115 protein-coding genes and 2 tRNA genes (1 of these 117 running past the window's edge) are annotated in these 115343 nt (G+C 53.1%); 79 read left to right on the plus strand and 38 right to left on the minus strand.

The features are described 5' to 3' along the window. Nucleotides 1–147: 147 nt before the first annotated feature. On the minus strand, nt 148–1998 hold the full coding sequence (locus KJB30_RS04945; protein ID WP_214296838.1) for a tetratricopeptide repeat protein: 1851 nt from the start codon (nt 1996–1998) through the stop codon (nt 148–150). Between the two features lie 231 nt (nt 1999–2229). On the opposite strand from KJB30_RS04945, the gene KJB30_RS04950 reads away from it, so the two are divergent. Genes KJB30_RS04950 through KJB30_RS04980 form a run of 7 tightly spaced genes read left to right on the plus strand, consistent with a single transcriptional unit; the run spans nt 2230 to nt 7036 of the window. Next, a complete protein-coding gene (locus tag KJB30_RS04950; protein ID WP_214296839.1) occupies nt 2230–3189 on the plus strand; it encodes a DUF2226 domain-containing protein in 960 nt (319 codons plus the stop codon). A 36-nt stretch (nt 3190–3225) separates the two neighbouring features. Further along, entirely contained in the window at nt 3226–3864 is a 639-nt protein-coding gene (locus tag KJB30_RS04955) for a DedA family protein (protein ID WP_214296840.1), read from the plus strand. After that, nucleotides 3861–4604, plus strand: coding sequence for an RNA methyltransferase (locus tag KJB30_RS04960; protein WP_214296841.1), 744 nt, complete (start codon nt 3861–3863; stop codon nt 4602–4604). The genes KJB30_RS04955 and KJB30_RS04960 overlap by 4 nt, the downstream gene beginning before the upstream one ends. After that, a complete protein-coding gene (locus tag KJB30_RS04965; RefSeq protein ID WP_214296842.1) occupies nt 4601–4867 on the plus strand; it encodes a SemiSWEET family sugar transporter in 267 nt (88 codons plus the stop codon). Before KJB30_RS04960 ends, KJB30_RS04965 begins: the two co-directional genes overlap by 4 nt. A 29-nt stretch (nt 4868–4896) precedes the next feature. Then, nucleotides 4897–5481 (plus strand): LemA family protein, encoded by a 585-nt coding sequence (locus KJB30_RS04970; protein WP_214296843.1) that lies wholly within the window; start codon nt 4897–4899, stop codon nt 5479–5481. 29 nt (nt 5482–5510) lie between these two features. Further along, nucleotides 5511–6392: a TPM domain-containing protein gene (locus KJB30_RS04975; RefSeq protein ID WP_367618927.1), complete on the plus strand. Its 882-nt coding sequence runs from the start codon at nt 5511–5513 to the stop codon at nt 6390–6392. Nucleotides 6393–6397: 5 nt separating this feature from the next. Then, nucleotides 6398–7036, plus strand: a complete 639-nt coding sequence (locus tag KJB30_RS04980) for a TPM domain-containing protein (RefSeq protein ID WP_214296844.1) — start codon at nt 6398–6400, stop codon at nt 7034–7036. Nucleotides 7037–7322: 286 nt separating this feature from the next. Here the strand turns inward: KJB30_RS04980 and ruvA are convergent, their stop codons facing one another. The 4 genes from ruvA to KJB30_RS05000 form a co-directional block, all read right to left on the minus strand. Continuing rightward, nucleotides 7323–7922 carry a Holliday junction branch migration protein RuvA gene (ruvA, locus tag KJB30_RS04985; RefSeq protein WP_214296845.1) on the minus strand — a complete coding sequence of 200 codons (600 nt, stop codon included), beginning with the start codon at nt 7920–7922 and terminating at the stop codon, nt 7323–7325. Next, on the minus strand, nt 7919–8449 hold the full coding sequence (gene ruvC, locus KJB30_RS04990) for a crossover junction endodeoxyribonuclease RuvC (protein WP_214296846.1): 531 nt from the start codon (nt 8447–8449) through the stop codon (nt 7919–7921). The genes ruvA and ruvC overlap by 4 nt, the downstream gene beginning before the upstream one ends. 24 nt (nt 8450–8473) lie before the next feature. After that, the gene (gene msrA / locus KJB30_RS04995; protein ID WP_214296847.1) at nt 8474–8941 is read right to left on the minus strand and encodes a peptide-methionine (S)-S-oxide reductase MsrA; all 468 of its coding nucleotides are present in this window, start codon (nt 8939–8941) and stop codon (nt 8474–8476) included. A 225-nt stretch (nt 8942–9166) separates the two neighbouring features. Then, the gene (locus KJB30_RS05000; RefSeq protein WP_214296848.1) at nt 9167–9910 is read right to left on the minus strand and encodes a YebC/PmpR family DNA-binding transcriptional regulator; all 744 of its coding nucleotides are present in this window, start codon (nt 9908–9910) and stop codon (nt 9167–9169) included. A 125-nt stretch (nt 9911–10035) separates the two neighbouring features. Here KJB30_RS05000 and KJB30_RS05005 point away from each other — a divergent pair, with 125 nt between their 5' ends. Beyond that, a complete protein-coding gene (locus KJB30_RS05005) occupies nt 10036–10401 on the plus strand; it encodes a hypothetical protein (protein ID WP_214296849.1) in 366 nt (121 codons plus the stop codon). Between the two features lie 51 nt (nt 10402–10452). Next, nucleotides 10453–10527 (plus strand) — tRNA-Cys (locus tag KJB30_RS05010). Between the two features lie 75 nt (nt 10528–10602). On the opposite strand, the gene KJB30_RS05015 is transcribed toward KJB30_RS05010, so the two are convergent. The 3 genes from KJB30_RS05015 to KJB30_RS18390 form a co-directional block, all read right to left on the minus strand. Then, complete coding sequence (locus KJB30_RS05015) at nt 10603–11535, minus strand: NADP-dependent oxidoreductase (RefSeq protein WP_214296850.1); 933 nt, start codon at nt 11533–11535, stop codon at nt 10603–10605. A 221-nt stretch (nt 11536–11756) separates the two neighbouring features. Next, complete coding sequence (locus KJB30_RS05020) at nt 11757–12095, minus strand: M23 family metallopeptidase (protein WP_214296851.1); 339 nt, start codon at nt 12093–12095, stop codon at nt 11757–11759. Continuing rightward, the gene (locus KJB30_RS18390; RefSeq protein WP_214296852.1) at nt 12077–12559 is read right to left on the minus strand and encodes a hypothetical protein; all 483 of its coding nucleotides are present in this window, start codon (nt 12557–12559) and stop codon (nt 12077–12079) included. The genes KJB30_RS05020 and KJB30_RS18390 overlap by 19 nt, the downstream gene beginning before the upstream one ends. A gap of 94 nt (nt 12560–12653) precedes the next feature. Here KJB30_RS18390 and rnr point away from each other — a divergent pair, with 94 nt between their 5' ends. The 3 genes from rnr (at nt 12654) to KJB30_RS05040 (ending at nt 16230) form a co-directional block, all read left to right on the plus strand. After that, on the plus strand, nt 12654–14987 hold the full coding sequence (rnr, locus tag KJB30_RS05030; RefSeq protein ID WP_214296853.1) for a ribonuclease R: 2334 nt from the start codon (nt 12654–12656) through the stop codon (nt 14985–14987). A gap of 171 nt (nt 14988–15158) precedes the next feature. After that, complete coding sequence (locus KJB30_RS05035; RefSeq protein ID WP_214296854.1) at nt 15159–15542, plus strand: antitoxin Xre/MbcA/ParS toxin-binding domain-containing protein; 384 nt, start codon at nt 15159–15161, stop codon at nt 15540–15542. 49 nt (nt 15543–15591) lie between these two features. Then, entirely contained in the window at nt 15592–16230 is a 639-nt protein-coding gene (locus KJB30_RS05040; protein ID WP_246545515.1) for an RES family NAD+ phosphorylase, read from the plus strand. Nucleotides 16231–16432: 202 nt separating this feature from the next. Here KJB30_RS05040 and KJB30_RS05045 read toward each other — a convergent pair whose 3' ends face one another. Beyond that, nucleotides 16433–17383 (minus strand): helix-turn-helix domain-containing protein, encoded by a 951-nt coding sequence (locus KJB30_RS05045; RefSeq protein WP_246545516.1) that lies wholly within the window; start codon nt 17381–17383, stop codon nt 16433–16435. A gap of 283 nt (nt 17384–17666) precedes the next feature. Between KJB30_RS05045 and KJB30_RS05050 the strand changes: the two genes are divergently transcribed. Then, nucleotides 17667–18437: a PEP-CTERM sorting domain-containing protein gene (locus KJB30_RS05050; RefSeq protein ID WP_214296856.1), complete on the plus strand. Its 771-nt coding sequence runs from the start codon at nt 17667–17669 to the stop codon at nt 18435–18437. 229 nt (nt 18438–18666) lie between these two features. Here KJB30_RS05050 and KJB30_RS05055 read toward each other — a convergent pair whose 3' ends face one another. The 9 genes from KJB30_RS05055 to KJB30_RS05095 all read right to left on the minus strand — a co-directional run bounded on the left by KJB30_RS05055 (nt 18667) and on the right by KJB30_RS05095 (nt 26254). Continuing rightward, complete coding sequence (locus KJB30_RS05055; protein WP_246545517.1) at nt 18667–19491, minus strand: protoheme IX farnesyltransferase; 825 nt, start codon at nt 19489–19491, stop codon at nt 18667–18669. Beyond that, complete coding sequence (gene coxB / locus KJB30_RS05060) at nt 19488–20390, minus strand: cytochrome c oxidase subunit II (protein ID WP_214296857.1); 903 nt, start codon at nt 20388–20390, stop codon at nt 19488–19490. The genes KJB30_RS05055 and coxB overlap by 4 nt, the downstream gene beginning before the upstream one ends. Next, complete coding sequence (locus tag KJB30_RS05065) at nt 20387–20686, minus strand: cytochrome C oxidase subunit IV family protein (RefSeq protein WP_214296858.1); 300 nt, start codon at nt 20684–20686, stop codon at nt 20387–20389. The genes coxB and KJB30_RS05065 overlap by 4 nt, the downstream gene beginning before the upstream one ends. Nucleotides 20687–20697: 11 nt before the next feature. Beyond that, nucleotides 20698–21300 carry a cytochrome c oxidase subunit 3 family protein gene (locus KJB30_RS05070; protein ID WP_214296859.1) on the minus strand — a complete coding sequence of 201 codons (603 nt, stop codon included), beginning with the start codon at nt 21298–21300 and terminating at the stop codon, nt 20698–20700. Then, nucleotides 21297–22907 (minus strand): cytochrome c oxidase subunit I, encoded by a 1611-nt coding sequence (gene ctaD / locus KJB30_RS05075; RefSeq protein ID WP_214296860.1) that lies wholly within the window; start codon nt 22905–22907, stop codon nt 21297–21299. The genes KJB30_RS05070 and ctaD overlap by 4 nt, the downstream gene beginning before the upstream one ends. 77 nt (nt 22908–22984) lie before the next feature. Beyond that, on the minus strand, nt 22985–23851 hold the full coding sequence (locus KJB30_RS05080) for an SCO family protein (RefSeq protein ID WP_214296861.1): 867 nt from the start codon (nt 23849–23851) through the stop codon (nt 22985–22987). Nucleotides 23852–23866: 15 nt separating this feature from the next. Then, entirely contained in the window at nt 23867–24691 is an 825-nt protein-coding gene (locus tag KJB30_RS05085; RefSeq protein ID WP_246545518.1) for a multiheme c-type cytochrome, read from the minus strand. Further along, the gene (locus KJB30_RS05090; RefSeq protein WP_214296862.1) at nt 24688–25791 is read right to left on the minus strand and encodes a cytochrome b; all 1104 of its coding nucleotides are present in this window, start codon (nt 25789–25791) and stop codon (nt 24688–24690) included. The genes KJB30_RS05085 and KJB30_RS05090 overlap by 4 nt, the downstream gene beginning before the upstream one ends. Before the next feature lie 43 nt (nt 25792–25834). After that, complete coding sequence (locus KJB30_RS05095; protein ID WP_214296863.1) at nt 25835–26254, minus strand: QcrA and Rieske domain-containing protein; 420 nt, start codon at nt 26252–26254, stop codon at nt 25835–25837. Between the two features lie 179 nt (nt 26255–26433). Between KJB30_RS05095 and tatC the strand changes: the two genes are divergently transcribed. The 11 genes from tatC to KJB30_RS05150 all read left to right on the plus strand — a co-directional run bounded on the left by tatC (nt 26434) and on the right by KJB30_RS05150 (nt 39895). Continuing rightward, a complete protein-coding gene (gene tatC, locus KJB30_RS05100; protein ID WP_214296864.1) occupies nt 26434–27279 on the plus strand; it encodes a twin-arginine translocase subunit TatC in 846 nt (281 codons plus the stop codon). Nucleotides 27280–27296: 17 nt separating this feature from the next. Beyond that, nucleotides 27297–28385 (plus strand): 6-phosphofructokinase, encoded by a 1089-nt coding sequence (locus KJB30_RS05105; protein ID WP_214296865.1) that lies wholly within the window; start codon nt 27297–27299, stop codon nt 28383–28385. A gap of 88 nt (nt 28386–28473) precedes the next feature. Next, entirely contained in the window at nt 28474–28878 is a 405-nt protein-coding gene (locus KJB30_RS05110; RefSeq protein ID WP_214296866.1) for an RrF2 family transcriptional regulator, read from the plus strand. 83 nt (nt 28879–28961) lie between these two features. Beyond that, the gene (locus KJB30_RS05115) at nt 28962–30308 is read left to right on the plus strand and encodes a cytochrome ubiquinol oxidase subunit I (protein WP_214296867.1); all 1347 of its coding nucleotides are present in this window, start codon (nt 28962–28964) and stop codon (nt 30306–30308) included. A 3-nt stretch (nt 30309–30311) separates the two neighbouring features. After that, the gene (cydB, locus tag KJB30_RS05120; RefSeq protein ID WP_214296868.1) at nt 30312–31367 is read left to right on the plus strand and encodes a cytochrome d ubiquinol oxidase subunit II; all 1056 of its coding nucleotides are present in this window, start codon (nt 30312–30314) and stop codon (nt 31365–31367) included. A gap of 394 nt (nt 31368–31761) precedes the next feature. After that, on the plus strand, nt 31762–32253 hold the full coding sequence (locus KJB30_RS05125; protein ID WP_281415505.1) for a transglycosylase SLT domain-containing protein: 492 nt from the start codon (nt 31762–31764) through the stop codon (nt 32251–32253). Between the two features lie 337 nt (nt 32254–32590). Next, nucleotides 32591–34747 carry a methyl-accepting chemotaxis protein gene (locus KJB30_RS05130; protein ID WP_367618928.1) on the plus strand — a complete coding sequence of 719 codons (2157 nt, stop codon included), beginning with the start codon at nt 32591–32593 and terminating at the stop codon, nt 34745–34747. Nucleotides 34748–34800: 53 nt separating this feature from the next. After that, nucleotides 34801–35604 (plus strand): tryptophan synthase subunit alpha, encoded by an 804-nt coding sequence (gene trpA, locus KJB30_RS05135; RefSeq protein WP_214296871.1) that lies wholly within the window; start codon nt 34801–34803, stop codon nt 35602–35604. 83 nt (nt 35605–35687) lie between these two features. Then, nucleotides 35688–36542, plus strand: coding sequence for an acetyl-CoA carboxylase, carboxyltransferase subunit beta (accD, locus tag KJB30_RS05140; RefSeq protein ID WP_214296872.1), 855 nt, complete (start codon nt 35688–35690; stop codon nt 36540–36542). A 1-nt stretch (nt 36543) separates the two neighbouring features. Continuing rightward, the gene (locus KJB30_RS05145; RefSeq protein WP_214296873.1) at nt 36544–37821 is read left to right on the plus strand and encodes a bifunctional folylpolyglutamate synthase/dihydrofolate synthase; all 1278 of its coding nucleotides are present in this window, start codon (nt 36544–36546) and stop codon (nt 37819–37821) included. Between the two features lie 4 nt (nt 37822–37825). Further along, nucleotides 37826–39895: an LPS-assembly protein LptD gene (locus KJB30_RS05150; RefSeq protein WP_214296874.1), complete on the plus strand. Its 2070-nt coding sequence runs from the start codon at nt 37826–37828 to the stop codon at nt 39893–39895. Between the two features lie 17 nt (nt 39896–39912). On the opposite strand, the gene KJB30_RS05155 is transcribed toward KJB30_RS05150, so the two are convergent. From KJB30_RS05155 to KJB30_RS05180, 6 genes are all read right to left on the minus strand, one after another. Beyond that, nucleotides 39913–42006, minus strand: coding sequence for a lytic transglycosylase domain-containing protein (locus KJB30_RS05155; RefSeq protein WP_214296875.1), 2094 nt, complete (start codon nt 42004–42006; stop codon nt 39913–39915). Between the two features lie 121 nt (nt 42007–42127). Continuing rightward, nucleotides 42128–43024, minus strand: coding sequence for an ATP-binding protein (locus tag KJB30_RS05160; protein ID WP_214296876.1), 897 nt, complete (start codon nt 43022–43024; stop codon nt 42128–42130). A 40-nt stretch (nt 43025–43064) separates the two neighbouring features. Next, complete coding sequence (locus KJB30_RS05165; protein WP_214296877.1) at nt 43065–43583, minus strand: hypothetical protein; 519 nt, start codon at nt 43581–43583, stop codon at nt 43065–43067. Nucleotides 43584–43597: 14 nt separating this feature from the next. Beyond that, complete coding sequence (locus tag KJB30_RS05170) at nt 43598–43858, minus strand: DUF507 family protein (protein WP_214296878.1); 261 nt, start codon at nt 43856–43858, stop codon at nt 43598–43600. A 151-nt stretch (nt 43859–44009) separates the two neighbouring features. Next, a complete protein-coding gene (locus KJB30_RS05175) occupies nt 44010–44297 on the minus strand; it encodes a DUF507 family protein (RefSeq protein ID WP_214296879.1) in 288 nt (95 codons plus the stop codon). Nucleotides 44298–44377: 80 nt separating this feature from the next. After that, on the minus strand, nt 44378–44686 hold the full coding sequence (locus KJB30_RS05180; RefSeq protein ID WP_214296880.1) for a c-type cytochrome: 309 nt from the start codon (nt 44684–44686) through the stop codon (nt 44378–44380). 70 nt (nt 44687–44756) lie between these two features. Here KJB30_RS05180 and hemW point away from each other — a divergent pair, with 70 nt between their 5' ends. The 20 genes from hemW (at nt 44757) to KJB30_RS05280 (ending at nt 67813) form a co-directional block, all read left to right on the plus strand. Beyond that, entirely contained in the window at nt 44757–45905 is a 1149-nt protein-coding gene (gene hemW, locus KJB30_RS05185) for a radical SAM family heme chaperone HemW (RefSeq protein ID WP_214296881.1), read from the plus strand. 42 nt (nt 45906–45947) lie between these two features. Beyond that, the gene (gene nuoE / locus KJB30_RS05190; protein ID WP_214296882.1) at nt 45948–46409 is read left to right on the plus strand and encodes an NADH-quinone oxidoreductase subunit NuoE; all 462 of its coding nucleotides are present in this window, start codon (nt 45948–45950) and stop codon (nt 46407–46409) included. Then, nucleotides 46410–47687 (plus strand): NADH-quinone oxidoreductase subunit NuoF, encoded by a 1278-nt coding sequence (gene nuoF / locus KJB30_RS05195; RefSeq protein ID WP_214296883.1) that lies wholly within the window; start codon nt 46410–46412, stop codon nt 47685–47687. It abuts the gene before it with no gap. Beyond that, complete coding sequence (locus tag KJB30_RS05200; RefSeq protein WP_214296884.1) at nt 47687–48481, plus strand: alpha/beta hydrolase family protein; 795 nt, start codon at nt 47687–47689, stop codon at nt 48479–48481. The genes nuoF and KJB30_RS05200 overlap by 1 nt, the downstream gene beginning before the upstream one ends. A 27-nt stretch (nt 48482–48508) precedes the next feature. Continuing rightward, the gene (nuoG, locus tag KJB30_RS05205; protein WP_214296885.1) at nt 48509–50416 is read left to right on the plus strand and encodes an NADH-quinone oxidoreductase subunit NuoG; all 1908 of its coding nucleotides are present in this window, start codon (nt 48509–48511) and stop codon (nt 50414–50416) included. A gap of 3 nt (nt 50417–50419) precedes the next feature. Beyond that, nucleotides 50420–50803, plus strand: a complete 384-nt coding sequence (locus KJB30_RS05210; RefSeq protein ID WP_214296886.1) for a sirohydrochlorin chelatase — start codon at nt 50420–50422, stop codon at nt 50801–50803. Continuing rightward, nucleotides 50803–51438, plus strand: a complete 636-nt coding sequence (locus tag KJB30_RS05215; RefSeq protein ID WP_214296887.1) for a precorrin-8X methylmutase — start codon at nt 50803–50805, stop codon at nt 51436–51438. Before KJB30_RS05210 ends, KJB30_RS05215 begins: the two co-directional genes overlap by 1 nt. A gap of 11 nt (nt 51439–51449) precedes the next feature. Continuing rightward, entirely contained in the window at nt 51450–52358 is a 909-nt protein-coding gene (locus KJB30_RS05220) for an AEC family transporter (protein WP_214296888.1), read from the plus strand. Then, nucleotides 52355–53521 carry a cobalt-precorrin-5B (C(1))-methyltransferase CbiD gene (gene cbiD, locus KJB30_RS05225; protein WP_214296889.1) on the plus strand — a complete coding sequence of 389 codons (1167 nt, stop codon included), beginning with the start codon at nt 52355–52357 and terminating at the stop codon, nt 53519–53521. The genes KJB30_RS05220 and cbiD overlap by 4 nt, the downstream gene beginning before the upstream one ends. Nucleotides 53522–53592: 71 nt before the next feature. After that, entirely contained in the window at nt 53593–53961 is a 369-nt protein-coding gene (locus KJB30_RS05230; RefSeq protein ID WP_214296890.1) for a hypothetical protein, read from the plus strand. 195 nt (nt 53962–54156) lie between these two features. Continuing rightward, nucleotides 54157–54624 carry a 6,7-dimethyl-8-ribityllumazine synthase gene (gene ribH / locus KJB30_RS05235; RefSeq protein ID WP_214296891.1) on the plus strand — a complete coding sequence of 156 codons (468 nt, stop codon included), beginning with the start codon at nt 54157–54159 and terminating at the stop codon, nt 54622–54624. Further along, nucleotides 54624–55052 carry a transcription antitermination factor NusB gene (gene nusB, locus KJB30_RS05240; protein ID WP_214296892.1) on the plus strand — a complete coding sequence of 143 codons (429 nt, stop codon included), beginning with the start codon at nt 54624–54626 and terminating at the stop codon, nt 55050–55052. The genes ribH and nusB overlap by 1 nt, the downstream gene beginning before the upstream one ends. Beyond that, nucleotides 55052–56368, plus strand: a complete 1317-nt coding sequence (locus KJB30_RS05245; protein ID WP_214296893.1) for a homoserine dehydrogenase — start codon at nt 55052–55054, stop codon at nt 56366–56368. Before nusB ends, KJB30_RS05245 begins: the two co-directional genes overlap by 1 nt. Nucleotides 56369–56447: 79 nt before the next feature. Further along, on the plus strand, nt 56448–57803 hold the full coding sequence (locus KJB30_RS05250; protein ID WP_214296894.1) for a TrpB-like pyridoxal phosphate-dependent enzyme: 1356 nt from the start codon (nt 56448–56450) through the stop codon (nt 57801–57803). Nucleotides 57804–57871: 68 nt separating this feature from the next. Next, complete coding sequence (locus KJB30_RS05255) at nt 57872–58483, plus strand: phosphoribosylanthranilate isomerase (protein WP_214296895.1); 612 nt, start codon at nt 57872–57874, stop codon at nt 58481–58483. Then, entirely contained in the window at nt 58483–59673 is a 1191-nt protein-coding gene (gene trpB / locus KJB30_RS05260; protein WP_214296896.1) for a tryptophan synthase subunit beta, read from the plus strand. Before KJB30_RS05255 ends, trpB begins: the two co-directional genes overlap by 1 nt. Nucleotides 59674–60135: 462 nt before the next feature. Next, on the plus strand, nt 60136–61914 hold the full coding sequence (gene kdpA / locus KJB30_RS05265; RefSeq protein ID WP_214296897.1) for a potassium-transporting ATPase subunit KdpA: 1779 nt from the start codon (nt 60136–60138) through the stop codon (nt 61912–61914). 14 nt (nt 61915–61928) lie between these two features. Beyond that, nucleotides 61929–63995, plus strand: a complete 2067-nt coding sequence (kdpB, locus tag KJB30_RS05270; RefSeq protein WP_214296898.1) for a potassium-transporting ATPase subunit KdpB — start codon at nt 61929–61931, stop codon at nt 63993–63995. Between the two features lie 118 nt (nt 63996–64113). After that, on the plus strand, nt 64114–64674 hold the full coding sequence (gene kdpC, locus KJB30_RS05275) for a potassium-transporting ATPase subunit KdpC (RefSeq protein ID WP_214296899.1): 561 nt from the start codon (nt 64114–64116) through the stop codon (nt 64672–64674). Between the two features lie 415 nt (nt 64675–65089). Continuing rightward, complete coding sequence (locus KJB30_RS05280; RefSeq protein WP_214296900.1) at nt 65090–67813, plus strand: DUF4118 domain-containing protein; 2724 nt, start codon at nt 65090–65092, stop codon at nt 67811–67813. Nucleotides 67814–67999: 186 nt separating this feature from the next. Here KJB30_RS05280 and KJB30_RS05285 read toward each other — a convergent pair whose 3' ends face one another. The 6 genes from KJB30_RS05285 to KJB30_RS05310 form a co-directional block, all read right to left on the minus strand. After that, nucleotides 68000–68422: a PIN domain-containing protein gene (locus KJB30_RS05285; protein WP_214296901.1), complete on the minus strand. Its 423-nt coding sequence runs from the start codon at nt 68420–68422 to the stop codon at nt 68000–68002. Beyond that, a complete protein-coding gene (locus KJB30_RS05290) occupies nt 68419–68661 on the minus strand; it encodes a DUF6364 family protein (protein WP_214296902.1) in 243 nt (80 codons plus the stop codon). Before KJB30_RS05290 ends, KJB30_RS05285 begins: the two co-directional genes overlap by 4 nt. A gap of 116 nt (nt 68662–68777) precedes the next feature. Then, entirely contained in the window at nt 68778–69203 is a 426-nt protein-coding gene (locus tag KJB30_RS05295) for a pyridoxamine 5'-phosphate oxidase family protein (protein WP_246545519.1), read from the minus strand. Nucleotides 69204–69283: 80 nt separating this feature from the next. Then, nucleotides 69284–70174 carry an arginase gene (gene rocF, locus KJB30_RS05300; RefSeq protein ID WP_214296903.1) on the minus strand — a complete coding sequence of 297 codons (891 nt, stop codon included), beginning with the start codon at nt 70172–70174 and terminating at the stop codon, nt 69284–69286. A gap of 22 nt (nt 70175–70196) precedes the next feature. Then, a complete protein-coding gene (locus tag KJB30_RS05305) occupies nt 70197–71291 on the minus strand; it encodes a putative NPN-dependent ornithine cyclodeaminase (RefSeq protein ID WP_214296904.1) in 1095 nt (364 codons plus the stop codon). A 221-nt stretch (nt 71292–71512) separates the two neighbouring features. Continuing rightward, nucleotides 71513–72445 carry a pirin family protein gene (locus KJB30_RS05310; protein WP_214296905.1) on the minus strand — a complete coding sequence of 311 codons (933 nt, stop codon included), beginning with the start codon at nt 72443–72445 and terminating at the stop codon, nt 71513–71515. A 441-nt stretch (nt 72446–72886) separates the two neighbouring features. Here KJB30_RS05310 and KJB30_RS18395 point away from each other — a divergent pair, with 441 nt between their 5' ends. Further along, on the plus strand, nt 72887–73183 hold the full coding sequence (locus tag KJB30_RS18395) for a Fic family protein (protein ID WP_214296906.1): 297 nt from the start codon (nt 72887–72889) through the stop codon (nt 73181–73183). 396 nt (nt 73184–73579) lie between these two features. Here the strand turns inward: KJB30_RS18395 and KJB30_RS05320 are convergent, their stop codons facing one another. Beyond that, nucleotides 73580–74707 carry a WD40/YVTN/BNR-like repeat-containing protein gene (locus KJB30_RS05320; RefSeq protein ID WP_214296907.1) on the minus strand — a complete coding sequence of 376 codons (1128 nt, stop codon included), beginning with the start codon at nt 74705–74707 and terminating at the stop codon, nt 73580–73582. A gap of 286 nt (nt 74708–74993) precedes the next feature. Here KJB30_RS05320 and KJB30_RS05325 point away from each other — a divergent pair, with 286 nt between their 5' ends. Next, nucleotides 74994–75167, plus strand: coding sequence for a hypothetical protein (locus tag KJB30_RS05325; RefSeq protein WP_214296908.1), 174 nt, complete (start codon nt 74994–74996; stop codon nt 75165–75167). 1 nt (nt 75168) lies between these two features. On the opposite strand, the gene KJB30_RS05330 is transcribed toward KJB30_RS05325, so the two are convergent. Further along, entirely contained in the window at nt 75169–75948 is a 780-nt protein-coding gene (locus tag KJB30_RS05330) for an SDR family NAD(P)-dependent oxidoreductase (RefSeq protein WP_214296909.1), read from the minus strand. Nucleotides 75949–76205: 257 nt separating this feature from the next. On the opposite strand from KJB30_RS05330, the gene pta reads away from it, so the two are divergent. After that, nucleotides 76206–77210 (plus strand): phosphate acetyltransferase, encoded by a 1005-nt coding sequence (pta, locus tag KJB30_RS05335; protein WP_214296910.1) that lies wholly within the window; start codon nt 76206–76208, stop codon nt 77208–77210. 85 nt (nt 77211–77295) lie between these two features. Next, on the plus strand, nt 77296–77643 hold the full coding sequence (locus KJB30_RS05340; RefSeq protein WP_246545520.1) for a hypothetical protein: 348 nt from the start codon (nt 77296–77298) through the stop codon (nt 77641–77643). Nucleotides 77644–77672: 29 nt separating this feature from the next. Here the strand turns inward: KJB30_RS05340 and queC are convergent, their stop codons facing one another. Then, on the minus strand, nt 77673–78350 hold the full coding sequence (gene queC, locus KJB30_RS05345; protein WP_214296911.1) for a 7-cyano-7-deazaguanine synthase QueC: 678 nt from the start codon (nt 78348–78350) through the stop codon (nt 77673–77675). Nucleotides 78351–78447: 97 nt separating this feature from the next. Between queC and KJB30_RS05350 the strand changes: the two genes are divergently transcribed. The 20 genes from KJB30_RS05350 to KJB30_RS05445 all read left to right on the plus strand — a co-directional run bounded on the left by KJB30_RS05350 (nt 78448) and on the right by KJB30_RS05445 (nt 101435). Beyond that, nucleotides 78448–79218 carry a DNA-binding protein gene (locus KJB30_RS05350; RefSeq protein WP_214296912.1) on the plus strand — a complete coding sequence of 257 codons (771 nt, stop codon included), beginning with the start codon at nt 78448–78450 and terminating at the stop codon, nt 79216–79218. A gap of 90 nt (nt 79219–79308) precedes the next feature. Beyond that, on the plus strand, nt 79309–80394 hold the full coding sequence (locus KJB30_RS05355) for a class I SAM-dependent methyltransferase (protein WP_214296913.1): 1086 nt from the start codon (nt 79309–79311) through the stop codon (nt 80392–80394). A gap of 31 nt (nt 80395–80425) precedes the next feature. Then, nucleotides 80426–83038 (plus strand): DNA mismatch repair protein MutS, encoded by a 2613-nt coding sequence (mutS, locus tag KJB30_RS05360; protein ID WP_214296914.1) that lies wholly within the window; start codon nt 80426–80428, stop codon nt 83036–83038. An 11-nt stretch (nt 83039–83049) separates the two neighbouring features. After that, the gene (locus KJB30_RS05365) at nt 83050–84315 is read left to right on the plus strand and encodes an N-acetylmuramoyl-L-alanine amidase (RefSeq protein WP_214296915.1); all 1266 of its coding nucleotides are present in this window, start codon (nt 83050–83052) and stop codon (nt 84313–84315) included. Nucleotide 84316: 1 nt separating this feature from the next. After that, complete coding sequence (gene rsmI / locus KJB30_RS05370; RefSeq protein WP_214296916.1) at nt 84317–85159, plus strand: 16S rRNA (cytidine(1402)-2'-O)-methyltransferase; 843 nt, start codon at nt 84317–84319, stop codon at nt 85157–85159. A 74-nt stretch (nt 85160–85233) separates the two neighbouring features. Next, a complete protein-coding gene (locus KJB30_RS05375) occupies nt 85234–86592 on the plus strand; it encodes a UDP-glucose dehydrogenase family protein (protein WP_214296917.1) in 1359 nt (452 codons plus the stop codon). A 2-nt stretch (nt 86593–86594) separates the two neighbouring features. Continuing rightward, nucleotides 86595–87530: a UDP-glucuronic acid decarboxylase family protein gene (locus KJB30_RS05380; RefSeq protein ID WP_214296918.1), complete on the plus strand. Its 936-nt coding sequence runs from the start codon at nt 86595–86597 to the stop codon at nt 87528–87530. A 28-nt stretch (nt 87531–87558) separates the two neighbouring features. Beyond that, entirely contained in the window at nt 87559–87828 is a 270-nt protein-coding gene (locus tag KJB30_RS05385; protein ID WP_214296919.1) for an FtsB family cell division protein, read from the plus strand. A 12-nt stretch (nt 87829–87840) separates the two neighbouring features. After that, complete coding sequence (locus KJB30_RS05390) at nt 87841–88011, plus strand: hypothetical protein (RefSeq protein WP_214296920.1); 171 nt, start codon at nt 87841–87843, stop codon at nt 88009–88011. Next, a complete protein-coding gene (gene argS / locus KJB30_RS05395) occupies nt 88011–89699 on the plus strand; it encodes an arginine--tRNA ligase (protein ID WP_367618935.1) in 1689 nt (562 codons plus the stop codon). Before KJB30_RS05390 ends, argS begins: the two co-directional genes overlap by 1 nt. 58 nt (nt 89700–89757) lie before the next feature. Continuing rightward, the gene (locus KJB30_RS05400; protein ID WP_214296922.1) at nt 89758–90528 is read left to right on the plus strand and encodes an SPOR domain-containing protein; all 771 of its coding nucleotides are present in this window, start codon (nt 89758–89760) and stop codon (nt 90526–90528) included. Nucleotides 90529–90608: 80 nt separating this feature from the next. Beyond that, nucleotides 90609–90685: transfer RNA gene (locus KJB30_RS05405), tRNA-Met, on the plus strand. 115 nt (nt 90686–90800) lie between these two features. Further along, nucleotides 90801–91667, plus strand: a complete 867-nt coding sequence (locus KJB30_RS05410) for an EamA family transporter (RefSeq protein ID WP_214296923.1) — start codon at nt 90801–90803, stop codon at nt 91665–91667. Nucleotides 91668–91947: 280 nt separating this feature from the next. Then, the gene (locus KJB30_RS05415) at nt 91948–92946 is read left to right on the plus strand and encodes a 4Fe-4S binding protein (protein ID WP_214296924.1); all 999 of its coding nucleotides are present in this window, start codon (nt 91948–91950) and stop codon (nt 92944–92946) included. 170 nt (nt 92947–93116) lie between these two features. Then, nucleotides 93117–94313, plus strand: coding sequence for a saccharopine dehydrogenase family protein (locus KJB30_RS05420; protein ID WP_214296925.1), 1197 nt, complete (start codon nt 93117–93119; stop codon nt 94311–94313). Nucleotides 94314–94426: 113 nt separating this feature from the next. Further along, a complete protein-coding gene (nspC, locus tag KJB30_RS05425; protein WP_214296926.1) occupies nt 94427–95581 on the plus strand; it encodes a carboxynorspermidine decarboxylase in 1155 nt (384 codons plus the stop codon). A gap of 36 nt (nt 95582–95617) precedes the next feature. Further along, the gene (locus KJB30_RS05430; RefSeq protein ID WP_214296927.1) at nt 95618–95827 is read left to right on the plus strand and encodes a hypothetical protein; all 210 of its coding nucleotides are present in this window, start codon (nt 95618–95620) and stop codon (nt 95825–95827) included. Nucleotides 95828–95871: 44 nt separating this feature from the next. Then, a complete protein-coding gene (gene priA, locus KJB30_RS05435; protein ID WP_214296928.1) occupies nt 95872–98109 on the plus strand; it encodes a replication restart helicase PriA in 2238 nt (745 codons plus the stop codon). A gap of 345 nt (nt 98110–98454) precedes the next feature. Next, on the plus strand, nt 98455–99960 hold the full coding sequence (locus tag KJB30_RS05440) for a response regulator (protein WP_214296929.1): 1506 nt from the start codon (nt 98455–98457) through the stop codon (nt 99958–99960). Continuing rightward, entirely contained in the window at nt 99957–101435 is a 1479-nt protein-coding gene (locus KJB30_RS05445; protein ID WP_214296930.1) for a PAS domain-containing sensor histidine kinase, read from the plus strand. The genes KJB30_RS05440 and KJB30_RS05445 overlap by 4 nt, the downstream gene beginning before the upstream one ends. Before the next feature lie 99 nt (nt 101436–101534). Here the strand turns inward: KJB30_RS05445 and prfA are convergent, their stop codons facing one another. From prfA to rho, 5 genes are all read right to left on the minus strand, one after another. After that, nucleotides 101535–102599, minus strand: a complete 1065-nt coding sequence (prfA, locus tag KJB30_RS05450) for a peptide chain release factor 1 (RefSeq protein ID WP_214296931.1) — start codon at nt 102597–102599, stop codon at nt 101535–101537. A gap of 57 nt (nt 102600–102656) precedes the next feature. Next, nucleotides 102657–103580, minus strand: coding sequence for a DUF1385 domain-containing protein (locus KJB30_RS05455; protein WP_214296932.1), 924 nt, complete (start codon nt 103578–103580; stop codon nt 102657–102659). 41 nt (nt 103581–103621) lie between these two features. Continuing rightward, entirely contained in the window at nt 103622–104314 is a 693-nt protein-coding gene (thyX, locus tag KJB30_RS05460; RefSeq protein WP_214296933.1) for an FAD-dependent thymidylate synthase, read from the minus strand. 91 nt (nt 104315–104405) lie between these two features. After that, nucleotides 104406–104606, minus strand: coding sequence for a 50S ribosomal protein L31 (rpmE, locus tag KJB30_RS05465; RefSeq protein ID WP_214296934.1), 201 nt, complete (start codon nt 104604–104606; stop codon nt 104406–104408). 118 nt (nt 104607–104724) lie between these two features. After that, nucleotides 104725–105972 carry a transcription termination factor Rho gene (gene rho, locus KJB30_RS05470; RefSeq protein ID WP_214296935.1) on the minus strand — a complete coding sequence of 416 codons (1248 nt, stop codon included), beginning with the start codon at nt 105970–105972 and terminating at the stop codon, nt 104725–104727. Nucleotides 105973–106475: 503 nt separating this feature from the next. On the opposite strand from rho, the gene glyQ reads away from it, so the two are divergent. The 11 genes from glyQ to dnaG form a co-directional block, all read left to right on the plus strand. Then, nucleotides 106476–107354 carry a glycine--tRNA ligase subunit alpha gene (gene glyQ, locus KJB30_RS05475; RefSeq protein ID WP_246545532.1) on the plus strand — a complete coding sequence of 293 codons (879 nt, stop codon included), beginning with the start codon at nt 106476–106478 and terminating at the stop codon, nt 107352–107354. After that, complete coding sequence (glyS, locus tag KJB30_RS05480) at nt 107354–109417, plus strand: glycine--tRNA ligase subunit beta (protein ID WP_214296937.1); 2064 nt, start codon at nt 107354–107356, stop codon at nt 109415–109417. The genes glyQ and glyS overlap by 1 nt, the downstream gene beginning before the upstream one ends. 52 nt (nt 109418–109469) lie before the next feature. After that, nucleotides 109470–111026 (plus strand): bacteriohemerythrin, encoded by a 1557-nt coding sequence (locus KJB30_RS05485; RefSeq protein ID WP_214296938.1) that lies wholly within the window; start codon nt 109470–109472, stop codon nt 111024–111026. Then, nucleotides 111026–111649, plus strand: a complete 624-nt coding sequence (gene hisH, locus KJB30_RS05490; protein ID WP_214296939.1) for an imidazole glycerol phosphate synthase subunit HisH — start codon at nt 111026–111028, stop codon at nt 111647–111649. Before KJB30_RS05485 ends, hisH begins: the two co-directional genes overlap by 1 nt. Before the next feature lie 87 nt (nt 111650–111736). After that, complete coding sequence (hisA, locus tag KJB30_RS05495; RefSeq protein ID WP_214296940.1) at nt 111737–112468, plus strand: 1-(5-phosphoribosyl)-5-[(5-phosphoribosylamino)methylideneamino]imidazole-4-carboxamide isomerase; 732 nt, start codon at nt 111737–111739, stop codon at nt 112466–112468. Next, nucleotides 112468–113229, plus strand: coding sequence for an imidazole glycerol phosphate synthase subunit HisF (hisF, locus tag KJB30_RS05500; RefSeq protein WP_214296941.1), 762 nt, complete (start codon nt 112468–112470; stop codon nt 113227–113229). The genes hisA and hisF overlap by 1 nt, the downstream gene beginning before the upstream one ends. A 63-nt stretch (nt 113230–113292) precedes the next feature. Further along, nucleotides 113293–113622 carry a phosphoribosyl-ATP diphosphatase gene (locus KJB30_RS05505; RefSeq protein WP_214296942.1) on the plus strand — a complete coding sequence of 110 codons (330 nt, stop codon included), beginning with the start codon at nt 113293–113295 and terminating at the stop codon, nt 113620–113622. A gap of 136 nt (nt 113623–113758) precedes the next feature. Then, nucleotides 113759–113956, plus strand: coding sequence for a 30S ribosomal protein S21 (gene rpsU, locus KJB30_RS05510; protein ID WP_173196090.1), 198 nt, complete (start codon nt 113759–113761; stop codon nt 113954–113956). Nucleotides 113957–113964: 8 nt separating this feature from the next. After that, complete coding sequence (locus KJB30_RS05515) at nt 113965–114408, plus strand: GatB/YqeY domain-containing protein (RefSeq protein WP_214296943.1); 444 nt, start codon at nt 113965–113967, stop codon at nt 114406–114408. Nucleotides 114409–114505: 97 nt separating this feature from the next. Beyond that, entirely contained in the window at nt 114506–114997 is a 492-nt protein-coding gene (locus KJB30_RS05520) for a CvpA family protein (RefSeq protein ID WP_214296944.1), read from the plus strand. Continuing rightward, nucleotides 114994–115343, plus strand: the beginning of a protein-coding gene (gene dnaG, locus KJB30_RS05525; protein ID WP_214296945.1) for a DNA primase. The gene runs 1405 nt beyond the window's last position; 350 of the gene's 1755 nt are visible here — the first part of the coding sequence; it begins with the start codon at nt 114994–114996; its stop codon lies off the right edge, out of view. The genes KJB30_RS05520 and dnaG overlap by 4 nt, the downstream gene beginning before the upstream one ends.

Consider the following 115343-nt stretch of genomic DNA (forward strand, 5'->3'; position numbering starts at 1 on the left):
GGGTTATAGCCCAAGGCGTAATCAAACTGCCATGTCCTGGAACAGAGAATCTAGTTACTGTCAGTCCAACATACAAGGCGTAGCAGCGCTACGCCGCACAAGGTGGCTTTGAGGATGGCGGCGAGATGGCTGTTTTTCAACAACCTGCTAAGTGAGATCAAACCCCTGCAGTTCCTCATCTGAGAAATCCAAAGAAACTTCCGCACCGGGTTCGCTTATACGTGACCGGGCATCGCGAAATCCAGGCCTGGCTGTCTCAATTTCCGCCAAAAGCAGAGCCGCTTCTTCAGTTTTGGCTGCACGTTCACAGGTAAGCGCAAGTTCATATTTAATTAAGCAGGAATCATCAACGGCCAGACCGGGCTTCAACAATGACCGCAGCAGGCTTTCCGACGTTGCCAAATCACCTTTGTCTCTCAGACATGCTCCCTGAAATACGAGACATTCAATCTTCCGATCAGCAGCGCCCGCTGCCTGGCGGAATTCATTGATCGCCTCGTCATACAGCCCCATTTCTTTGAAAGCGACACCCAGATCGTAATGAGACTGTGCATCCGAGGTATCCAAATCACTGCCAAATCTTACTGACCTGGGGGTTGTGGCAATAGCGTCGAAAACCTCACCTACTGAGTCTAGCCAGGCATCTTCAACGGCTTCACCTGATTCTCCCTCCTTGGCAATAGCGTCAGAGTCGGCCTCTTCATCGATTTCGATTACGATTTCAATTTCATCCTCTGGGTCGTTCAGGATGCCGAGAGATTCCGAAAAGGAAAGATCAGATTCAGGCTGTTGAATGTCAATTTCCGGAAGAAAGTCAAACTGAGTAACCGTCTCTTCTTCAGGAAGGATCTGAATGGGAGGGGGAGAATCTACAGATTCCTGCTGTATATTCTGGACTTCTTCGTGGCGAAGTAATTCCGTAGTCTGTTGGCCTTTGACCGACTGCAGTGATTGTATCTTGTGCGTAAGCTCTACTATACCTTCCCGGTTGCCGACAACTTCACAGGCACGTCTATAGCCTTCTAAGATGCGAAGATTTATTGGATCAAGTTTTTCAAGTGCCCTGTATGCCCCCATCAACTCTGCAGCAGAGTTATCAAGAAGGCTCTGCTCATACTGGTCGAGCAACGACAATGCACCCTGAATATCCTTCCCGGCAACCATACATTCTATCATCCACATCCGTGCAGTCACATCATCCGGAAAAAATCTGAGAAAATGTCTGCAAGAATTTAAAACCAGTTCGGGCAGTTCAACTTTCCTGTAGGCTTCTACAATCAAAATCCACAAGCGCCTGTCCCTGGGATTGCTCTTCAAGAGTGTGCGGATATTATTTACCGCACTGGCGGCATTACCTCCTGACACCTGTTCCGACAATACTTCAAACGTAAAATCTGTCTTCTCCGGAAACAGTTGCTGTATCCGGGTGGCAATCTTCTGAAAAGCCGCAACGTCGCGGCGTTCCTGCAGCAACGCAGCCAGACGGCCAAAGACAGCATAGGATTCACTTATTTTACCAGCATGAAAATATGCTTCTGCCAGCTTAAGCTTTATCCCGACATTCTGCATATCAGCGCGTTGCATCTTGTCCAGGATCTTAAGAGCATTATCTGTATCGGATATTTTTTCGTAATGGTCATGGACAAGTTTGTATTCAGCCAGTGCATTGGCAAGCAGCCCATTCTTTTCGTTGAGTTCCGCCAACCTGAGAGTTATCGCGATATCTGCGGGAAAAAGCATCTGCAGTTTCTTGTAAACTGCGATCGCTTTCAGATAGAAACCATGAGATGAATAGTGTTTGCCAATGGCTTCGTATTCTGCTCTGGCATCATCAACCCGCCCTGCCTTGATGAGAAGCTCTGCCAGTTTCTGGCGTTGATTAAGAGCTGATGGGTCCTGAGACACCACCTGCAGATAAAGTTTGATAGCTTTATCCAACTGACCGCGCAGCGCCAGGCGTTGTGCTTCTTCTATAAGCTTGTCCTTCTTTGAGATCATTAGCTTTGGGATCCTTCCTGCAGACATATGAGAATGAATAGCAGCATTGAAAAACCTATAGCAGCCCGCTGTGCATGTCAAGCACTATAGCAGTTTTATGGTAGTAATTTCAGTTATTTCCATCACAGATTCGAATATTTTTGACTTGTACCCGGAAATCAATTACGGTTCCTAGTTCGTCATAAAATTTTCCAACAACCTTTATTCCAGTTATCTTCGGAGCTGCAGAAAATGGATGTTTTACCCAAACTCCACCCTATCCATGAACATGTCGACACCAATGGCGTCAATATGCCCGACATGCTGGAGAGATTGGCAAAAGGTGGGTTCACCGGTTATTTACACCATACCGCACCCCAGTTTGCAGCCTATTGCATTTTCTCTCTTGGCAAGCTCATCTGTGCCATCAGCAGCGAGAAGAGCAGAGAGCGCACCGGGCTCGAAGCCCTGACTGCCATCTTTGAAAAGCTCATCAATTCAGAGGGAGAGATCAGCATCTACCGCATGACCCCCGATTTAAGCATGTGTGCCCATGCCTTGGTCCAGGGAACCCGATTGTTCGATGGTGATGAAGTTCGCCAGGTGGATATGAAGGGGGTACTGGCGCGCCTGAAAAATCAGGGGCTCAATGGGGTTGTTCTTTTTTCGGCACCTGAGCGTCATGCGATGATCTTTTACAAAAGCGGTCAGTCCATAGGGTTCTATCATGATGGTGCATCAGCTCTCGATGCATCTCCCGAAGAATCTCGCAAGGTTGCAGCACTTCCCCGGGCCAGGCTTTTCGTGTACTCCACCAAACCGATTGAGGATCTTATGCGGCATGACCTGCTGCAACTGGTGAATCTGGACAAGCTATGGTCTGCTGCAAAGGAGCGTTCAGCAGCTCGGCGTATGAAAGCAACAGACACAGGATCCACAAATCGCGACAATATACCACTTGACGCTATACTTACGGAACTGGCGGAAGATTTACAGGAACTGGCAATGGCCTATCTTTCAAAAGAAGGTCGCGCCATGGTTCAACAGCAGCTTGAGATTGCCGGCGGTTGCAGAATCCTTACTGACAGCAAAAAAGCTGCAGAGCTGCTTGTCAACATCAGGCAGGAAGCAGGCCGCATCGACAGTCACGCCCGAATTGATGAAATGGTTGATCTAATGAAGACAGAAATTGCCGCTCGCCTTGCAGTATAATTCGGCACTCACACCAACTCCCTGCTGAATGAGCTCATGATATCATACCATCACATTCTTCATGAATATCTCGAGGCCCACGGTTACTGGGTGCTGTTCATCGGAACATTTTTCGAGGGTGAGGCCATCCTGATTATGGCTGGTTTCCTTGCGTTCCAGGGATATCTGGATGTTCGTGCCGTGATTGCAACAGCTTTTTTAGGTTCCTTTCTGGGAGACCAGTTTTATTTCTACCTCGGCTATTACAAAGGTAAAGCGCTTCTGCGGCGCTTCCATTCCATTGCAAAAAAATTCCGCGAAGCACTACATCTGATCGAAAAGTATGGCATAGCAGTAGCGTTTATTTCACGATATACCTATGGCTTTCGGATCATTCTGCCCATTATCCTCGGCATTACCACGCTTCCGCCACGCACCTTTCTCTGGATAAACATGCTCAGCGCCGTCACCTGGGCCATTGTTTTTTCGCTGGGAGGTTACCTCTTCGGCAAAAGTGCCACTTTGTTTCTGGATGACGTAGGGAAATACGAACATTACCTGATGCTGGCGCTGTTGGGTTTCATAGCGACAGCCTGGCTGTTTCACATGTATCACGTCTGGAACCTGAAAAAACCTGCCCGCCTGCGCCTGGCAAGAATCCGCGCGCTGCGCGACTCCCGGAGAATTAAAGAGTGAACGTAACTGCAGAAAACATTGTCATCGTCATGGTTGAACCACAATCTCCCGGCAACATAGGTATGGCCTGCCGGGCCATGAAAAACATGGGCCTCTCGCGCCTGCGCCTGGTCAAAGGGTGTGACCGTTTTCATCCCGAATCGCTCAAATTTGCAGTTTCCGCCAAAGACCTGCTCGAGGGTGCTGAACTTTTCGATGATCTCGCCTCTGCCCTTGCCGACTGCACCCTGACCGTCGGCACCACTCGGCGGCATGGGAAATACCGTCAGGAGATCATTTCGCCATCCGAGGCAGCAAGCCTGATCAAAGGGCATGCAGGTCCCGACAACCGTGCAGCCATCGTTTTCGGGCGCGAAGACAGCGGATTGACCACCGACGAACTTTCCCTCTGCCGCTGGCACGCCACCATTGCCTCTGCAGCAGAATATGGTTCCCTCAACCTGTCCCAGGCGATACTGATTTTCTGTTATGAGCTGAATATTGCCGCACCTTCTCCCGGAGGGGGCAGACTTGAGCAACTGGCCACCTCGGGAGACATGGAACACCTTTTCGAGCAGATGGATGGTTGTCTTCAGAAGATCGGCTTTCTCAATGAGCAGAATCCTGGGCACATCATGCGGTCACTGCGTAGGATTTTTTTCCGTTCTGAATTGGACAACCGTGAAGTGGCAATATTGCGGGGCATGATGACCCAGATAGATTGGGCCTGCACCGGGTTCGACGGCAGAAAGCGTTCATGAATCCGACCCATGTCGGCCTTGTCGCCGGAACTCTGACCAGTATTGCCGCTGTCCCTCAACTCATCAAAACCCTGCGCACCCGCCATGCCAGGGACATCTCCATCTGGCAGCCGCTCCTGCTGGCGGTCGGAGTTGCACTCTGGATGATCTACGGTATGCTGATTCACGACCTGCCGTTGATCCTGGCAAACATCATTCCCCTGGTCTGCAATGCCATGCTGACCGCGCTGAAACTGCACTATCGCAACAATGGCAACTGTTAAATACACAGCCCTTTTTAGGAGGATGTCCCATGAAACGATTCTTCTCGACTCTCCCGCTGCTTGTCCTGCTGGTACTCATGTCCGGTTGCGGCTACAACACAATGCAGGCCAACGAAGAAGCTGTCAATGCTGCCTGGGGCAATGTGGAGTCGTCCTACCAGCGACGGGCGGACCTGATACCCAACCTGGTCGAAGTGGTCAAGGGATACGCCAGGCATGAGGCCGACACCCTCAAGGCGGTCACAGAAGCACGGGCCAAGGTTGGATCAATGCAGGTGGGCAAGGATGTCATCGACAGCCCGGACAAGATGAACAAATTTCAGCAGGCCCAGGGCGAACTTTCCGGTGCCCTTTCACGGTTGATGGTCGTGGTCGAGAAATACCCGGACCTGAAAGCAAACCAGAACTTCATGGACTTGCAGAAACAGTTGGAAGGCACCGAGAATCGGATCAACGTTGCCCGTGAAAGATACAATAAAACGGTGCAGGATTTTAATGTCAGCATCCGTACCTTCCCCAACTCTCTTACCAACTCCATGTTGCTGCACCTGCAGCGCAAGGAGCCTTTCAAGGCTGAGGCGGGTGCCAGCAAAGCCCCGGCTGTCAAGTTCTAGCTTCTCCGCCTGGTGCACCGGGGGCCTCCGTGAACCTGAAACAAATCCTCATGCTGCTGATCCTGATGCTGATCCCGTTCCAGCTTTTCGCGCTGGATGTCCCGCAACTCTCGGGGCGCATCAACGACCATGCCGGCATGCTATCCCCCGCCAGTGCCGGCCAGCTGGATAGTGAACTGGCCGCCTTTGAGCGTGAACAGTCTACACAGATCGTTGTTCTGACCATTCCTTCACTTGAGGGTGATGATCTGGAACAATTCGCAATCAGAGTGGCTGATCAGTGGAAGATTGGCCAAAAGGGCAAGGATAATGGTGTGATCATGATCTTGTCCCGGGCTGACCGTAAGGTCCGTATCGAAGTAGGCATGGGACTCCAGGGGGTGTTGCCTGATTTGACGGCCGGAAGGATCATCAGGGATGTGATGCGCCCCCACCTCAGAAACGGCGACTTTGATAGAGGCATCTCAGTTGGAGTCGAAGCAATCATGGCCGCTGTAAAGGGCGAATTTACGGCAGAGCCGCAAGCACCATCAGGTCCTCGCCATGGAGGATCCTCCCCCTTTTTCACCATCCTGCTCTTTGCAGCAGTTGCTTCAGTCGTACTCGGGGCAATCTCACGGCTGCTGGCCGGACTTTCCGGTGCAATCGGGCTGCCTCTGGCCGCCAGCATGGCTTTTCCGGGACTTGCCCTGACATATCTGCTCATCCTCGGTGGAGTTGGACTTGTGGCGGGAATACTGCTGAGCATTCTCTTTGGCCACGGTGGTGGTCGCGGCGGAGGTGGGTTCTACTGGGGGGGTGGCGGATTCGGTGGAGGCGGTTTCGGTGGCGGTGGCGGCTTTTCAGGCGGTGGCGGCTTTTCAGGCGGTGGCGGCGGTTTTGACGGCGGCGGCGCATCAGACAGTTGGTGAGCTCAATGACTATCAAGAATTCAGCAATACTCTCAGCAGAGCAGGAAACAGCTGTCCAGGAAGCGGTAAAAAGAGCCGAGGCTCGCACCTCCGGAGAGATCGTTCCGATGCTGGTACCCAGCAGTGGCGCGTATGGTGAGGCGGCCTGCCAGGCAGCAACTCTGGTCGCAGCTCTCGTATCGCTGATACTGGCAATCGTCTTACGCGATACCTCGATCTGGTTTTTTCTGCCTGTTGCCTTTCTGCTCTACTTCCCTGCTTTGGCGCTTGTCCGGCGTATGCCGCGGCTTAAAATCGCCTTCACCCCCGCCGCCCGGATCAGTGACATCGTGCGCGACAAGGCTGTCTGCGCTTTTTATGAAGAAGGGCTGCACCGCACCCGCGAACAAAATGGCATCCTGATCTTCATTTCCATGTTGGAACGAAGGGTCTGGATTCTGGGGGATCACGGCATCAATGCCGTTATCCCTGCCGATCACTGGATCTCTCTTGCCTCACGCCTCTCCGCAGGTATCCGCCAGGGAACCATGACACAGTCATTGACAGCAGTAATTACCGAGGTGGGCGGCATCCTGCAGCAGCATTTCCCGAGCAGAAGCGACGACACCAATGAGTTGCCTGACCTAATCCGCGACAGGGACTGAATCCAAAACACATCGTAATAAATAAAAAGCGGGACAGGCCTGAAGCCTACCCGCTTTCTCTTTGCCCTTCCATTAAGAGGCTTGAAATACTCAGGTTGTTCAAAAATAGTCGGATCGTCGCAACCGGAGAACGCCCCGCGAAGGCATGAACTTAATCCACCGCACACTTTCACGTGTGAAAGTGGACCGCGAAGGCGCCCAAAGGGTGAGGCCGCAGGCCGAAGTCACAAGGTGGCTTTCGAGGATGGCGGCGAGATGGCTGTTTTTCAACAACCTTTTAAAAACGCTACTTCATCAACACCTTCAAGGCCTGCTTAAGCAGATCCTCAAGTGAAACATTTTGTGATGCATCCAGGCTGCCCACCACCTTGCGTACCTGCGGCTCCTTGTATCCCAGGTTCAGCAGGGCAGACACCACGTCCTCAACCAGATCCTCACCAGGAATGTTCCTCGGCTCCGCCACCGGTGTCGCCCCCATGTCAAGCTTGCCTATTTTTTCCTTCAGCTCCAGAATCAGGCGCTCGGCGGTTTTTTTGCCGATCCCGGGAATTGAGGAAAGCTTCTGAATATCACCCTGCATGAGTGCCTGGGCCAGAGGTGCCGGCTGGATATTGGAGAGAATGTCCCGGGCCAGCTTGGGTCCAACTCCCGAAACAGAAATCAACAACTGGAAGAAGGATTTTTCGAGGCGGGTACGAAAACCGTAGAGCAGGATGGCATCTTCACGCACACTGGTATGAATCTGCAGAGTGGCACTGCCTCCCTCTTCGGGAAGTTCATAGTAAGTCGAAAAGGGGATCTGGACACGGTAGCCTACACCGTGCACATCAAGCACAATATGGTCAGGCGATTTATGAGCGATAATGCCGGTCAGCATGGCAATCATGGTCTGTAGTTTCTCCAGGATGTGGATTTGCGGGGTGAAACGGCAGCAGTTCTGCGCACAAGCCCCTGGGAGTTGATGTGGCAGATTGCCACCGCCAGCGCGTCGGAGGCGTCAGCCTGAGCTGTTTCCGGAAGTCCAAGCAGCGCTTTGAGCATCTTCTGCACCTGCCCTTTTTCAGCCCTTCCCTGCCCGACCACCGCCTGTTTTACCTGCAGCGCCGTATATTCAGAAACCCGCAGACCGGCATGAACGGCAGCGACAATGGCTGCACCCCGGGCCTGACCAAGCTTAAGTGCGCTTTGGGCATTTGTGGAGAAGAAGATATTTTCCACCGCGACTTCGTCGGGGCGGTATTCAGCGATTACCGTTGCCAGCCCGTCAAATATCCGCTTCAGGCGTCCCGGAAAATCTGCCGCGCAATCGGTAAAGATTGCGCCATTATCCACATGCACCAGCCGGCTTCCCTGCTGTTCAATTATCCCGTAACCGGTGATACGTGATCCTGGATCTATGCCGAGCACTCGCATGAACATACCTTAGATACAAAAGTCTTAAAAACCGCAACCACCACCATTTTTAGCAATATACTTCTGGTGGTATGCCTCTGCCTCCCAGAAAGCTGCAGCAGGCACGATTTCAGTGGCGATGCTGCGCCGCAACGTGCCCGAGAGTTCCAGCCGCTCTCGCGAGGCCTCGGCTGCCTGCCTCTGACTCTCATCATGGCAGAAGATAGCCGAGCGGTACTGGGTGCCGAAATCGGGCCCCTGACGATTACGCTGGGTCGGGTCATGACATTGCCAGAAACATTCCAGCAATTGCTCGTAACTGATCAGGGCCGGGTCAAAGGTGACTTCCACCGCCTCGGCATGGCCCGTGTCACCGGTGCACACCAGACGATAGGTGGGGTTTTCCGTGTGGCCGCCGGTATAGCCAACCCGCGTGGCACTCACACCAGCCAGAGTCCTGAAAACTTCTTCCACGCCCCAGAAACATCCTGCCGCAAAAGTAGCCTTTTCCATAACTCCTCCCCTGAATCCGTGACGCCGAAGCGCTGGAACGCTCGGAATGCCGGAGTTGATCGTCGCGTGCTCTGCAACATGCCGAATGTGCCGGGTGCCCTTCGCCGAACATTGTCCATTCCCCAAAGGTCAATACATAGGCATTCCAGGCAAGTGTAAGCGTGAAGGCGTCACGGATTTGGGTCGGCCCAAAAATACGAAAAAGGGAGCCGAAGCTCCCTTTTTTTACATCATCTTTTCCATCTCCGCCGCTGATATGTCGAAGTTCGCATACACGTTCTGAACATCATCGTTATCTTCAAGTCTGTCCATCAACTTGAGCATGCTTTCCGCCTGTTTCCCCTCCAGCGCCACCAGTGTCTGGGGAATCATGGTAACCTCGGCGCTGGCAAATTTAAAACCTTTCGCCTCCAGCGCCTCACGCACCTCGATGAAGCTTGAGGGATCGGTTGTTACCTCAAACTGCTCATCTTCCTCGGTTACATCCTCGGCTCCCGCTTCGATGGCTGCTTCAAAAAGCTGCTCGAAATCGATACCTTTGTCCAGAACCAGCAGACCTTTTTTGCTGAACATCCAGGAAACACAGCCGGCCTCTCCCATGTTGCCATTGCACTTGGTGAAACTGCTGCGCACATCGGAGACGGTACGATTACGGTTATCGGTCATGACTTCCACCAGCACAGCCGTGCCTCCCGGACCATAACCTTCATAGACGATCTCTTCGTATGTAACGCCTTCCAGACCACCGGCACCTTTCTTAATGGCACGCTCGATATTGTCCTTGGGCATGTTCTCGGCTTTAGCCTTATCGACAGCTGTCCTCAAGCGTGGATTGGCTGCGGGATCGCCCCCACCCAGCTTAGCTGCCACGGAAATTTCTTTAATTATTTTGGTAAAAATTTTGCCTCGTTTGGCGTCTGCTGCGCCCTTTTTATGCTTGATGGTACTCCATTTATTATGACCTGACATCTTTCCCGCTCCCTTGAGATTAATGTGATACCGATGTATTTTAGTGTTGCCTTAAAAAGCGGCAAATATTAGCATGCAGGCTAACCACTGTCCAGAAGGAATTTACCACAAGCGGAGGCTAGCCCATGCCCACTTCACGAAACATCATTATCGCTCTCTGCCTCCTGCTGGCAGTGATCTGCAGCGGCTGTTCGCTGTTGCCGACTCGTGCCGGCGGCAGCAATCTTCCACCAATTCTGGCACAGGACGAGCTGATTCGTCCCTATGTCCAACTTGGCAGAGTTCAGATCACCAGAGAAGTCTACGGAATTATTGATCCGGAAATCAAGCCCGATCTCATCGAGTGGGGCCACTCCGGCATTCGGGCGGAGGCTGAAAAAATGGGAGCTGATGCTGTCATTTTGCCCGAAGTATCAGGAACCACCACCAACTATCTGATCGTCCCCACTACCGAATATCGCGCCACCGGGATCGCCATTAAATTCAAATAGGGATTGACAGGGCGGAGATAAATTTATATAAACGTTATTCACATTACGAATGGCGGCGTAGCCAAGTGGTAAGGCAGAGGTCTGCAAAACCTTTATTCAGCGGTTCAAATCCGCTCGCCGCCTCCAAAAATTCAGGCACTTAGAGAAATCTAAGTGCCTTTTTCATTATCTGCTGACGCAGAGACCATCGCCTGTTTCGGCTCACCTAACCTTGATCACGATCTTTCCCCGTGCATGACCGGATTCACTCAGCTCGTGAGCTTTGCGCGCCTCAGCAAGCGGGAAAACATTCTCTACGGTTGGTTTTATCAAGCCTCTTTCGATGAGTTCCCCAATGTTTGCCAGCTCCATTCCATCCGGATGCATGAAGAGATAGCCCGCCCTCACACGTGCCCGATCAGCCAGATCGTGATCAGGTTGTTCAAGTATTGAAACGATCACACCCTGTTGCCGCTTCAAAACCTTGAAGCTTTTTTTATAAATCTCGCCGCCTTCGGTATCAAAGACCACATCAAAGTCCTGCAGCTCCGTTGAAAAATCGCTTTTGGTATAATCAATGACATGGTCGGCCCCCAGAGATCTGACAAATTCCACATTGGGGGTGCTGCAGGTTGTCGTCACATAGCAGCAGAAATCCTTTGCCAGCTGGATGCCGAAAGCACCCACCCCTCCGGCCCCTGCATGGATCAGCACCCTGTCCCCTTTCTTGATGCCGGCGTAGTCTACAAGCGCCTGCCATGCAGTAAGCCCGACCAGGGGAATGGAAGCGGCTTCTTCATAGGAAAGGACCGACGGCTTCAGAGCTACATACTTCTCGTCCACCGCTACATACTCTGCGTATGTTCCGTTTCTGGCAATGTCCGTTCTGCTGAAAACAGCATCCCCTTTTTTAAAGCGCTCCACCTCCGGCCCGGCATCCACCACGACTCCAGCCGCATCCCACCCCGGAATCACGGGAAGGTCGTAATGGATCATTTCCCTCAAGTGCCCTGCCCTTATCTTCCAGTCCACCGGATTTACCGACGCGGCATGCACCTCGATCAACACATCATTCGCCCGCAAAAACGGCCGGGGCACCTCGCGCAACTCGAGAACATCAGGTCCCCCATACTGTTCAAAGACGATCGCTTTCATGGTTTTCTCCTTATCCGCCTAACTTTGGCCCAGCACTGACTCAAAAGCAGAATTGAGCATATCATCCTTCTATTGTATCAGAGGAGAGGCGCAGGAGAATGCCGGCACATCCGAATATTGATCTGACATCCGGGCACCTGCTGCGGGAGAAGCAGAATCAGAAGAGGCAACGGAGGGTATAGAGGGGGACTGATGTTTGTAAGGAAATGATTGAGAAGCTGTCAATGCGCCGGCCTGGTACGCATCCGCGCTAATTCCTGATACACATTCAGCGGCAAAGGCCTGCCATCCTTCACCTTCAGGACAGTCAAGTGAAGATGCGTCGGAGATCGCCGTTTTGCGGCATTGTACCCGCTGCGTCCAACCTCGGCGATCACATCACCAGGCTGGACAATATCACCCAGCGCAACATGCAGCGTGTTGTTGTGAGCGTAATAGACCAGCAGCTCGTTGACCGGGTCGTACACCCACAGGTATTTCCCGCCACGCAGGGAGCTCCCCTGTTCCCATTCCTGCTCCAATGCCACAACGATACCAGCGGTCAGAGAAAGCACCTGCACCGGCTGTCCGGTACGATCGTCCAGACTGTCCTGATCGCGGTCATGGATGAAGATGTCAAAGGAAGGATGACCACCGTGGCGATTGCCGCTGAAAAAATCATAGCCTCCAGCAATATAGCCTTTGTTTGCCCCCCTGTAATGGCCCGACTGGTATAGCCGGCCAGAGGAAAAACCCATGAACCTGCAGAAACTCCCTTTCCACCTTTTCGAAAATATTCTTCCCGTATCTCGGCCAGAAGCGCCTTCAGCTCAGCCTGAGCAGTTGCTCTGCCGATCTTTCCATCCCGAATACTGGTATTAAGGTTGTTGAAGGGAACACAAGCTGAAGTCTGGGGAGTGGTTGCCGTGGATTGACTGGCACCGGTCAGCTCCTCCAGATCAGGGCTGCTGGCCAGAGAAGGATATACACTGATCAGAGAGAGTGTCAGTACCGCGGAGACAAGGGTAACGATAAAAGGGTTCACGGGAGCATCCAGAAAAACAAAAATGGTCGCATCTTTAGGATGAAAAGCATATCATTCGGCAACTGCCGGAAACAATACAAATGAAGGATCTGCCATGAAGCCTTTATCCAAAAAACATATCCTCGCACTGCTCAAAGCCCAGGAGGGGCCACTGCACTTCGCCGGGCTGTTGCGCGAATTCGGTGGCCGACATGTGAAACACGAGCTGAAACGCACCCTAGATGACATGGCCGGAGATGGAGAGATAGTCCGGCTGCGCGGAAACAGTTATGCTCTGGCAACAGCTGCGGTCAGCGTTCGCGGCAAACTCTCCGCCCATCGCGACGGCTACGGCTTTGTTACTCCCGAGGGTGGCGGAGAAGATATCTTCATCCCCCAGCGCCAGATGAAGAGCGCCATGCATGGGGACACGGTCGAAGTGCGTGCCGAACGCAGCCGGATGGGGGGCGGAAAACAGGAAGGGCGCATCCTATCCGTTGCAGAACGTGCCACCACCCGCATAGTTGGGCGCTATGAAGAAACGCGCCGTGGAGCGATCGTCATACCCGAAGAACAGCGCCTCAACATGGTGATCTCCATTCCCCCCAAAGGGCGCGGACTGGCTGAAGACGGGCACCAGGTCGTAGCTGAGATAACGTCCTACCCCATCGGCGGCAGACCGACAGAGGGACGCATCGTGGAAGTCCTGGGCTGGCCCGATGATCCGGAAGTGGAAGTGCAATCGGCAATCAGACGCTTTGACCTGCCCCACGTCTTTGGCAAGGATACTCTTGCTGAAGCCGAATCCATTGCCGAAACCGTCGCCGAGACCGAACTGAAAGATCGCGTCGACCTGCGCAAAATGCAGACCGTTACTATCGACGGTGAGACGGCCCGGGACTTCGATGACGCAGTCTCCCTGCGCCGGGAAGGGAACAACTTCCGCCTGTGGGTTTCCATCGCCGATGTGTCCCATTATGTCAAGCCGGGAAGCCCCCTGGACCGGGACGCCTATCTGCGCGGCACCTCGGTCTACTTCCCCGACCGTTGTATTCCCATGCTGCCGGAACGCCTCTCCAATGGCATCTGCTCCCTCAATCCCCAGGTGGATCGCCTGACCATGACGGCTGAAATGCTTTTTGACCGAAGCGGAGCCGTGCTGGAATCCAGCTTCTATCCTAGCATCATCAAAAGCACCGCCCGCCTGACCTACACTCTGGTCAAACAGATCATAGTGGATGACAACCGGGAGGTGGCGAACAAACACCGCCCGCTGGTGCCGATGCTGCTGGAGATGAAAGAACTTGCACTCATCCTGCAGGCCATGCGCAAAAAACGGGGAAGCATCGATTTTGACCTGCCCGAACCGGAGATCATCATCGGGTTGACAGGACAGACCGAAAACATCATCCGCGCCGAGCGCAACCTGGCCCACCAGCTGATCGAAGAGTTCATGCTGGCGGCCAACGAAGCAGTGGCGACCTTCGTTACCGGTAAGAACATCCCCTTCCTGTACCGTATCCACGAAAATCCGGACCCGGCCAAACTGGTCAACTTCCAGGAGTTTGTCTACGGCTTTGGGTACGAGTTTCCGCTGGTCGATGAACGAGTCAACCCGGCCGACCTGCAGCGCCTGCTGGTCCAGGCAGAAGGACGACCCGAAGAGCGCATGATTAACTACGCCCTGCTGCGCTGCATGAAACAGGCGCGTTACGCGGCCGAGAACCTGCACCACTTCGGCCTGGCATCAGACTGCTACTGTCACTTCACCTCTCCGATCCGCCGCTACCCCGACTTGGTGGTGCACCGCATCCTGCGCGCCACCCTGGCACTGGACGCACAGAAAGAGAGCAAAGCGGCAGAGCGTGAACTGGCCCGCGCCACCGAAAACCTGGGAGTTATCGGCGAACACACCAGCAAGCGTGAACGAACCGCCATGGAAGCAGAGCGGGACATTGTGGAGCTGAAGAAGATCCAGTTCATGCAGCAGCACCTGGGAGAGGAATTTGACGGTTTCATTACCGGCGTGACTGCCTTCGGATTTTTCACGGAGCTGGAAGAACTGTTCGTTGAAGGATTGGTGCATGTTTCCATGCTGGAGGACGATGTCTACACCTACATGGAGAAGCAGCACTCCCTGGTGGGGCGTACACGACGCCAGGTGTATCGCATCGGTGATGCGGTGCGGGTCAAAGTTGCCGCGGTTGTTCCGGCCACCCGCAGGATCGAGTTCGCCCTGGTCGGCCACACCGCTTCAGTTACGCCGACCAGACCGGCAGGGGACAATGGCATGCCCGATGAGTATCCGCGCATACCGATACGGGGCAAACGCCTTGCGGGTGTGCAGCGAAAACAGACGGCTCCTTCCACCACGGGAAAACCGAAACGAACCGGCTCAGGAAAGGGCGGATCCGGCACACCAAAGAGCGGCGGTAGACGGCGACGTTGAGGTTTCGAAAATTTGATGAAAAACATAGGGCAGCTTCTTCGGAGGCCGCCCTTTTTATTGTAAGGGCCAGTCAAAACAGCAGGGGCAAAGTGATTAAATAATTTACCTGTAGAAAATTATATATGATATTATTTCCACAGAAAGCGACAATCAAAAAAAGGAGATGTTTGAATGCCACGCACAGCATCAGCACAACAGGCACAGCACAAACAGCTGGTACTAACCAGGGCGGTTGTTAATACTGCGAATTATCTCGATTTACCAAAGAATAAACTTGCTCGTGTTCTTGGAGTCAGCTCAGCCACGGTTACACGCCTCTATGTCAACTCATACCAGCTTTCACCCGACAAAAAGGAATGGGACTTTGCCGTTCTTCTGATCAGATTATTCCGTTCCCTGGATTCCATAGTTGGAGGGGCTGGCGACGATGCAAAAAAATGGCTTAACAGTGAAAACAAGGCGTTATCAGGCAAGAAACCGGCCGAATTAATTGAATCAACGGAGGGGCTTGTACGTGTCGTTAACTACCTTGACGCCTGCCGAGCTGTCATTTAAAGCTCGAGACATCTCATGTAAAGTCTGGCGTATGGTTGAGGCTCAACACATGGTTTCAACATCCAAGATCGTAGATACCATGGCAGAACAGGCCCTGCTGGAGGATATTCTTGAGGAGAGCAAACCACCAATCCCCAAAGAGGCTACCAACCTTCACTTTCTGCTTTTCAGTCCCTTTCGTTATGAACCCCGTCAACCAAACGGCTCACGTTTTCGTGCCGTCCATGAGCCAGGAGTGTTCTACGCTGCTGAGACAGTACGGACAGCAGCTGCCGAAGTCAGTTATTGGAGATGGCGCTTCCTTCATGACACTGCCGGGCTGGAACGTCTTCAGCCATGCTCATTCACTGCGTTCAAAGTGCCAATCAAAACAAGCTGCATAGATCTGCGTGAACAGCCCTTTGCCGGTGAATCTTCTAAATGGCTACATCCAACTGATTATTCAGCTACTCAGGCATTAGCGCGAATTGCACGGCAAGCGGACATCGGTGCCATTCAGTATCAATCCGTGCGCGACCCGGAAAAACATTATTGCGTTGCAGTATTAACCCCGCTGGCGTTTGCAGCAAAAAAACCTGATGCTGCAACCCGGACCTGGATGCTTGCCATATCAACAGAAGAAGCGATATGGATGCGCCAGGATGGTGAATCATTCTCATTCAGAACCGACCGCTGGGAGATTACATGAACAGGGGCATCACCGGGGCGGGGGGCAATAAGGGGACAGGCTGTTTATTGCCAAGTTTCCTTTGCATATTCAGCCTGTCCCCTTATTACTGTGTTTTTTTAGTGCCACCAGATTGAACTTCTTTACTAAACATTCCGAATTTGTTTTTACAGTACGGACATTTCATAGGCCAAGCTCCTTTGGACTTCTCCAGGGACGTTGTTTATTTGTCAATTAACGCAAGCAACGCCTTGTCGTTTTTTACCATGTGTTCCCCTCTGCCGGCAGCAACACTGACTCCCGCACGACTGAGAGTCACCTGTCGTCCAACCTCGACGCCGCTGTGCCCCGTCTGCCGCACAGCAAGATAGCAGATAATGCTTCGGGCATCCGCTATCCTGCGCGCCCGGCTTTTGAGCCTCAGTTCTTCGGGATTAATCTCGTAGTAGCGGCATACTCTTGTAATAATATCTTCTATTTCCATAGCGCACGGGAACTTCGATTCAAGCTCCCGACGCATCCGAAGATCCTCGACGAATTGTCCGCTTCCGAGAACCCTTTCGTCGTACTGCTCTTCACCCAGATCCTCAAGGAGCGCTCTTGACAGTCTCCGCCCGCCGCCCAACTCTTGACGCTTGCCCAATACGACACCATCAGCAACAAAAAGCTGATACCGTTTCCTTGCTTCGCGTTTTTTCTGGGAGAAGAGCAAAAGTACCTCATCCGTGACCTGTCCATCCAATGCGGCTTTTCCTAATACTACTGAGTGATCGGACCAGGCATAGCGCTCAAGCTCCTCGAGATTTTTCACCAATCCTGCGCGCAAAGGATTCAGATGGATGTAACGGACCAGTTCCAGCAAGTATTCGTTCTCTTCACACACGATGGACTTGTATCGGTTCTGAAATAAATGACCGGAGCGATTGTGTTTGAGGTTGAAGTAGATGGCATAGCCAGTGAGAAGCCGGCGCATGAGAGGCGCAAGAAGTGTTTTGCGCGGCCGGAGAAGGAGATGGCAGTGGTTGGTCAACAATGACCATGCAAGACATTCGGTGCCGGTCTGGACAAGGAGCTTACTGAGGTTGAGGAGAAATCTCCTGCGGTCATCATCATCTCGGAAGATGTCACAGCGATCTACACCACGAACGATGACGTGCTGTAAAAGATCGGGCATATCTAGGCGAGCAGTTCTTGGCATGGCAGAAAGTAACAGCGGCAGCGCAGTTTAGTCAACAAATAAACAACGTCCCCGAGGCCTCTCCTGGTGCAGTCCCATAGACTTATGTAAACTGGAAACTATGTAAAAAAGGCCGTCTGTCGGAATAAATTTTTTACAGTTCTTTTAGATAGTTCTGGTAGCGATCGGACGCAATGATCGCTAAATCGAGGTATTACGAACTGGAATGTCTTTTGCTATATCAAGGAATGGAAGGAATAGTCTTCGAGGAGGTACGGCCATGAGATCTGCATGTGAAATCCTGTTTTCCCGAACCCTTGCTGTCCTGATGCTAACAGTTCTTTTGGTGGTGGGATCCACAACGGGGGTACGGGCCTCACTCATCACCAACACCAACGGCGATTTCTTGACCGGCGACCTTACGGGGTGGAATGCCACAGGGAATGTCGATGTTGTTTCGTATAGCACCCTACCACAGTCCTATGTGTCAAACTGGGATCTGTCGAGCTGGAATAGCGTGATGAAAGGTAATTTTGCTCTAGTGCAGTTCGATCCAACGAATACCGGTAGCAATCACCTTACCACCGTTATTACAACAGGCGCTTCGGTCCCTACGGTGACTTCATTTAACTACGCTGTGGCTTGGGAAGTGGTGAATCCTCTTAATCAGCCCGTTTACGAAGGCTATTTTAGAATTGAAATCGATGGGAAAAACGATACTGGTAAAAGTCGCATGATTAGCTACAGAGATTATGGGTGGGTTACACCTCAAAATGGTCCTGCAAAGGGGGTGTTAACGGGAAGTGCTGAACTTTTGTATGGTAATTTCGAAAAAGAATACTTTACAGAGTACAGTATGACATTCAATTTTTTTAATCCTAACTTAGTCATGTCAGCGATTGTAGGCTTGGATGATGTTGCTCTTCTAACTGAACCTGCACCCGTTGGTCCTGCCCCTGTACCGGAGCCAGCTTCGGCCATGATGCTTGCGGTCGCGGGATTGGCCGGCATGGCGGGTTGGCTGAAGAAAAGAAAAAAATCTTGTAAATAATAAGGTGACACGGCCTCAGGGGATGAAAAGGACTAGTTCCAGCTAGGGGAGCTCCCCTAGTCAACAAAGAACTGCTCATCCCCTCAAATGGAACATATCTACTGATCATCAAGAAACATCGCCAGCTCAACAAGGCACAACACGTCACGTTAATGGCAATTCAAAAGCGCTTCACAAATACGCCAATTTCCCAATCCTCCCAAACACCGCAGACAGCCTCCGAAGGATTTCAGAAACCAGCCTCCCACAAGATGGTCATGGTCAACAGCAGAGGGAAAAGATTGAGAACTCCCCGCAGCGCCCGCTCGCGACGCAGCAGCACCAGGGGGATCAAAACCAGGGGCAGGATGGGATAACAGAGAGCCGCCGGGCCGTTGAGCAGACCGAAGGCTGGCAGCAGCAGGGCAGCCGCGAGCAGGGCCAACAACCAGAGGCCGAACAGAGGGGAAAGTTGCTCACCGTTTCCGGGCAGGCTCGGCAGAAAGGCGGCATCAGCCGGATAATCCTGACGATGACGGCGCTGGACCAGCCAGAAGTGAGGCATCTGCCAGAGGAACAATACACCTGAGAGAACCATGATGCGGGGATCTCCCGGAGACCCTCCTGCAACGCACCAGCCGATAAGCGGCGGCACCGCCCCGCAGAGGGCTCCGATGGGCAGGGCCAGGCCGGTGCGGCGCTTCAGGGGGGTATAGACCCCCAGATACCAGACCAGGGCTGCGCTCCCCAACACCGCCGGCAGTACACCACCCGCCTTCAAGAGCAGCATGATTCCGGCGCTGACAAGGACTGCGGCTATGCCCGTTGCAGCAGCAACCGACAGTTCCCCCTGGGGCAGCGGGCGAAGCCGGGTACGCTCCATCAACCGGTCCAGATCACGCTCCATGACCTGGTTCAGGGCCGAACCGCCGGCCGCCAAAAGCCCCACTCCACAGCAAGCCAACCAGGCCGCCACCATCTCCCTATTCCCGGGAAACAGCAGATATCCTGCCATGGTCGCCACGCCGTTCATCACTGCCAGACGCACTCGCAGCAAACGGACGAGCATCATCATTTCACGCTCCTGATGAACTCGATCAGGGCCGACACTTCCTCCTCAGACAGATGGTCAAAGGAAGGCATGATCGGCTGAAAACCTTTCACCACGAAGGCGCCAGGCTCGCGGATCGATTCCTTCAAGTATGCTTCTTCAGCCACCACCCTCCTCTTCCCGTCATCCCTTGGCGCACCGTAGAGCCCCTTGAAACTGGGGCCTGCACCGGAACTGCCATCAAGAGAGTGGCATCCAAGACAGCCCTGTTCCTCGGCAAGTTTTTTGCCGTCAATCCCGGTGGTTTTCCCTTTACCACTGTTCTGCAGCCAGGCGGCAAATTCTGCCTTGGGCAGCGCCTCCACCGTACTTATCATCGCGGAATGATTGGTTCCGCAATAGGAGGAGCAGAAAAGATCATAGGAACCGGGCTTGCCGGCCACGAACCAGACCTGGTTTTTCTGGCCCGGCACGATGTCCCGCTTGACCCGGAAAGCCGGGAGATAGAAACCGTGGATCACATCCCGGGAAACCAGCTCGACCTTGACCGGCTGGCCGACCGGCACATACAGCTTGTTGCTGGTGCGACCGTCCGCATAGCTGAAACTCCATGACCACATTTGAGCCGTGGCGGTGACCTCCAGCGCCCCGGCGGGAACCTGGCGCAACGACAGATAACCGGCCCAGCCGTAATAAAACATGGCCAGCACCAGCAGGGTCGGCAGGGTGATCCAGACTATCTCCAGCCAGAGATTTCCGGCAACTTGGGAAGTGGGTCGGGGTGAGCGGGAACGATGATAACGGATGACAAAGAAGAGCATGACTGCGGTAATAGCCAGCAGCAGCACCAGACAGGCACCGAAGATAAACATGAAAACCGGATCAATGGCCTCGGTTGTTGATGTCAGGGCGGCAGGATTCACGGCAGCCCCCGGTAAAGCACATCGACAAAGGTCAGCCCCATATAGAGAGCCAGGGTTATCAGGGCCAGAAACAGCAGGCCCCGCAACAGTCGCCCCTCGTACCGCATGTGCATGAAAAAGGCGATCACCAGCCCAGCCTTGGTACAAGCGATGGTCAGCGCTCCCACGACCTTGTATCCCCCCAGATCCATACGGGTGATCAGCACGGTCAGGCCGGTCAGGATCAGCAGACAGAGCCAGACCGCAGTCAGTTTCCCATAGCTTGCAATGTGTCCTGCAGTTGTGTCAGAAGGCATGACGGCGGCTCCTACAGCATCAGATAATAGAGCGGAAAGATGAAGATCCAGATCAGATCCACCAGGTGCCAGTACAGGGCGCTGTTTTCCAGAAGGACGTAGTCGTGACTGTGGATTGCTCCGCTGCGCACCTTGAGCGCCACCCAGCCCAGCAGTCCGGCACCGATCAAGACATGCAGCCCGTGAATGCCGGTGCTCAGGTAATAGAGACTGAAAAAGATCGATTCGCCGGGAGCGCCCTGAATCAAACGTGGGGAATTGGGAAAGATGCCGTGCTGAATCTTGGCGCTCCACTCCAGATACTTGATCAGCATGAATCCTGCGGCACACAGAACTGTTCCCCCCAGAAGCCCCATGGTCAGGCGCTGCTGCCCCCGCTGAACGGCTGTGACAGCCATGGCTGCCAGCAGACTGCTGGTGAGCAGGATGACCGTATTGATCGTACCCAGAACCAGGTTGAGCTGGTGTCCCCCTGCGGAGAATTCTTTGGGATAGCGGGCAAGGTAGACTGCATAGAGAATGAACAGGCCGCCAAACAGGAGCAGTTCGGTAAACAGAAACAGCCACATGCCAAGCTTGTCACCGTTGTAGTCAGTATGTTTCGGGTGACTCATGGCCGGCCTGTTCCTGTGAAGTCATAGGGCCCGTGGGTTACCACCGGTTCCTCTATGAAATTCTCCGTTGGCGGAGGGGTGGGGATACTCCACTCCAGAGTGGCGCCCCCCCAGGGATTGCCGGTGAAGGGTGTCCCCCGAAAGAGACCGCGAAACAGGTTCATCAGCATGATCAATAGTCCGATCGCCAGGATCCAGCTGCCAATGGTTGAAACCAGATTCAGGGTGGTGAACTCCGGCAGGTAATCGTAATAACGTCGGGGCATGCCCTTCATGCCGAGAACTTTCATGGAGAAATAGAGGACATTGAAGCCGACGAACATCAGGGCCCAGGCAACGATGGCGCCCCTTTGGGAGTAGGTGCGCCCGTAGAACTTGGGCAGCCAGTAGTGCATGGCAGCAAAGAAGGCGAAGCCGGTGCCGCCGAACATGACATAGTGGAAGTGTCCGACTACGAAGTGGGTATCATGCACATGCACATCGGTGGCGGCGGCCCCCAGAATCAGGCCGGTCAGACCTCCGATGGAAAAGAGCAGGATGAAAGAAAGAGCGAACAGCATCGGCGCTTCAAGAGAGATCGAACCTTTGTAAAGAGTCGAAACCCAGTTAAAGACCTTGATGGCCGAAGGAATGGCAACAATGAAGGTCAGAAACGAGAAGACCAGCACGGCGTTGTCGCTCATGCCGCTGGTGAACATATGGTGCCCCCAGACCAGGGAACCGGCGGCGGCAATGGCCAGACTAGAGAAAGCGATCATCTTGTAGCCGAAAATCGGCTTGCGCGAAAAAACAGGGATGATATCGGAGATGATCCCCATGGCGGGCAGGATCATGATGTACACCGCCGGATGGGAGTAGATCCAGAAGAGGTGCTGAAACATGATCGGGTCCCCTCCCCGGGAGGGGTCGAACAGGCCGGTGCCCAGCACCCGCTCGGAGAAGATCAGCACCAGCGTGATTGCCAGGATCGGCGTAGCCAGGATCTGCACCCAGGCGGTGGCATACAGTGACCAGGTGAAGAGCGGCAGGCGGGTCCAGGTCATGCCTTCCGCCCTCAAGCGGTGGATAGTGGTAACGAAATTGACCCCAGTCAGAATGGCGGAGAAACCGAGGATGAAAACCCCGACCACAGCCAGGGAGACATTGGTGCCGGTGCGGGTGCTGAAGGGGACGTAGAAGGTCCAGCCGGTGTCGGGTGCGCCTCCGCCGGTGAAGAGAGAAACCAGAATAATCACGGCGCCGGCCAGATAGAGCCACCAGGAGAAGAGGTTCAGACGCGGAAAGGCTACATCCCGGGCACCGATCTGGATCGGCATGACCAGATTGCCGAATGCGCCCGGAAAGCCGGGGAGAATGAAGAGAAAGATCATTACCACGCCGTGCACGGTAAAGAGGGCATTGTACGTCTGGGGGCCCATGATGGTGCGCCCGGGGGCCATCAGTTCAATCCGCAGCAGCAGCCCCAGTGCGACCCCCACCAGAAAAAAGGTCAACACCGAGTAGAAATACAGCAGGCCGATGCGCTTATGGTCGGTTGAAAAGATCCAGGAACTGATACCGGTTCTGCCGGTATCATTCCAGAAATTATCGGGTGGTGCAGTGGTCATTGAAACTCCTTTGAATCTAGTGGGGACAGTGCGGCTACGCTGCGGTTAAGAGGAGAAGGGGAAAAACTTTAACCCCATCACCCCGTTTTCTCGTCACCCCGTTTTCTCGTATCCCCTTTACCTTTCCGCCTCTTGCCCCCAAGGATCAGGAAGAGCAGAAAACTGCCCGCACAGAGTATCACCACCGTGGCACTGACCCGCAGCAGATTAAAGACATAGGTCTTGCCATGGGGGTCGAAGCTGAAACAATACTCCACCATTTTGGCGACGGTGACTCCCACCTTTCCTTCCCGCGCTTCCAGCAGCGCCAGGCTCAGGTCCTTGGCGAGAAAATTTGTTCCGTACAGGTAGCGCACAATGGTGCCGTCCCCGGACACGATCAGGCTGGCTGCCGGATGAATGAAGTCGCGCCCCCTGCGCTGGAAGCGATAGCCAACGGCGCTGGTCAGACGATGGATCGACTCACTGTCGCCGGGCAGAAACCGCCAGCCCGTTTCCGGGAAGGGGGTGCTGATTGAGGCAAGGTGCATCCGCTTTGCACGAGCCGCCTGGAACGGGGCTTCCGTGTCATCAAAGCTGATCGACAGCACCCGGTAATCCTGCCCCGGCCGGGCAGTAAGCTGCGGCAAGACCCGGGCCAGACCTCCTTGAAGGAAGTTGCAGATGTTGCTGCAGCTGTAATAGACCGGCAGGATGATTGTCGGACCTTTAATCAGCTCTGCCAGGGTTACGGCCTGGCCGTCTTCATCGCGGAAAACGAGATTCAGGGGGATCTTGGAGCCAAGCCGTTCATCCAGCCCTACTCCGCTCTGATCCTGCTGTTGCAGGGGATGCCGGTGTTCATCGTGCTGATCCTGGGCGGGGACAACAGTCGACTGCACCGCCAGCAGAACCAGCAACATGACCAGGATACGGAAACCGGAATTGTAGAGCTGCATGATCATGCATTCCCCATACTGTCAGCGGTAGGTTTTGCGCAAGAGGTGAAACAGCAGCGCTGCCAGCAGGGATGCGCCAACCGCTGCGGCACCAGCTTTGCGGCGCTGAGCCCCTACCTGGTCCAGTCTGGCCAGAGCCTGGTCGATTTTCTGTATCTCGGCCCGAATCGCGGCTGTCTCCCCCTTGATCCTGGTCAAATCAACGTTGTGGAACAGTGTGTGGAAGCGGTTGCGTGTTGCGAAAAGCCCTTTCTCCAGCCGGTCCGTATCCGCACCGATCTGCTTGTAGGCGGCTATGCGCATGTCGGTGGCCAGCAGCATGGCTTCAGTGGCCTGCATGGCGGCCTTGATGGCCCCGGCACGCTCGTAACTGTGGCAGCTGCTGCAGCTCTTTTCGTTGATCAGATCGAGCGAGGCCTTGACGACCCGATGGTTGCCGTGACAGGTGACACAAGTCGGCCCTCTTTTCCCCAGTGCACGGCCATGGGCGCTGGCGAGATAATCCTTGAGGACCCCCACATGGCAGCGGCCGCAGAAGGCTGGTATCTCTGTCTGCCGGGGAACACCGAGAAAACCACGGGCCGGGTTCATCGCATCGGCCATGTCCTTTGGATCGCCGCCATGGCAGTTGTTGCAGGCAATGCCGTTTTCGGCATGGATACTGGCCCGCCATAGGGCAACCGGGCGGCTGTACTGCTCCGGCAGGTTGGCGTGGCACTGCAGGCAGACAATTTCATTTTCGGCCGAAAGCGCCGGAACCGGTCGCGCCAGCACAGTCAAAGCTGCAAGAATGCAGAGGGTCCAGACAAACATGCCGTTCTTTTTGGAAAGACTGAAGTAGTTCATGAGTAGTGCCCCCAGATGCTCAGTCCGATCCAGAGCAGTAGACCAAGAACAGTACAGGTCATGAACACGGGACGCTTCAGGGGGTGTCGTTCCGCACCCCGGTCTATGAAGGGCAGCAGCGCCAGAAACGTCATGGCCAGCCCCTGCACGGCCAGGCCGATGATTTCACTGGGGAATATCTTCAATGTCTGGTAGTTGGCCAGAAAATACCATTCCGGCTTGATGTGGGCCGGGGTCAGGTAGGGGTTGGCCGGGACAAAGGCTGCTGACGGGAAAAAAACATAGGGATTAAAGAAGACGACCGCAAGGAAAAAAGCCAGATACAGTGAGATGGAGCGCAGGTCTTCGAGGAGGTAGTTGGGGAAAAAGGGGATTCCTCCCGGATGCTTCTCGTAGTGATAGCTTTCGCCTGTCCAGTGGTTGCTCGTATCCGACCGGCCAAAGGGGGGACTGGAGATGCCGGTGCGCTTCAGCAGGAAGAGGTGGACTCCGATCAGGGCGGCAATACCAGCCGGAATGAGTGCCACGTGCAAGGCGAAAAAACGTCCCAGCGTATGGGGTCCGACCTGCTTGCCCCCTCTCAGAAACTCCACCAGAAACTGACCAATGACAGGGATGGCGCCAACACTGTTGGTGGCTACGGTGGTGGCCCAGTAGGAAAGCTGGCTCCAGGGCAGCAGGTAGCCGGTCAGGGAGATTGCCTGAACCAGACTCAGCAGAATGAAGCCGGTCAGCCAGTTCAATTCCCGGGGGCGCTTATAGCTTCCCATAAACAGCACCGACAACATGTGCAGCAGCAGCACCAGCACCATCATGTTCGATCCGACGGCATGGCACATGCGGATCAGCCAGCCGAAGGGAACCTGGTTCATGATGGTTGCAACGCTGGTAAAAGCCTTGTCCGCATCGGGCACGTAGTAAATCAGCAGCAGGATTCCGCTGACCACCTGTAGCGCAAAGATGAACAGCAATACGCTGCCCAGGGAGTACCATGCATTGATGTTGCGAGGGAGCAGGTAACCGGTCAGCTCTCGAGCCACCACTTCGCGCGCATTTATACGCACATCGAGCCATTCATACAGTTTATCAAGCAGGATCATACTTTTTCCTTGCCTCTTTTATAGTTCAGCGACAGACAACCATTCACCCGACGGTAATCACGCCCTTGGCTACCGAAACCGGCAGTTTGGCAAGTGCCCGGGGGGGAGGCCCGGCCAGCACCACACCATCAGTACTGAACTGACCGCCATGACAGGGGCAAACGAAACTCATGCGAGCCTTGTCCCACTGCACGATGCAGCCCAGGTGGCTGCAGACGGCAGAAAGCGCAACCAGTTCGCCCCCCTTCTTGCGCACAAGCACTGCGGCAGAACCGGCAAAATCGAAAAACTTCACAGCTCCCTCCGGCAGGTCCTGCTCAGCCATGGAGAAGGTGCGTCCGGCTTCATCTCCGCTCCTGGGAGTGAGGTAGCGGTAGACCGGCCACAGCACACCTCCCGCTGCAGCAGCACCAAGACCACCCAGGCAGACACCTAGAAACCTTCTTCTGGCTTCATCTTCCATACAGCCCCCTGTTTATTGACTCTCTCATGAAAACCTGCAATTTTTCTATCTACACCCAACTAAACGGGGATGTCGAGCACAAATGAGAGTAAGCCCGGCTACCCCCTTTTTTTCAACAGGATAAATGGGTGTACCGGAAAGCGGTTGCGCATCCAGTTTTCACATGATAGGTAATAGGCATGACCGAAGAAAAAGTACTCCCTTTCATTGAACACCTGGTTGAACTTCGCAAACGCCTGATGGTTATCGTGATTGCTGTTGTGATCGGCATGGGGGTTGCCTGGAACTTTTCCGGCGACATTCTCAACTTCGTGGAAAAGCCCCTGACCGGCACAACCTACCTTACCGACATCAAAAAGAAGATTTATACCAAGGTAAAGGAAGTCTCTCCCGCCCTCTATACCCGCTACAAGCTGGGCGATGAAATCAACGCCCCCCACAAGGCGCGGGTCCTCAACTACAGCGCGCCGCTGGAACCATTCTTCATCCAGTGCAAGATATCCATGCTTGCAGGCTTTGTCCTGGTTCTGCCGATTGTTTTCTATCAGATATGGCTGTTCATAGCTCCGGGACTGACCCGAAAAGAACGCCATATGGTTGTGCCCTTCGTTACGGCTGCCACTGTCACTTTTTGCGTTGGGGCCATGTTTTTCCTGATCGTAATCTGGCCGGTCATCATCAATTTCTCCCTCTCCTACGAAGCGGAGGGCTTGCAGAGCTGGTTCAACATCAGTGCCTACATCAATTTCTGCCTGCGTCTGATCCTGATGTTCGGGCTAATCTTTGAGCTCCCTGTCCTGACCCTGGTACTGGCGCGCTTCGGCATCGTCAGTTATCAGTTCCTGGCTCCAAAACGCAAGTACGCGCTGTTGGCAAGTTCTATCATCTCGGCCTTTCATGCCGATCTGATCACTATGTTCGTGATCATGATCCCCCTCTACCTGATGTACGAAATCAGCGTCTGGGTTGCCTTGATCTTTGGCAAGAAAAAGGTTCCCGTTGAGCCGGAACTCACAGAAAGCTGACTTCAAGGAGGTATCTCATGTCCAAGAAAATCGGAATTCTTACCGGCGGTGGCGACTGCCCCGGATTGAATGCGGTTATACGGGGCGTGGTCAAGAGTGCTGTCATACGGCACGGCTGGGAAGTAATCGGCATTGAAGACGGTTTTGATGGACTGCTCGACATCAACAAGTGTCGTCCCCTCACCCTTGAGAGTGTCAGGGGCATTCTGCCCCGCGGCGGCACCATCCTCGGCTCTACCAATCGAGGTAATCCTTTTTTATTCCCCATGGAAGAAAATGGCCGGACCGTGCATGTTGATTTTTCTGATCGTGCCATTGAAAACATCCGTTCCCTGGGATTGGATGCATTGATTACAGTCGGTGGCGAGGGATCCCTGAAAATTGCGCTGGAGTTATGGAAAAGAGGGGTGCCGGTGGTCGGTGTGCCAAAGACCATTGACAACGACCTGCGCGAAACAGATTTCACCTTCGGCTTCAACACCGCTCTCGAAACCGCCACAGACGCTCTGGACAAGCTGCACACGACTGCTGAAAGTCACCACCGGGTAATGATTATGGAGGTAATGGGGCGCTATGCTGGCTGGATTGCCCTTGAGTCAGGCATTGCCGGCGGAGCCGATGTTATTCTGATACCTGAAATTCCCTATGATATAGAAAAGATCTGCCAGGCAATCAGACGACGCTGCGAGCGCGGCAGCCGCTTCAGCATTATTGTCGCTGGTGAAGGCGCTTTTCCAATCGGCGGTGACAGGTTGGTTGCCAAAGGGCCGGATGAGCGTAATGCCATTGAGCGCTTGGGCGGCATCGGTCAGTTTGTGGCCCATCAGGTCGAAAAATGCCTGGAGATGGATGCACGGGTCATGGTGCTTGGGCACCTGCAACGCGGGGGTTCGCCCAGCACGTTTGACAGGGCCTTGGGCACGCGCTTTGGCACAAAGGCGGTTGCAATGGTAGCTGCCGGCCAGTTCGGCCAGATGACCTGCCTCAAAGGGAGAACCATCGGCACAGCCTCCATTGAATCCGCTACCAACGCATTAAATACTGTGGATCCCGATGGAGAAATCGTCAAGGCTGCCGAAGATATCGGAATTACGTTGGGACGTTAAATTTCTATCGAAAATTCGCTGTTTTTTCTGTTGACAGCCGAGGCAATTACGGTTAAAAGAAGACTTAATTGGTCTTTTAGGGGTTTTCATGATGGAACTGACCCGCAAGGGTGAATATGCAATACGAGGTATCGTATACTTGGCTTCACGCCCCGCGGACCAGGTGTGTCTTCTCAGCGAAATTGCAAAAGCCGTTGATGTTCCTCAAACCTTTCTTGCCAAAATATTCCAGCAATTCAGCAAAATAGGCCTGGTCAGATCTTACCGCGGTACCGGTGGTGGTTTTATTCTGGGACGCACATCGGACAAAATCACGTTGCTGGAAGTAGTAGAGGCAGTTGAAGGCCCCATCATACCCAATCGTTGTGTCACCGGTGCCGGAGAGTGTGACCGCAGCAACGCATGTACTGTTCACCCTGTCTGGCTAAAAGTTCAGGATCAGGTACGTGATCTCTTGAACGGCATTACCCTCAAAGAATTGTCAGGCCAATAGCAAAAAAAATTTGTCTCCATTTAAGACCAATTTAGTCTCTTTAAAACATTGTTAGCAAAAAATTTTAACCAAAAGGAGGACATATGGATGCACTGATGCTCAGTCGTATTCAATTCGCCGTGACCTGCATGTTTCACTTCATTTTCGTGCCTCTCACCCTGGGAATTTCAGTCATGATCGCCTGGATGGAAACCAGATATGTCATGACCGGAGACGAGATGTGGCTGCGAATGACCAAATTTTGGGGAAAGTTGTTTCTGATCAATTTCGCACTGGGGGTCGTTACCGGAATTACGATGGAGTTCCAGTTCGGCATGAACTGGGCCGAGTACTCGCGTTATGTTGGTGATATTTTCGGGGCGCCACTTGCAATTGAAGCCACGGTAGCTTTTTTTCTGGAATCAGTATTCATCGGCCTGTGGATCTTCGGCTGGAACAAGGTTTCCAAAAGAGTCCATGCTATCAGCATCTGGCTGGTGGCAATAGCCACCAATCTTTCGGGCCTTGTAATCCTGCTTGCCAATGGCTGGATGCAGCACCCGGTCGGCTTCGTGCTGCGCAACAATCGTGCTGAAATGGTTGACTTCCTGGCTGTGCTTACCAATCCCTATGGTTTGATAAAATTCGGCCACCAGTTGCTTTCGGGATACACAGTTGCAGCCTTCTTTGTGATGGGGATTTCCGCCTGGCACCTTCTGCGCAAGAATGAAATCGATCTTTTCAAGCGCTCTTTCCGTCAGGCTGCAATCTTCGGGCTCGTAGCAGCCATCCTGGTAGCTTTACTCGGTGATATGCATTCAGTTGAAGTAGCACGAACCCAGCCGGCCAAATTTGCTGCCATGGAATCCATATGGGAAACAAAAAAAGGTGTGGGAATGAATTTGCTCCTGCTGCCTGATGTGACGGCAGAGTGCAACCTGGTGGAAAAATTCTGCGTGCCCAACATGATCAGTATGCTGGCCTTTCACGACCCCAATGCAGAGATCAAAGGACTCAAAGACATTCCAAAAGACGAACGCCCCCCTGTCCTGCCCGTTTTTGCCAGCTTTCGCACCATGGTTGGACTCGGTACTTTCTTCATCCTGGCAAGCCTGCTGGCAGTTTTCTTATCATTTAAAGGAAACATAGAATCGCAGCGTCTGTTTTTGAAGCTGCTCGTGTTTTCCATACCGCTTCCCTACATTGCCAACCAGCTTGGATGGGTCGTAGCGGAAGTAGGTCGCCAGCCCTGGATTGTTTACGGAGTGCTGAAAACAAGCGATGCCGTCTCCAGGAATGTCTCCGGCATTCAAGTGGCGGTATCCCTGGCGGGCTTCACGCTGCTGTACACCACGCTCGGTATCATCGACATCTATCTACTGTTCAAATATGCACGTAAAGGGCCGGAAACGGATATCTCCGAACTTATCCACCTGCAGGGGAGGGCATAACACATGGAACTGTCCATATTTCAGATTACCTGGTTCATCCTGTGGGGTTTTCTTTGGGGAGTCTACTTCATGCTGGACGGTTTTGTCCTGGGACTGGGCTTTATGTCAAGGTTCCTGGCAAAGAATGACACAGAGAAACGTGTCTTGATCAATACGGTCGGACCGGTGTGGGATGGCAACGAGGTCTGGTTGGTTACAGCTGGCGGGGCTACTTTCGCGGCGTTCCCCACCACATATGCACTCATGTTCAGCAATCTGTACACAGCCTTGCTGCTGCTGCTCTTTGCTCTAATTGTACGCGGAGTGTCGTTCGAGTTCCGCGGCAAGATAGATGGCGCACCATGGAGAGCGGGCTGGGACACTGCCATCACCATTTCCAGCTTTTTGCCGGCACTTCTGTTCGGAGTTGCCTTCGGCAACATCTTCGAAGGCATTCCGATGAGGAACGACTTTACTACCGCAACCTTCGCCTATGAAGGGGGGCTGCTCTCCCTGCTCAATCCTTACGGCCTGCTGACAGGTGTGCTGTTCGTGATGCTGTTTGCCGTTCATGGTTCGCTCTATGCCGCAATCAAAACCACCGGGGAACTATCGGACAGGGCCGCTGCTATGGCGTCCAGACTGTGGTTGCCTCTACTGGTGGTCGCCGTGGCCTTCCTGGCCTATACCTATCCCGCCACCAAACTGTATGACAATTATCTTAACTCTGCAGCACTACTGGCAATCCCTCTTATCGCCGTGGGATCGCTGCTCATGTTGAAAGTAAGCGCTTCCACCGGCAGATTACACAGGGCCTTCACCTTCTCCTGCCTTACGATTGCCTTTGTCTGCTTTACCGGCGTAGCCGGGCTTTTCCCCAATTTAATCCCTTCCAGCATAGATGCCGGTTCTAATCTCACTATCTACAATTCGTCTTCAAGCCTGTACACCCTCAGGATAATGACAGTGGTAGCCCTGATCTTTGTCCCGATTGTCATAGCGTACAAGATCTGGGTGTATAGAATCTTCCGGTCCAGGATTACAAATGAAGACGTGCTGGGTGATTCTGAAGCATATTAAATTAGTTAACTCTATGTTATTATAATATTTTCACTTGAATTACTTGACAAATACAACAAGTAAAGTATAAGAGTACGTACATAAACAAGCCCTTCCAAAGTCTCGGACAACCGGGACTTTGGCATTTCAGGGGCATAAACGAATGAAAGGAGTTTCAGCCGGATTCCTCTGAATCCCCGCTTAGGCGCTCGCGCCGGTCCGGCAAAGCCGATACAACCGACCCTCTATTATTATGAAAAAAAATCTAATTTGTTTGTCATGCCTGCTCCTTCTGACCGCTTGTGAGAATACACCCTCAACCGTAAAGATGACTGAGCAGCCCATAGCAGCAACCGTGACAGTGGATTCACCACTTGACCGAGAAATCAGGGGAATACTTGAAAAAGGTGTTTCCATGACTGAACGCAAACGTCAGGTGGCGGCCATTGAAGCATCCTTCCAACGCTTCACCACCATGGAGCGAGCCCGTCAACTGGCGGCTCTCTGTTTCACCAAAACCCTCGGCACCCCGTTCCTCCCTTTTGATCTGGCTGAAATTGCACTGGCAGAAACAGGTGGTCACCGACTTTCGGCAGCCGCCATTTCATCCAAAGGCGCTCTCGGAGTCTGGCAACTCATGCCGAGCCGCGCCAAAAGCCATGGCTACAGCCCCCAAGACATGAAAAATGATGAAAAATGCGCTGAAGCCGCGGTACGCGAGCTGTATAGCAAACTTGAGATGGCTCAGGGGAATCTTGAGCGCGCTAAAAAGCTCTATTGTGGTCAGGGCCCTCAGGCAGATTTTTATCTAAAGAAAGTGAAACGAATTCGTCAGGAAATGCTGGTTGTGCTGGAGAAACAGACCGAACGTCTGGCCATGGGAGAAACCGGTATTCTTACCCGCTGATGCATGCGGGTAAGGATATTGACGCACTACAACCATATCACCCAAAGGTCAACATCACTCATTTCTATCCCTGTCAACTGAAGTTCCCACGCTATCAACACTCCACGGGGACACTGCTGTACATGCTGAACACAAACCAGCAACTTTGTTACTTCCCAACCATATGCATCCTCCCCTCTGCATCAACCGTCTCCATTCATTTCCGAACCGTTTACTACAACTTCTGGCGGGTCTTTTTACTTGATAACAAAGCTGCCGCTCTGTTATAGTTTGCGCCATTTACGTCTATTGACAATAACTTATGCGAAGAGCCTCATTCTCTCAAGGGAGATGTTTTGTGAAAAATGTTTCGTCTCCATACACCAGTAGCCTTACCCTGCGCACCAAAATGGTGCTACTCTCTTTAGCGGCCATCTGCGGCATCCTGGTTGTAACCATCATGAGTATGTTCCTCCTGAACGAAGCCCGCATCGGCGGACCTGCGTACAAATCTATTCAAAGAAATAAAGACGCACTGGAAAGTACTGCGCTGCTTAAAGCAGACCTTTACCAAATCCATGGCGAGATGAAGACATTTCTGAACAAAACCGATTCCGCAGAGATTCATCGCAATGAAGTTGCCATCACTAACTTAATGAATGACATTGAGCTTAATTTCGGAATTGTGCTTGAGTCTGTTGAATCGGAAGAAAAACGTGCAGCCATTAACAAGGCTGAAACAATCTGGAAAGAGTACCAGAAGACATTGCAGAAGGAAATTTTGCCAGCCGCTTTAAAGGGAGACATTGCCAGAACCACCTCCCTGATAAACGGCGTTCAGACGCAGCGCTTCGAAACCTTCATCAAGTCAGTAGCCTTGATGGTCGATCTTATCCGCAAAGATGTAACCAAAACCGAGGAACAGGTTGCTGCAGGCATCAGAAGCAAAAGCATGTTTGCAGGGCTGGTGACCTCCATGATTATCGGCATGATCGCCCTTTTGTCTTACCTGATTACTATCTACACTACCCGCCCCATGCGGGCCTGCCTGGAATTTGCCCAAGGGGTGGCGGGCGGTAAACTGGATGCCAGGCTCAAGGTTACTGGAGGTGGCGAAGCAGCTGAATTGGCTGCTGCCATGAACACCATGGCGGAAAATCTCCACAGCATGGTGTCGCGGATCAGTTCAGCAAGCGGTGTACTCACCACCATTGACCATAGCATTGAAAAGGCCTCACGCCAGATGGTCAAATCTGCTCACATGCAGGAAAATGCTATCAAGGAAACCTCGCAAGCTGTAGAAGATATTGAAGAATCTATCAATGAGGTATCAGAAGGGGTAGACAAACTTTCCACTTCAGCGGCTGAAACCTCCTCTTCCAGCCTTGAAATGGCAGCCAGTATCGAAGAAGTTGCCATCAGCGCAGACAAGCTCAGTGAATCTGTCGATGAAGTCAGCTCATCGATCCTGCAGATGACCTCCTCAATAAAGGAAATTGGTTCCAGTATCGTCAACCTGCTGGACGCCTCCAATACTACGGCCTCTTCCATCGCCGAAATGGACGCCACCATCCGGCAGGTAGAAAAAAATGCCATGGACACCTCCGCCATTTCCGAAGGAGTCAAACACGACGCCGAGACAGGAAAACAGGCCGTTGAAGAAGCCATTGCCGGCATGCAGGCAATACGTGATGCTTCACGCATTACCGCTGAAGTTATCGAAAACCTCTCACTACGCGCCACGGATATCGGAGCCATTCTTTCGGTTATCGACGAAGTGGCCGAGCAAACCAATCTCCTGGCACTCAATGCGACCATCATTGCTGCCCAGGCGGGTGAACATGGTAAGGGATTCGCAGTGGTCGCCGACGAGATCAGGGAACTGACCGAGCGCACCAGCAGCTCCACACGGGAAATAGCCACAGTAATTCACGGGGTCCAGGAAGAGACCGGCCGTGCGGTGGATGCCATTAATCTGGCTGAAGAAAGTATCACCGAGGGAGAGAAACTGTCCCAACGTTCGGGTGCTGCTCTGGAGAAAATTGTTGCTGGCGTGAAGAAAGCCAGCGTTCAGATCCATGAAATTGCCCGCGCCAGTGTAGAACAGGCTCATGGTAGCCGCAGCATCAAGGAAGCCATGGAAAGTGTTGCTGAGATGGTCGAACAGATTGCCAATTCTGCTTCCGAACATACCAGCACCAGTGAACTGATAGCCAAAGCAGTCGAGCGAATGAAAGACCTTACTCTTCACGTGCGCCTTTCCACCCGGGAACAGAGCCGTACCAGTGGCTTGATTGCCCATGCAACCGAAGATGTGACCGCTATGATTGAACAATTCCGCGATGCCTGTCGATCCCAGGTACAAAGCTCCGCCATGATCTCCAAGGCTGTTTCTAATATACAGGCATCATCCACTGCCAACACAGAAACAACCAGAGTTATGGAAAGCTCTGTTGCAGGTCTTTCCAAACAAATCGACCTGCTTGAAAAAGAAATGGCAGGATTCAAAATCTAATCGGTCATACCTCTGCAGATCTGCTTTCATCCCCACTACCTGGACATAACATCATGAACAGACTCATACAGCGTTTCGAAACATTGAAACAGCAGAATAGTAAGGCACTTGTAACCTTTATTACTGCCGGTGATCCTGATCTGGCCACCACTGAAACAATGATTCATGTATTGGAAGAAGCCGGGGCGGATGTCATCGAACTAGGCATGCCTTTCTCCGATCCCATGGCCGATGGACCAACCATACAGCTCTCCTCCGAGCGGGCACTGGCCGCCGGCACCACGCTGAGCAGAACCCTTGACACAGTACGCTCGGTACGCCGCAGTTCCTCCATCCCGATCATTTTGATGGGCTATCTGAATCCGATTCATGCCTATGGCTATGAGCGGTTCTGCCGGGATGCCGTTGATGCCGGGGTTGATGGCGTCCTGTTGGTGGATATGCCACCTGAAGAATCAACGCAATTTCTTGAATTTGCCACCACCCATGAACTGCAGGTAATCTTCCTGCTGACACCAACGTCTAACGCTGCACGTATCGCTACTGTTGCCAGGTTAGGCAGAGGTTTCGTATATTATGTAACTGTTACCGGGGTAACAGGGGCTCGCCAGGAAGTATCCAGCAGCATTGAAGCCGAGTTATTACGAGTACGTGACAGCATCAGCATTCCTGTTGTGGCCGGGTTCGGCATATCAACACCGGAACAGGCCGCCAGTGTGGCTGCCCTGGCTGACGGCGTCGTAGTCGGCAGTGCAATTGTCAAACTTTTCCAACAGTACACCGGAAAAGAACTGGAACGGGAAGCAGGCAACTTTGTCAAGTCCCTCAAGCAAGCCCTGTCGAGCCAACTCACTTGACACTGCCTGGTATATCTGTTACCAAACCCTTTCATTTTCGATAAAATTCTTTCTGTTTAACTTAAAAGATTTCGAGGTTCTCCATGAGCTGGTTCAACAAGGAAAAAGCAGGCATAGAAAAATCAGTGGCAAAAAAGAGTAGAGTCCCTGAGGGAATGTGGACCAAATGTCCAGGATGTTCTGAAACCCTTCTTGCTACAGAAATAGATGCAAACTTGAATGTCTGCCCCAAGTGTGGCCACCACTACCGGATCGCCGCCCGGCGCCGACTGGAAGCTCTCCTGGATGGAGCCACCTGGCAAGAATTTGATGCAGGCATTACTTCGGTTGACTTTTTGGAATTCAAGGATGCCAAAAGTTACCAGGAGCGTATTAATGCTGCTGTTGCCAAAGGTGGCTCAAAAGATGCCGTCATCTGCGTCCAGGGTGCAATCGAAGGCGTGAACGTTCAGGTTTCCATCTTCGACTTTTCTTTCATGGGCGGCAGCATGGGGAGCGTTGTGGGTGAAAAAATCACCCGTTCCATTGAACGCGCCCTCCACCTGCGCCAGCCGGCAATAATAATTTCTGCCTCTGGTGGAGCACGCATGCAGGAGAGCATTCTCTCTCTGATGCAGATGGCAAAGACATCAGCTGCACTAGCCAAATTAAAAGAAGCTGGCCTGCCCTTCATCTCCATTCTGACCGATCCTACCACCGGCGGGGTTACGGCAAGTTTTGCCATGCTGGGCGACCTTAACATTGCCGAGCCAAAGGCTTTAATTGGTTTTGCCGGTCCGCGAGTCATTGAGCAGACTATCCGTCAGAAGCTTCCCGAGGGATTCCAGCGCGCTGAATATCTGCTGGATCATGGCATGGTTGATATCATCATCCCACGTACCGAAATGCGTGCCAAGCTAGCCTCCATTCTTAAAATGCTTCACTCCCCTGCTATCTGAAATGCCCTTGTCCGACATGCTGGAGAAACTCTATGCTCGCCGGCGATTCGGCATCCGTCCCGGCGTCGACAGGATACGTCTCCTGCTCGACCGCCTGGGCAATCCCGAGCGCACATTCAAGAGCATCCATGTTGTCGGCACCAATGGAAAAGGATCAACTTCCGCCTTTCTTTCTTCAATTCTGACTGCAGCAGGTCATCGTACCGCGCTGTTCACCTCTCCCCACCTGATCAACTTCAACGAGCGTTTTCGCATCAATGACCATGAAGTCGATGAAGAACGGCTCACGCATATGCTGGAAAAAGTCCTGTCCAATACCCCAGCTGAGGCCACTTTTTTCGAGATAGTTACCGCTCTGGGAGCATTTGCCTTTGCCGAGCAGGGTGTTGAAGTGGCTGTCATGGAAGCCGGCATGGGCGGACGCTCCGACGCCACCGCTGCGCTCCCCGGCATTATGACAATAGTCACCCCAATCTCGCTGGATCATTGCGATTATCTGGGAACAACTGAAGAAAAAATTGCAGAGGAAAAAGCGGGCATTATCGAACAAGGGTCGCTGGCAATCCTGGGCCACCAGACTCCTGCAGTGTTAAATTTCCTGTATTCCCACTGCCGTCATATGGCTTCACGCTGCATGTTTGCTGGAAAGGACTTTTCCGCCGCCTGGGAGAGTGACGGCACACTGACATACCGAGGCCTCAACGTTCATCTCCCGAGTCTTACCCCAGGGATTTCAGGCCGATATCAGGCAGACAATGCCGCTTTGGCCCTGGCGGCCGCCGAACTCCTTGAAACAGCAGGCGTTGTTACTGGAAATCATGCACTTCGACAGGGTCTTGCTGCCGCGCACTGGCCGGGACGCATGGAACTGGTTCCCGGCAACCCTCCCCTGCTGCTGGATGGTGCCCATAATCCGGCAGGCGCCGCAGCCCTGGCCACTTCGCTGGCTGACTACCGCTACAACCGGCTACTGCTGGTTATCGGCATCATGGCGGACAAGGACCGCCACTCAATACTAGCGCCGCTGATTTCCCTGGCATTCACATGTTACTGCGTAACCCCTACTATTGAACGCGCCCTGGATGGAACCGTTCTTGCCGCAGAACTCATGCTAGATGGAGTTACAGCCATAGGTTTCAGTTCAGTGGCCGAAGGCATCACAGCTGCCCGCAAAGAGGCAGGTCCTGGCGACCTGATCGTAGTGTGCGGCTCATTATTTACCGTGGGCGAAGCCAAATCATGGTTACAGGGCATACAATTTGTGGGAGTACGGGGTTAGGAACATGCCATTCATAATTTTGCTGCGGCTTCTGGTATTTCTTGCCTGCCTTATCCTGCTGCCGATAAATTCTTCCAATGCGGAAAACTCCCCTGCCACGGGGAAAGATATTTCAGTCAAAGCTGACAGCATAAACCACGACCAAACAGAGGATATCGTTACAGCCGATGGCAATGTCGAGGTAACGTGGGAAGGGAATCGGCTTACGGCTGAAAAGGCTTCTTATATTCGCGCCAAGGGCGTGCTCATAGCAACGGGCAACGTGATTATGACCAAGGGGGAGAATGTGCTGCGGGGGAGCAGCGCACTTTTTAATTTCCAAACCGGCCAGGGCGACGTAAACAACGCCACTGGAAGTATAGGGTTGTCGAATGCCATGATCAGTGGCAGCAAAATCACCAGAAACGCCGATGGCACATTTAAATTAAACGGTTCCGAACTAACCACCTGCAATGCCCCCACCCCGAGCTGGAAATTTGGCGCCGAAAGCCTTGATGTCAATCCCGAGGGATATGCAATCGGCAGAAATCTGATCTTCTACGTTAAGGACGTGCCGGTGCTCTACCTTCCCTGGATGGCCTTCCCTATAGTAAGGGAGCGCAAATCCGGCCTGCTTATTCCTGATATCGGTTATTCAAAAACCCGCGGCGCAAAAATCAACATTCCGTTTTATCTGGTCATAGCCCCCAACCAGGATGCCCTGTTTAACCTGGATATTCAGTCAAAACGGGGTGTCGGCACCGGCCTTGACTACCGCTATGCACGCAAACGCGGCAGTGAAGGGATCTTCGGGGGGTACCTGATTTATGATTCCCCTCAGGGTCGCTGGCGTGGTCAGGTTGTGCAGAATCATAAGGAAGTACACTCGCCTGATCTGAACCTGCGCATGAACGTCAACCTGACCAGCGACCGTAATTTTCTGCAAGACTTTGGCGAGTTAAATGGTGAATACAATCGTCAATCCAGCGACACCACCGTCAACGCGCTTAAAACATGGCAACACTATGCTCTGACCGCCAACCTGCGCTACACAGAAAACTATTACGCTACCACAAACACAGAAACCCTGCAGACCTTGCCGGAAATCGGGCTGGCTGCAGTCAGACAGCAACTGCTATCGTCCCCCTTTTATTTTGATATGGATGCAACAGCCAGTAATTTCTACCGCGAGACAGGCACCACCGGGCAACGGCTCTATGTTTTTCCCCGTGTCACCGCAGTTACCGGTACCGGAAAATATCTGCACGCTTCGGCATATGCAGGCATGCGCATGCAGGCATACAACACGTCGAACATCCCGGCGGGAAGCAATCTAAATAGCAATGAAAGCCTTTTTCAACCGGAATTGGGTGCAACCCTCTCCTCTTCTCTGAGCAAGGTCTATGGTATTCAAGGCGGCAACCTTAAAAAACTGCGCCACGAAATCATCCCGGAAATTTCATACAGCTATGCACCGGAACGGGATCAGTCACGACTTCCGTTTTACGATTTCTATGACCGCCCGCTCCACCAGAATACAATTTACTATGGTGTCACTAGTCTGCTTGGAGGAAAGTTTGAGGCAGGAAGTTCAATGGAGTACCGGGATATATCCCGGCTAAGATTACTGCAGGGCTACAGCATGGAAGGGTCACGTCGTGACTTGCTGACCATGGTCGACGACCAGCGCCCCTTGACAGATGTGATCCTGGAATCGGAAACGTGGCTTCACCCCCAAGCACGACTTACCTTCGACGCGCGTTACAATGTCTACGACAACCGCGTCTCCAGCGCTACTCCAGGTGTTGAACTGGATGATAAAATGGGAAACAGTGTCGCAGCAAGCTATCGATTGTCGCGTAATTTCGTAGAGTATTTCGAGGGCCGACTCTCGACCAAACTACTCAATCCTTGGACCCTCGGCTACACAGCCCGTTATTCTTTCGACCGCAGTGGTTTTCTAGAGACCGTGTACTCGGCCGAGTATCGTCACCAATGCTGGAGCGTTAATTTCGCCTACCACGAACGCCCCGGCAACCATTCCTTTAACGTCAATTTCAATCTTGCGGGATTGACCGACAACAGCTTCAAATAAACTATTTTTTCTCTCCGCTACTTCAATCCGTACAACTGCCGATATGTAGCAGCCGAAGCATAGACCTTCTTGACGTAATCACGCGTCTCCTGATAGGGGATGCTTTCGATAAACTCATCCTTTTGCAATCCCTTCAGATTCTTTTTCCAGCGAGCCACTGCCGATGATCCGGCATTGTAAGCTGCAACCGAATAAACCACATCCCCATCATACCCCTTCAACAGATCCCGAAAATGCTTTGTCCCCAGTTTTATATTGTATTCCGGTGTTGTCAGCCTGGCCGGATCGAAAGTGCCCTTTTCCTGGGCCACTCCCTTGGCTGTGGCAGGCATGAGCTGCATAAGACCAACGGCCCCCACAGGGGATTTTACGGTGGGAGAAAAGCAGCTCTCAGCCCTGATAAGCGCATAGATCAATGATTCGGAGAGTGTGTTTGCAGCGGTGTGCTGGGAAACGAAATCATTAAAAGCCAGAGGATAACCCGCGCTCCAGAGCGGTAGACTATCCTTTTCCCATTTTGGCTGAACATTTTGTTGGAAAAGAGAAATTACTGCGCCAAAATCGCCAATCTCCCGGTAGAACTGGGCAAGAGCCGGCACAAGGGCTTTTTTGTATCCTATTTTTTTTCGAGCTGCCGTCATCTCGCGGCGGGCTTCATCCACCATCCCCAGAGAAGCCAACAGACGTGGTTTATCAAAAGCAGCAGGCAGCACCGGTACAACAGGTCTTTTCCCCTGTGCAATCTGTTCGCGACAATCCTTGATCCCCTTCTGTTCTCGATACCACGTTGCATAGAAGCCGGCAGGAAACTCATCCTGTAATGCGCGGTAATATTCGACAGCATCCGCATTGCCACCCTTTTCAAGTGTCCGAGCCAACCAGTAGAGTGCCTTTTCGCGCACCCCTTCATTCTTCAGCAATCTTTTAAAAGATTCGGCTGCAAGTGTATTCTCACCTGCAAGATAGTGGCACCAGGCAGCATCCCATGCGGAGCGGGTCATGAACCTGGATTCCGGAAAACCTGAGATAACCTGTTCAAAAAGACGTGCGGCTTCGCCGTACTTACCCTGCCCCCGAAGCAGACCGGCCGCCTCAACCAGGGCATCTGCCGCGAATTCCTGTTTCTTTCCTTCCGCAACCAACTCCATGTACAGTGCAAAAGCGGATTCTTGCTGATCCTGCCGCTCAATGGCTTTGGCATTCCAGAAACGGGCCTCGGAACGTATGGCGGGAACCACACTGGTGGCAGCTTTTGTCAGCGTCTCCTGGGCATTTTTGTAACGCCGCAGACGATATTGGGTAATTCCGATTCGCAGATTGATACGAGAAATCATGCCATCCGGCAGACCCTCCAACGGAATTGACTGAAGCGCCTGCAAGGATGAGGAAAAATCATTCTGACTGAACAGCGAAGAAGCACGGCGTACCAATTCCTCTGCTGTATAAGGTGCCGTTTTTATCCCTGCCTGTTCAAGTTCCTTGAGCCGCTCCTGCGAATTTTGAGACTGCTGAGTCCGGGGGTTATCCAGCCAAATACCGCGGTAGATCTGTGCTGCTCCCAATTTATTACCTAACTCCTCACGACAACGCGCTGATAGGAACAAGACTTCCACCGAATCACTGCCGGAAGGATATTTTTCAATAAAATTATCGCATGCGGTAAGTGCCAGCTTGTAATCACCAGATGCGATAATGCTGTCCACGTACAGCTTTTCCGCCTTGCGAATCAAGGTTGATGCTGGATACGCTTTAGAAATTGCACCTGCCTTGGTAGCGGCCAGACCAAATTTTCTCAGCTTCAGCAGTGCCTCGGCCTGATATAGGGCAGCATAATCGCCAACCAGCGGAAGTCTGGTTTCAGCCTCCGACAGGAGGGCAACAGCTTCTTCATAATTCCCCAACCGCAGGGCGTTAACCCCCAGCAAAAAGCTGCGTTGCGGAGACTCAGAGCTCTTTTTGGCAATTGTGAAGCTTTCTTTGTAATCCTTTTCACGAAACTGTGTCACAGCCTGTGAAAAAAGATCGTCGGCATATGATGAAAGACCGAGCAGTGATACGAGCGACATTCCACTCAGGGCGAAAACAAGCGATCTACGGGTAAAGTGAGACATGATGACCTTTCTTCAGTAAAAAAGTCAGAAGCTTTTGCCTCTGACCGAAAATGGATAGTTCACATAACATGCCTGAGCAGCATGCTATAGCTAATATGATTTCCAGACTTGTTCATATTGCTTAACTCTTGCCGCTTTTCCTGAAAGCCAGAAGTTGGCTGCCCACCCAGTAGTTTGCAAACTGGTAGGCGATGCGACCACTACTGTCGCCTTTCTGCTGGGACCAAAGGATGGCTGCCTGCTCTCCTTCCTCATTCCATTCAATTGTTGTTCCAGCCTTTGCTCCCAACTTTCCAACCCATTGGCGTACCACCTCCAGGTATTGAGCCTGGCTGAATGGGTGAAATCCGACCCACAGACCAAATCGGCCGGACAGAGATATCTTTTCTTCAACAGCTTCGCCGTGATGGATTTCGTTCTTTACCAGCATCGCTCCCCGGTTATCAGTTTCATACTCGGGCAGCAGATGACGGCGATTCGAGGTAACGTAAATCAAGGCATTTTCCGGCGGAGCATACACTGAACCATCAAGAGCGCTCTTCAGCATTTTATAGCTTGATTCGCCTACTTCAAAAGAGACATCGTCAGAGAAGATGATGAAGCGGTAGGGTTGGGTCTTGATGGCATCAACGATATCCGGAAGGTTTACCAGATCCTCCTTGTCAACCTGGACTACACGCAACCCCTGGGCAGAGTAGTTGTTGAGGATGGCGCGCACCAGAGATGACTTCCCGGTCCCCCGAGTACCCCACAAGAGCACGTTGTTTGCCGGCAGGCCGTTCAGAAACTGTTGGGTATTCTCTTCAACGACCCACTTCTGCTCGTCTATTCCCAGAAGATCGTCCAGGCCGATCCGCTCAACATCATCCAGCGCCTCTAGATATCCTGCAAACGAATGTTTCCGCCAGTTGGCCGCAACAGTTGAATTCCAGTCGAGAACCGGTACCGGTCGAGGCAGGATCTGTTCCATGGAGGTCAACACGCGTTTAAGCTGGGCTGTCAGATCGGGATCAAACATCAATTTCTCTTTGAGATTGTCAAAGCAGTGGTTGAAGGGCTTACGGTGACAGCTTCGTAATGATGGCATCCGCCAGTGAGCGGGCCAGTTTCTTGCTCATGCGTTCTTTTCCGGCTGACACAGCCACGCGGTCATGCTCAAAAAAATCATTTTCCTGAATGGATACCTGCACCGAAGGCTCGTTCTTGCCCGGCTCATACAGGTACAGGCGGGATTTCATCTTCATCTCCGTGGAACAGCACCCGCTACTCTCAACATAACCCCAGAGATCACCGGAGATGTAGGTCTGTTTCACAAGCCAGGCAGGCTCGACCTCCTTGAGTTCTTCCTTGAGGATCACAAATTTGGAGATGCGGGTCTTCCTGCGCTGGTCATTAAGACGGTCAACAAACTCGTTAAACACCGGCTCACCGATTTCAGGGGGTACAAGGGTAGTGTCAAAGGGAACAACGTAGACAGCTTCGTAGTCTTTTTGGGTGTTGAAGCTTCCGGAGATTTTGGTATTTGCGCCACTGCAGCCGGCCAGTACAGCCAGAGCCAGCAACATGACAGCAACCATGCGGACTCCCCCCGTCACAGTTTCCGCCGGACAAGTTCTTCCTGATAGAACTTCTGGTAGAGGACCTCATAGTCCCGGCTACCCTGAGCCCTGTTTCGGAGTTTGGCGCGCACGGCATCATCAACCTCATCCGCGACCTGAAAGAATGCGGTCAATGATTGCTTAACGCGGGCCAGCGCCCTACCTTCATCGGTAACATCCGCCAGATCATCACTCCACAGGCGTTTCATGATTTCATGCGACAGGTTGGATATACGATCTTCGGAAAACTGCATCTCTTCCTCCTAACAGGCTGGTGCAACTCAGGTTGTTCAAAAATGGTCAGATCGTCGCAACCGGAGAATGCCCCGCGGAGGCGTAGCAGCGCTACGCCGCACAAGGTGGCTTTCGAGGACGGCGGCGAGATGGCTGTTTTTCAACAACCTGCTAGAGAACGATCTTGCGATCCTTGGCCAGCTTTTCCTTAATCATGCGCAGCATCTTGCGCCGATCAATGTCAGCGCCGCCACGTCCCATGGCGGCAATCGTCTCATCCAGCATCCGCTCGGCATCCTTCTCCAGGGTCTGATCACGGCTGATATCATGCTGGATCGCTTTCACGATGCCCTCCACCGCCAGCGACTTCTCACGGCGCGGCACGATCAAGCCATCCCCGATAAGATCGGCATATATCTTCTCAGCCAGGCGGCGTATCTGCTCTTCTTTCAATCGCATGGAAACCTTTGTGTTGGAAACATTCAGGCGGCGGACCGCGTATTAAAGAAAAAGGGCCTGGGGAGGCCCTTTGAAAAAATCTAGCGGAGTGTTTTGAGGTATCCGATCAGGAGATCCAAATCAGCTTTTGGAAGATTTTTGAATGCCGGCATGGAAGTAGCCGGGTTGGCTTTTTTAGGATTTTCAAGCTTTGCCCTGAGATCCTTTTCGCCCAGTCGTGCAGAAATCTTGGTCAGTTCCGGGCCTATTTTGCCCCCTTTACCTTTGACCGCATGACACATGGCACATTTTTGGTTAAAAACCTGCTCCCCTTTGTTTTCAGCCTGGGCAGCCACTGTTAGTAACGCCACTGCAGCAAATGCAGCGATAAGGGTAATAGCTCGTTTCATTTCCATGACTCCTCAAGGTGGTTTATAAGTGGATTTATTCTACTTATTTCGTTTAAAATTGCAATCCATTATGTTCACCCGCCTATACCTCCACATACCCTTCTGCCAACGCAAATGTGACTACTGTTCCTTTGTTTCCATGCAGGCGAATCAGCATTCCATCGAGGACTACGTGGTCACTCTTCTGGAAGAAATGCGTCTTGTTCGGGCGACATATGGCGCGGGGGATGGAATTGATTCGATCTATTTTGGGGGGGGCACGCCTTCGCAGCTCTCTCCGCACCAGATTGCCCGCCTTTTGGAACAATCCTCTCTCCTGTTCAAATGGAAGGCTCGACCAGAGATAACCCTTGAAGCTAATCCGGGCACCGTGGATGCCCAACGCCTGGCGGATTTTCATGCAGCAGGCATAAACCGCCTTTCTCTTGGCGTTCAATCCTTTGATAATCAACTGCTTTCCCGCCTGGGACGTATCCACACTGAACAGCAGGTAGTGAATACAGTCTCAGCTGCTCGCATGGCAGGTTTCGACAATCTTGGTATAGATCTCATTCACTCCCTTCCCGGCCAGACTCTTGACATGTGGCGCAGTGACCTTGCCCGCGCTCTTCAATGCGAAACAGATCACATCTCTATCTATGGTCTGACCATAGAGGAGGGTACCCCCTTTGCCCTGAGATACACGGAGGAAAGTCCACTGCTGGCTGACGAAGATCTGTCGGCCGCCATGTTCGAAACCGCCGATACCCTGCTTACCGCAGCCGGGTATGAACATTATGAAATTGCCAATTACGCCCGACATGGCTTTCGCAGCAGACACAACAGCGGCTACTGGAAGCGGGACGGCTACCTGGGACTCGGAATTGCCGCCCACTCATTGCTGCGGGATGAAACCTGCGATGTCAGATTCAGCACGACCTCGGACCTGGATGAATATACTACCGCCATCAACGGCGGAATCCTGCCACACCACGACACCATCAGCCTTTCACGTGAAGAGGCCATGGCGGAGTTCATGTACCTCGGGCTGCGCCTCAAAGAAGGAATCGAGTTTCGGGAGTTTGAAAGCAACTTCGGCTGCTCACCTCTGAAGATCTATGCCGCAACCTTCGATCTGCTTTCCAGGGCAGGACTCCTGACCGTCGATAAAACGAGCATCAAGCTCACCCTGCGCGGCATGCTGCTCTCCAACCAGGTCTTCTCCCGGTTTCTGCCATGATTGGTCTTGCCTCACCGTTCAAAGCATCTATAATGGGAGCTTATGATTCCTGAACCGCTCAAAACCGAATTACAGTCCAGCATCGCCCACGCCGTCACCCGACGCGAAGCCGCCGTGGGGGTTATGAAGCGGCTCCAGAGTCACTACGGCTGGATGACAGATGAAGCGGTGACCGAAGCTGCCGAGCTGCTGGGGCTCTCTCCGCTTCAGGTGGAGGAACTGGCCACTTTTTATGAAATGATCTACCGCCGCCCAGTGGGGCCAAAGGTGATCCACGTGTGCGACTCCATCTCATGCTGGTCGATGGGGGGCGAGACCCTGCTGCAACAGCTGGAACATCATCTTGAAATATCAGCCGGCGGGACCACCGGCGATGGTGCGGTGACCCTGCTTCCCTGCTCCTGCCTGGGCAACTGCGGCAACGCCCCGGCTATCATGATCGGAGAACAACTTCATGGGCCGATTACAGTTCAACAGGCCCTTGACCTGGTGGGACGTCGCTAGATGGAACAGGTGCTCTTCAGACATAACCACCCGGACCGCATGGTCAGCCTTGAAGAATACCGCCTGGAAGGTGGCTTTGAAGCATGGGCTAAAGCGGTACGCGCCATGTCTCCCGACGAGGTACAGCAGGCGGTCATCGATTCGGGTCTGCGCGGCCGCGGTGGGGCCGGTTTCCCCACAGGAAAGAAATGGTCCTTCGTCCCCCGCGACCTGCCGGGGCCGCGCTATCTGATCTGCAACTGCGACGAGATGGAGCCCGGCACCTACAAGGATCGTGTGCTGCTGGAGAAAAACCCTTATCTGCTGGTGGAGGGAATGGCCCTGGCCGCCTATGCCTTGCAGGTAAATCATGCTTTTATATTCATCCGCCGCGGCTATGAACAGGCAGCCCACAACCTGCGCCAAGCCATTGATGAAGCCCGTAGAGCAGGTTTACTGGGATCAAACATACTGGCCGGTGGTTTCAGCCTGGAGCTGGATCTGCACCAGTCAGCAGGACGTTACATATGCGGTGAGGAAACAGCACTGATGAACGCCCTGGAAGGACTACGGGCAAACCCGCGTGCCAAGCCGCCGTTTCCGGCCATAAAAGGATTGTGGGGGCAGCCGACGGTAGTCAACAATGTGGAAACCCTGGCCAACATTCCGGCCATTATCGAACGCGGCCCGGCCTGGTGGAAGGGACTGGCCGCCATCCCCGAAGCTGCCGGCACCAAACTGTTCTGCATCAGCGGCCATGTACAGAAAACCGAATGCATCGAACTGCCTTTGGGCATCACCCTTGGGGAAATCATCGACGGCCCCTGTGGCGGCATGCGCCCCGGCAGCAGCTTCAAGGCCTGCATTCCCGGCGGCGCCTCCACTCCCTATTTCACCAGTGATCACTGGCAGGTAGCGATGGATTTCGATGCGGTGGCCAAGGCAGGTTCACGTCTCGGCACCGGCGGCATTGTCGTCTTTGACCAGAATACCTGCATGGTCGGTGCGACCCTCAATCTGATCCGTTTCTTCGCCCGGGAATCATGCGGCTGGTGTACCCCGTGCCGGGAAGGACTCCCTTTTGTGCAGCACATTCTGGAGCGGATCGAAGATGGACTGGGCAGGCCGGAAGATATCGATATTCTGCGGGAACATGTTCAGCGTCTCAACTATGCCTTCTGCGCCCTGGCTCCCGGGGCCATGGGGCCGGTAGAGGGATTGCTGCGACTGTTCGGGGATGAGCTCGATGAGCATATCGCCAAAGGCAAATGCCCTTTCAAGGGAAGCAGGTCACACTGATGAACCGCTTCCTGCTGCTGATTATTGCCCTGTTGAGCCTGTCATCCCACGCCAATGCCCTTACCGAAGTGCGCAGTATTCCTACTCGCCCTGGTGTCACTCTGGAATTCCTCTTCATGTCGCCCGGGGAAAATGCCGGCAAGACAGCTTTGATCCTCTTTCCCGGAGGAAATGGCACCCGTGCCTACAGGCTGCTGGATGATGGTGCGGTACAGGGATGGAATTTTCTGGTACGCAGCGCCCAGGAGTTATCGAGCCAGGGATTTGCTTTAGCCATTGTATCGCCCCCTTCAGACCGCCCCAACGGCATGAGCAGCGGCTTCAGGGAATCCATGGAACATGCAGATGACGTTGGAAAACTGGCTGCGTACCTGGCAGCACAGGGATACCATAAAATTTTCCTGGTGGGCAACAGCCGGGGCACAATCTCAGCCACCGCACTGGCAGGACGCCTGCACGACATTCATCTCACGGGGGTGATTCTAACATCATCACTGGATTATGATGAATTCATGCGTTGGCTGCCGTTGGAAAAGGTCAGGCTGCCGGTGCTCATGATACATAACCGGGAGGATCAATGCAGGGTCAGCGCTTTCAGCGAAGCGATGAAGACCCGGGATGCACTGCGACTCCATACGAAGGTTGATTTCGTTGAGGTTTCCGGCGGCGCAACCCCCATGACACTCCCCTGCGACAACCTGAGTACCCACGGTTTCTTCGGTATCGAAGACAAGGTCATGCGGGTAATTATCGACTGGATCAACGGCCGGAAGATACCTGACAAAATTGAATAAACAGACCTGGAAACAGGATAAGACCCTATGCCAAAACTGATCATCGATACCATAGCAGTGGAAGTGCCGGAAGGAACCAACGTGCTGGAGGCGGCTCGCAGCGTCGGGATCGTTATTCCGCATTTCTGCTGGCATCCCGCCTTGGGCAAAGCAGGTGCGTGCCGGGTTTGCGCCGTCAAAATCCTCGAAGGTACCCCCAAGGGGGTGCAGATGTCCTGCATGCTGCCGGCCCAGGATGGCATGGTCGTCTCCACCGGTGACGAGGAGGCGGTGGCCCTGCGCAGAAGTGTGATCGAGTGGCTGATGATCAATCATCCCCACGACTGCCCGGTCTGCGATGAGGGTGGCGAATGCCAGCTGCAGGACTTTACCATTGCCGGCGGACACTCCATCCGCCGCTATGACGGTCGCAAGCGCACGTACATAAACCAGTACCTCGGGCCGTACATCGAGCACGAGATGAACCGCTGCATCCAGTGCTACCGCTGCGCACGTTTCTACCAGGAATATGCCGGGGGCACCGATTTCGGCACCATGGGCAGAGCGGCCATGATCTATTTTGGACGCCAGCAGGATGGCCAGCTGGAATCCCCCTTTTCAGGCAACCTCGTGGACATCTGCCCCACGGGAGTTTTCACCGACAAGACCGCCCGCTTCCGCGCACGCTACTGGGACTACGACATGGCTCCCTCGGTCTGCCCCCACTGTTCACTTGGGTGCAATACCATTCCGGCCGCTCGCTACCGCGAGCTGCTCAAGGTCATGGCCCGCCGCAATGATGCGATAAACGGCTGGTTCATATGTGACCGGGGACGTTTTTCAAATGCTGCGGTGAATACCCCGGAAAGGCCCCGCCAGCCGCTGGTGGACGGTCAGGAGGTCGATTGGAATAAAGCCCTGGATACGCTGGCTGAGCGGCTGCAGAAATTTCTGGAGATTCATGGCCCTGAATCCCTGGCCATTGTCGGTTCACCCCGCATGAGCATGGAAGGGAACATAATGGCCGCCCGCCTGCGGGATTTTCTCAAAGCCGGCACACTCAGCTATTTCGAGGATACTGAGCTGAACAGGCGAACATTGGAAGCAACCGGTCGTCTGACCCGCGACACCTCGGCATCACTGGCCGATGTGCGCGGTGCTGATCTGGTAGCAATCATCGGTTGCGATCCTTCCGAACAGTCCCCCATGATGGCCCTTGCGATACGCCAGGCATGGAGAAAAGGGGCACGGGTATTCCGTGTCGAAAGCGGCCGGAGCGAGGCCGGAGACACCGGAATTTCTCCCTTGTATGAGTCCAGCCATGCGGATTCAGTTGCCAGTCTGCCGCTGGCAGAGGCAGCCCGACCGGTGCTGATCTGCGGCACCAATGAAGCTGGGCTGGAAGCGCTCCAGATCACGCCGCCTGCAAAATTTGCCTTTCTCCTGAATGGCCCCAATGCCTTCGGTTGTGCCGAATTGGCCGCTGAGCAGGGTGCCGCATCCCTTGCAGAGGCCCTGGCCGCTGGTACAATTAAGGGAGTCGTTGCCTTCGAGACTGATCTGGCTGACGATCTTCCGGATAACATACAGGTGCTGGCAACCGCTGATTGGCGAGCGACTGCACTGGTTGAACGCGCGGAGATCGTCCTGCCCACCACCGCCTGGGTGGAGATGGATGGCACCTTCATCAATAATGAAGGTCGTGCCCAGCGGTTCAAGCAGGTCATGCATCCGGGGTTACCGATCAAAGGACTTACTCCGGAACTGCATCCGCCGCATGGGTTCAGAAAAACGGCTCCAGGCAGTGAACCGACTCCGGCCTGGCAGTGGATCGAACTGCTCATGTCGCGCATGGGTGCACAATCTTTAGATGCTCCGCTCTCAGGGCATTGGGAGCGGCTGAAACAATTAGACCCTGAACAAGGTGGACTATCAGTACTACACGAAAGGAATTGATGAGTGAAAACTGCAATTTTAATGATGGCCCACGGCAGCCGTGTGGCCAATGCCAATGACGCCGCCCGCGAGGTGGCAAGGATGGTTCAGGAAATCACCGGTATCGAGATCATTGAAGTATCGTTCCGCGAGCTGCATGAGCCCAATATCCAGCAGGGCATCGATGCCTGCGTCGCCCGCGGGGTTCAGCGCATCCTGCTGATGCCCTACTTCCTCTTTATGGGGGCTCATGTTCAGCACGACCTGCCGGAGGAAATTACGGAAGCCCGCAAGCGGCATCCCGGCTTGATCATGGAAATGGGAGAACATCTGGGGGCACACCGCAAACTGGCCGAAATAGAGGCTGAGAGAATAAACGAGGCGCTGAACCGTCTAGGGTGGAGCTGATGGAATCATTGACCATGAAACCCGAAGAAATCGAGAGCGAATCTTTTCGCATCATTGACAGAGAGGTCGGCGATCACGACTGGCCCGATGCGGAGTGGCAGGTGGTCCGTCGTGTGATCCACACCAGTGCCGACTTTGACTATGCCCGCAACATGCTGTTTTCTGAAAAAGCGGTGCCTCAGGCAGTTGCCGCCATCAGAGACGGCGCCGGAATCTACACTGACACCAATATGGCACTGGCAGGCATCGGCAAGCCCCGCCTGCTCCCTTTCGGCTGTCAGATCCTCTGTCACATAGGGGATTCTGATGTGCGCGCCCTGGCCCAACGCGAGGGAGTGACCCGCTCGGTAACCGCCATGCGCAAGGCCATACGCAACCCGAACAATCGAATCTTCGTAATCGGCAATGCCCCCACAGCACTCTTCGAACTGCTGCGTCTGACACAGCTCAAGCAGGCCTCTCCGGCCCTGATCATCGGTATGCCCGTCGGCTTTGTAGGGGCCGAGGAGAGCAAGCGGGATCTGGCTGCATCACAGCTCGGCATTCCCTATATCACCAATGTTGGCCGCAAGGGGGGCTCCAACGTCGCAGCCGCCATTGTGAATGCTTTGGCGATCCTGGCCAAACAAGACTGACACCCGATTCCATGGCCAATATAATTCTTCTGGCAGTCTGCCTGCTGGCAGGGATCGGGCTCAGGTGCACCGGGCGCTTTCCGACCAACACACCTGCCGCACTTAACGGGTTTATCATCCACATTTCCCTTCCGGCTCTGGCAATCCTGCACATTCACAACCTCAAAGCGGACGGTTCACTGGTCCTGACAGCAGCTATGGCCTGGCTGCTGTTCGGGATGTCGTGGCCTTTTTTCCATATGGGGGGAAAGCTTCTCAAGCTGCCTTCCCAGACCGTCGGCGCCCTGATTCTGGTTGGAGGGCTGGGGAATACCACCTTTGTGGGTCTTCCGATGATTGAAGCCTACTTCGGCAAAGAGTTCCTGGGAATTGGTATCATCGCTGATCAGCTTGGCACCTTCATGGTACTCTCCACGCTCGGCATCCTGGTCGCTACAATCTATTCGTCCGGCAATGCCTCGCCGCGTATGATGCTGCGCAAGATCATCCTCTTCCCCCCTTTTCAGGCCCTGCTGCTGGCGCTTCTGCTCAGGCCGCTTCCTTTTCCTGACTGGTGGGTTACGATACTTGAAAAACTCGGGGCTACCCTTACCCCACTCGCTCTGGTTTCGGTCGGTTTCCAGCTTCAGTTCGGCGGTCTGCGCACTGTTTTGAAACCGCTGTTTGTCGGCCTGGGCTATAAACTGTTGCTGGGGCCGGCACTGATCTACCTGTTGTATGTCGTTCTGCTGGGTGCCAGCGGCACCGTCACACAGGTAACCATTTTTGAGGCAGCCATGGCCCCGATGATTACAGCCGGCATTATTGCCATCGACCATAAACTCGACCCGCCTCTGGTAGGCATGACGGTCGGCATCGGCATACCGCTCTCATTTCTCACACTCCATTTCTGGCATATGTTTCTAACGGGGGCACATTGAAACCCACACATTCCAGACCCCTCAGAAGCGGTTACACTACCGGGGCATGCGCGGCGGCAGCAGCCAAAGGCGCAACTTTTATGCTTCTGCGGCAGGAACCTGTTGCCGAGGTATCCCTTGAACTGCCCGGTGGAGATGTCGTTATCTTCCAGCTCCATGGCCAAACATTCTGCTCCGACACCGCCTCATGCTATGTAATCAAGGATGCCGGAGACGATCCGGACATCACCAACGGAGCGGAGCTGCATGCAACCGTGTCACTGCCCCCCCACAGACCTGCCTCTTCCCTTGAACAGGAGGGAGCCATCGAAATTTCCGGCGGCACCGGCATCGGCAAAGTCACCAAACCGGGACTTGCAGTCCCCCCCGGAGAATGGGCCATTAACCCCGTACCGCGCAGAATGATAGAGCAGGCGGTACGGGAGGCTTTGCTTCCAGCCCCCCACACCCGCTCCCCGCTCCCCGTAAATGTAGTCATCAGCATTCCTGACGGAGAAGAACGGGCAAAGAAAACTCTCAATTCACGCCTGGGGATCATCGGGGGACTCTCCATTCTCGGCACCACCGGAATCGTTCGGCCCATCTCGGCAAAAGCCTGGACCGACACGATCGACGCCGCCCTTGACGTTGCCCGCGCCTGCGGCTGTCAGACCGTAGTACTTTCCACCGGACGCACCAGTGAACTGGCGGCACAGAGGATCGGGGACAACAGAATGATTTTACCGGTCCCGGGTCCCACGCCCCACGTCCCAGCCCTTACCGAAGAGGCCTATATCATGATGGGCGATCATGTTGCCTATGCCTTGCAAGCCTGTCGGAAGCGTGGATTCAACCATCCCATCATTGCCTGCCAGTTTGCAAAGCTGCTCAAAATCGCCTGCGGCCATCCCAATACCCATGCCGCAGCATCGGAGCTTGATTTGCAAACCCTTCGAAAGTGGGCGACCGCGGCATCCCTCTCACCGCACCTCATCGACATAATCAGCACAGCCAATACGGCACGGGAGGTCGCCATTTCCAGCAACTACGATCCTGCGCTCACGGCGCTGATCATCCGGGTGGCGGAACAGGAGGCTTCCCGGCATGCCTCTGGCATTGCTGCCTGTTTTTGGGTCTGCGCCTATGATGGATCTATCGCCGCTTCATCGGAACAATCCCCCTGAAAATAATTTGTATTTCATGATCATTATGTTAATTTCACCACGATTTCACATCCAGACAAGGAGGCGTATTCATGAGAAAAACTGTGGGCTGTGTAATGATGGCAGGCATGTTGCTGATGGCGGTAGTGGCCTTTGCGGACAAGGGATTGCCGGTCTATAACAAAGGGGATGCAGTATATTCATGCGCCTGCGGCGAGGGATGCGAGTGCAAGACCATGTCCCGCAAAGAAGGTAAATGCGCATGTGGCAACAAGCTCGGTAAAGGTACCGTAAGCAGCGTTGAAGGGGACAAGGCTGTCGTGACCGTAGCAGGAAAAGATTTGAGCTTTTCCACCAAGGCAAAGTACATCTGCGGCTGCGGTGATGCTTGCACCTGCGGTACCATCAGCCAGAAACCGGGCACATGTGGTTGCGGCAAGCCGCTGAAAAAAGTAGAGTAACTGCATAACGTATCTCTTCATGATCTGATCGAAAGGCGGCTAAGGTCGCCTTTCGCATTTGCGCCTGCCCCCTAGTGGAAACTCCGGGCAGAGCAGTCGCTCCCGATACAGCCCGCATATCCTCACTTTTTTCTACCCTGGCAGGAAAAATATGATAATATCCCGGTTTCTTTATGCAGCTTGAGGGAGGAATCCATGGCACAGATTTTTGAAGGAAAACTGGATGCAACCGGCCAAAAAATCGGCATTATCGTCAGCCGTTTCAACAGCTTTATCTGCGAACGCCTGCTGGAGGGGGCTGTGGATGCCATTGTCCGCCACGGCGGTGATGACGCGAACATCCACATTGCCCGTGTGCCGGGGGCTTTTGAAATACCACTGGCCGCACGGAAGATGGCCGACAGTGGAAAGTATGACGGAATAGTCTGTCTGGGTGCCGTAATTCGCGGCTCCACCCCCCATTTTGACTATGTCGCATCGGAAGTTTCCAAGGGTGTAGCTTCCGTTGCCCTCGACAGCGGCGTACCGATTTCCTTCGGCGTGCTGACCACCGACACCATCGAACAAGCCGTTGAACGCGCAGGCACCAAAGCCGGCAACAAAGGTTTTGAGGCAGCCGTTACAGCCATCGAAACAATAAATCTATTCAAGGCACTTAAATAATGGGATTACGAAGAGAAGCCCGGGAACTGGCTCTACAGATTCTTTACGCAATTGACACCAATCCGTCTGCAACTCTGCGGGAAACGCTACAGAACTTCCGTGAAGGGCAGGAAGTCGCCACGCGGGTGCGTGATTTTGCCGAAGGTCTTGTTCTGGGTGTGCAGGAAAAACGCAAGGATATCGATGCCGCCATCAAGGCGCGCTCCAAGAACTGGACCCTGGCAAGGATGCCGCGGGTTGACCTGAATGTCATGCGTGTGGCCGTTTACGAGCTGATGTACCGCACTGATATCCCCAAGAAAGTCACCATCAACGAAGCGATTGAAATCGTCCGCCGTTACGGGGATAAGGATTCCCCCGCCTTTGTGAACGGCATACTGGATGAAATTGAAGCTTGTGCCAAAACTGAAGAATCTAGCGAGGAATAATGAACGACATCAAGGTTGGCCTGATCGGATTCGGTAACATCGGCGCCGGAGTAGTCAAGCTGCTTCAGGAAAATGCAGATCTTATCCGCGGCAAAGTGGGAACCGGCATTGTACTCAAACGCATTGCAGATCTGGATATCACCACGGATCGCGGGGTTACCGTGCCCCCTGAATGCCTGACCACAGATGTCAACGCTATCTTCAACGATCCGGAAATCTCGGTTGTGATCGAGCTGGTAGGGGGCTATGAGCCTGCCAAAACCTTTGTGCTCAAGGCAATCGAAAATGGCAAGCACATCGTCACCGCCAACAAGGCGCTGCTGGCGCTGCATGGTGAAGAAATCTACGCCGCGGCAGCACGCAAAAACGTAGAGGTTCAGTTCGAAGCCTCTGTTGGCGGTGGCATTCCGGTACTCTCTGCAATCAAGGGCAACATGGCCGCCAACCGCTTCGGCAGCGTGATCGGCATCATGAACGGCACCTGCAACTATATCCTGACCCGCATGACACAGGAAGGGGCCGACTTCTCCGATGTACTCGCAGCAGCCCAGGAACTGGGATATGCCGAACCGGATCCCACCTTTGATATCGAAGGTGTCGACACCGCCCACAAGCTGGCCATTCTCGCTTCACTCTGCTTTGGAACCCGCATAGACTTCAAAGACATTCACACCGAAGGTATTTCACGCATTAGCGGCCTGGACGTAAAATTTGCCGCGGACTTCGGCTATCGTATCAAGCTGCTGGCGATCGGCAAACACTCCAACGGACAGGTTGAAGCCAGAGTCCATCCCACCATGATTCCGCTGCACAACCCCCTGGCTGACGTCAACGGCGTCTTCAATGCCATTCGCCTGACAGGCGATTTCGTCGGCCCGGTCATGTTCTACGGCCGTGGCGCAGGGCAGAATCCGACCGCCAGCGCCATTGCGGGCGACCTGATCGGCCTTTCCCGTAGCATGATGGCCGGAGCAGGACGCAGAATGTCACCTCTTGGCTATCTAGATGGAGAGATCAAAACGCTTTCAGTCAAGCCGATGGATGACATCACCAGCAAATACATGCTGCGCTTCAGTGTCAAGGACCGGCCGGGGGTACTGGCCTCCATCGCCGGCGCACTTGGCACCAACGGCATCAGCATCGAATCGATGGTGCAGACCGCCCACCAGGAAGACGACGCCGCCCCTGTTCCCATCGTCATCAAGACCCACGAAGCCCGGGAAGGCTCAGTACAGGCAGCCCTGAAAGAAATCGACAGCTTTGAATTCATTTGCGAGAAGACCGTCTTCATCAGGATCGAGGACAATCTGGAATAGACAGGCCTCAGGTTAAAATTGAGGTTGAGCATTTCCTAGACCTTAACCTCAACCTTATTCTGCCTCTAAGGGAGTTGCCATGAACACGAAGATCCTGCTCAATGAAGATCAGATCCCCCGCCAGTGGTACAACATCATTCCTGACATGCCGGGCCCACTGGCACCGGTCATCAACCCGCAAACTCTCAAGCCGGTTACGCCGGAGGATATGCTGGCCATTTTCCCCATGGCGCTGATCGAGCAGGAGATGTCCACCCAACGGTGGATAGATATTCCGGATAAGGTTCGTGAGATCTACCAGCTATGGCGTCCGTCCCCGCTCTTCCGTGCCCGCCGTCTGGAACAGGCCTTGGGCACCCCGGCCAAGATCTACTACAAATACGAAGGTGTCTCGCCGGCCGGTTCGCACAAACCCAACTCGGCAATTCCACAGGCCTGGTATAACAAGCAGGCCGGCATCCGCCGCCTGGCCACCGAAACCGGCGCCGGCCAGTGGGGCAGCTCCCTGGCCCTGGCTTGTTCCATGTTCGGCCTGGAATGCACCATCTATATGGTCAAGGTTTCCTGCACCCAGAAACCATACCGCAAGAGCATGATGCAGTTGTGGGGCGCAAACGTAATCCCCTCACCTTCCGAATTCACCAATTCCGGTCGCAGCATTCTGGCCCATGATCCCGATTGCCCCGGCAGCCTGGGCATCGCCATCTCCGAAGCGGTCGAGGATGCCGCCACCCATAGCGATACCAACTATGCCCTGGGCAGCGTACTCAACCACGTCTGTCTGCACCAGACCGTTATCGGCCAGGAGGCTCAGGAGCAGATGAAGATTGCGGGAGATTATCCCGACGTAGTCATCGCCTGTTGCGGCGGCGGCTCTAATTTTGCCGGACTGACCTTCCCTTTCATCGCCGACCGCGCCAACGGCAAAAACGTTCGCTGCCTGGCAGTGGAGCCCGCTTCCTGTCCGACTCTCACCAAGGGTGTCTATGCCTTTGACTATGGTGACACAGCCAAGGTGGCTCCCATCACCATGATGTATACCCTGGGTCACGACTTCATGCCCCCCGGGATCCATGCCGGGGGACTGCGCTACCATGGCGAATCACCGCTGGTTTCCCAGCTGTATGCTGCCGGGCAGATAGAAGCAAAATCCTACAAGCAGAACTCCTGCTTTGAAGGTGCTCTGCTATTCGCCCGCAGTGAGGGAATTGTGCCTGCACCGGAATCTTCCCACGCCGTGCGGGCTGCGATTGATGAAGCGGTGCTGGCCAAGGAAGAGGGCAAGGAAAGAACCATCCTGTTCGGTCTCTCCGGTCACGGGCAGCTGGACATGGCTGCCTACGACTCCTATCTTTCCGGCAACCTTGAAGACTACGAATACCCCGATGCCATGGTCAAGGATGCCCTGGAGCGGCTACCCAAGGTAAGCATCTGAAATCAGGTTAAGGTTGAGATTGAGGTTGAGGAAAACCCTCGACCTTAACCTCAATCTGTCTATCCCCTATGAAAATTAAAATCTGCGGCATAACCAACCTTGAAGACGCCTTGACAGCTGTGCAGGCCGGTGCAGATGCACTCGGCTTTGTCTTCTGCAGTGCATCCCCGCGAAACGTCACTCCCGATCAGGCTGCCGGAATCATCCGCCAGTTGCCCCCCTTTGTGCAGACCGTCGGGTTGTTCGTGAATGCCGAGCTGGCAATCGTCAACAACACTGCTGACCATTGTGGGCTGGATATCATTCAACTGCACGGGGAAGAGTCGCCCGACTTCTGCGCCGCAGTCAAACGGCGGGTGATCAAGGCTTTCCGGGTCAAGGACGCCAGCAGTCTGGAGAGCATGGAGAGCTATCCAACAGCCGCCTACCTGTTGGATGCCTGGTCCCCGGTTGCACACGGCGGCACTGGCCACAGCTTCAACTGGGAGATCGCCGCCGCGGCCGCCGCCCGTCTGCCGATCATCCTGGCCGGAGGGCTGACCCCGGATAATGTGGCTGCTGCAGTACGGCAGGTTCGCCCTTACGCGGTGGATGTATCCAGTGGAGTGGAAACGGCACCTGGCATAAAAGATCCTGCAAAAGTTCGCGAGTTTATAAAGAAAGCACGGGAGGCTGCATAGTGAAACTGCCTGACAAAAAAGGTCATTTCGGAGATTTTGGTGGACGATATGTCCCTGAAACCCTCATGCCGGCCCTTTTGGAACTGGAACAAGCTTACGCCCACTATCGCAATGATCGCGAGTTCAAGGAAGAATTCAACTATTACCTGCGCCAGTACGTCGGCCGCCCCAATCCGCTCTATTTCGCAGAGAAACTGACTGCACGGCTGGGGGGAGCACGGATCTACCTAAAGCGTGAGGACCTGAACCACACCGGCGCCCACAAGGTCAACAACACCATCGGTCAGGGACTGCTGGCCAAACGCATGGGCAAGAAACGGGTTATCGCCGAAACCGGGGCAGGCATGCACGGCGTGGCCACCGCCACAATCGCCGCTCTGTTCGGCATGAGCTGCGAAGTATTCATGGGGGAGGAAGACACCCGCCGCCAGTCCCAGAACGTCTTCCGCATGCGCCTTTTGGGAGCAACGGTAACACCGGTCACCGCCGGCACCGCCACACTCAAGGATGCAATGAACGAGGCCATGCGCAACTGGGTCACCACCATCGCCGACACATTCTACGTAATCGGCACTGTCGCCGGTCCCCACCCTTACCCCATGATGGTGCGCGATTTTCAATCCGTGATCGGCAAGGAGGTCAAACGACAGCATAAAGCGGTTGAAGGAAAGCTGCCGGACTGCCTGATTGCCTGTGTGGGCGGGGGCAGCAATGCCCTTGGACTCTTCTATCCTTTCCTCAAAGATAAAGATGTTCGCATGGTTGGCGTCGAAGCAGCCGGACACGGCATCGAAACCGGTAAACATGCCGCACCGCTCTGCGCCGGCTCACCCGGCATTCTGCACGGCAACCGCACCTATCTGCTGCAGGACCAGCATGGCCAGATCACCCACGCCCACTCCATCTCGGCCGGGCTCGATTACCCGGGTGTCGGCCCCGAACATTCCTGGCTGAAAGACACGGAAAGGGCCGAGTATGTCTCCATCACCGATGATGAGGCTCTGGAAGGATTCAAGGCACTGGCCCTGGAAGAAGGCATCATTCCCGCCCTGGAATCGTCGCACGCCATTGCCCATGTCCTCAAACTGGCACCGACCATGGCCAAGGATCAGAGCATCGTGGTCTGCCTCTCCGGACGGGGTGACAAGGACATGCACACTGTGGCGGAGGCCATGGGGGTAAATTTCTAAGCCCGAACCAAAACCCTGGTTGAACTTCAAAAACGAAAAGGCCCGGCATGATCGCAATCATACCGGGCCTTTTTTTTGTGTGGTTTCTTGGAAACGACCATTTTCAAGGGTTTCCTCATCTGTTGCATAGCAGTTTGGGTGCAACGTCTCTCCTTCTTAATGGTGTGGCCCACTTGATGTCCTTTAACTCAGGTGCAGCTTCCTTGTTATGGCCTTTCGGGTTTTTGTCAGTACTTCTGCCCAATCATGAGTCTACCAGCTGTCGCAACTGATTTGATGTCAACCACCGATATCCGGTCAATTGCCTCTTCTCCTCTGAACTGATCTTTTTTCTATCTTTATACAAAACTTATGTTTTCCATCCACATTTTGACGTTCAATTTACATTTCCTTTGTTACCCTTAATGCAAGAAGCATCGGCCAAGAGGACGCTCATCACTAAATCTACACGGAGAACAAGCCATGATTATGTATGACTGGCTGCAAACTATCATCCTTTTCGCCATCCTGATCATACTGACTAAACCGATGGGTATTTTCATGATGAATGTGTACCGGGGAGAGTGCACCTTCCTTTCGCCGATCTTGTGCCCCCTTGAGAGTTTGATCTACCGGATCTGTGGAGTCGACCGTCAAGAAGCGATGGGTTGGAAACGATATGCCTGGTCAATGGTGCTTTTCAACCTGGTGCTCTTTGCTGCTCTCTTTGTCATGCTGATGGTGCAACACCTTCTGCCATTCAACCCCCAGAAGGTCCCGTCCTTTACCTGGCAATTGGCCCTCAACACCGCGATCAGCTTTATGACAAACACCAACTGGCAGACGTATTCAGGAGAACAAGCCGCTAGTTACTTCACCCAGACGGCGGGACTGGCGGTGCATAATTTTCTCTCGGCTGCCACGGGTATGGCAGTCGTGGTTGCCCTGATCCGCGGATTTGTCAGCCGTAAGACTGCCAGCATCGGCAATTTCTGGGTCGATATGACCCGCAGCACCCTCTACATCCTGCTGCCGTTCTCTATCATCGGTGCAATCCTTCTCGTGCCTCAAGGGGTGATCCAAAACTACAGCGACTACAAAACAGTCCCGCTACTGCAATCAACCAGCTATGACAGGCCCAAAGTTGATCATAAGGGCATCCCACTCAAAGATACAGCTGGTAAACCGGTCACCGAACATGTGCCGATCCAAGAAGTTACCATACCCATGGGACCGGTTGCCTCGCAGGAGGCTATCAAGGAGCTTGGCACCAATGGCGGCGGTTTTTTCAACGCCAACTCTTCCCATCCTTTCGAAAACCCTACACCGCTTTCAAACTTTCTGGAAATTCTGTTGATCCTGCTGATTCCGGCCAGCTTGACCCACACTTTTGGTCTGATGGTGGGCAACACCCGCCAGGGGTGGGGAGTGCTGACAGCCATGCTCTTGTTGTTAGTGCTATCCCTCGGTTCCCTGCAATGGGCGGAAAAAAGCGGCAATCCGCTTGTGTCCAGGCTGGCTGTGAGCGGGAGTAATATGGAAGGGAAAGAGGTCCGCTTCGGTCTGGCAGGCAGCAGTCTCTTTACAGTTGCCACCACCGGCACATCATGCGGTGCAGTCAATACCATGCACGACTCCCTGACCCCTCTTGGCGGCTTGGTACCACTCAGTCTGATCCTGACCGGCGAGGTGGTCTTTGGCGGAGTCGGCTCCGGGCTTTATACCATGCTTGCTTTTGCGATAATTGCTGTCTTCATTTCCGGCCTGATGATCGGCCGCATTCCAGAGTACCTGGGTAAAAAAATCGAGGTCACAGAAATGTGGATGTCAATCCTGGTCATACTCACGGCCGGGATCACTGTCTTGATTTTTTCCGGAATTGCCTTGGTCACGCCATCTGCTGTGGCTTCCATGTCCAATCCTGGCACCCACGGCCTGACCCAAGTTCTGTATGCCTTTGCCTCCATGGCCAATAACAACGGCAGCGCATTTGCCGGCCTGAACGCCAACATCAATTTTTATAATCTGCTGGGCTCTCTAGCCATGCTCCTCGGACGCTATGTACCGGCAATAGCCGTGCTTGCCATGGCTGGCTCGCTTGCAGAGAAAAAGTATATTCCTCCCAGTCTTGGCACCCTGCCGACTGATAGGGCTCCCTTTGTAATCTGGCTGGTGCTGGTCATTTTGATTATCGGCGCGTTAACCTTCTTCCCTGCTCTGGCCCTGGGACCGGGAGTGGAACATTTAATGATGATTGGCTAGGCGAGGATAAACACATGTCGAAACAGAGCCAACAACCACAATCCATCTTCAATGCAGCGCTTTTGAAAGGAGCCCTGCGCGACTCTCTCAAGAAGCTGGATCCCCGTACCCTCTGGCGCAACCCGGTCATGTTTTGTGTCGAGATCGCCAGCGGTATCACCCTGGTCACCTTCGTCATGTCACTGACCGGCGCCAACAGGGAACCGGCCTGGTTTACCGGCACTGTCTCGGTCTGGTTGTGGCTAACGGTCACCTTCTCAACCTTTGCCGAGGCGTTGGCCGAGGGACGGGGAAAAGCCCGTGCTGCTTCACTCAGAAAGTCGCGTACCTACGTGACCGCCAAGCGACTGGACAAGGCAGAATTTGGTCAGAATTACACGACGGTCGGCGCCAGCCAACTTCGCAAGGGTGACCTGATTCTGGTGGAAGCCAACGATATGATCGCCGGCGACGGTGACGTGGTAGCCGGCGCAGCCTTGATCAACGAATCAGCCGTGACAGGAGAATCAGCGCCGGTAATCCGTGAATCAGGCGGTGACAGGAGCGCTGTCACCGGCGGCACCACGGTCATTGCCAATAGTATCATCGTCCGTATCACCGCCAATCCGGGCGAAACCTTCCTGGATCGGATGATCTCACTTATAGAAGGCGCCAAACGTCGCAAAACCCCTAACGAGGTTGCCCTTGAAGTGCTACTGATCGCCCTGACCCTGGTCTTTCTGCTGGTCTGCGCCAACATCAGCCCCCTCTCGATTTACAGTGTCAAACAGGCTGGGCACGGTACGCCGGTCTCACTGACGATCCTGGTGGCATTGTTTGTCTGCCTGGCGCCCACCACGATTGCCGCGCTGTTGCCGGCCATTGGCATCGCCGGCATGGACCGGCTGTTCCAGAAGAACGTAATCGCACTTTCCGGCCGGGCCATCGAGGCGGCCGGTGATGTCAACGTGCTGCTTTTGGACAAAACAGGCACCATCACTCATGGCAATCGACAGGCAGTTACCTTTGTAGCGGTTGGTGGCCACAGCGAGCGGGATGTGGCCGAGGCCGCCCTGATGGCATCTATTGCAGACGAGACCCCGGAAGGTCGTAGCGTAGTGGTCTTGGCGAAAGAGCAACACGGCCTTGTCAGAGAAACACCACAGGATGCCGAAGTGATGGAGTTCAGTGCCGACACACGCCTCTCCGGCATCAACCTGGCCGGCAATCAGTACCGTAAGGGTGCCTCGGACTCGATCATTGCGTTTGTCAGAAAACGGGGCTGTACAACAGTTCCCGGTGACCTGACCGAAGTGGTGGACAGGATTGCGCGGGGGGGCGCCACACCGCTGGTGGTCTGCAAGGGAAGCGAGATCCTGGGTGTGATCAATCTCAAGGATATCGTCAAAGCCGGTATACAGGAGCGTTTCCTGCAGCTGCGCAGCATGGGAATCAAAACGGTGATGATCACCGGCGACAACCCCCTGACCGCTGCCGCCATCGCAGCCGAGGCCCAGGTGGATGATTTTCTGGCCCAAGCCAAACCGGAGGAGAAACTGCGCCTGATACGCGAATATCAGGAGCAGGGATACATGGTGGCCATGACCGGCGACGGCACCAACGACGCCCCGGCCCTGGCCCAGGCCGACGTGGCCGTGGCCATGAACACCGGTACCCAGCCGGCACGGGAGGCGGCCAACATCATTGATCTGGACAGTAATCCGACCAAGCTGCTGGACATTGTCGAGGTGGGCAAGCAGATCCTGATGACCCGCGGGAACCTGACCACCTTCAGCATCTCCAACGACATAGCCAAGTACTTCGCCATTATCCCGGCGGCGCTTCTGTCGATCTACCCGCAATTGGGGGTGCTCAACGTGATGAGGTTGGCCAGCCCGTTCAGCGCGATCCTTTCAGCGGTCATCTTCAATGCCATCATCATCCCGATGCTGGTACCACTGGCCTTGAAGGGAACCAGGTTTCGCCCCATGCCGGCCGAGAAACTGCTGATCCACAATCTTCTGATCTACGGGGTGGGTGGCATCATTGCGCCGTTTGTCGGGATCAAGATCATTGATATGGTGATTGGAATGGTGGTGTAGCAAATCCCCCGCCCCAACCCTCCCCCTCCTGGGGAGGGAGCAGATCTCCTCCCCAGGAGGGGGAGGTCGGGAGGGGGGTGCCCGTGGAGATGTAAAATTACACTAGGAGAACTAGCCCATGAAAGACATAAAACCGGCCATCCTGCTCTTCATAATATTCACCATCATCTGCGGCGGCATCTATCCTGCGCTAGTCACCGGCGTAGCCTACTTCCTTTTCCCCAAGCAGGCCGCAGGAAGCTTCATCACCGACAAGAGCGGCAAGGTGCTAGGCTCCACTCTGATCGGCCAACCCTTCTCAGACCCTAAATACTTCTGGCCGCGCCCATCCGCCACTTCCGACTTCACCAACAACGCCATGGCATCGGGTGGCTCCAATGCCGGACCGACCAATCCGTCATACATCCGGACGGTGAGTGACCGGATCAAGACGCTCCGGGATACAGGGGTGACCGGCAAAATTCCCGCCGACCTGGTGCAGGCCTCGGCCAGCGGACTTGACCCGCATATAACGCCGGAATCTGCGCTATTGCAGGTGCCGCGGGTTGCCAAAGCACGCGGCGTATCGGAGGAGATGTTGATAAAGATCGTTGCCCAGACTACCGAAGGGCGTCAGTTAAGATTTCTGGGGGCACCGCGGGTAAATGTGCTTGTGCTGAATCATGCCCTGGGATCTTGAATCGGCAATAGTTGCTTTTAAAATCTGTGTCGGAATGTGATTTGACAAAGGCATCTCAAGAGAGGAAAAAAATTATGCGACTATCTTTATTAATTAGTATGTTCCTGTTCACCACTCCTGTTGTCTGGGCAGTTTCCTACCCTCCACAGGTTCCTCCTCCACCGGTTGAAGATTTTACCTCTGTGGAGGCTTTCAGGTTTCGTGATGCCCAAGGGACAAACATGCCACCATTTATTCCGAAGTCATGGAAACTCATCAGTGTTTCCAATGGGGAAAAATCCAATTCCAACAATTTGTGGTTCAGGACAGCAATGGTTCTGTTTATCTGCTGCAGACCTTCACGTCCCAGAACAAACTTGTTATCCACGAATATTTTTATAAAATTCCGGCAAAATGACCGGCCTCCAGGATGAAGATGACCAGTAACGGTGACGACATACGCCCCTCTCCTGAGGCGATGCTCAAGTTGGCCCAAACCGAAGAGGTCACGGCTGAACTGGGCAAACTTAAGATCTTCCTCGGTTATGCTGCAGGGGTTGGTAAAACCTACGCCATGCTGGAAGCAGCTCGCAAGCGTAAGGCTGACGGCAGAGATGTTGTAGCAGGGTATGTGGAATCCCATGGACGTCCCGAAACCGACGCCTTGCTGGAAGGACTGGAGAGTACCCCACGCCGGCAGGTTATCTATTCCGGAGTTACATTGCCGGAAATGGACATTGACGCAATCCTTGAACGTCGCCCTCAGATAGTTCTGGTAGATGAGCTGGCCCATACAAATGCTCCCGGTTCACGCCACGAAAAGCGGTGGCAGGATGTCGAGGAATTGTTGGAAGCTGGCATTGACGTCTACACCTCAATCAATATTCAGCATTTCGAAAGTTTGAAGGATGTGGTCACGCAAATTACCGGAATCGTCGTTCGTGAGACCGTTCCTGATCGCCTGCTCGATTTGGCATTTGAAATCAAGCTGATCGATATCCCACCTGAAGACCTTATCCAGCGCCTGCACGAAGGAAAGGTCTACATCCCGGACCAGGCCGCAAAAGCCATAGAGAAATTTTTCAGGCCCGGCAACCTGATGGCCCTGCGGGAATTATCGCTACGACGCACAGCTTCCCGGGTTGATGAGCAGATGCGGGCCTACATGGAAAACCAGTCTATTTTAGGCCCCTGGCCCACAGCGGAACGGTTGCTGGTCTGCATCAGCGGCAGCCCCTACAGCGAAAAACTGCTTCGCGCCACCTGTCGACTGGCCGAAGACCTCAAAGCCCAGTGGTTCACGATCTATATTGAGACACCCGGCAGCGGGAAACATGCCAGGGAAAACAGAAAACGCATCTGGCATGACCTACGGCTGGCCGAAAGCCTGGGAGCCCAGGTTACGACTGTAACAGCAAGCGATGTCACCGATGCGGTAATGGAATATGCAAAGCGACACAATATAACCAAGATTGTAATGGGCAAACCCAGTAAACCCCGCTGGCGGGAAATTATCCAGCCTCCTGTCGTTGATCAGCTAATTCGCCGAAGCGGGGCCATTGATGTTGTCATTGTCAGCTTCAAACCCGAGGAGCTTGACAGGGTCCCAAAGGAACCCAGGCGATCACGTCCGTTTGAAGCGCGCGGTTATGCAGCCAGCCTGGCTCTCGTAACTGCCGCAACACTGCTCTGTGAGCTTCTGCGCCCCTTTCTGGCACCGACCAACATGGTCATGTTCTATCTGTTGGTGGTCGTTATCGCCTCTGTGCGCCTTGGCCGCAAACCCGCCATTGCCACCGCATTTCTCGGTGTTCTGGCCTTCGACTTCTTCTTTGTCCCCCCGCGCATGACATTTGTGGTTGCAGATACCCAGTATTTATTAACTTTTCTGGGGCTGTTCGTAGTGGGACTCGTGATCAGCACTCTGGTGGCCCGCGCCCGCGAACGGGCTGAGGTTATGCGCGCCCGGGAGATCCAGACTGCCAGCCTGTACTATCTCAGCCGCGATCTGGCGGCCTCGGCAGATATCGATGCAGTATTAAAGGCAGTAATCACAAATGTGGAAGAGGCTCTCAATGCCAGGGTGGTAATCCTGCTACCGGAAGGAGAGCGGCTTGATGTCGGCGCGGCCAGTGGGGGACTGACGCTGAATATCAAGGAGCAGGCGGTGGCTGATTGGGCTTTCCGCAACAGGCATTCTGCCGGGTGTGCCACTGACACGTTGGTTTCTGCCGAGCTGATTTACCTTCCACTTCAGACTCAGGACAGCGCCATGGGTGTTCTGGGCGTCCAGTTAGAGAGTCCTGAGGCATATCACTCACAGGATAACCGCCGCCTGCTGGATGCCTTTGCCACTCAGGCCGCCATGGCCATGGAACGAATCCGTTACTCCCGACAAGCGGAGCAGACGCAAATTCTCCAGGCACGGGAAAATCTTGAACGTGCACTGTTGAACTCAATTTCCCACGACTTAAGGACTCCATTGGTTTCCGTGACCGGTGCACTTCACAGCCTGAAAGAAAATGGTGACCATCTGGATGACGATACCCGCCAGGATTTGCTGGATTCAGCTTGTAGTGAAGCGCAACGTCTTAATCGTTTCGTCGGGAACTTGTTGGACATGACTCGAATTGAAGCAGGAGCAATTCGGTTGAACATCGAGTTGTGCGATATCCAGGATCTGGTGGGCTGCGCTTTGGCTGCAATAGAACAACGGATCGGCAACCGTCCGGTTGAGACCCACCTGTCTGATGACCTGCCGCTGGTACCCATGGATCTGGTGTTGATGACCCAGGTGCTGGTAAACCTCCTGGACAATGCGCATAAATATTCACTTGCCGAAAGTATCATCGAAATTGACGTTGCCGTCGATAACGGCTGGCTTTCACTGGAAGTTTCCGATAGAGGTCCGGGCGTACCGGAACATGATTTGAAGAGAATCTTTGACAAGTTCTATCGCATACCGGTTCCCGAGGGTGCCGGGGGAACCGGGCTGGGTCTGTCAATCTGCAAGGGAATTGTCGAGGCCCACGGAGGAAGGGTGCATGCTGAAAATCGTAGTGGCGGTGGCCTTAGGGTAATTATCTGTCTGCCACTGGCTAAATCGGAGAACACGGATTCAACTTCACCCGCAGGAGGCGCTGGCACCGACCATGGCTAAAGACCAGAGCATTGTGGTCTGCCTCTCCGGACGGGGTGACAAGGACATGCACACCGTGGCGGAAGCCATGGGAGTAAGTTTTTAAGTTCGATCTGATCTATAAATCCTCTGGCTTAACTTCAAAAACAGAAATGCCCGCACGATCGCATCATGCCGGGCATTCTAGTATCAATTTAGCCTTCTCTTTCAATAACTTTGAGAAGCAAGTATTTTAGCCATTTCATCCGAAGAGTACACCGATATCCGTGAGTTTTTGAAATCCTTCTGGTTGCGCGTTACGATGGCTTCAGCTCCTACATGCCGGGCTGCTTCGTGAATCACGGCGTCTTCGAAATCATTAAAATCAGCAACAAGAGCAGCTTCGAGAACAAGCCTGTTAACAGGCGCCACCTCAAACAGACTCAGTAGCTTCTTTATTTCTTCCTGTGCCCTTGGCCCACCTAACGCTTTAGATACAAGATAATATACGGTCGTTATTGTAGTGCTACACAGATACCCAATAATGGTCCCATCTTCCACCCTGGAAAATAGTTCAGCCGCGGAATCTGCGAACGGCATCCGGTCCATGAGCACATCAAGAACTATGTTGGTATCCAGGAGTAATTTCAAAGGTGCTTTTCCTCCAGATATTTTTTGTAATCCTTTTCGTCAAGCTTTGAATCCCGCAAAAGTCCTCGAAGAGATTGGGTAATTGGCGTTGAAGGTGGGGTTGGATTGATCTTCTGAGATGTAAGCAATTTGAAGTATTCCGCAACTATTTGGGAAACTGATTTTCCTGCTTGTGCTGCGTAAGACTTTGCTTGCTCAATTAGCTGATCCTCAAGACGAAGAGTAAGTTTCGTTTGCATGGCACCTCCCAAAAAAACCAAGTGACGTATATAATAAATATCAATATACGTCACTTGGTTTTTAGTGTCAATCTGGCTTTGCAACCCGCCAAAGAAGTGTTATCGCATGAAAAAAACTATTTCAGTTTCAATGGCAGATCATTGTGCAACCCGCTGCAAAAAGCCAGTACCTCCTCCACCCGCACCACAAGGCGGGTGAGAACCTGCGGTTGACCTTGCGCCTCCTCGCCTGGCGTGTAACCATCCAGGATCGCAGCGTCCACCGTGTTGACTATCTTGCCTATAAATTGATAGCCGGTTCCAATGTCCTGCTTCAGGACCGCCACTGCCACCCATGGATTTCTAGCCGCGTTTTGCAGGGTCGTCTGACAAAACCAGTTTTCAAACACCAGCTCGCCATTAATGTGCTTCAGATCCGTGCCGAGAGCCAGATGGGGAATGCCGGTATCATCAGTGGTGGCCACAACTGCCAGTGGGACAACTCTTATGAATTGCTGAATCTCTTCGCTGAGCATGATGTGCCCCCTCAGGAAATTGATCATCCTTACCTCCACAATACCACCGTCCGCCTGCTGTGCAATTTATGCTGGTTTATTGCAGTAATTCCGGATGAACAAACCTGTCACAAGATGCTCTTGCCGAAAACAGAAGCAACCAGCTCGCATACCACCACCGCGCTGTGGTTGCGACTATCCAGGATCGGATTGATTTCAACAATGTCCAGGGAACAAAGCCTTCGGTTATCAGCAATTATCTCCATAAGAAGCTGTGCTTCCCGATAAGAAACTCCGCCGGGTGAGGGGGTACCTACGCCGGGAACTTCTATAGGATCAAGGACATCGGCATCGAGACTCACATGGATCCGTTCATGGTGCCCCAGAAAGTCGAGACTCTGCCTCGCAATGTTCCCCATGCCCCGTTCATCGATGTCGCGCATGGTAAAGACGGTGATTCCCTTTTCCTTCAACCGGAGTCGCTCCTTCGGATCGATCTCCCGAACACCGATCAGCACCAGATCCTCTACTTTCAGCTTGGCACCCTTCCTGCCCACATTAACAAGCCGGCTGTAACCATCACCCAGCAGATGAGCCAGCGGCATTCCATGGATGTTGCCGGAGGGTGAGCTCTTGGGGGTGTTGAAGTCGGCATGGGCATCGATGTAAATCACCCCTGCCGGCTCATGATGGGTAATGCCGCCGATAGTGCCCATGGCCAGCGAATGATCTCCGCCGATGAAAACGGGAATAAAGCCCTGCTCCACCGCTTCACGCGCCGCGTGATAGGCAGCCTTGCATACCCGCGTTATGGCAGCGAGATAGTGAAGGTCTCGCTCCTTCTCAAGAATCTCCCGAACCGGTACAAAAAGATTGCCGCAATCCTCGACCTCATACCCCAGCTTCCTCAACCGCATCGCCAGCCCTGCGTAGCGCACGGCGCTGGGACCCATGTCTACTCCACGGTGTGCCTGCCCAAGATCAAGCGGCACCCCTATCAGCCGGATCGTTTTTTTCACGCTACCCTCGCCTTCTCCACGATCACTCCTTCAGCAGGTTATTGAAGAGATTCACCATGAAGTCCTGCGCATTGGTGAGAATCGCCTGGGCCTGGGCGGAGCCGCGGTTGGCCAGCTTGTCGGCGCTGAATTCGCTCATGTCCACGAGATATAAAAATACCGGTCGCACTTCCCCCCCAAGCAGTACCCGATAACCGGGAAGCATGTTACCAAACGCAATCGAATGGAGCTGGGTCGCCACGGCGATGACAGTGGTGGCGCGTCGGGCCTGGTTCCGCATGGCATCCTGAGCCTGACACACATCGGTAATTACTTCGGGGAGCGGTCCGTCATCCCGTATCGAACCGGCCAGGACGTAGGGAATGCCATACTTTTCACAGGCACAGATGATGCCGTCAGACAACCCCAGCGCTGCAATGGCCGCTTTTATGGAGCCGTGCAGCCGCACGCGGTTGATGATCTCCAGGTGATTGTAATGGCCATGTGGTGCGAGCTTCTGGGTATAGATGTCCTGCCCGAGACCGGTTCCGAACAATGCCGCCTCGAGGTCGTGGGTCGCCAGCGCATTCCCTGCCAGCAAAGCGTGGCAGTACCCATTCTCGATCAGCCCCTGCATGGCGCTGCGGCTGTCCCTGTCAAAGACGACCGCCGGCCCAAGCACCCACACGATGTGGCCGTGATCCCGGTCGTGGCGCAGGACCTGGTAAAGATCGTCATAGGAGCGGGAGAAGGGGGTTTCACGGGTGCCCCGGGTGCGGAAGGAAAATTTTTCATCATCAACAACCTCAGGGACAGCGAACCCATAGGGGTGGACGTAAATGCCCTCCTCGCCGTTCTCGGTTCGCCCCACGACAACCGGATCCCCTTTCTTGAGCCTTCTGGCTTCCACGACCTCCACCGCGCCGTCGCGCAGCACGACCACCCCATCCATGCGGCTCTCGGCAATGAGGAGCCAGTTCCCATTCCCCAGATGAAGATACTCCGGATGATTTGAGGTCCCATGGAAATCCAGCGGAGCCACTCCATCGAGCGGCGCTGGTTTCGTTGTGACCTTGGGAGCATGTACCAGCTCCGGAATGGAAAAGTCCGGTGGACAGTAGCGCGGCCAGAGTGACATCTTGTTCCTCCTGTCGTGGAATCAGCCGGAAAGCCAGTTCTAGTACCGTGTAACTCTTATTTTTCGCACCACGGCTTCCCCCCTCCCAACCTCCCCCTTTAGGCCCTGTGGGTCCGCTGGAGGGAGGAGCGTGTTCCCTCCCCTGGAGGGGGAGGGTTAGGGAGGGGGTTTTAGATGTTACAGCGCACTAGATGCTCTGGCTGTTAAGTTTCACGAAGTACCTATCCCTCCGTAACATCCACCTGTCGGTCCTTAATGAATGTCCCCTGCTCCAGCTCTGCGAATGCCTGCTGAAGCTCTTCCTGGCTGTTCATCACGATCGGCCCGTACCAGGCGACCGGCTCACCGATCGGTTTGCCCGAGATGAGCAGGAAGCGAACCGGAATTCCCCTGGTGGTGATAACCACCTCATCTCCATCACCGAAGAGCACCAAGTCTTCGGCACAGCAGACACATTTCCTGCGCTCAAAATCAAAGTAGTTCTGCCCCACCACTTCATGGCCATAGGCATCCCGCTGCGGATCAAAATATCCCTCCCCCTCCACCACATAGGCAAATGCGGTATAGCCTTGCCTGATGGGATGGGTGAAGGTTGTCTCCGCCGGCACTTTGACATCCAGATACTGCGGATCAACGATCACATCAGAAACCGGACCTTTCACCCCGTCGACCTCACCGCAGATCACCTTGATCGCGACCCCGTCCAATCGGGTAAATTCAGGGATCACTGCCGCGCCAAAGCCCTGGTAGCGCGGGTTCATCATTTTGTGGGAAGCCGGAAGGTTCGCCCAGAGTTGGAAGCCCCACAAGACACCATCCTTATCACCACGAGGCATTTCCTGATGAATGATGCCGCTGCCGGTGGTCATCCATTGAATATCCCCCGCTTCGATGACACCACTGTTTTTCATGCTGTCCCCATGTTCCACACGCCCTTTGAACATGTAGGTGATGGTTTCTATACCGCGGTGAGGATGCCAGGGAAAGCCCTTCAGGTAGTGCTGCGGATCATCGGAATGAAAATCATCCAGCATCAGAAACGGATCAAATTCCGGCACCTGATAATAGCCAAAGGCCCGCTTCAGATGAACTCCCGCCCCTTCAACCGTCGGCCTGCTTTTGGAAACTTTTTTGATTGTTCGTACTGAAGTCATAGTCTTCTCCTGTGCTATTTCTCGGTTGCTTGCCTATTCTTTTTCTCCCGAAGGATGCCAGTAGCGGAAGAGCAGATTTAAATTGTTCTGGAGGACGAAACCTCTGGCCCCAAGCTAATCCTAAAGAGATGAACCACAAGGCTGGCGAAACTTTTTCTCGCAACTATTTTGTCAATTGTACCATCTCAGCGGAAGTAGCGAGAAAACAACTCAATGAAATGACAGCAGGTTCTGAACATCCGGTGCTAACAATGGCGCCATCGGAGATGGATTGCCCACACCATCGCCGAACGTCTAGCTGCAATTTTCACCACCAGCAGATCAGCAGTCGGCTTCTGAGTAAGTTCCCTGCGACTCCGCTCAGGGAACGGACGTCGCTAAGCGGAGTTGAAGCGAATCAGCGGAGTTATTCCCTACGAAGCGCTACCGCAGGCAGGGTCAATGCTGACCATTAACAGTGGTAGCCAGAACCCCGGGAACTTTAAATTACACAATTGCTTCGTTACGATTCATCCGTTTTTCGATGGCAATGGGAGGGTAGGCCGTATCCTCCTGCCATTGATGCTGGATGCGGAAGGTTATCCGCCGGTTTATTTGTCAGGCTATTTGAAGGATAATCAGAGAGAATATTACGACACGCTGGCAGGGTGCAACTCCAGGGGAAATGAGCAGAGTGGATCAAGTTTTTCGCAATTGATGTCGATGCTGCTGTCCAGGAGTCTATCAGCACGGTGCTAAGGCTAGGAGCAATCCTCCGGAAGTGGAAAGAAATTGTGACGGGACTTGGGCTGCGTCGCCAGTCTGTTTTGTACAAGTTTCCCAAACTATGCTTGGAACCCCAGTTTTGACAGCGCACAAAGCCAGGATGCTCTTGGTATTTCCTTCCCGTCGGCCAGTGCGGCGTTGACTCTTTTAGAAGAAAAGGGAATTTTGGTACAGCGGGAAAAACACCAGAGGTACAGAACTTTTTATGCTAAGGACGTGATTGAATTGCTGAACAGGCAACCGGCAGGAGCAGCTGGATCAGGCATGACCCGATTGGTTGAAGGTTAAGTGCCCTAACTTCATTAGCACCGATTTGTACGGTGGGAATGGTGGAAGAATCAGTATGAAATAAATTAGTGGCAAAATCCTTCATCGCTTAAATACTCCGCGAGATGTGCCAGCATAGAGAGTGTGATTGTCAGCGCGGTCTATTACTATTGAATAGATCATAAGTCCTTCAATACCTTCATTCATAAGAGTCCAACTCCCACCTCCATCCACAGATTTAAAAAAATTATTACCAATGGAAGTACCTTGGAGTCCTCCTCCTGCATATATTGTCTGAGGATCGTTAGAATCAATGGCAAGCGTTTCTATTGATTCACTAATACCTTTATTCAAAGGATTCCAACTCATGCCACTGTCTACTGTTTTCCATATTCGAGTGGAACCACCATCGTATGCTAAAATATACACTATAGAATTGTTATAAGGATGGAGATAAACGGAGCGAATCCGTTGTCCAAATTCCATAGATTCCCACGTTAAGCCATCATCAAAAGACTTCAGAATACCTACGTTAGTTCCGGCGACAATCATTTTTCCATCATTTGAAATTGCAAGAGTATAGCTTTCAGCGTCAACTACTTTATTCCAACTATTACCGCCATCATTTGTTTTATAAATTCCACCTGAAAAAGTTCCGTTATTTTCAGCGCTAAGGTAAGCAGCTTCCTTGTTTCTTGGATCTATAACAATTGAAGTTATTCCAGACCCAAATGGTTCTAAGACTTCAAAAAAATTACCTCCGTCAGTTGATTTTAAAAATTTTCCGGACAATGTTCCATTTATTGGGTATCCGGTATAAAGGACAGTACCATCCTGATAAATGGCAAAGAACACAGTAAAACCATTATATATTTTATTCCAATTCAACTCTTTTATATTTTTTTTGTAAACACCATCATAAGTAGTAGCGAAAATAGAATTATTCGATGGTAACTGTGTTAAGTTAAATGAGGCCTGTTCCTCAAGGCCGATTTGTTTCCATTTGCTTAGCTTACTTTCAGAATCACCTGAGCAACCACAGAGACAAAGAATCATAAATATAGGAATAAATAAAGTTTTCAAGATAAGCCTTTTGGGTAGATGATAAATAAAGAGAAGTGGAAATGAAAACTTGTTTATAGTTGCATGTTTGCTTGCACGTGCGCGTGAACTTTTGGAATCACCCTGATCATGAAGAACCCGCAGGCTTTGCCAGACAACCAGCACCACCCATGGATCTTAAAATGACTACACGAATAACACAATTTCTAATATTTCCTCAGTAAATCTCATTGTTCCTCCTCTACCCTAATGTTGCTGCTCTCCATGACCAGCTTGCTCTTGATAACCTTCACCAAGTTCTTCCTGCCAGAGTACCAGCTTAACTGCCGAAATAAGTAAGTAAGAAGCATTGCGATGATTAGCGTGTGGGAATGTCGTGAGAAAAAAAATCCCATATGCGGCACAGCTTGAAGTGATGTTTTACTGCCGGTACACTTGCTGGAGAACGAACGACATGGGAGGAGGCCGTGATATTCCCAGAAGGAAACTGGGCAGGACCGGTGAAGAGGTGACCATTATCGGCCTGGGGGGTGAAGGGATATTACGTATCCTGGAACGTGGGACGTGGGACCTGGAACCAGGAATGGCACAAACCAATCCCCAATCCCCAGCCCCCGGTCCCGGGTGATTTAACCCTTGAATCCAAAGGAGGCGAAGTGGGAAGCATTGCCGATCTCTCCGTTAACCGAAGGAGGCGGTGCAGCCAGGAACACGGCCAGGGCCGCCGCTCTCGTGGCGGGATCAAGTGCGCCCTGCTGTTTGAAATCCACGAAGCGTTGCCACGTATGGGTGCCCAGAGCCTGGGGTCCGGCAGCGCGGATCTGCTCCTGCATAGAGGTGTCTATCACCCCCGGATCGAGTCCGTTTACGCGGATGCCATCCTGCTCCAGTTCCAGTGCCAGCATGCGGGTCAGCTGGTTCAGGCCGGCCTTGCCGATGCAGTACATGCCGAAGGGGGAGAGCACCGAGCTTCCCAGACTGGAGGTGACGTTGATGATCGCCCCGCCGACTCTCTTCAGATAGGGAATCGCCTCCCGGGCCAAAAGAAAGGCTCCCTTCAGATTGATCCCCAGGGCGACATCCCATTCCGTAGCGCTCACATCCCCTAACCGCCGGAATGGCCCAACCACGGCCGCATTATTCATCAGTATATGGATCCCGCCGAAACGCTCCACCGTGGCCGCCACCACGCGCCGCGCCGTTTCCTCCAGCGCCACATCCCCCACCAGGGGCAGACATCTCGCCCGGCCAATCAGGTCAGCCACCTCTACCAGTTCGCCTTCCGTGCGGCTGACGACCGCGACGGATGCCCCCTGTACAGCAAAGGCCAGCGCGGCGGCCCGTCCCAGCCCACGCCCTCCCCCGGTTATAACTGCCACCTTGCCGGCCAGCCTTGTGCCGTCAGTCATAGATACCTCCATCGTGATAATGCAGCTCTATCGGAGTGTATTTACATTCGAAGGCGACCGACTGCTCCAGGTTGCCCTCACACAAAAGTATAGCTGACGGCTGAAATTAATTCATATTTTAACAATTTCAGTATCATTAAAAGCTTGATTATACTGGCATTTTTTGTTGACCGATCCCCCAACTTCGCCTATAAGGATAAACTCTGTTTTACACAGCAAAACCCATTGTTACTTTTCATCACAAGGAGGAAAACAGAATGCATCTTGTGGATCAGATCAAGGAGAAGGCCCGGAAAAACCTGCAGACAGTGGTGCTGCCGGAGAGTTACGACGAGCGCATGCTGTTTGCAGCCGAAAAGATCGTCAAGGAAGGACTGGCGAAGATCATCATTCTGGGTGACCCTGCAAAAATCCAGGCCGAGGCGACCGCCAAAGGGGTCGATTTGACCGGTGTGGAACTGCTTAATCCGGCGACATCGCCCAAACTGGAGCAATATGTTGCCGATTTTGTTGAACTGCGCAAAAGTAAGGGTATAACAGCCGATGAGGCCCGGAAACTGCTAACTGGCGAGGATAACCTTTACTACGCCGGCATGATGGTCCGCAACGGCGATGCAGGGGGAGAAGTAGCCGGGGCAACCGGGACAACCGGAAATGTGCTTAAGGCTGCCTTTCAGACCGTGGGTCCTGCTAAAGGCATCAAGACCGTTTCCTCATTTTTCCTCATGGTCACCAAGACCCCCAGCTTTGGCGAAAATGGCATTGTGTTGTTCGCAGACTGCGCCGTGAATCCCAATCCCGATGCCCAGGCTCTGGCTGAGATCGCCGTGGCAACGGCCGGCAACTGCAAGGCATTCCTTGATGTGGAAGCCCGGGTGGGCATGCTCTCTTTCTCAACAAAGGGAAGCGCCACCCATCCCGACTGCGACAAGGTGCTCAAAGCGATGGAAATCGCCAAGCAGATCCAGCCCGACCTGCTGATCGACGGAGAACTGCAGGCTGATGCTGCCCTGCTCCCCAAGGTTGGCGAGAAAAAAGCACCAGGCAGCCCAGTGGCAGGCAAGGCCAATGTTCTGATCTTCCCTGATCTCGATGCCGGTAACATCGGCTATAAACTGGTAGAGCGTGTTGCAGGTGCCGAGGCTGTCGGTCCCATCATCCAGGGTCTGGCAAAGCCGGTCAACGACCTTTCCCGCGGCTGCTCCATCGATGATATCGTCAATGTCACCGCTATCACTGCCGTACAGGCTGCCCAAGGGTAGTAGGAATCAGTTTGATTGCTGTATAATTAAAGGCGCATCCGAATCGGGTGCGCCTTCTTCATTTGCAAGCCTTGAGGAGACAGGAATGGTTACCACCCTCGTACAAATAATGATGATTCTGGCCCTGGCTCTTCCCTGTGCGGCTGCTGATTCCGCCAAAGAAGGTATCCGGGAGGTCGGGCAGGGGCTGAAGAAGATCGGCACCGAAACCGGTAAGGCCGCCAAAAAAGGAGGCAAGGAGATCGGTCAGGCTTTCAAGGAAGGGGGCAAAGAGATCGGCACGGGGGCCAAAAAGATCGGCAAGGATACGGGGCAGACTATCAAACAGGAAACCAGGGAAGCCGGCCAGGCAGCTAAAAAAACAGGAAAAACCATGGGCGACTGGTTCAGGAACCTGGGGAATTCTTTCAAGCGGTTCTTCACCGGCAGCTAGCTCATCTTAAGAGGCTGTTGAACAAGCTGTTAATCGGCATACGGCAGCGGATCGCTCAATCCCGCCTCGCTGAATCCCTTCAAGCGCAACCGGCAGGAATCACATCGACCGCAGGACAAGCCTTCCGGTGTAGGATCATAGCAGGAGTGAGTCAGACCATAATCCACCCCCAGGGCAACGCCGGCCTTTATGATCTCGGCCTTGGTCATGGCAATCAACGGGGTGTGGATGTGGAAGCCGCCGCCACCTTCCACTCCGGCTTTGGTGGCCAGATTAGCCATGGTCTCAAATGCGGCGATGTATTCGGGGCGGCAGTCGGGGTAGCCGGAGTAATCCAAAGCATTAACCCCGATGTAGATATCCGAGGCACCCAACGTTTCAGCCCATCCCAGGGCAAATGAGAGAAAAATGGTGTTGCGGGCCGGCACGTAGGTCACCGGAATCTCGTTCCCCACCCCCTCCTTGGGCACATCGATATCAGCAGTGAGAGCGCTGCCTCCCATCATCCTGAGATCAAACTCCACCACCAGATGTTCCACCGCACCCAGACGCTTGGCATTGGCCTTGGCCACTTGCAGTTCGTGGCCATGACGCTGGCCATAAGCAAAGCTGATGGCATAGGGCGCAAAACCGTCGCGGATGGCCATTGCAAGGCAGGTACTGGAATCGAGTCCGCTACTGTAAAGGATGACTGCTTTGGGTTGCATGAATACCTCTTCTGAAGGTTTTTTTAGGATGACCGGGAACTTTTTTTCGTGATAGTATCAGAAAATCGAAGCTGGTAAATTCAAAAAAGGGGATTTCATGAAAAAGCACACCCTCCTGACAATTACATTTGCAACAGTAGTTACCACCGCTGCAGTAGCAACTGCGATGCCCAGCATGGCTGGCAAAGCAGCGGCACCAGCGGCATCCGCAGCCCAAGGTACTGAACCTCTTTCCGGAAAAGTGCTGCAAACCATGAACAGCGGCGGATACAGCTATGTATTCCTGGAGAAGAAAGACGGTAAAAAAGTCTGGGTTGCCGTAGGTGAAACACCCATTAAAGTTGGCGACAAAATCGCCTTCAAGCCTGGAATGGAAATGGCTAATTTCCAGAGCAAGAGCTTGAAACGCACCTTTGACTCCATCATCTTCTCCGACGGTGTTGCCAGCACTACTGCTGCTGCCTCAGGGACCGCTGCCAAGGCTGCAGATTCCAAACAGGCTGCCTCTCCCGGCAGCAAAGGTGCTGCCACTGCAAAAGAAAAAATCTCCGTTCCCAAGGCAACCGGAGCCAATGCCTACACAGTGGAAGGAATTTTCGGCAACAGCGCAAAGCTTGACAAGAAACAGGTTGTTGTAAAAGGAAAAGTGGTCAAGGTTTCCAGCGGCATCATGGGCAAAAACTGGATACATATTCAGGACGGTACCGGCAGCCAGGCAAAAGCCAACCACAACCTGGTCTGCACTTCAGATGAGACAGCCAACATTGGCGATGTAATCACCGTTACCGGTACACTTGCAAAAGACAAGGACTTCGGCGCCGGATACAAATACAACGCCATCGTGGAAAATGCCAAATTCAAGAAATAACCATCCTCATCGCTGACACACAACAAAAGCCCCTCCCCCTGGAGGGGCTTTTGTTATTCTCACAGACATGTTCAAGCAGAGACCTCTGAAATGACAGACACCCTCCTCCGCCGCCATTACGAAATATACCCCTATCCCCATTATCCGCTGATTGCTACAGTGCGACACTGTGACACCTATGCTCTCAACCTTGACGCACTCTGGGCCCGCTTCAATGGTGTACTGCCGCCTGCAGCAAGCAAAAAAATCCTGATTGCCGGATGCGGAAGTTTTAGCCCCTATCCTTTTGCCGTAGCCAACCCCGCTGTTCCGATCACTGCCCTGGATCTTTCACGGCCCAGTCTCCGGCGGGCCCGCCTGCACTGCCTACTGCACGGAAGACTGAATGTCACCTGCCAGGCGGGGGACCTGCTTGACCCTCAGGTAGCTGGGGAAGAATTCTCACTAATTGATGCCTATGGTGTCCTGCATCATCTGGAAGATCCGGCAGCGGGCCTGCAAGCCCTTGCTCAACGGCTTGCGAAAGGAGGCATCCTGCGGGTAATGGTCTACAGTCGTTATGCCCGCAGGGAAGAGGAATCCATCAGGAGGGCCTTCAGGCTCCTCAAAATATCTGATCCGGTCACCGTGCGAGGATTGCTTAAACGTGCGGCACCAGATTCCCGCTTGCACCGCTTTGCAGAGACATCACCCGAAGCAGGTTTTGAAGCAGGGCTTGCGGACAGCCTCTTGCATCCCAGGGTGACGACCTACCGCATCAATGAGTTCATGCAGATGGTAGCTCAGTCAGGCCTGCAACCACTGCTTTTTGCACATCATGGTGCTCTTGAGAATGTCAGCCTGGAAGTACAGCGTATTCGCCTGTTGGAAACAGAGCGCACTTCCCCCGGCAACTTCATCCTCTATCTGGGCAAACAGACCACCGGCCCCTGTGCAAGCAGTGAGTCCCACGTCATGCTCAATCCTTGCCTGACCGAGAGTATCAGGCCCTGGAAATTGACTCCGCTCTCCATTGCCCCTCGTCTGGGTCACCACATGCCCACACTGGGATTCAGCCAGAAAAAATTCCTACGACGGTTCATCCGCCCTGTTCCCTGGAACTCCCTTTCGGCTGATGATCAACGAGCAGTAGAAGTTTACATACAAGGGTCGTTTCTGCTACAGTACCGCGTTTAATGAACCACACTACCCACAGAGGCATGTACAAATGGCAGAGCAAACCCCCATGATGCGCCAGTACCTGGAGATCAAGTCCGGATACCCGGATGCGATCCTCTTTTTCCGCATGGGGGACTTTTACGAGATGTTCCTGGATGATGCCCTGATTGCCGCGCGCATCCTCGACATTACCCTGACCTCCCGAAACAAGGGCAGCGGCGATGAAATCCCTTTCTGTGGCGTTCCGTACCATTCTGTCACACCATATATTGCAAAACTGATCGAGACCGGACACAAGGTGGCCATTTGCGAGCAGGTGGAGGATCCCAAGCAGACCAAGGGGATCGTCAGGCGCGAAGTGGTCAGGGTTATTACGCCAGGCCTGCTGATTGAAGCCGAGAGTCTCGCTCCGGATGAAAACAACTACCTCCTGGCTCTCTGTCAGGGTGAAGGAGATCAGTGGGGCATTGCCTGGCTGGACCTTTCCACCGGTGAATTCCGCGTCACCGAATTGAACGGAGGACCGGCAGCAGCCGCAGAGGCTGTCTGTGTACATCCCCGGGAAATTCTGCTTGGCGAGGGAGTGGAGCTGGAAACCCTGCCGGCAGACCTGCGGGATTTTGTGACCGATAAAATCGTTTCCCGCGCTCCGGCCTGGGTCTACGAAAGAGACTATACTCGCTCGCTGGTCTGCGACCAGTTCGGTGCGGCTTCTCCGGAATCACTGGGGCTGGAACAGATGCCGTGGGGGCTGATTGCTGCCGGTGCGGCGTTGCATTATCTAAGGGAAAATCGTAAATCCGCCATTCCCCACATACGTGAGATCAAGGTCTACCAGCGCTCAGAACATCTGGCCCTGGACCCTGCCACCCGCCGCAATCTTGAAATTACAGCGACCATGTCCGAAGGCAAGAAAAATGGTTCTCTGCTGGGCTGCCTGGACAGAACCTCCACCTCCATGGGGGCCAGACGCCTTAAGCAGTGGCTCAGCTATCCTCTGGTGGGGTTGGAGCCGATCCGGCAGCGTCTCTACGCAGTGGAAGAACTACTGGAACAGGCTGGAGTCAGGGAAGAACTGGTTGCACAGCTGAAGGGCATTGCAGACCTGGAGCGGCTTAATGGACGCATCGGCATGGCCAGTGCCGGCGGTCGGGACCTGCGCGCCATGCACGACTCCCTGCAACGGATTCCGGCTCTGGTGGACCTGCTGGCGCCACTGCAGAGCGACCTGCTACGCTCCCTCTGCACGGCAATAGACCCGCTGGATGAACTCCGCAATTTAATAGAGCGCGGCATTGTCGAAAGTCCCCCTTTCTCCCTGCGCGAAGGGGGCATCATCGCCACCGGGTACAATGAGGAACTGGACGAGTTGCGCGCCATCAGCCGGGAGGGAAAGGGATTCATTGCACGGCTGGAGGCCCAGGAACGGGCCCGCACCGGCATATCTTCACTCAAGATTCGCTATAACAAGGTCTTTGGATACTCGATCGAGATTACCAAAAGCAACCTCGCCAATGTACCGGAAGATTATATCCGTCGCCAGACACTGGCCAATGCTGAGCGCTACATCACCCAGGAGCTGAAAAACTACGAAGAAAAAATCCTGGGAGCCGAGGATCGTATCTGCGAGCTCGAGTTCACTCTCTTTCAGGAAATCCGCGAGCAGGTGGCAGCCCAATCAGGACGCATTGCCCGCACAGCCGATGGTCTGGCGTCACTCGATGTACTGGTTTCACTGGCACTGGTGGCTGACGAGCGCGGCTATACCAAGCCGCAGGTGGATGAGTCAGACAGCATCGAAATCACTGACGGACGACATCCGGTCATCGAAAGCATGAAACTGGGTGAGCGTTTCGTGCCCAATGACACCCGACTGGATGGCGCTGAAAATCAGATCCTGATGATCACCGGTCCCAACATGGCAGGCAAGTCAACTTACATGCGCCAGGTTGCACTGATCACGCTGATGGCTCAAGCCGGCAGCTTCGTGCCTGCGGCTGCGGCCCGCATCGGTATTGCCGACCGCATCTTCACCCGTGTCGGTGCCGGAGACAACCTGGCACGCGGCCAGTCAACCTTCATGCTGGAGATGATGGAGGCAGCCGGTATCCTGCGCAACGCCACCCCTCGCAGCCTGATCGTGATGGACGAGATCGGCCGGGGCACCTCCACCTTTGACGGAGTTTCCATTGCCTGGGCAGTGGCCGAATTTATCCACGACACCCCCACCTGCCGCTCCAGGACCCTGTTCGCCACCCATTACCATGAGCTTGCCGAACTGGCGACAACACGGGAACGGATTAAGAATTACACCGTTGCAGTACGGGAATGGAACGACCAGGTCATCTTCCTGCGCACCATCGTCCCTGGCAGCGCCTCACACTCCTACGGCATACAGGTGGCTCGTCTTGCAGGCATGCCCCGTGACGTGATCGAGCGCGCAAAAGAAATTCTGCATAATCTGGAACGAGGCGAGTACGAAGAAGGTGCTCCCCGCCTGGCCAAGAGCCGCAAAACCAAATCCACCGAAGCTTCTCCGCAGTTTACTTTGTTTGAAAGCAACGAAGATCTTTTGCGTCAGCGGTTGAAGAAACTGAATCTTTCTGTCACCACTCCCCTGGAAGCACTCAACCTGCTCGACGAACTGAAAAAAATGATTTAAGGGCTCACCCTATGCACAAATTAGTTCGGACAATTGCCTGCCTGCTGTGCCTCTCCCTGGTATTTCCCTTGATTGCATTTGCTGCAAAGAAAAAGGATACAAAGCAACCTATATTCAGTGGACATTCATCCACTTCGACACGCCCCACTGCTCTGCTGAGCGAGATGAAACACTGGTCAAACCCTGATTACACCAGAATTTCTCTTGATCTGAATCAGGATGTAACCTGGGAAGCCCACGAACTGGGCAAAGGGGGAGCAGGAAGACCGGGAAGGATCTATATCGACATCAACCGGACCAGGCTGGCACGGGGTGTAAAGGATATCACCATCGAAGACGGCCTGCTGAAGGGCGCACGCATCGGCCAGTATAAACCGGACGTGGTAAGAGTGGTTCTAGATACTGAGAACATCAAGGACTACAAGGTATTTTCTCTTTCCGACCCGTCTCGCCTGGTGATTGATGTACGAGGTGTACGTCCCACTGAAATCTCACGCCTCGAAAAGTCTATTACCGCGGCATTACCGATGCCTGCAGAAGCGAAACGTGAAGAAGCGGTGATTGTTGAGAAAAAGCCCAAACCGTTAAAAAAGCCGTTGATTTCCAAAATCCGTCGCATTGTTGTCGATCCGGGTCATGGTGGTCACGACCCAGGTGCTGTCGGCCCCAATGGTGTCCAGGAAAAAGACGTGGTTCTTGCCATTGGACTAAAATTACGCGAATTACTCAAGGAGGAGTTGGGCCTGGATGTGGTTATGACACGCTCCACGGATGTCTTCATTCCACTTGAGGAACGTACTGCCATAGCCAACAAGGTTAATGCCGACCTGTTCGTCTCAGTCCATGCAAACGCCGCCGTTAACCGGAGTGCCGCCGGTATTGAAACCTATTATCTAAGCCTTGCCAAAACTGAGAAAACGGCCCAACTGGCTGCCAAGGAAAACGGTACTACGCTGGAGAAGGTCAGCGTCCTGCAGGCAATTCTGTTCGATCTGATGGCCAACTACAAGCTGAACGATTCGGCCCATCTGGCAGAAGAAGTTCAGAAGTCACTGCACAAAAAAATCCGCGGAAAATACGCGGATGCCAGGAACCTGGGGGTTAAGCAGGGTCCGTTTTATGTTCTGGTAGGCGCGACGATGCCGAGTATCCTCGTTGAAACCGCCTTTGTGAGCAATGTCCAGGAAGAATCACGCCTGAAAGATCCAGCCTATCAGGATATGACGGCCGAAGGCATTCTTGAAGGTGTTCGAACGTATATATCGAGTGTGAAGTAAGATGTCCGGCACTCTATTTATAGTAGCTACCCCGATTGGAAATCTGGAAGACATGACCTATCGGGCTGTGCGCACCCTGGCCCAGGTTGATCTGATTGCTGCCGAAGATACGCGCCACTCCCTCAAGTTGCTTAACCACTTCAATATTTCCAAGCCGCTTACTTCATACTTTGATCACAACCAGCAGTTCAAGGGAGAGCGCATACTGAACGCACTGCGCCAGGGAAAATCTGTTGCGCTGATCTCAGACGCCGGCACACCCTGCGTTTCCGATCCCGGATATCACCTGGTCCGTGATGCAGTGGCCGAAGGCATTTCAGTTGTTCCCATACCCGGTTGCAGTGCGGCAATTACCGCAATCTCCGTCTCCGGTCTGCCCAGCGACACTTTCACTTTTGCCGGTTTCCCCCCCTCACGCCAGGGGAAACGCCGGGGATTTCTGGTAAAGGTGACCGACTTGCCCGGCACCCTTGTACTCTACGAGGCACCCCATCGCCTTGAAGAAACACTGCAGGACATACTTCACGTTCTCGGAGAGCGTCAGGTCGTCGTCGCTCGGGAACTGACAAAAATCTACGAGGAGTGCATCCGAGGCACAGTATCCGAAGTCATGGCCTCTGTAGCCAAGGGCAAAGTACGCGGCGAGGTTGTTATCCTGATCGCACCCGGCGAACCTGTTCAGGAGGAAACTGAACCACTTGATAAGACGCTCCATCGCCTTCTGTACGAGGAACAACTTTCCGTAAAAGATGCTGCCCGCAAGGCAGCCGAAATTACAGGTGTCACGCGCAACGAAGCCTATTCTGAGGCCCTGCGCTTGAAAAACGAGGGCGGCCAGATATAATAGTGCTGGAATTTTTATTGGGTACTATGTTATAGCTCCACGTTAAAACAACCCGCTTGGGAGGGTAAAAAGTAATGAAAATATGTATTTTCGGCGCAGGGTATGTCGGCCTAGTTGCTGCTGCCTGCTTTGCCGAAAGCGGCAATACCGTCACTGCCGTTGATGTGGATGAAACCAAAATTGAAGCGCTCAAACAAGGCAATATTCCCATCTATGAACCGGGCCTCAAAGAAATGATTCTCCGGAATCTTGCGGAAGGCCGGCTTTCTTTTACCACCAATGCCACCGAAGCTATACAGTCTTCCCTGGTCAGTTTCATTGCTGTCGGAACTCCGCCAGGCGAGGATGGTTCAGCAGACCTTAAATACGTACTGGAGGTGGCCAGCGAAATCGGCCGCGCCATGACCGGTTTCAAAATTGTTGTAGACAAATCCACTGTACCGGTCGGCACTGCCGACAAGGTTCGAGCCGCAATCTCGGAACAGCTGAATATAAGGGGTGTCGACCTGGAATTCGATGTTGTTTCCAACCCGGAGCTCCTCAAGGAAGGCGCTGCCATCGAAGACTTCATGAAACCGGACCGGGTGGTCATCGGTACCGACAATGTCCGCACCGCTGAAATCATGAAGGAGCTTTACGATCCCTTCATGCGCAAGCAGAACCGGATGATCGTCATGGACATCCGCAGCGCAGAAATGACGAAATATGCTGCAAATGCAATGCTGGCGACCCGCATATCATTCATGAACCAGATCGCCAACCTGTGTGACCACATGGGCGCGGATGTATCTGCAGTGCGCGAGGGAATCGGTTCTGATTCACGCATTGGTTACGACTTCCTCTTTCCCGGCCCCGGCTACGGCGGATCCTGCTTTCCCAAAGATGTCAAAGCCTTGGTCAGAACAGCCGAAGAGTGTAATTACGATTTTCTGTTACTGAAGGCTGTGGAAGAGGTCAACGAACGCCAGAAAGAAGTTCTGGCAGACCGACTGATCCGTGAACTTGGTGCACCCAATCAGGCGCAACCGCTGGCTGGAAGAATCATCGCCTGTTGGGGGTTGTCCTTCAAACCTCGCACCGATGATATGCGCGAGGCTCCGGCAATCACCATAATCGAACGACTGTTGGCTGCCGGCGCCACTGTCAGGGCACACGACCCCGAAGCAATCAAAGAAGCCAAAAAGGTTTTCGGTGACCGCATCGAGTTCAGCCACAACCAGTACGAAATACTTGATAATGCTGATGCCCTGACCATTATTACCGACTGGAACGAGTATCGCAATCCTGACTTCGATCGCATAAAAGCATCCCTTAAAAACGCCACCATCGTCGATGGCCGCAACCTTTACAAACCCAAACGTATGGCTGCTGCCGGATTTCGCTACCTCCCCCTGGGACGTAATGGCCATGGTATCAGCCAGGAAGGGCACTGATTATGCGCGTTCTTGTTACTGGCGGAGCCGGATTCATCGGATCGCATCTCTGCGAACGATTACTTGATGGAGGGCATGATGTAATCTGCCTGGACAACTTCTTCACCGGAAGCAAAGACAACATAATTCACCTGATGGACAACCACCGCTTCGAGCTGGTGCGCCATGACATCGTCGAACCGATCCTACTGGAAGTCGATCGCATCTACAATCTTGCCTGTCCCGCCTCCCCGGTGCATTACCAGTACAACCCTGTTAAAACGGTAAAGACCAGCGTTATGGGCACCATCAATATGCTGGGGCTTGCCAAACGGGTGAAGGCTCGCATTTTACAAGCTTCGACTTCCGAAGTGTACGGCGATCCCCAGGTGCATCCCCAGTCCGAAAGTTACTGGGGGAACGTCAATCCGATCGGCATCCGCAGTTGCTATGATGAGGGCAAGCGTGTGGCGGAAACCCTGATGATGGACTATCATCGCCAAAACGGGGTGGACATCCGCATCATCCGTATCTTCAACACCTATGGGCCACGCATGGCAGAGAATGATGGTCGTGTTGTCTCCAACTTCATCCTTCAAGCCTTGCGGAATGAAGACATTACCGTATATGGCAATGGTTCCCAGACACGCTCTTTTTGTTATGTATCAGATCTGGTGGAAGGGATGATCCGCATGATGGAATGCGAGGATTTCATAGGGCCGGTCAACCTGGGGAATCCCGTTGAAAACACAATCCTTGAGTTTGCAGAGAAAATCATTACAATAACCAAATCGCGCTCCAAAATCGTTTTCAATCCCCTGCCGCAGGACGACCCCAAACAGCGTCGTCCGATAATTGACCTAGCGGGAGAGAAACTGGGCTGGAATCCACAGGTTGCCCTTAACGACGGCCTTCTGGCAACCGCCGATTATTTCAAAAAACGCATTAATCAGGTCTGACACCGTGAAATTGCGCCTCCAGAGAAGAATGTACCTCATTCCTGCGGGATGCATCGCCTTCATCCTCTTCTTTACCGTCTTCGGTGACAAGGGGTTGCTGCGCATCTATGAACTCCGGCAGGACAAAGAGAAAATAGATGCGCGCCTCACTACCACACGTGAAGAAAACGAAAAACTGAAGCACGACATTCACGCCCTCAAAACGGACCGACGCTATATAGAAAGCATTGCACGCAAAGATCTCGGGCTCGTGCGCAGCAACGAAGTCATCTATCAGTTTGCCCAGGAGAAAAAGTAGAAAGGCTCTACCATGCCACGACAACGCTGTGCCGTCTGCGCCTGGCGCGAGAACTGCTCCAAAAAATTCTGCGTAAGTGACGGTGGGGCGCGTTGCCCCGACTTCTCACGCGACATCAGCATTAAAGACGCTGATGAGGATGCAGACACACCGAACACTCTCAAGGAATCCCCTAAAACATGATGCGTCAAAGAATTGCTTTACTTGTTGAAACCGCCCTGCGTACAGCGCATACCTCTGCCGAATTTGTTACCGATCCACTTCCTTCCATCATAATCGGAACACCAGCCAATCAGGAACACGGGGATTTTTCCTGCAACATTGCCATGCAGATGGCAAAGGGCGAGCGCAAGGCTCCGCGCCAGGTTGCAGAGACAATTATCCGCTACTTGGGAAATGGTAATGGGCTGCTACTGAAAACCGAGATCGCCGGGCCTGGTTTCATTAATTTTTTCATCTCTCCTTCCGCCTGGCAAGGCGCTCTCCTTGAAATAGAATCCGCCGGAACAGATTTCGGACGTACCACCACCGGTGCAGGAAAGAAAATACAGGTTGAATTTGTCAGTGCGAATCCCACCGGTCCCCTGCATATCGGCCATGGACGTGGAGCGGCTATCGGCGACACCATATGCCGACTGCTTGGCGCTACCGGGTGGGATGTCACCCGCGAGTTTTACTATAACGATGCAGGACAGCAGATCACCAATCTGGCACTTTCCGTTCAGGCACGTTGCCTGGGGATTGAACCAGACGATTCAAGCTGGCCGACTGATGGCTATCAGGGGGAGTACATCAAAGATGTTGCGCGCTCCTATCTGGCAAAGGAAACTGTGCATGCCGATGACCGGCATGTTGAAGCCCTGGGAGATCCACACAATCTGGATGCTGTTCGCGAGTTTGCAGTTGCTTGCCTGCGCCGGGAACAAGACCTGGACCTCAAAGCTTTTGATGTGCATTTTGATGTCTTCACTCTCGAATCCGAACTATATCGGAGAGGAGACGTTGATGCAGTGGTCAAATCTCTTGCCGAAAACGGTTACACCTACGAGCAGGATGGCGCTCTCTGGCTGCGAACCACCGAGTTCGGTGATGACAAAGATCGTGTGATGCGCAAAACCGATGGCGGCTATACCTACTTTGTTCCCGATATCGCCTACCACCTCAACAAATGGAAGCGCGGATTCACCAGGGTCATTAACGAGCAAGGCTCAGACCATCACAGCACTATCACCCGTGTCCGTGCGGGGCTCCAAGCGCTTAAATGCGATATTCCGCAAGGGTGGCCTGAGTATGTTCTGCACCAGATGGTTACGGTCCTCCGTGCAGGCGAAGAAGTTAAAATCTCCAAGCGGGCCGGCAGCTACGTGACATTGCGGGACCTGATCGATGAAGTCGGCAGGGATGCGACCCGTTTTTTCTTCATCATGCGTAAACCTGACTCACAGCTTGTCTTTGACATCGATCTGGCCAAAGAACAGTCCCCGGACAACCCGGTCTATTACGTACAATACGCCCACGCACGCATTTGCAGCATCTTCGAAAACGCTGCCGAAAAAGGACACGTCGCACCGCTGCAGCCGCGCCCTGAGCAGGTAGCCGCACTTACTACCCCCGAAGAGTTGCAATTGATCAAGCTTCTGGCAGCACTGCCGGACACAGTTGCAGACGCTGCCCAGCAATTCGAGCCCCATCGGCTTACGTATTATCTGACCGAACTGGCTGGCTGCTTCCACAGCTTTTACAACAAAAATCGCGTCATCGGCGAAGATGCAGCGCTTACCAGCGCACGCCTCTATCTTCTTGCACGTACTGCCCAGATTTTGAAGAATGCCCTTACAATTTTGGGGATATCAGCACCCGAAAGAATGTGATTCAACTAAAGGCCACACAATGAGCCGCGCTTGATTTGAAAGTTTAACGGAGTTCCCAATGCGGATTGATTATAGTGAGCCAAAACAGTCCTACGTAGCCGGACAGAATAAACCCCGACCCCGAAAAGAGTCAGTTGCCCTGATGACAACCGTGGTCATCGTCACCGGCATTATCATGTTTATTGCCGGATTCGGCACCGGCTGGTTCTTTTCTCACAGGGCGGCAATAAAGTCATTCCAGGCCGCCACCTCACAGACAAGTTTGGAAAACAGCCCCAAACAAGTAGCGGAAAAACCTACACTCGTTCCGCAACCGCAAACCCCGGTGCCCCCTCAAAAAACCGCTGCAGACACATCTACTTCGGCCCCACAGACAGCACCACAGCCGCCGCCTGAGCCAGCCCTTAGTTTTTACAAGACTCTACCCAGCGGGCAGAAAAACACCGCCCTTGGTAGTGGCATCAATAGCGAAACAAAAACAAAACAGCCGCTTCAGGCAGCCATTCCGTCCAATGTTGCCCGACAGTCGGCAGTTGAATCGTCACAATCGACTGCAGACAGGCCTGCTCCGCCCTCCCCTGACAAACCTGCTGCAAAGCTGACCGACACAAAATACACAGTGCAGCTCGCTTCATTCAGTTTGAGATCAGAAGCGGAAGTACTGAAAAACAAGTTAGCCGGCAAGGGATATAACGCGTTCATCAATGAGTCAAATCAGGGAGACAAAGGAATCTGGTATCGAGTCAGAGTCGGCAAAAAACTGGAGTCAGAAGCAGCCAAGGAACTTGCAGGCAAACTGGGAAAGGGTGCTATCGTCATCCCAGACTGAACTATAGAAAAAAATATAACCTTATGAATTTTTAGTTTGACACCACCAGATCCATTTGCTATAAACATGTTTCACATTGACGCGGGGTGGAGCAGTCTGGTAGCTCGTCGGGCTCATAACCCGAAGGTCACAGGTTCAAATCCTGTCCCCGCAACCAATAAATTCAAGGACTCAGGCCTAATAGCTTGAGTCCTTTTTTTGTTTTCTGACGAAGCCTTTTACACTATGTTTCTGACCACAGCTCTCTTTCTCCAATCAAAAAGGAAGTCCATATGAGTTTAGAGGCATTATGTCTGGTGGTGACTGGCGCACTTATGCATGCGGCTTGGAATTTATTTGCAAAAAAGGCTTCGGGAGGGGTGCCATTTGTATGGCTTTTCGGACTGGTGAGTCTGGTGTGTGCTATTCCGGTCGGGCTATTCACCTGGTTTCATACGCCACAGGCTCTCGATATCAAGATATGTGCAGTGATTATGGCTAGTGCAGTCGTGCATGTGCTGTATTCGGTCGTTCTCCAAAAGGGTTACCAGAAAAGCGACTTCTCCATCGTATATCCCTTGGCACGCGGCACAGGCCCATTATTTTCGATCATTGCCGCTGTGCTGTTTTTAGGAGAAATGCCGACAACACTGGGATGGTTCGGCATAGCATCAATTGTTTTCGGGATACTACTTATTACCGGCATCCCTCAACTTTTTCGCAATACGCATGATCATCTATCAGAAGGCATGCTGTGGGGAACCATGACCGGTGTTTCCATTGCTGCCTATACGATTATCGACGGATACTCGATAAAGGTACTGGGGGTTTCTCCCATACTGTATTACGTCAGTGGACTGGCACTGCGTACCATATTACTTGCCCCAGGTGCACTACGTTCCCGGCACCTGCTTAAAGACCAATGGTCACAAAATCGGCGTTACATCATTGCCGTTGGAATTCTCTCTCCCTGCGCTTACATGCTGATTTTATACGCAATTCAGCAAGCCCCATTAAGTTATGTTGCTCCGGTGCGTGAACTTTCGATGTTGTTTGGAGTTTTCATTGGCGCGAGGCTGCTGCGTGAGCAATATGTGTTTTCCAGGATATTCGGCACTGCTTTGATGGTGTTGGGTGTCATCATGTTGATAAGAGCCTGAACCGTGTGAAGAGCAGTTTTTCCCCACCGTAATTACCACTCCCTACTTGATCAGTTTCTTTCGCATAACTTGACTCACATCAAAACCGCTGTTCGCTTAAAATGCTATTCAATAAGGATACCGGCAATAAAGGCATACTGTAATGCCAGAGATATGTGAGATCCAGGTCACAGTAGTGTTGGCGGGGGATTGCTAGAATAGCTATTCATCTCTCCACTCCCTGGTGGCACCGGGTATATCGCAATCCTACAAAAAGCAAAAACTAAAAGAGGTAAATCATATGCATAATCTGTTGAAGAACATTCCGGCACTGCGCCGGACTGTTCAGTGTTGCTTTCTGATATGGGTCATCGGTATTGGCATCCGCTTCGGTATGTTTGTCCATGCCGTTGAAAACGGTACTGTACCGCTGGTCTCGCGGCCGCCTGGAGTCGAGGGATTCCTGCCGATTGGAGCACTCACCAGCCTCAAATACTGGCTTTCCACCGGCATCATTCATCCAGTTCACCCTGCGGCACTGATCATCTTCCTGGCCATTCTACTGATGAGCCTGCTGGCCAAAAAGTCTTTCTGCTCCTGGCTTTGCCCGGTAGGCACTCTCTCGGAAATCACCCACAACGGAGGACGTCGGCTCTTCGGCCGCAATTTCCGCATCTGGCGCTGGCTCGATTATGCCCTGCGCGGACTCAAATACCTGCTGCTGGCTCTGTTTATCAAACTGATCCTCCTGGACATGCCCACTGAAGCATTGGCCGGATTTATGAATGCACCTTACTGGGCGGTCAGCGACATCAAGATGCTGCATTTCTTTACCAGTATGTCCATGACAGCCATGCTGATCCTGGCCCTCCTGACAGGACTGTCACTGGTGTATAAAAATTTCTGGTGCCGTTATCTTTGCCCCTATGGCGCTCTTCTGGGCCTGGCAAGCCTGTTCAGCCCATTCAAGATCCGGCGCAATGAAACCGGCTGCACTGACTGCCGGAGTTGCAGCTCAGCATGCCCTTCCGCATTGCCGGTTCACTCCCGCCATACGGTACATTCAGTCGAATGCACCGGCTGCCTCACCTGTGTCGCCCGTTGTCCCAAGGAGGGTGTCCTTCAGATGCAACTGCCCCTCTGGAAACAGTCGTTGCCGGTCTGGCTGTTTCCAGTTGTGGCGCTGTTGATCTTCGCCGCAGTGATTGGAGTCGGCATGGCTGGCCATCACTGGCACAGCTCCCTCACACTGGCTGACTACCAGCATCTAATCCCCATGCTTCCGAACCTGAGTCATTGATTCCGAGGTTTCTTGCCGAAGTACACTGGCCAAACCAGTTCAGCTCATTTTTGTTTGAATTGCTGATTTAATCTTATAAAATTCTGTTACGGGTATTGTGCTGAAAAGCAAATACCCGTATTATGTCCGGCCGCAGACAATTTACCCAGGTAAGCAGGAAGGAATCCAATATGAGCAAAGTTCTGATTATCGGAGCCGGTGGTGTTGGGCAGGTCGTTACCCACAAGTGTGCCCAGAGACGTGACATTTTCAGCGAGATCACCTTGGCCTCCCGCACCAAATCCAAATGCGATGCCATTGCTGCACAGATTTCCACCCCAATCAATACTGCCCAGGTAAATGCCGATAATGTGCCTGAACTGGTAAACCTGATCAAACAGATTGGACCAAAACTGGTGATCAATGTTGCCCTCCCCTACCAGGACCTGACCATCATGGATGCCTGTCTTGAAACCGGTGTCGATTATCTTGATACCGCCAACTACGAACCTCTGGACACAGCCAAATTCGAATATTCATGGCAGTGGGCTTATCAGGAGCGCTTCAAGGAAAAAGGGTTGATGGCCTTGCTCGGTTCCGGTTTCGATCCGGGCGTGACCAATGTATATACCGCCCTGGCTGCAAAAAAATATCTGGATGTGGTGGAAGAACTCGATATCATCGATGCCAATGCCGGCAGCCATGGCCAGCCCTTTGCGACCAACTTCAACCCCGAGATCAACATCCGCGAGGTAACCGCCACCTGCCGTCACTGGGAAAACGGTCAGTGGGTGGAATCCGCGCCGCTCTCCACCAAGCACTCCTTCGATTTTCCGGAAGGAATCGGCCCGATGAACATTTACCGTCTCTATCACGAAGAGATGGAGTCGCTGGTCAAACATATCCCGACAATCAAGAAGGCCCAGTTCTGGATGACCTTTTCCGACAACTACCTCAAACACCTCGAGGTACTGCAGAATGTCGGCATGACCCGCATTGACGAAGTTGAATTCATTGGCCAGAAGATAGTGCCCATTCAGTTCCTGAAGGCCTTGCTGCCCGATCCAGGCTCTCTTGGTCCGCTAACAAAGGGAAAAACCTGCATTGGCGTTATCGCCCGCGGAACAAAGGATGGCCAGAAAAAGCAGGTCTACATCTACAACATCTGTGACCATGAGGCCTGCTACAGGGAAGTTAAATCCCAGGCAATCAGTTACACCACCGGTGTACCTGCCGTGGTGGGAGCCATCATGATGCTCTCCGGCAAGTGGCATGAAGCCGGAGTTTTCAACATGGAACAGTTTGATCCGGAACTGTTTCTGGAGGTCCTGGGACCAATGGGCCTTCCGACAGTAGTCGTTGACGGCGGCGAATGGCCCAAGCTGTAGTTCGCCGCGCGAATAGGCTGAGATTTTCGTTCGCTCCGCTCACCGGTTGAGGTTGAGCGATCGAACATTCCCGACCTAACCTTAACCTTAACCTTAACCTTAACCTGACCTCTATGACCGGTATTGATATTCCCAAAATCCTTAAGCTTGCCCCCTCCCCTGCTTATGTGGTGGACTTGGGACGGCTGCGCCATAACCTTGCCATTTTGGATGAGGTGCAAAAGCGCAGCGGGGCCAAGATCCTGATGGCACTGAAGGCTTTCTCCATGTGGTCGGTCTTCCCGATCATCCGGGAAACGCTTCACGGAGTCTGCGCCAGTTCCCCCTGGGAAGCGCGTCTGGGACGGGAAGAGTTTGGCCGCGAAGTGCACAGCTTCGCCGCTGCCTTCAAGGAAAGCGATATAGTTGAACTGCTCGGCTTGTCCAATCACCTGGTGTTCAACTCCTTCAACCAGCTGGAACGCTTTCGCCCCCTGTGGGAGAAAGAGGCGGGCCGGGTTTCAATCGGGCTGCGCATCAATCCCGAGCATACCGAAGGACACACTCCCATCTATGACCCCTGCGCCCCCTGCTCAAGACTCGGCATCCCCCGGGCCGAGTTCGAAGGAAGGTCCCTGAGCGGAGTCGAGGGACTGCACTTCCATACCCTCTGTGAACACCTCTTCGAACCCTTGGCACGCACAGCTCAGGTCTTTGAGGAAAAATTCGGTGAATTTCTACCCGGCATGAAATGGATCAACTTTGGAGGAGGCCACCACATCACCCGCGAGGGATACGATCTTGACGGGTTGGTGGATCTGATACGGTATTTCCGACAGAAGTATGACGTGGAAGTCTATCTGGAACCGGGTGAGGCCATTGCCATTGGCACCGGCGTTCTGGTGGGGGAAGTGATGGACGTGGTGCATAATCAGATGGACATTGCTATTCTCGATGTCTCGGCCACCTGCCACATGCCTGACATCCTGGAAATGCCATACCGCCCAGGAATCACCGGCGGCTTTGATGCCGGTGAGAAATCCCATACCTACCGTCTTGGCGGCCCTTCGTGTCTGGCTGGTGACATCATCGGCGACTGGTCTTTCGAGAACCCTTTAAAACCAGGTGATCGTCTTGCATTCGAAGACATGGCCCACTACACGATGGTTAAAACCACCACTTTCAACGGCATTCAGCACCCGGCCATCTGTACCTTTGAACCGGAAACCGGTCTGCTGGAGGTCAAACGCAGCTTCGGATACACGGACTTCAGAGACAAGCTTTCCTGACAAATGTGCTGCAAACTAATTCAAACAAGGTGATATATGGGAATTAAAACACGCATCTGGATGACCGGCAGTCTGGACTGGTTCGGTTATATCGGCGAAGAGGAAATGTTCCTCGGCCACCGCTCTTTCCCCAACCCTCCGGAAGAGGGTGATGAATGGACCACTGAAGTTGGTGATATGTTCAAGATCATTGACGGCGAAATTACGCTGGTCGGCAAGACCACCCCACCACAGAAATACTGGTAGCTGCGCAGGGGCTCTGGCCCCTGCCGCTCTGCTATCGCCATTCCATGACCCTCCTGCCATCCCAAATTATCGAAGTTGCCGTTCCGCTCCCCATTGAGAGGACCTTTCACTATCTGGTTCCTTCCCGGCTTTCCGAGGCGACCGCACCCGGCAAGCGCGTGCTGGTTCCTTTTGGCAATCGCCGTCTTACCGCCTATGTTCTTGCTATAGTAGAGACTGCAGACACTACAAAATTGAAGGAGATTCTCGACGTTCTGGATGATGAAGAACTCTGGACTAAGAAGGAGCTCGAGTTTTTCCGCTGGATAGCCAGCTACTACATGCATCCCCTTGGTGAAGTGCTCAGGACGGCGCTGCCGGCAGGAATTAATCTGCAGACCCGCAAAAGCCAGGGCAATGAAGACGAGCTGAGCGGTGGCCGTTCCGTTCGCCACGAAACCTGGTTCCGTGCCGGAAACGGCACGGAACCACAGCGTACGCTAGGCACCAAGGCCGCTGCCCTGCTTGAGTTTCTCCGTCAGGATGGGGTGAATTCTGCAGCGGAGTTGCGCCGCCGCTTTGGACAGTGTACTCCACAGCTTAAACGCCTTGAGGAGTTGGGACTGGTGGAACGGGAACAGCGGGAAGTATACCGCGACCCCTTTCGCAATGAGGCATCCGTACGGGATATACCGCGCGTGCTCAACCAGCATCAACAAACTGCCTTTGTGCAGATCAGTTCCAGCCTGGACCGGCACGAATTTTCTCCCTTCCTGCTGCACGGAGTTACCGGCAGCGGCAAGACCGAAGTCTATCTGCAGGCCATTGCTCATGCCTTGGAGCAGGGGCGCAACGCCTTAGTGCTGGTGCCGGAGATATCATTGACTCCCCAGCTTGTGTACCGGTTCAGGGCTCGTTTCGGTGGAGGGATCGCCATCCTGCACAGCGGGCTGTCCGATGGAGAGCGCTACGACGAATGGCGCCGTATCCGGCGCGGCCTGGTGCGCATTGTGATCGGCGCACGCTCGGCCATCTTCGCTCCCCTGGAGCAGATCGGTATCATCGTGGTTGATGAAGAGCACGAAGCATCCTTCAAACAGGCGGACAACCTGCGCTACAACGCTCGAGATCTGGCCCTGGTGCGGGGGCAGCTTGAAGGAACCACGGTGGTGCTTGGATCAGCCACTCCACTGGTGACTACTCTTTACGCTGTTGAACAGGGCCGCCTGGGACTGCTGGAGTTGCCGACTCGTGCCGGGGGCAGCCGGTTACCAGTAGTCGAAACCATTGCAATGCAGGGAATTAAAAGCACCATCTCTCCCCAGCTGCATCAGTCACTAGTCGAAACTGTTGCGGAAGGGGGACAGGCTATCATTTTCCTCAACCGACGCGGGTTTGCCACCTTCCTCGTCTGCGGCGAGTGTAGCCAGCCCCTGACCTGCCCCAACTGTTCGGTCACCCTCACCTATCATCGCCAGCGCCGCCAGAGCGTCTGCCACTACTGCGACTATGCCGTACCTGCGCCAGGCACCTGCCCTTCCTGCGGCGCGCTGGAACTGAAAGAGCTGGGAGCCGGAACGGAGCGGGTCGAGCATGATCTGGTAGAGCTGCTGCCCCAGGCACGCATCCTGCGCATGGATAGCGACACCACCTCCGGAAAGGGCAGCCATAATCGTCTGCTGTCCCGCATGGCCGATGGCTCTGCGGACATACTGATTGGCACTCAGATGATCACCAAGGGACACGATTTTCCCGGCGTGACCCTGGTCGGTGTAATCAGCGCCGAAGCGAGTCTGAATATGCCTGACTTCAGAAGCTCGGAAAGGACATTCCAGGTGCTGTCCCAGGTTTTTGGAAGGGCCGGAAGAGGCGATGCCCCGGGTCGGGTGCTGCTGCAGGCGCTCAATCCCACTCACTATGCCATCCAGTGCGCCATCAATCACGATGGTGCCGGTTTTTATCAACAGGAGCTGGAGTTTCGCCGCGAAACCGGCTACCCCCCCTTCGCTTTTCTTGCTGCCATCGGCATCTCAGGTACCTCGGAACAGAATGTTGGACAACGTTCTGAAGTGACAACCGCCCTACTGCTGCAGCTCAAGAATAAGCTGAAACTGAGGATCGAAATACTCGGTCCTGCGCCAGCACCGCTCTACCGTTTGCGCGGCCGTTTCCGTCGCCAGATCCTGCTCAAGGCTCATTCCCGCAACGATTTACGTCGGTTGATTACTGACTGGCTTTCCCACCGCACTCCACCAGCAGCCATCCGCGAGATGATCGACATTGACCCGGTCGACATGATGTGATTCCCTTTATTTGGTTGGGTAACCCGGAAGCAAGTTCTTTTACCGGAAATCACAGTTCCTTGCTGAATGAGGTAGATGTGGCATTTTTTCCCAGCGCATTTTTTGCGAATTCTCTTTTTCATGGTATACTTGCCTAGTTTTTTAACAACCCAGGAGTCTGTCGGGCTTAGGAAATCGTAGCGAAAATTAGGCTGGGCGAGGACAGATTTAGACGATTTTGCAGGTCAATAGTTGTTCTATTGACCAAGAAAGCGGCTGAATATGGTCCGTCCAGACGAATTTGCAGTAGATTTATCCTACGTCCGACAGACTCCCTAGCAGGTTGTGCTCTCCGACAGGAACAACATGAACAGCAGCCCCGCCAAAACTCACATCAAAGTGCTCTATGTTGAGGACGAAACAACCACGCGCGAACAATTAGGCCGAATGATCAGCCTTAAAGGCTTTCAATTGATCACGGCTGAAAACGGCAAAGTTGGTTTGGAACTGTACCGCAATAACTCCATCGACATCGTTTTAACCGATATAATGATGCCGATTATGACGGGACTTGAGCTTGCCCGTGAAATCCGCAAGGAAGATCCAAACGCTCAAATCATCGTTCTGACTGCATATAATGATAACGATTTTCTGCTGGATGCCATTGATATAGGCATAACCCAGTTTGTACTCAAGCCGGTCCAGCTGGACAAGCTCTTTGCAGCAATGGAAAAAAGCAAAGAAAACATCCTTCTGCACCGTCTGCTCAAAGAACAGCATGATCACATCCGCATGCTTTCCGACGCGCTGGAGCAGAGCCCGAGCATTACCATGATCACTGACACCCAAGGGAACATTGAATATGTCAACAAAAAGTTCTGCGAGGTAACAGGCTATACCACTCACGAAATACTCGGCGTCAATGCCCGCATCCTGTCAGGGCAGACGCCTGTCAGCACCTATACTGAGCTTTGGGATACAATTCGGAACGGAAAAGAATGGCACGGCACACTTTATAATCGCCGTAAAGATGGCACCCTGTATTGGGAATACTGCGGCATAACCCCCTTCAATCTGCCTGACGGAACAGGGTCAAAGTATATAAAAACAGCTGAAGATGTTACCGAGCGACGCAGACTTGAAGCAGAGATCCTGCAGGCCAGACATCTTCAATCCCTGGGCGTTCTGGCAGGTGGCCTGGCCCATGATTTCAATAATCTTCTTCAGATTATTCTGGGGAGCATATCCCTTGCAAAAATGAAGTCCGAGCCGGAAAGCACTGTACATGGAATACTCGACATGGCAGAAAAAAGCTCCGAAGAGGCACGCGCCCTCGGCCGGAGACTGCTTGAACTGACCAGGGAAGGAGATTCCACCCGGCATGCCCTCTCGCTGGCGCCACTCATCACAGCAGGCCTGGATGAAGCTCTTGACGGAACCACTATTATTCAGGAATTGAACCTACCCCAAGACCTGCCTAAGTTGGCCCTGAACGGACACCAGATCCAGCATGTTTTTTATCACCTGGCCCTTAACGCCCGTGAGTCAATGCCTGAAGGGGGTACACTTCGCGTCAGCGCCGAACCATTTATCGTCCCTCAAGCCACAGATCTCCCACTTCAGCCCGGCCGTTATGTGCACATTGTCTTCAGCGATACCGGGCGGGGTATTCCCAATGATCAGCTTGACAAGATCTTTGACCCCTATTTCAGTACCAAAGCCATGGGCTGCCGGAAGGGACAAGGGCTTGGGCTCTCCATCTGCCACGCTGTCGTTCTCCACCATGGCGGGTCAATCACAGTCAAAACAAACCCCGGAGAGGGGACAACTTTTCACCTATGGCTTCCGATAGCCGGAACAGAGACAACATGACCGAACCAGTACTACAAGGTGAACATCTCCGAGTTCCACGCAGCAAAACACAAGAGGTTGGGAAATGGCTACCATCAGTAGTTTTTTTAACCGGATTCTGTATCTCGCTGATTCTGTGGATGCAGGAAAGAGGAGCGGCAATCCGGGAACTTCATGATGGTTTAGGCTTGGATTCTCGTCTGAACATGATCGGTGCCATTGCTCTGGGAGGTATGATCCTGAGCCTGATGCTGGCACTGTTCACCTGGCAGATGACAACCAGCAGGGCTCGTGCATTGGAGATGGCGCGGGCAATGAATCATGAACTGATCGAGAGCGAGACCCGTTATCGCCAAATGTTTGAAGGCAATTCATCCATAACTTATCTGCTTGATCCGGCTGATGGCAAAATTATTGATGCCAATGAAGCAGCTGCTGCTTTCTGGGGTTACAGCCTCGAAGAACTACGCTCCCTGTGCATCACGGATATAAATACTGCTTCTCTGGAGATGCTTCAGAATACCTGGAAAAACATATCCAGCCGCGGGAACTACATCAACGAATGGCGCCACACTCTAAAAAGCGGGGAGATCCGGGATGTAGAAGTATTTGGAGGTCCATTGACCTTTCAGGACAAGCCTCTACTCTTCTTTATTGCCCATGACATTACCGAACGCAAGCAGGCCGAACAGGCACTGGCAATGAAACAGCGGCAGCTTGAGGAACTAAATGCTTCTTTGGAAGAGCGGGTTAATAACACGGTTGATGAACTGAGACGTAAAGACAAGATCCTTATTCAGCAAAACCGGCAAGCTGCCATGGGAGAAATGATCAACAACATCGCCCACCAGTGGCGGCAACCGCTCAACAGCCTGGGCCTGGTCATCCAGAATACCCATTTCGAATTTGATGCCGGACTGTTAACACCCGAGCAGATGGATCTCGACATGAAACTTGGAATGGAATTGATCCAGTTCATGTCACAGACAATTGATGATTTCAGGACTTTTTTCAGGGAAGACAAAGAGATAAAACGCTTCTGCATTGCAGAGAGCATCAGTCGCGCGGTTACTTTACTTGAGGGAAGTCTGATGACTCACGGCATAAGAATTATCAGGAATCAACAAGAGGACCTGTTGATTGACGGCTATCCTAATGAATACGCCCAGGCATTACTCAACCTGTTGATCAATGCACGCGATGCTCTGATGGAGCGGCAGGTGGAACAACCTGAAATCAGCCTGACAGTTGGGCGCGAAGAGGAATACGCGGTGGTTACCATCACCGACAACGCAGGCGGCATCCCTATCGAATTAATTGAACGCATCTTTGATCCCTACTTCACTACCAAAGAACAGAATACCGGAACCGGGATCGGCCTCTACATGTCAAAGATGATCATCGAGAAGCATATGGGGGGAAGTCTGAACGTAACCAACTTGGAAGGGGGTGCGCAATTCAGGATCAGAAACCGGCTACCTGAAGGCTTTGCCTGAAATCCGCCGCTTTGGCCAAACAACCCTCTGTTCCCATAAAAAAAGCCCGTTCAATTCCTTTGAACGGGCTAAGTTATTTCGGATGTTTCCTACCTCTGGTTAGGCCTCGCTCTGCGCTTTGAGCGCTTCCATCTGATAATGGGCACGCAATGCTTCTGTAATTTCATTGATGTCACCGGCCATAATAGAATCCAGCCTGTAAAGCGTTAACCCGATACGGTGATCGGTCATACGTCCTTGGGGATAGTTATAGGTACGGATGCGCTCTGAACGGTCGCCGGAGCCGACCTGCTGCTTGCGATCAGCAGCCAGCTTGGCATTCTGTTCCTGCAGAAGGGTATCCATGATGCGCGTCTTTAGAACCTTCATGGCTTTAGCGCGGTTCTTGATCTGACTGCGCTCTTCCTGGCAGGCTACTACCGTGCCGGTGGGGAGATGTGTAATTCGAACTGCGGAGTCTGTAGTATTGACATGCTGTCCTCCAGCGCCTGAAGAGCGATAAACATCAATTTTCAGGTCTGCTGGATTGATGTCTATATCCACATCCTCAGCCTCGGCCATGATTGCCACGGTGCAGGCGCTGGTATGAATCCGACCTTGGGCCTCGGTCTCTGGTACACGCTGCACGCGATGTGTACCCGATTCATATTTCATCTTGGCGTAGACACCCTCGCCTTCAACAGAGGCAATGATTTCCTTGAAACCGCCACGCTCCGATTCCGAAGCTGAAATAGTTTCCACCTTCCAGCGATTAAGGTCTGCAAAACGGGAGTACATGCGGAACAAGTCGCCAGCGAACAGGGCAGATTCGTCGCCACCGGTTCCGGCACGGACTTCGAGGATGATGCTCTTGCTGTCGTTGGGATCCTTGGGAAGCAAAAGCAGCTGAATTTCAGCTTCCAGCTTTTCCTGCTCGCTCCCCAGATTCTGCAATTCCTCCTCGGCCATTTCCTTCATATCCGGGTCGGACAGTAGTTCACGGTTTTCGGTGATCTCTTCCATAACTTTGCGCCAGCGACGATAGGCTGCCACCAGTTCGGAAAGATCGCTATGTTCTCGGGAAAGTTTGCGGAATTCCGGCTGATTGGAAATCACGGAGGGATCAGACAAGAGCGCCTCTACCTCCTGATAGCGCCGCTCAAGTTCTTCAATTTTGTCAAACATTTCAAAACCTCAAGTCATAGAAAGAGCGCAAAGTTCTTTGCGCTCAGAGAATTTAAACTAGACTACCAGCCGGTCATCTGCATACCCGGCATTAACATCAAGCGCTTCATTAAGGGAACGGATAGCCACCTCAAGCTGGGCATCGTCAGGCTCGCCTGTGGTAAGGCGCTGCAGGGCCAGTCCAGGGGCTATTATCATTTTTACAAGCGGGTTGTTATCGTGTTTGGCGCTCCACTTGAGTAACTCATAAGAGATTCCGGCAATCAGGGGCAGCAGCACCACCCGTGAACCGGCTTTGAGATAGAAGGGCCACAACTTGGGAATCAGGGAAAATACTGCAATGCTCACCAGCATAACAATCAGAAGAAAACTGGTGCCGCAACGCGGATGCAGACGACTGTAGCGACGGACATTTTCAACTGACAGCTCTTCGCCCGCTTCAAAAGCGAAAATGGATTTATGTTCTGCACCGTGGTACTGGAACACGCGCTTGATATCCTCCATGCGCGATATAGTCCAGATGTACAGTAAAAAAACAATGACACGGATGACACCATCTACCAGGTTGAAGACTATGTTGTGGTCGCTGATAATGGCAAGCTGCGTCAGCCATTTGGTTGCATACAGCGGCAACACGAAAAACAGGCCGATACCGAAAATAAAGGCTGTTGCCATGGTGCCGGCCATTGCCCATGACGAAAGTTCTTCGCCGCCACCCTTCTCTTTTTCTTCTTCAACCATGGCCTCATTGGCTGAAAAATTAAGAGCCTTGATGCCGATGACCAGAGACTGGATCAGGGCCACTGCTCCCCTGACGATAGGCAGTTTGACGACCGGAAAGCGTTCTGACAACGGTGCAACCATCTCACGTCGCACAACGATTTCGCCATTGGGCCTGCGAACAGCAATTGCCACTGAACGCGGGGCACGCATCATCACACCCTCAATTACTGCCTGACCGCCCACATTTATTTTTTCCATATATTCCCTTTTAGCACGTTACAAAACAACGATCGGCTCTGCTATTCCAATGCCTTGAAATATTCTCGTACTTCCTGGGTCTGTCCGCAGCAAAACTGCCCCTCCGGACAGGAACTGCCCACACAGCCCGGTCCGGCTTCCTGAAAAATAATAGGGGCTACTTTTTTCACCAACCGCAGCATCTCTATGCTCATTTCCCGAATTTCCCACTGAGCGCGCTGACAGCAACGAAGAGCAAAAAAATGCAGCAGCTCCCTGGCATTCATGGTCATGATGATTTTGGTCTCTGTCGCATTCGGCAGGATATAACGGGCATCTTCAGCTGGAATACCCATATCCACAAGCTGCGCGTAGGCTTTGTGAACCGTTTCGGACATGAAAGCGAATATCTGCCGTGCTTCACTGTTTTCAGCAATGCTGTCCGGCATGATGGAAGTAAATTCTTCTTTGTGGGAGACGTAGCGCTGGGACTGCTGGGAAAACGAGGCAATACGGTGCCTCACAAGCTGGTGCGTCGTTACGCGGGAGATACCTTCAATCCCGAAAGTAAAGGAAGCATGTTCCAGCACCGAGTGGTGCCCAAGAGACATGATCTTGTCGAGAAATGATTCAATACTTGAAGCATCCAGTTGCTCACGCAACCGGTTGATTGATGCCGGCGAATAGCAGAGTCGCGCCGCAAGAGCAATGGTTCTTTCCGGTTCCGGTGTATGCTGAAGAAGTTCTACGTTCATTGATTCATTCCATGATTACTTTTGTTCAGAACATGAAAAGGGGGTTTGTCTGCTGACAAAACCCCCCCTTGCGCAGTGAACCGATGTCCGGCTATGCTTGACCGTAACGCTTCTTGAACCTTTCGACGCGACCTGCGGTGTCAATCAGCTTCTGTTTGCCGGTGAAAAATGGATGGCATGCGGAACAGATCTCAGTGTTGATTTCCTGGCGGGTTGAACGAGTCTGGAACGTGTTGCCACACAGGCATTTCACGGTCACTTCATTGTACAGGGGGTGGATTCCTTCTTTCATTTTCTTCCTCCTTCATATCTCGCCGCATAGTGAGCGAATGCTTTTACAAAGTTTGATCGTAGCGAGAAGCATGTTTTTTTGCAACATTTTTTTCCAGGCGCTACCGATGAACGATTGGCTACTTGCTCATGGAATCCAGAAATTCCTGATTGGTTTTTGTTTCAGAAAGCTTGTCCAGCAGGAATTCCATGCTGTCCACTACATTCATTGGATGGATAACTTTTCGCAGAATCCAGATGCGGTTGAGTGACGTCTTGTCGATAAGCAGTTCTTCCTTGCGTGTGCCCGATTTATTGATATCTATCGCCGGGAACGTACGCTTCTCCACCAGCTTTCTGTCGAGATGGAGCTCCATGTTGCCGGTGCCTTTGAACTCTTCGAAAATGACATCATCCATCTTACTGCCGGTATCAACAAGGGCAGTAGCAATGATGGTCAACGAGCCGCCCTCCTCGATATTGCGTGCAGCCCCGAAAAAACGCTTGGGCTTGTGCAGTGCATTGGAGTCCACACCACCGGACAGAATTTTGCCGGATGGAGGGATGACGGTATTATAGGCTCGGGCCAGACGAGTTATGGAATCCAGCAGGATCACCACATCGCGTTTGTGCTCAACAAGGCGCTTGGCTTTCTCTATTACCATCTCTGCAACCTGGACGTGGCGAGTGGCAGGTTCATCAAAGGTCGAGGAGACAACTTCTCCTCTTACAGAACGCTGCATGTCAGTCACTTCTTCCGGACGTTCGTCGATCAGTAGAACAATGAGATACACTTCGGGATGGTTTGCTGCTATGGAGTTGGCAATATTCTGGATCAGCATGGTCTTGCCGGTCCGAGGCGGAGCCACGATCAATCCGCGCTGACCCTTGCCGATCGGAACAACCATCTCGACAACCCGCATGGGAAGATTGTCAGCGCCCGTTTCCAGCTTGAGTTTTTCCTCAGGATATAGCGGAGTCAGGTTGTCAAAGAGAATTTTTTCGCGGGCAACTTCAGGTGACTCAAAGTTTACAGACTCTACCTTAAGCAACGCAAAGTAACGCTCGCCTTCCTTGGGCGGGCGGATCTGACCAGAAACGGTATCACCGGTACGCAGGTTAAAGCGTCGGATCTGACTGGGTGATACATAGATATCGTCAGGTCCCGGCAGATAGTTGTAATCAGTAGCACGCAGAAAACCGAATCCATCCTGCAGCGTCTCCAGCACCCCTTCGCCAAAGATCATCCCGTTTTGCTCTGTCTGGGCATTAAGTATGGCAAAAATAAGATCCTGCTTACGCAGGCTTGACGCTCCCTCAATATTGAGTTCACGGGCAATGGCATTGAGTTCGTTAATCTTTTTGCCTTTTAATTCCTGTAGGTTCATCGGTTCTCCTGCCTGTTCATGAAACATGTGTCATGTGGCTGCAAAAATGGAAGGTATATTGCGTGGTTAATATTGAGGTGTTATTGACTGCTCCTCAAAGAGGCGCCGGTGAAGGGAATAAATGCCTTGGCGGCATGTTCGACAGTGGTCATTGATTGCAATCGGAGATCGTATAAAAAATGAAGGTTAGCAGAGGTCGTTATGTTGCCTTGTTGAGGTTCGGTAACCGTACATTTATTATCTCGGGCTTGTCAATAATAAAATAACACGAATTCGCCGTTATTCCACCAACCTCGCTTTTATTTATTGACGTATGTCAACAGGCTATATAAAAACTTTCAATCCCATTCAAGCAGCGCCAGCAGCCAGACTACTTGAACTACTTGATGACAAGGTCACCATAACCCTGGCGTTCTTATATAATCCCATTCTTGACCACACCAGCCGGAACTGCTAGTTTATATCCCTTTTCTGCAAAACTCCCCCATTGGAGGACTACATTGTTGACTTTCCAGGATCTTATCCTCTCCCTGCAGAGCTACTGGGCCAAGCAGGGATGCGTCATCCAGCAGCCCTACGACACCGAGAAGGGCGCTGGAACCTTCAATCCAGCTACATTTCTGCGTGTACTTGGTCCCGAACCATGGAATGTTGCCTACGTGGAGCCATCCCGCCGACCCACTGACGGACGCTACGGTGAAAACCCGAACCGACTGCAGCACTACTACCAGTTCCAGGTAATCATGAAGCCATCACCCCAGAACATTCTGGATCTTTATCTGGATTCCCTGCGGGCTTTCGGTATTGACCCCAAGATGCACGACATCCGTTTTGTTGAGGATGATTGGGAGTCCCCCACGCTCGGCGCCTGGGGCCTGGGCTGGGAGGTCTGGCTGGACGGCATGGAGATCACACAGTTCACCTATTTCCAGCAGGCTGGCGGCATCGACCTGAAGCCGGTTTCCTCCGAAATAACCTACGGCTGTGAACGTATCGCCATGTATCTCCAGGGTGTAGACAATGTTTATGACCTGGAGTGGGTCAAGGGGATCAAATACGGAGATATCCACCATGAAAGCGAGGTGGAGTTTTCGAAATACAATTTTGAAGAGGCTGATGTCGAGATGCTGCTGCAGCTTTTTACCATGTATGAGAAAGAGTGTTTGCGTCTTGCCGATAAACAGCTGGTTCTGCCGGCGTATGATTGTGTCATGAAATGTTCCCACACCTTCAACCTGCTGGATGCCCGCGGTGCCATCTCGGTCACCGAGCGCGCCTCCTACATTGGCCGGGTGCGCAATGTGGCACGAATCTGCGCAGAAGGATATCTGCGGATGCGTGAGCGACTGGGCTTTCCACTGCTGAAAGGAGGTGCCCTCTGATGAAAACCAAAGAACTGTTCCTCGAAATAGGCACTGAAGAAATTCCCGCCGGCTTCATACCACGTGCCCTGGCCGAAATGGAGGCCATCATCGTACGGGAATTGGTCAACGCCCGCCTCAGCTTCGGTAAGGTCAGGACTCTCGCTACTCCGCGCCGCCTGGTACTGGTTGTTGATGAGATACCGGCTGTACAGCCGGATGCGGAAATCACCGCCACCGGTCCATCAAGAAAAGCCGCCTACGACAGTGAAGGCAAACCGACCAAGGCTGCCGAGGGATTTGCGCGCGGACAGGGTGTAGAGACATCTGCTCTCAAGATTATTACCACGGAAAAGGGCGAATATATCTCCGTCACAAAGCAGGAAAAAGGACGGCCGACCTTTGATCTGCTGGCAGAAATCCTGCCTGGCCTGATTTCCGGCATTCCTTTTAGAAAATCAATGCGCTGGGGTGATCTTGATGTACGTTTCGCTCGCCCCATACACTGGATTGTGGCTTTGTTTGACGGCGCTGTTGTACCTTTTTCCTTCGGTAACATCAACAGCGGCACGGTATCCCGCGGCCACCGTTTCATGGCAAATACCACCTTTCCTGTACGTGATTTTTCCCACTATCAGGAGGAATGCGAACGGCATTTCGTGATTCCTGACCCGGAACGACGCAAGGAAATCATCCGTCGTGAAACCCACCGGGTTGCAGTTGCTGCGGGGGGACACTTGCTGCCGGATGAGGAATTGCTCGACCAGGTAACCTATCTGGTGGAATTCCCCAGCGCTGTTCATGGAACTTTTTCAAAAGAGTTCCTGAAGGTGCCTAAAGAAGTCCTGATCACCTCCATGCGCAGCCATCAGCGATACTTCTCCATTGTTGACGCTAATGGCACACTGATGCCCGGTTTTATCACGATCAACAACACCCTCTCCGAAGACCCTTCCATAGTGGTCAAGGGGAATGAACGGGTTCTGCGTGCACGTCTTTCCGACGCCCGTTTTTTTTACGAAGAAGACCAGAAAATAAAGCTTGATGAACGGGTCGAAGCCCTTAAAAAAGTGGTGTACCAGCAAAAGCTGGGCACCTCCTTTGAAAAAATGCAACGTTTTCAAGCCTTGGCTTCCGGGCTGGCAGAAAAACTCAACCCCTTGGTTACAGCCCAAACCGCGCGTGCTGCATGGTTATGCAAAGCGGATCTCGTTTCAGGAATGGTTGGAGAATTTCCTGAAGTGCAGGGGATAATGGGACGTGAGTATGCTCTTCTGGAAGGAGAAGACGCTGCCGTGGCAAATGCCATTGCCGAACACTACCTCCCTGCCCAGGCGGGCGGCAGCCTGCCCACGTCCGACATCGGCGCATTCGTATCCATCGCCGACAAACTCGACACAATCTGCGGCTGCTTCGGGGTGGGTCTTATTCCCACGGGTGCTGCTGATCCCTACGCCTTGCGTCGGGCCACCATCGGCATCATTGCCATAGTCCTGGATAAAGAGTACAGACTCTCGCTGACAGACTTGATCGACAAGGCGCTTGATCTGCTGACGGCCAAACTTTCCCGCCCCAAGCAACAGGTTGCTGCCGATGTACTGGAGTTTTTCCGCGGCCGCTTTGTCAATGTGGTCGCCGCCGAGTACGCATCAGATGCTGTTGAAGCAGCTATTGCCGCCGGTTTCAATGATCTGGTGGAGGTAAAGGCACGCATTGCGGCACTGTCTGAGTTCAAAAAACATCCTGATTTTGAGCCTCTGACCGTGGCATTCAAACGGGTAGGAAACATTATCAAGGAAGGTACTGACGCACCGGTGGACCCTGCCCTTTTCCAAGATCCGGCAGAAAACGGTCTCTACACTGCTTTTCAATCTGTCAAAAACGAGGTACAGGAAAAGACTGCCGAGGGTGCCTGGCTGGATGCGCTGACCCGTATCGCCACATTACGTGGACCGGTAGATACTTTTTTCGACAAAGTAATGGTCATGGCTGAGGATGAGCGAGTAAAGACCAACCGGCTGGCATTGCTGACTGCAATCGCCCGCATGTTCGGTCGCATAGCCGATTTCTCGCGAATCGCCTGACCTGTCTGGCCGGAGCTCTGAACAAAATGTGTCATTCTACAAGGAGATGCTTATGTCGTTCACAGGCCGCATCCTGGCGAGCAATGCAGTTATTCTCACTACTGCAATCGCTGCCATAACTGCTCTGAGTCCTGGAGATCACCTGCTGGTTTCACTGCTTGTCGGCGGAGCCATCCTGGCCTGCTCCTCGCTGGCACTCTGGCTACTCTGTCGCAAGGCCTTTGCACCGCTGACTGTTGTCGTCCAGGCACTGGAGAAGGCAGCTGCAGGGGATCTCTCTGTGCGTGCCGATGTTCACGACTCCGGAGAACTGGGTCGACTTGCCACTTCCTTCAACAAAATGATGAATGATATGAACCAGGCCATGCGTCAGTTTTTTTCAGTAGCAGACCTGGTGCGTGATTCGGTCGGCATGGTCCGCTCGACAACCGATGCCATGGCATCTGCAGCCGAAGACGTAGCAATGCAGGCCGGCACCATTGCCACGGCCAGTGAGGAAATGTCTGCCACATCGGGTGATATAGCACGCAACTGCCTCTATGCAGCCGAAAGCGCACAAAAAGCAAGCAGCCAGACCCATGCCGGTTCTGAACTTGCCCAAAACAGCTCCCGTCTCATGGAAAACATTGCCACGCGTGTCAATGAATCTGCATTGACTGTAGAAGGGCTCGGAAAACGCTCGGACCAGATTGGCGCTATTGTCAATACCATCCAGGACATTGCCGACCAGACCAACCTTCTGGCATTGAATGCCGCCATTGAAGCGGCCCGGGCCGGTGAACAGGGTCGCGGCTTTGCGGTAGTTGCCGATGAGGTGCGCGCTCTTGCCGAACGTACCACCAGGGCTACCAAAGAAATCAGTACAATGATAAAATCCATCCAGGCAGAGACTTTGGCCGCCGTTACATCCATGGGAGAAGGGGTTGACGAAGTTACACGCGGCACAGCCGAAACTGCCCGCTCAGGAGAAGCCCTGGAAGACATTCTGGAAAAGATCAACGAGCTTTCGATGCAGATCAGCCAGGTAGCCACAGCTGCAGAGGAACAGACTGCCACCACCCACGAAATAACCAATAACATCCAGATGATCACAGATGTAGTAAACCGAAACGTGGATAATGCACGCAGCACCACTGAGGCAACCATAATGCTTGCCACCCAGGTGGACGATCTGCATCAGCTGGTCGGCAAATTCAAGCTTGCCAAGGCTCTTGAGTGGGACAGCAGCTTTGTCATGGGCATCAATTCAATCGATACTCAGCACCGCAAACTTTTCGACATGGTTAATGATCTTCATGACGCCATGCAGCAGAAACGAAGCAAGGAGGCGGTCGGACAGATACTGGGACGCCTGATAGAATACACCGCATCACATTTTGCCACAGAAGAGGATGCCTTCCGCACCACACGCTATCCTGATGAAACCGCACATAAACAGGAACATGCCAAACTGGTGGAACAGGTACTTCAACTGCAGGGAAAATTCAATGCCGGCGAGGCGGTGCTCACACAAAGTGTCATCGAGTTCCTACAAGGCTGGCTGATTAACCACATAAAGGGAACTGACAAGCGTTACGCCCCTCACCTGATAAAGAATGGTATCCGCTAATGATTGCAATCATAGATTACGGCATGGGCAACCTCTGCTCCGTTCAGAAAGGCTTTGAAAAGATCGGAGCCAAAGCTGTCATCACAGCAGACCCTCAGGCTGTGCTTGAAGCTGACAGAATTGTTCTTCCTGGTGTAGGCGCCTTCCGGGACTGCATGCACAACCTTGAAGAAGGGGGTTTTGTTGAACCGATCCTTCGCGTTATCGCAGAGGGACGGCCGTTTCTGGGAGTGTGCGTTGGTATGCAACTGCTCTTTACCGACAGTGTCGAATTCGGACTCTACCAGGGACTGAATGTGATTCCCGGGCATGTACTCCGTTTCCCCGATGGTGTACGGGAGCAGGACGAAATCCTGAAAGTCCCCCATATGGGCTGGAACCAGCTTCACGTTACCCATAGACCTCCTGCCTTTGACGGCATCAAAGAGGGCACCAACGTCTACTTCGTCCATTCCTACTACGTCAAGCCGGAAGATGAATCCGTAATCGCCGCCACCACCAGCTATGGCATTGATTTCTGTTCTGCTGTCTGGAAGGACAATGTTGTGGCAACACAGTTTCATCCGGAAAAATCCCAGGACGCAGGATTGCGGATACTGAAAAATTTCGCAGAAATTCACTGAGCCACCAAGTACACAAAGAGCTGCAAAGGAATTTCATCCGGAACATTCCTTGGAGTCGTGTCTCTCGTGGTAACAAAAGGATGATGAATGCTAGTCATACCCGCCATTGATTTGAAGGAAGGCAAGTGCGTCCGTCTTGAACAGGGGCTGATGGACAAGGATACAATTTTTAACGAGAATCCTGCTGCTCAGGCTCTTGATTGGCAAAATCAAGGTGCCGAACTGCTGCATCTGGTCGACCTGGATGGGGCCTTTGCCGGTGAACCCAAAAACAGGGCAGCCATCGAAGCCATTATCAAGACCATCTCCATTCCGGCTCAATTGGGCGGCGGAATCCGTGACCTGGCAACCATCGAAGCATATCTGTCAATGGGACTGTCACGCGTAATTATTGGTACGGCGGCCCAGCGCAATCCCGAACTTGTGCGCGAGGCCTGTGTCAGATACCCGGGACGCATTGTGGTTGGCATTGATGCAAAAGACGGCATGGTAGCTGTTCAGGGATGGGCAGAAGTCACCGGCATCACTGCTGTTGAACTTGCCAAAAAATTTGAGGATTGCGGAGTATCGGCCATTATTTACACCGACATCAGCCGGGACGGCATGTTGCAAGGCCCCAACCTGGAAGCAACCCGCTCATTGGCCGAAGCGGTCTCCATACCGGTCATCGCCTCAGGCGGAGTGTCCAGCCTGAAGGACATCAAAGATCTTATGGCGATTGAGCATAGTGGCGTTACCGGCGTAATTACCGGCAAAGCAGTGTACACTGGATCGATAAAACTGGCCGAAGCCATTTCATTAACAAGAGGGCAGGCCTGATGCTGACCAAACGCATTATACCCTGTCTGGATGTCAAAGGGGGACGTGTCGTCAAGGGGGTGCAGTTTCTTGAACTGCGCGACGCCGGCGACCCGGTCGAGATTGCCGAGATGTACGATCATCAGGGGGCAGATGAGCTGACGTTTCTGGACATCACTGCTTCGAGCGATGATCGGGACACCATTGTGGATGTGGTACGCCGCACGGCCGAAAGAGTCTTCATGCCGCTCACCGTCGGTGGAGGCATACGTACGGTTGAGGATATCCGCCGTATGCTCAATGCCGGAGCGGACAAAACATCCATCAATACGGCGGCTGTCCATCGACCCGATTTCGTACGCGAAGCTGCCGAACGTTTTGGTTCCCAATGCACTGTCGTGGCAATTGATGCTCGCAGGGTACCGGGCGAGAAACGATGGGAAGTTCACACACATGGCGGTCGCAAGCCCACGGGTATCGATGTCATTGAATGGGCCGTGAGGATGGAAGCTTACGGCTCAGGTGAAATCCTCCTTACCAGCATGGATTGCGATGGCACCAAGGATGGCTATGATCTCGAATTGACACGCGCAGTTGTCGATGCAGTCTCAATTCCGGTGATAGCATCGGGGGGCGTCGGAAATCTGGAACATCTTTACGACGGTTTTACAAAGGCCGGAGCCAGCGCTTGTCTGGCTGCATCCATCTTCCACTACCGTGAATACACTATTGGTGAAGCCAAACAGTACCTGCATGATAAAAATGTTTCCGTAAGGCTCTGAATAAGATTGTAAATGCTGTGTGGAAGCTTGGGCACATGCAGATTTACAGCACGAGGTTAGTCAATGAACGACAACATCCTTAATGATGTTTATCAAGTCATACTCGACCGCAAGGCCAATCCGGGCGATAGTTCTTACACCGCGTCCCTGATGAAAAAAGGTCTTGATACGATTCTCAAGAAAGTGGGTGAAGAGGCTACTGAACTCGTGATAGCCGGCAAAGGAGAGGTCCGCGAACAGATAGTCTATGAGACTGCTGATCTTTTCTTTCACACGCTGGTTCTTTTGGGACATCAGGGGATTTCCCCGGAAGAAGTCTATGCAGAACTTCGCCGCAGATTTGGTATATCCGGTATCGCTGAAAAAAATGCGCGCACCAGCACAAGTGGTTGATCCAACTAAGCATCTGCTTTTATGTGTTGACAACTGTGCGTTAACTGTTATTCTATAAAACTCTCAAAATTTTTACATCACGGCGTAGCAATCACGTCATCTATGCAGTCACTTCAAAATGAGGGGAGGGATATGGATGCCGGGAGTAAAAATCAAGGAAAGTGAGCCGTTTGAACTCGCTCTGAAGAAATTCAAAAAACAGTGTGAAAAAGCAGGAATTCTTTCCGAAGTCCGCAAACGCGAACATTACGAAAAACCAAGTATCAAACGCAAGAAAAAGGCCATCGCAGCTCGCAAACGCGCCCTCAAGAAACAGCGCAAAATGATGGACTAGGGATAACGATGACACTCAAAGAGCAGATAACAGATGCGATGAAGCAAGCCATGAAAGCACGTGATGATTTGCGTCTTTCCGTCATCCGCATGATCCGCTCAACAGTGCAAAATCGTGAAATTGATCAGAGACAGGAACTGGATGACCAGGGAATAATCGAGGTAGTCTCGACCCTGGTCAAACAGCGCCGAGAATCAATCCGTCTTTACCAGGAAGGTAACCGGCAGGATCTGGTTGCAAAGGAAGAAGCGGAATTGGCTATCCTGCTCGGTTTTCTCCCCACACAACTCAGCAGCAATGAAATCTCTGATTTGGTAGTAAAGGTTATTGGCGAAATAGGGGCATCGGGCATCAAGGACATGGGACGGGTCATGAAGACGCTCACTCCAGTGACGGCAGGCCGGGCTGACGGCAAAGTTGTCAGCGACATGGTGAAACAGCATCTTTCCTGACCGCCACACGAATATCCGGCCTAACAGCTGAATATTCGACCGCGAAGGGGCTATCACTATTGATCGCCTTTTTTTTTGGCCATACTGAGAGTTTCTAATGAGTCTTCCGGACATCCTCATTCTGATGACCCTGCTGTTTTTTGCCATCAAGGGGTTGACTCGCGGGCTCATCAACGAAACTGCCTCACTTGCCGCCCTTATCCTCGGAGGTTGGCTCGCATACCGTTACTACCCGGCCTTTTCCATTCCACTACGGAACATCCTGCACATTCCAGCCCATGCAGCTGCTTTTTTAGCCTTCATGCTTCTGCTGATGCTGACAGGATTCATCGCCCACGTCCTTGGCAATATCATCACCACAGCTTTGCGGGTCATCATGCTTGGCACCCTTAACCGGGTTGGAGGATTGCTGATTGGAGCCGCAGAAGGTGCGTTGCTGCTCAGCATGCTCTTCTGCATCGGGACAGCCGATTTCATGCCTGGGATAATGAAGCAGAAGATTCATTCAAACCAGTCGGCTGCAATGTTTGCCCAGCTGGGCGACCAAATGCTCTCCGTTTGGCGTGGAAAAACAGGCAGTCAGCCATGATTCCAGAAGAAAAAATCCGCGAAGTCCTGGAGCGGCTTTCCATTGTGGAAGTTGTCTCGGACTACGTTCAGTTGCGGCGCTCAGGCAGTAATTATACAGGGCTTTGCCCGTTCCACGGAGAGAAGACCCCTTCATTCAACGTCAATCCGGCTCGGGAAATATTCCACTGTTTCGGATGTGGCGCCGGTGGGAATGCGCTTTCATTTGTCATGAAAATCGAAGGCCTGGCTTTTCCCGAGGCGGTCAAAATGCTGGCCCGCAAAGCTGGCATCGAGATTGAAGAGCGGCAACTGACGCTTGCAGAAAAGCAGGCCCAGAACGATCGACAGGCTTTTCAGCGAATAAA

The organism is Pelotalea chapellei (genome assembly GCF_018531195.1).
In the GTDB taxonomy this organism is placed as follows: Bacteria; Desulfobacterota; Desulfuromonadia; order Geobacterales; family Pseudopelobacteraceae; genus Pelotalea; species Pelotalea chapellei.

Excerpts from the sequence above, each read along its gene's own strand:
- KJB30_RS05290 (WP_214296902.1), bottom strand. The coding sequence starts at position 68,661 with ATGCAAACGAAACTTACTCTTCGTCTTGAGGATCAGCTAATTGAGCAA.
- KJB30_RS05155 (WP_214296875.1), bottom strand. The coding sequence starts at position 42,006 with ATGTCTCACTTTACCCGTAGATCGCTTGTTTTCGCCCTGAGTGGAATG.
- rho (WP_214296935.1), bottom strand. The coding sequence starts at position 105,972 with ATGAACCTACAGGAATTAAAAGGCAAAAAGATTAACGAACTCAATGCC.
- mutS (WP_214296914.1), top strand. The coding sequence starts at position 80,426 with ATGGCAGAGCAAACCCCCATGATGCGCCAGTACCTGGAGATCAAGTCC.
- KJB30_RS05090 (WP_214296862.1), bottom strand. The coding sequence starts at position 25,791 with ATGATCCTGCTTGATAAACTGTATGAATGGCTCGATGTGCGTATAAAT.
- KJB30_RS05145 (WP_214296873.1), top strand. The coding sequence starts at position 36,544 with ATGCCCTTGTCCGACATGCTGGAGAAACTCTATGCTCGCCGGCGATTC.
- KJB30_RS05040 (WP_246545515.1), top strand. The coding sequence starts at position 15,592 with ATGGTTTCAACATCCAAGATCGTAGATACCATGGCAGAACAGGCCCTG.
- KJB30_RS05200 (WP_214296884.1), top strand. The coding sequence starts at position 47,687 with ATGAACCGCTTCCTGCTGCTGATTATTGCCCTGTTGAGCCTGTCATCC.
- KJB30_RS05430 (WP_214296927.1), top strand. The coding sequence starts at position 95,618 with ATGGGAATTAAAACACGCATCTGGATGACCGGCAGTCTGGACTGGTTC.
- queC (WP_214296911.1), bottom strand. The coding sequence starts at position 78,350 with ATGCAACCCAAAGCAGTCATCCTTTACAGTAGCGGACTCGATTCCAGT.
- KJB30_RS05280 (WP_214296900.1), top strand. The coding sequence starts at position 65,090 with ATGACCAGTAACGGTGACGACATACGCCCCTCTCCTGAGGCGATGCTC.
- trpA (WP_214296871.1), top strand. The coding sequence starts at position 34,801 with ATGAACAGACTCATACAGCGTTTCGAAACATTGAAACAGCAGAATAGT.
- KJB30_RS05105 (WP_214296865.1), top strand. The coding sequence starts at position 27,297 with ATGTCCAAGAAAATCGGAATTCTTACCGGCGGTGGCGACTGCCCCGGA.
- nusB (WP_214296892.1), top strand. The coding sequence starts at position 54,624 with ATGGGATTACGAAGAGAAGCCCGGGAACTGGCTCTACAGATTCTTTAC.
- KJB30_RS05325 (WP_214296908.1), top strand. The coding sequence starts at position 74,994 with ATGGGAGGAGGCCGTGATATTCCCAGAAGGAAACTGGGCAGGACCGGT.
- KJB30_RS05245 (WP_214296893.1), top strand. The coding sequence starts at position 55,052 with ATGAACGACATCAAGGTTGGCCTGATCGGATTCGGTAACATCGGCGCC.
- KJB30_RS04945 (WP_214296838.1), bottom strand. The coding sequence starts at position 1,998 with ATGATCTCAAAGAAGGACAAGCTTATAGAAGAAGCACAACGCCTGGCG.
- KJB30_RS05170 (WP_214296878.1), bottom strand. The coding sequence starts at position 43,858 with ATGCAGTTTTCCGAAGATCGTATATCCAACCTGTCGCATGAAATCATG.
- KJB30_RS05085 (WP_246545518.1), bottom strand. The coding sequence starts at position 24,691 with ATGAACTACTTCAGTCTTTCCAAAAAGAACGGCATGTTTGTCTGGACC.
- KJB30_RS05125 (WP_281415505.1), top strand. The coding sequence starts at position 31,762 with ATGACTGAACGCAAACGTCAGGTGGCGGCCATTGAAGCATCCTTCCAA.
- ctaD (WP_214296860.1), bottom strand. The coding sequence starts at position 22,907 with ATGACCACTGCACCACCCGATAATTTCTGGAATGATACCGGCAGAACC.
- nuoF (WP_214296883.1), top strand. The coding sequence starts at position 46,410 with ATGGAACAGGTGCTCTTCAGACATAACCACCCGGACCGCATGGTCAGC.
- hisA (WP_214296940.1), top strand. The coding sequence starts at position 111,737 with ATGCTAGTCATACCCGCCATTGATTTGAAGGAAGGCAAGTGCGTCCGT.
- KJB30_RS05015 (WP_214296850.1), bottom strand. The coding sequence starts at position 11,535 with ATGAAAGCGATCGTCTTTGAACAGTATGGGGGACCTGATGTTCTCGAG.
- KJB30_RS05505 (WP_214296942.1), top strand. The coding sequence starts at position 113,293 with ATGAACGACAACATCCTTAATGATGTTTATCAAGTCATACTCGACCGC.
- ruvA (WP_214296845.1), bottom strand. The coding sequence starts at position 7,922 with ATGATTGCCATGCTGACCGGCATTATCGCTCATAAATCGCCTGACCAT.
- KJB30_RS05115 (WP_214296867.1), top strand. The coding sequence starts at position 28,962 with ATGGATGCACTGATGCTCAGTCGTATTCAATTCGCCGTGACCTGCATG.
- KJB30_RS05070 (WP_214296859.1), bottom strand. The coding sequence starts at position 21,300 with ATGAGTCACCCGAAACATACTGACTACAACGGTGACAAGCTTGGCATG.
- KJB30_RS05035 (WP_214296854.1), top strand. The coding sequence starts at position 15,159 with ATGCCACGCACAGCATCAGCACAACAGGCACAGCACAAACAGCTGGTA.
- cydB (WP_214296868.1), top strand. The coding sequence starts at position 30,312 with ATGGAACTGTCCATATTTCAGATTACCTGGTTCATCCTGTGGGGTTTT.
- pta (WP_214296910.1), top strand. The coding sequence starts at position 76,206 with ATGCATCTTGTGGATCAGATCAAGGAGAAGGCCCGGAAAAACCTGCAG.
- KJB30_RS05180 (WP_214296880.1), bottom strand. The coding sequence starts at position 44,686 with ATGAAACGAGCTATTACCCTTATCGCTGCATTTGCTGCAGTGGCGTTA.
- KJB30_RS05175 (WP_214296879.1), bottom strand. The coding sequence starts at position 44,297 with ATGCGATTGAAAGAAGAGCAGATACGCCGCCTGGCTGAGAAGATATAT.
- KJB30_RS05220 (WP_214296888.1), top strand. The coding sequence starts at position 51,450 with ATGGCCAATATAATTCTTCTGGCAGTCTGCCTGCTGGCAGGGATCGGG.
- KJB30_RS05400 (WP_214296922.1), top strand. The coding sequence starts at position 89,758 with ATGCGGATTGATTATAGTGAGCCAAAACAGTCCTACGTAGCCGGACAG.
- KJB30_RS05350 (WP_214296912.1), top strand. The coding sequence starts at position 78,448 with ATGAAAAAGCACACCCTCCTGACAATTACATTTGCAACAGTAGTTACC.
- KJB30_RS04980 (WP_214296844.1), top strand. The coding sequence starts at position 6,398 with ATGACTATCAAGAATTCAGCAATACTCTCAGCAGAGCAGGAAACAGCT.
- KJB30_RS05515 (WP_214296943.1), top strand. The coding sequence starts at position 113,965 with ATGACACTCAAAGAGCAGATAACAGATGCGATGAAGCAAGCCATGAAA.
- KJB30_RS04970 (WP_214296843.1), top strand. The coding sequence starts at position 4,897 with ATGAAACGATTCTTCTCGACTCTCCCGCTGCTTGTCCTGCTGGTACTC.
- KJB30_RS05390 (WP_214296920.1), top strand. The coding sequence starts at position 87,841 with ATGCCACGACAACGCTGTGCCGTCTGCGCCTGGCGCGAGAACTGCTCC.
- KJB30_RS05340 (WP_246545520.1), top strand. The coding sequence starts at position 77,296 with ATGGTTACCACCCTCGTACAAATAATGATGATTCTGGCCCTGGCTCTT.
- KJB30_RS05330 (WP_214296909.1), bottom strand. The coding sequence starts at position 75,948 with ATGACTGACGGCACAAGGCTGGCCGGCAAGGTGGCAGTTATAACCGGG.
- KJB30_RS05355 (WP_214296913.1), top strand. The coding sequence starts at position 79,309 with ATGACAGACACCCTCCTCCGCCGCCATTACGAAATATACCCCTATCCC.
- rpmE (WP_214296934.1), bottom strand. The coding sequence starts at position 104,606 with ATGAAAGAAGGAATCCACCCCCTGTACAATGAAGTGACCGTGAAATGC.
- rpsU (WP_173196090.1), top strand. The coding sequence starts at position 113,759 with ATGCCGGGAGTAAAAATCAAGGAAAGTGAGCCGTTTGAACTCGCTCTG.
- KJB30_RS05385 (WP_214296919.1), top strand. The coding sequence starts at position 87,559 with ATGTACCTCATTCCTGCGGGATGCATCGCCTTCATCCTCTTCTTTACC.
- KJB30_RS05520 (WP_214296944.1), top strand. The coding sequence starts at position 114,506 with ATGAGTCTTCCGGACATCCTCATTCTGATGACCCTGCTGTTTTTTGCC.
- priA (WP_214296928.1), top strand. The coding sequence starts at position 95,872 with ATGACCCTCCTGCCATCCCAAATTATCGAAGTTGCCGTTCCGCTCCCC.
- ribH (WP_214296891.1), top strand. The coding sequence starts at position 54,157 with ATGGCACAGATTTTTGAAGGAAAACTGGATGCAACCGGCCAAAAAATC.
- KJB30_RS05380 (WP_214296918.1), top strand. The coding sequence starts at position 86,595 with ATGCGCGTTCTTGTTACTGGCGGAGCCGGATTCATCGGATCGCATCTC.
- prfA (WP_214296931.1), bottom strand. The coding sequence starts at position 102,599 with ATGTTTGACAAAATTGAAGAACTTGAGCGGCGCTATCAGGAGGTAGAG.
- KJB30_RS18395 (WP_214296906.1), top strand. The coding sequence starts at position 72,887 with ATGCTGACCATTAACAGTGGTAGCCAGAACCCCGGGAACTTTAAATTA.
- KJB30_RS04955 (WP_214296840.1), top strand. The coding sequence starts at position 3,226 with ATGATATCATACCATCACATTCTTCATGAATATCTCGAGGCCCACGGT.
- argS (WP_367618935.1), top strand. The coding sequence starts at position 88,011 with ATGCGTCAAAGAATTGCTTTACTTGTTGAAACCGCCCTGCGTACAGCG.
- nuoG (WP_214296885.1), top strand. The coding sequence starts at position 48,509 with ATGCCAAAACTGATCATCGATACCATAGCAGTGGAAGTGCCGGAAGGA.
- tatC (WP_214296864.1), top strand. The coding sequence starts at position 26,434 with ATGACCGAAGAAAAAGTACTCCCTTTCATTGAACACCTGGTTGAACTT.
- KJB30_RS05050 (WP_214296856.1), top strand. The coding sequence starts at position 17,667 with ATGAGATCTGCATGTGAAATCCTGTTTTCCCGAACCCTTGCTGTCCTG.
- KJB30_RS05080 (WP_214296861.1), bottom strand. The coding sequence starts at position 23,851 with ATGATCATGCAGCTCTACAATTCCGGTTTCCGTATCCTGGTCATGTTG.
- glyS (WP_214296937.1), top strand. The coding sequence starts at position 107,354 with ATGAAAACCAAAGAACTGTTCCTCGAAATAGGCACTGAAGAAATTCCC.
- kdpA (WP_214296897.1), top strand. The coding sequence starts at position 60,136 with ATGATTATGTATGACTGGCTGCAAACTATCATCCTTTTCGCCATCCTG.
- KJB30_RS05095 (WP_214296863.1), bottom strand. The coding sequence starts at position 26,254 with ATGGAAGATGAAGCCAGAAGAAGGTTTCTAGGTGTCTGCCTGGGTGGT.
- KJB30_RS05440 (WP_214296929.1), top strand. The coding sequence starts at position 98,455 with ATGAACAGCAGCCCCGCCAAAACTCACATCAAAGTGCTCTATGTTGAG.
- KJB30_RS05215 (WP_214296887.1), top strand. The coding sequence starts at position 50,803 with ATGGAATCATTGACCATGAAACCCGAAGAAATCGAGAGCGAATCTTTT.
- KJB30_RS05455 (WP_214296932.1), bottom strand. The coding sequence starts at position 103,580 with ATGGAAAAAATAAATGTGGGCGGTCAGGCAGTAATTGAGGGTGTGATG.
- accD (WP_214296872.1), top strand. The coding sequence starts at position 35,688 with ATGAGCTGGTTCAACAAGGAAAAAGCAGGCATAGAAAAATCAGTGGCA.
- KJB30_RS05445 (WP_214296930.1), top strand. The coding sequence starts at position 99,957 with ATGACCGAACCAGTACTACAAGGTGAACATCTCCGAGTTCCACGCAGC.
- KJB30_RS04950 (WP_214296839.1), top strand. The coding sequence starts at position 2,230 with ATGGATGTTTTACCCAAACTCCACCCTATCCATGAACATGTCGACACC.
- hisH (WP_214296939.1), top strand. The coding sequence starts at position 111,026 with ATGATTGCAATCATAGATTACGGCATGGGCAACCTCTGCTCCGTTCAG.
- KJB30_RS05150 (WP_214296874.1), top strand. The coding sequence starts at position 37,826 with ATGCCATTCATAATTTTGCTGCGGCTTCTGGTATTTCTTGCCTGCCTT.
- KJB30_RS05045 (WP_246545516.1), bottom strand. The coding sequence starts at position 17,383 with ATGCCCGATCTTTTACAGCACGTCATCGTTCGTGGTGTAGATCGCTGT.
- KJB30_RS05005 (WP_214296849.1), top strand. The coding sequence starts at position 10,036 with ATGCCCACTTCACGAAACATCATTATCGCTCTCTGCCTCCTGCTGGCA.
- KJB30_RS05165 (WP_214296877.1), bottom strand. The coding sequence starts at position 43,583 with ATGGTTGCTGTCATGTTGCTGGCTCTGGCTGTACTGGCCGGCTGCAGT.
- KJB30_RS05305 (WP_214296904.1), bottom strand. The coding sequence starts at position 71,291 with ATGTCACTCTGGCCGCGCTACTGTCCACCGGACTTTTCCATTCCGGAG.
- KJB30_RS05365 (WP_214296915.1), top strand. The coding sequence starts at position 83,050 with ATGCACAAATTAGTTCGGACAATTGCCTGCCTGCTGTGCCTCTCCCTG.
- kdpB (WP_214296898.1), top strand. The coding sequence starts at position 61,929 with ATGTCGAAACAGAGCCAACAACCACAATCCATCTTCAATGCAGCGCTT.
- KJB30_RS05485 (WP_214296938.1), top strand. The coding sequence starts at position 109,470 with ATGTCGTTCACAGGCCGCATCCTGGCGAGCAATGCAGTTATTCTCACT.
- hemW (WP_214296881.1), top strand. The coding sequence starts at position 44,757 with ATGTTCACCCGCCTATACCTCCACATACCCTTCTGCCAACGCAAATGT.
- KJB30_RS05310 (WP_214296905.1), bottom strand. The coding sequence starts at position 72,445 with ATGACTTCAGTACGAACAATCAAAAAAGTTTCCAAAAGCAGGCCGACG.
- ruvC (WP_214296846.1), bottom strand. The coding sequence starts at position 8,449 with ATGCGAGTGCTCGGCATAGATCCAGGATCACGTATCACCGGTTACGGG.
- KJB30_RS05410 (WP_214296923.1), top strand. The coding sequence starts at position 90,801 with ATGAGTTTAGAGGCATTATGTCTGGTGGTGACTGGCGCACTTATGCAT.
- KJB30_RS05110 (WP_214296866.1), top strand. The coding sequence starts at position 28,474 with ATGATGGAACTGACCCGCAAGGGTGAATATGCAATACGAGGTATCGTA.
- KJB30_RS05250 (WP_214296894.1), top strand. The coding sequence starts at position 56,448 with ATGAACACGAAGATCCTGCTCAATGAAGATCAGATCCCCCGCCAGTGG.
- rnr (WP_214296853.1), top strand. The coding sequence starts at position 12,654 with ATGAAGCCTTTATCCAAAAAACATATCCTCGCACTGCTCAAAGCCCAG.
- KJB30_RS05375 (WP_214296917.1), top strand. The coding sequence starts at position 85,234 with ATGAAAATATGTATTTTCGGCGCAGGGTATGTCGGCCTAGTTGCTGCT.
- hisF (WP_214296941.1), top strand. The coding sequence starts at position 112,468 with ATGCTGACCAAACGCATTATACCCTGTCTGGATGTCAAAGGGGGACGT.
- KJB30_RS05420 (WP_214296925.1), top strand. The coding sequence starts at position 93,117 with ATGAGCAAAGTTCTGATTATCGGAGCCGGTGGTGTTGGGCAGGTCGTT.
- KJB30_RS05160 (WP_214296876.1), bottom strand. The coding sequence starts at position 43,024 with ATGTTTGATCCCGATCTGACAGCCCAGCTTAAACGCGTGTTGACCTCC.
- KJB30_RS05065 (WP_214296858.1), bottom strand. The coding sequence starts at position 20,686 with ATGCCTTCTGACACAACTGCAGGACACATTGCAAGCTATGGGAAACTG.
- KJB30_RS05295 (WP_246545519.1), bottom strand. The coding sequence starts at position 69,203 with ATGATCAATTTCCTGAGGGGGCACATCATGCTCAGCGAAGAGATTCAG.
- KJB30_RS05255 (WP_214296895.1), top strand. The coding sequence starts at position 57,872 with ATGAAAATTAAAATCTGCGGCATAACCAACCTTGAAGACGCCTTGACA.
- msrA (WP_214296847.1), bottom strand. The coding sequence starts at position 8,941 with ATGGAAAAGGCTACTTTTGCGGCAGGATGTTTCTGGGGCGTGGAAGAA.
- KJB30_RS05055 (WP_246545517.1), bottom strand. The coding sequence starts at position 19,491 with ATGATGATGCTCGTCCGTTTGCTGCGAGTGCGTCTGGCAGTGATGAAC.
- thyX (WP_214296933.1), bottom strand. The coding sequence starts at position 104,314 with ATGAACGTAGAACTTCTTCAGCATACACCGGAACCGGAAAGAACCATT.
- KJB30_RS04965 (WP_214296842.1), top strand. The coding sequence starts at position 4,601 with ATGAATCCGACCCATGTCGGCCTTGTCGCCGGAACTCTGACCAGTATT.
- KJB30_RS05000 (WP_214296848.1), bottom strand. The coding sequence starts at position 9,910 with ATGTCAGGTCATAATAAATGGAGTACCATCAAGCATAAAAAGGGCGCA.
- KJB30_RS05415 (WP_214296924.1), top strand. The coding sequence starts at position 91,948 with ATGCATAATCTGTTGAAGAACATTCCGGCACTGCGCCGGACTGTTCAG.
- kdpC (WP_214296899.1), top strand. The coding sequence starts at position 64,114 with ATGAAAGACATAAAACCGGCCATCCTGCTCTTCATAATATTCACCATC.
- nspC (WP_214296926.1), top strand. The coding sequence starts at position 94,427 with ATGACCGGTATTGATATTCCCAAAATCCTTAAGCTTGCCCCCTCCCCT.
- nuoE (WP_214296882.1), top strand. The coding sequence starts at position 45,948 with ATGATTCCTGAACCGCTCAAAACCGAATTACAGTCCAGCATCGCCCAC.
- rsmI (WP_214296916.1), top strand. The coding sequence starts at position 84,317 with ATGTCCGGCACTCTATTTATAGTAGCTACCCCGATTGGAAATCTGGAA.
- KJB30_RS05230 (WP_214296890.1), top strand. The coding sequence starts at position 53,593 with ATGAGAAAAACTGTGGGCTGTGTAATGATGGCAGGCATGTTGCTGATG.